This is a genomic window from Streptococcus koreensis (assembly GCF_003627135.1).
GTDB lineage: Bacteria > Bacillota > Bacilli > Lactobacillales > Streptococcaceae > Streptococcus > Streptococcus ilei.
The window spans coordinates 1,876,785-1,992,127 of record NZ_CP032620.1 but is presented as its reverse complement, the minus strand read 5'-3'; the positions used below and the strand labels follow the sequence as shown (position 1 = coordinate 1,992,127).

Annotated in this window: 119 protein-coding genes, 3 pseudogenes and 1 riboswitch (2 of these 123 cut by a window edge); of the genes and pseudogenes, 109 read left to right on the top strand and 13 right to left on the bottom strand. The window is 40.6% G+C overall.

The genetic code is table 11. The features are described 5' to 3' along the window. From D7D50_RS10015 to nth, 42 genes are all read left to right on the top strand, one after another. A protein-coding gene (locus D7D50_RS10015; RefSeq protein ID WP_120702270.1) for a hypothetical protein crosses the window boundary here: on the top strand, positions 1–347 show its 3' end. Its footprint begins 454 nt before the window's first position; 347 of the gene's 801 nt are visible here — the last part of the coding sequence; its start codon lies off the left edge, out of view; the stop codon is at positions 345–347. Beyond that, on the top strand, positions 344–1,174 hold the full coding sequence (locus tag D7D50_RS10010) for a hypothetical protein (protein WP_120702268.1): 831 nt from the start codon (positions 344–346) through the stop codon (positions 1,172–1,174). Before D7D50_RS10015 ends, D7D50_RS10010 begins: the two co-directional genes overlap by 4 nt. A gap of 99 nt (positions 1,175–1,273) precedes the next feature. Continuing rightward, positions 1,274–1,510, top strand: coding sequence for a DUF2829 domain-containing protein (locus tag D7D50_RS10005; protein WP_000141913.1), 237 nt, complete (start codon positions 1,274–1,276; stop codon positions 1,508–1,510). Beyond that, complete coding sequence (locus tag D7D50_RS10000) at positions 1,503–2,201, top strand: 3-oxoacyl-ACP reductase (RefSeq protein ID WP_120702267.1); 699 nt, start codon at positions 1,503–1,505, stop codon at positions 2,199–2,201. Before D7D50_RS10005 ends, D7D50_RS10000 begins: the two co-directional genes overlap by 8 nt. Before the next feature lie 163 nt (positions 2,202–2,364). After that, positions 2,365–2,940: a PepSY domain-containing protein gene (locus tag D7D50_RS09995; RefSeq protein ID WP_227877748.1), complete on the top strand. Its 576-nt coding sequence runs from the start codon at positions 2,365–2,367 to the stop codon at positions 2,938–2,940. Between the two features lie 89 nt (positions 2,941–3,029). Continuing rightward, entirely contained in the window at positions 3,030–3,704 is a 675-nt protein-coding gene (locus D7D50_RS09990) for a response regulator transcription factor (protein WP_120702265.1), read from the top strand. Next, positions 3,676–5,034: a sensor histidine kinase gene (locus D7D50_RS09985; RefSeq protein ID WP_120702263.1), complete on the top strand. Its 1,359-nt coding sequence runs from the start codon at positions 3,676–3,678 to the stop codon at positions 5,032–5,034. The genes D7D50_RS09990 and D7D50_RS09985 overlap by 29 nt, the downstream gene beginning before the upstream one ends. A 172-nt stretch (positions 5,035–5,206) precedes the next feature. Continuing rightward, complete coding sequence (locus D7D50_RS09980) at positions 5,207–5,656, top strand: SMI1/KNR4 family protein (RefSeq protein WP_120702261.1); 450 nt, start codon at positions 5,207–5,209, stop codon at positions 5,654–5,656. Positions 5,657–5,674: 18 nt separating this feature from the next. Then, positions 5,675–6,013, top strand: coding sequence for a DUF7716 domain-containing protein (locus D7D50_RS09975; RefSeq protein WP_120702259.1), 339 nt, complete (start codon positions 5,675–5,677; stop codon positions 6,011–6,013). A 52-nt stretch (positions 6,014–6,065) separates the two neighbouring features. Continuing rightward, the gene (locus D7D50_RS09970) at positions 6,066–6,455 is read left to right on the top strand and encodes a hypothetical protein (protein WP_227877747.1); all 390 of its coding nucleotides are present in this window, start codon (positions 6,066–6,068) and stop codon (positions 6,453–6,455) included. A gap of 43 nt (positions 6,456–6,498) precedes the next feature. Then, complete coding sequence (locus D7D50_RS09965; RefSeq protein WP_120702257.1) at positions 6,499–6,906, top strand: hypothetical protein; 408 nt, start codon at positions 6,499–6,501, stop codon at positions 6,904–6,906. Further along, a complete protein-coding gene (locus tag D7D50_RS09960; protein ID WP_120702255.1) occupies positions 6,903–7,463 on the top strand; it encodes an immunity protein in 561 nt (186 codons plus the stop codon). Before D7D50_RS09965 ends, D7D50_RS09960 begins: the two co-directional genes overlap by 4 nt. A gap of 19 nt (positions 7,464–7,482) precedes the next feature. After that, positions 7,483–8,001 (top strand): Imm26 family immunity protein, encoded by a 519-nt coding sequence (locus tag D7D50_RS09955; protein WP_227877746.1) that lies wholly within the window; start codon positions 7,483–7,485, stop codon positions 7,999–8,001. Positions 8,002–8,012: 11 nt separating this feature from the next. Next, positions 8,013–8,639, top strand: a complete 627-nt coding sequence (locus D7D50_RS09950; RefSeq protein WP_023022557.1) for a hypothetical protein — start codon at positions 8,013–8,015, stop codon at positions 8,637–8,639. Positions 8,640–8,713: 74 nt separating this feature from the next. After that, complete coding sequence (locus D7D50_RS09945) at positions 8,714–9,103, top strand: Imm50 family immunity protein (protein ID WP_023022559.1); 390 nt, start codon at positions 8,714–8,716, stop codon at positions 9,101–9,103. 329 nt (positions 9,104–9,432) lie between these two features. After that, positions 9,433–9,981, top strand: coding sequence for a hypothetical protein (locus tag D7D50_RS09940; RefSeq protein ID WP_227877744.1), 549 nt, complete (start codon positions 9,433–9,435; stop codon positions 9,979–9,981). Positions 9,982–9,994: 13 nt separating this feature from the next. Next, a complete protein-coding gene (locus D7D50_RS09935; RefSeq protein WP_120702251.1) occupies positions 9,995–10,435 on the top strand; it encodes a hypothetical protein in 441 nt (146 codons plus the stop codon). A gap of 97 nt (positions 10,436–10,532) precedes the next feature. Beyond that, positions 10,533–10,817, top strand: a complete 285-nt coding sequence (locus D7D50_RS09930) for a hypothetical protein (RefSeq protein ID WP_120702372.1) — start codon at positions 10,533–10,535, stop codon at positions 10,815–10,817. A gap of 54 nt (positions 10,818–10,871) precedes the next feature. Continuing rightward, complete coding sequence (locus tag D7D50_RS09925) at positions 10,872–11,435, top strand: hypothetical protein (RefSeq protein ID WP_120702249.1); 564 nt, start codon at positions 10,872–10,874, stop codon at positions 11,433–11,435. 25 nt (positions 11,436–11,460) lie between these two features. Continuing rightward, the gene (locus D7D50_RS09920) at positions 11,461–12,156 is read left to right on the top strand and encodes an SMI1/KNR4 family protein (protein ID WP_120702247.1); all 696 of its coding nucleotides are present in this window, start codon (positions 11,461–11,463) and stop codon (positions 12,154–12,156) included. Between the two features lie 161 nt (positions 12,157–12,317). After that, the gene (locus D7D50_RS09915; protein WP_120702245.1) at positions 12,318–13,058 is read left to right on the top strand and encodes a hypothetical protein; all 741 of its coding nucleotides are present in this window, start codon (positions 12,318–12,320) and stop codon (positions 13,056–13,058) included. An 85-nt stretch (positions 13,059–13,143) separates the two neighbouring features. Then, entirely contained in the window at positions 13,144–13,542 is a 399-nt protein-coding gene (locus tag D7D50_RS09910; RefSeq protein WP_120702243.1) for an NTF2 fold immunity protein, read from the top strand. 87 nt (positions 13,543–13,629) lie between these two features. Then, positions 13,630–14,559, top strand: coding sequence for a hypothetical protein (locus D7D50_RS09905; RefSeq protein ID WP_120702241.1), 930 nt, complete (start codon positions 13,630–13,632; stop codon positions 14,557–14,559). A 247-nt stretch (positions 14,560–14,806) separates the two neighbouring features. Further along, on the top strand, positions 14,807–15,499 hold the full coding sequence (locus D7D50_RS09900; RefSeq protein ID WP_120702239.1) for an Imm43 family immunity protein: 693 nt from the start codon (positions 14,807–14,809) through the stop codon (positions 15,497–15,499). A 100-nt stretch (positions 15,500–15,599) separates the two neighbouring features. Beyond that, on the top strand, positions 15,600–15,920 hold the full coding sequence (locus tag D7D50_RS09895; RefSeq protein WP_023022578.1) for a hypothetical protein: 321 nt from the start codon (positions 15,600–15,602) through the stop codon (positions 15,918–15,920). Between the two features lie 50 nt (positions 15,921–15,970). After that, positions 15,971–16,516 (top strand): DUF4304 domain-containing protein, encoded by a 546-nt coding sequence (locus tag D7D50_RS09890; protein ID WP_023022580.1) that lies wholly within the window; start codon positions 15,971–15,973, stop codon positions 16,514–16,516. Positions 16,517–16,648: 132 nt separating this feature from the next. Next, positions 16,649–17,011, top strand: a complete 363-nt coding sequence (locus D7D50_RS09885) for a hypothetical protein (protein WP_224781601.1) — start codon at positions 16,649–16,651, stop codon at positions 17,009–17,011. 208 nt (positions 17,012–17,219) lie between these two features. After that, a complete protein-coding gene (locus D7D50_RS09880) occupies positions 17,220–17,579 on the top strand; it encodes a hypothetical protein (RefSeq protein WP_023022583.1) in 360 nt (119 codons plus the stop codon). A gap of 64 nt (positions 17,580–17,643) precedes the next feature. Continuing rightward, complete coding sequence (locus D7D50_RS09875; RefSeq protein WP_023022585.1) at positions 17,644–18,231, top strand: SMI1/KNR4 family protein; 588 nt, start codon at positions 17,644–17,646, stop codon at positions 18,229–18,231. Positions 18,232–18,253: 22 nt separating this feature from the next. After that, complete coding sequence (locus tag D7D50_RS09870; protein WP_023022587.1) at positions 18,254–18,805, top strand: hypothetical protein; 552 nt, start codon at positions 18,254–18,256, stop codon at positions 18,803–18,805. A 72-nt stretch (positions 18,806–18,877) separates the two neighbouring features. Further along, positions 18,878–19,483 (top strand): DUF6707 family protein, encoded by a 606-nt coding sequence (locus tag D7D50_RS09865; protein ID WP_120702237.1) that lies wholly within the window; start codon positions 18,878–18,880, stop codon positions 19,481–19,483. A gap of 39 nt (positions 19,484–19,522) precedes the next feature. Next, complete coding sequence (locus D7D50_RS09860; protein ID WP_120702235.1) at positions 19,523–20,023, top strand: NUDIX hydrolase; 501 nt, start codon at positions 19,523–19,525, stop codon at positions 20,021–20,023. Next, complete coding sequence (locus D7D50_RS09855) at positions 20,010–20,738, top strand: GNAT family N-acetyltransferase (protein WP_120702233.1); 729 nt, start codon at positions 20,010–20,012, stop codon at positions 20,736–20,738. The genes D7D50_RS09860 and D7D50_RS09855 overlap by 14 nt, the downstream gene beginning before the upstream one ends. A 41-nt stretch (positions 20,739–20,779) precedes the next feature. Further along, positions 20,780–21,682: a putative PEP-binding protein gene (locus D7D50_RS09850; RefSeq protein ID WP_120702231.1), complete on the top strand. Its 903-nt coding sequence runs from the start codon at positions 20,780–20,782 to the stop codon at positions 21,680–21,682. Beyond that, positions 21,624–22,064: an ASCH domain-containing protein gene (locus tag D7D50_RS09845; RefSeq protein ID WP_120702229.1), complete on the top strand. Its 441-nt coding sequence runs from the start codon at positions 21,624–21,626 to the stop codon at positions 22,062–22,064. The genes D7D50_RS09850 and D7D50_RS09845 overlap by 59 nt, the downstream gene beginning before the upstream one ends. A gap of 53 nt (positions 22,065–22,117) precedes the next feature. Continuing rightward, entirely contained in the window at positions 22,118–22,258 is a 141-nt protein-coding gene (locus D7D50_RS10285) for a hypothetical protein (protein WP_227877742.1), read from the top strand. Positions 22,259–22,395: 137 nt separating this feature from the next. Then, on the top strand, positions 22,396–23,775 hold the full coding sequence (gene glmU / locus D7D50_RS09835) for a bifunctional UDP-N-acetylglucosamine diphosphorylase/glucosamine-1-phosphate N-acetyltransferase GlmU (protein ID WP_120702227.1): 1,380 nt from the start codon (positions 22,396–22,398) through the stop codon (positions 23,773–23,775). Between the two features lie 9 nt (positions 23,776–23,784). Then, on the top strand, positions 23,785–24,333 hold the full coding sequence (locus tag D7D50_RS09830; protein WP_023022601.1) for an NUDIX hydrolase: 549 nt from the start codon (positions 23,785–23,787) through the stop codon (positions 24,331–24,333). A gap of 18 nt (positions 24,334–24,351) precedes the next feature. After that, positions 24,352–24,690 carry a cell wall synthase accessory phosphoprotein MacP gene (gene macP / locus D7D50_RS09825; RefSeq protein WP_023022604.1) on the top strand — a complete coding sequence of 113 codons (339 nt, stop codon included), beginning with the start codon at positions 24,352–24,354 and terminating at the stop codon, positions 24,688–24,690. A gap of 27 nt (positions 24,691–24,717) precedes the next feature. Continuing rightward, positions 24,718–25,410: a 5'-methylthioadenosine/adenosylhomocysteine nucleosidase gene (locus D7D50_RS09820; protein WP_120702225.1), complete on the top strand. Its 693-nt coding sequence runs from the start codon at positions 24,718–24,720 to the stop codon at positions 25,408–25,410. Positions 25,411–25,431: 21 nt separating this feature from the next. Next, positions 25,432–25,740, top strand: coding sequence for a YjgN family protein (locus D7D50_RS09815; RefSeq protein ID WP_120702223.1), 309 nt, complete (start codon positions 25,432–25,434; stop codon positions 25,738–25,740). Between the two features lie 258 nt (positions 25,741–25,998). Then, entirely contained in the window at positions 25,999–26,628 is a 630-nt protein-coding gene (gene nth, locus D7D50_RS09810; protein ID WP_120702221.1) for an endonuclease III, read from the top strand. 25 nt (positions 26,629–26,653) lie between these two features. Here nth and D7D50_RS09805 read toward each other — a convergent pair whose 3' ends face one another. The 3 genes from D7D50_RS09805 to D7D50_RS09790 all read right to left on the bottom strand — a co-directional run bounded on the left by D7D50_RS09805 (position 26,654) and on the right by D7D50_RS09790 (position 28,642). Next, positions 26,654–27,247: a helix-turn-helix domain-containing protein gene (locus D7D50_RS09805; RefSeq protein ID WP_120702219.1), complete on the bottom strand. Its 594-nt coding sequence runs from the start codon at positions 27,245–27,247 to the stop codon at positions 26,654–26,656. Positions 27,248–27,416: 169 nt separating this feature from the next. Next, positions 27,417–27,803 carry a bleomycin resistance protein gene (locus tag D7D50_RS09795; RefSeq protein ID WP_120702216.1) on the bottom strand — a complete coding sequence of 129 codons (387 nt, stop codon included), beginning with the start codon at positions 27,801–27,803 and terminating at the stop codon, positions 27,417–27,419. Between the two features lie 11 nt (positions 27,804–27,814). Further along, positions 27,815–28,642 (bottom strand): exodeoxyribonuclease III, encoded by an 828-nt coding sequence (locus D7D50_RS09790; RefSeq protein ID WP_120702214.1) that lies wholly within the window; start codon positions 28,640–28,642, stop codon positions 27,815–27,817. Between the two features lie 316 nt (positions 28,643–28,958). On the opposite strand from D7D50_RS09790, the gene pbp2b reads away from it, so the two are divergent. The 10 genes from pbp2b to D7D50_RS09735 all read left to right on the top strand — a co-directional run bounded on the left by pbp2b (position 28,959) and on the right by D7D50_RS09735 (position 40,955). After that, entirely contained in the window at positions 28,959–31,040 is a 2,082-nt protein-coding gene (gene pbp2b, locus D7D50_RS09785; RefSeq protein WP_120702212.1) for a penicillin-binding protein PBP2B, read from the top strand. A gap of 10 nt (positions 31,041–31,050) precedes the next feature. Beyond that, positions 31,051–31,647, top strand: coding sequence for a recombination mediator RecR (gene recR / locus D7D50_RS09780; protein WP_006596694.1), 597 nt, complete (start codon positions 31,051–31,053; stop codon positions 31,645–31,647). Positions 31,648–31,973: 326 nt separating this feature from the next. Further along, the gene (locus D7D50_RS09770) at positions 31,974–33,020 is read left to right on the top strand and encodes a D-alanine--D-alanine ligase (protein ID WP_023026556.1); all 1,047 of its coding nucleotides are present in this window, start codon (positions 31,974–31,976) and stop codon (positions 33,018–33,020) included. Positions 33,021–33,108: 88 nt separating this feature from the next. Next, positions 33,109–34,479, top strand: coding sequence for a UDP-N-acetylmuramoyl-tripeptide--D-alanyl-D-alanine ligase (locus tag D7D50_RS09765; RefSeq protein WP_120702210.1), 1,371 nt, complete (start codon positions 33,109–33,111; stop codon positions 34,477–34,479). Then, complete coding sequence (locus D7D50_RS09760; RefSeq protein ID WP_023022628.1) at positions 34,469–35,080, top strand: NUDIX hydrolase; 612 nt, start codon at positions 34,469–34,471, stop codon at positions 35,078–35,080. The genes D7D50_RS09765 and D7D50_RS09760 overlap by 11 nt, the downstream gene beginning before the upstream one ends. A 29-nt stretch (positions 35,081–35,109) precedes the next feature. Further along, on the top strand, positions 35,110–35,811 hold the full coding sequence (locus D7D50_RS09755; RefSeq protein WP_120702208.1) for a YwaF family protein: 702 nt from the start codon (positions 35,110–35,112) through the stop codon (positions 35,809–35,811). 28 nt (positions 35,812–35,839) lie between these two features. Further along, positions 35,840–36,529: a YwaF family protein gene (locus tag D7D50_RS09750; RefSeq protein WP_120702206.1), complete on the top strand. Its 690-nt coding sequence runs from the start codon at positions 35,840–35,842 to the stop codon at positions 36,527–36,529. A 12-nt stretch (positions 36,530–36,541) separates the two neighbouring features. Next, positions 36,542–37,222, top strand: coding sequence for a YwaF family protein (locus D7D50_RS09745; protein ID WP_048715573.1), 681 nt, complete (start codon positions 36,542–36,544; stop codon positions 37,220–37,222). A 60-nt stretch (positions 37,223–37,282) separates the two neighbouring features. Next, the gene (locus D7D50_RS09740) at positions 37,283–39,208 is read left to right on the top strand and encodes a DUF2207 domain-containing protein (protein ID WP_120702204.1); all 1,926 of its coding nucleotides are present in this window, start codon (positions 37,283–37,285) and stop codon (positions 39,206–39,208) included. Between the two features lie 202 nt (positions 39,209–39,410). Next, positions 39,411–40,955, top strand: a complete 1,545-nt coding sequence (locus D7D50_RS09735; RefSeq protein ID WP_023022638.1) for a peptide chain release factor 3 — start codon at positions 39,411–39,413, stop codon at positions 40,953–40,955. A 472-nt stretch (positions 40,956–41,427) separates the two neighbouring features. Here the strand turns inward: D7D50_RS09735 and thiT are convergent, their stop codons facing one another. Continuing rightward, positions 41,428–42,003 carry an energy-coupled thiamine transporter ThiT gene (gene thiT / locus D7D50_RS09730; RefSeq protein ID WP_120702202.1) on the bottom strand — a complete coding sequence of 192 codons (576 nt, stop codon included), beginning with the start codon at positions 42,001–42,003 and terminating at the stop codon, positions 41,428–41,430. Between the two features lie 81 nt (positions 42,004–42,084). Further along, positions 42,085–42,209: riboswitch (TPP riboswitch) on the bottom strand. Between the two features lie 101 nt (positions 42,210–42,310). On the opposite strand from thiT, the gene D7D50_RS09725 reads away from it, so the two are divergent. From D7D50_RS09725 to D7D50_RS09665, 13 genes are all read left to right on the top strand, one after another. Then, a complete protein-coding gene (locus tag D7D50_RS09725; protein ID WP_006596927.1) occupies positions 42,311–42,691 on the top strand; it encodes a PH domain-containing protein in 381 nt (126 codons plus the stop codon). Between the two features lie 85 nt (positions 42,692–42,776). Then, positions 42,777–43,685: a magnesium transporter CorA family protein gene (locus tag D7D50_RS09720; protein WP_117745012.1), complete on the top strand. Its 909-nt coding sequence runs from the start codon at positions 42,777–42,779 to the stop codon at positions 43,683–43,685. 699 nt (positions 43,686–44,384) lie between these two features. Next, a complete protein-coding gene (locus D7D50_RS09715; protein WP_023022644.1) occupies positions 44,385–45,959 on the top strand; it encodes a degradosome RNA helicase CshA in 1,575 nt (524 codons plus the stop codon). 324 nt (positions 45,960–46,283) lie between these two features. Beyond that, entirely contained in the window at positions 46,284–47,030 is a 747-nt protein-coding gene (locus D7D50_RS09710) for a DeoR/GlpR family DNA-binding transcription regulator (protein WP_120702200.1), read from the top strand. 208 nt (positions 47,031–47,238) lie between these two features. Then, complete coding sequence (locus D7D50_RS09705; RefSeq protein WP_048689142.1) at positions 47,239–47,715, top strand: PTS sugar transporter subunit IIA; 477 nt, start codon at positions 47,239–47,241, stop codon at positions 47,713–47,715. A gap of 39 nt (positions 47,716–47,754) precedes the next feature. Next, positions 47,755–48,060 (top strand): PTS sugar transporter subunit IIB, encoded by a 306-nt coding sequence (locus D7D50_RS09700; RefSeq protein WP_006148587.1) that lies wholly within the window; start codon positions 47,755–47,757, stop codon positions 48,058–48,060. A gap of 96 nt (positions 48,061–48,156) precedes the next feature. Continuing rightward, positions 48,157–49,632, top strand: a complete 1,476-nt coding sequence (locus D7D50_RS09695) for a PTS galactitol transporter subunit IIC (RefSeq protein WP_120702198.1) — start codon at positions 48,157–48,159, stop codon at positions 49,630–49,632. 103 nt (positions 49,633–49,735) lie between these two features. Next, positions 49,736–50,620, top strand: coding sequence for an aldose 1-epimerase family protein (locus D7D50_RS09690; protein WP_120702196.1), 885 nt, complete (start codon positions 49,736–49,738; stop codon positions 50,618–50,620). A gap of 69 nt (positions 50,621–50,689) precedes the next feature. Further along, complete coding sequence (lacA, locus tag D7D50_RS09685; protein WP_023026584.1) at positions 50,690–51,115, top strand: galactose-6-phosphate isomerase subunit LacA; 426 nt, start codon at positions 50,690–50,692, stop codon at positions 51,113–51,115. Positions 51,116–51,131: 16 nt separating this feature from the next. Then, on the top strand, positions 51,132–51,647 hold the full coding sequence (lacB, locus tag D7D50_RS09680; protein ID WP_120702194.1) for a galactose-6-phosphate isomerase subunit LacB: 516 nt from the start codon (positions 51,132–51,134) through the stop codon (positions 51,645–51,647). An 11-nt stretch (positions 51,648–51,658) separates the two neighbouring features. Then, entirely contained in the window at positions 51,659–52,588 is a 930-nt protein-coding gene (locus tag D7D50_RS09675) for a tagatose-6-phosphate kinase (RefSeq protein WP_120702192.1), read from the top strand. 1 nt (position 52,589) lies between these two features. Next, complete coding sequence (gene lacD / locus D7D50_RS09670; RefSeq protein ID WP_120701281.1) at positions 52,590–53,570, top strand: tagatose-bisphosphate aldolase; 981 nt, start codon at positions 52,590–52,592, stop codon at positions 53,568–53,570. A gap of 249 nt (positions 53,571–53,819) precedes the next feature. After that, positions 53,820–54,458, top strand: coding sequence for a GNAT family N-acetyltransferase (locus D7D50_RS09665; protein ID WP_120702190.1), 639 nt, complete (start codon positions 53,820–53,822; stop codon positions 54,456–54,458). Positions 54,459–54,674: 216 nt separating this feature from the next. On the opposite strand, the gene D7D50_RS09660 is transcribed toward D7D50_RS09665, so the two are convergent. From D7D50_RS09660 to D7D50_RS09650, 3 genes are all read right to left on the bottom strand, one after another. After that, a complete protein-coding gene (locus D7D50_RS09660; protein WP_023022665.1) occupies positions 54,675–54,956 on the bottom strand; it encodes a GIY-YIG nuclease family protein in 282 nt (93 codons plus the stop codon). Further along, on the bottom strand, positions 54,946–55,692 hold the full coding sequence (locus D7D50_RS09655; RefSeq protein ID WP_023022667.1) for a tRNA1(Val) (adenine(37)-N6)-methyltransferase: 747 nt from the start codon (positions 55,690–55,692) through the stop codon (positions 54,946–54,948). Before D7D50_RS09655 ends, D7D50_RS09660 begins: the two co-directional genes overlap by 11 nt. Before the next feature lie 99 nt (positions 55,693–55,791). Then, on the bottom strand, positions 55,792–58,131 hold the full coding sequence (locus D7D50_RS09650; RefSeq protein ID WP_042507440.1) for a cation-translocating P-type ATPase: 2,340 nt from the start codon (positions 58,129–58,131) through the stop codon (positions 55,792–55,794). Positions 58,132–58,268: 137 nt separating this feature from the next. On the opposite strand from D7D50_RS09650, the gene D7D50_RS09645 reads away from it, so the two are divergent. From D7D50_RS09645 to D7D50_RS09575, 14 genes are all read left to right on the top strand, one after another. After that, entirely contained in the window at positions 58,269–59,012 is a 744-nt protein-coding gene (locus tag D7D50_RS09645) for a lysophospholipid acyltransferase family protein (protein WP_023022671.1), read from the top strand. Between the two features lie 102 nt (positions 59,013–59,114). Further along, complete coding sequence (locus D7D50_RS09640) at positions 59,115–59,792, top strand: helix-hairpin-helix domain-containing protein (protein WP_023026596.1); 678 nt, start codon at positions 59,115–59,117, stop codon at positions 59,790–59,792. Continuing rightward, positions 59,776–62,016 carry a DNA internalization-related competence protein ComEC/Rec2 gene (locus D7D50_RS09635; protein WP_120702188.1) on the top strand — a complete coding sequence of 747 codons (2,241 nt, stop codon included), beginning with the start codon at positions 59,776–59,778 and terminating at the stop codon, positions 62,014–62,016. The genes D7D50_RS09640 and D7D50_RS09635 overlap by 17 nt, the downstream gene beginning before the upstream one ends. Before the next feature lie 62 nt (positions 62,017–62,078). Beyond that, complete coding sequence (locus D7D50_RS09630; RefSeq protein ID WP_120702186.1) at positions 62,079–62,744, top strand: DUF805 domain-containing protein; 666 nt, start codon at positions 62,079–62,081, stop codon at positions 62,742–62,744. Then, positions 62,722–63,759 carry a DNA polymerase III subunit delta gene (gene holA, locus D7D50_RS09625; protein ID WP_120702184.1) on the top strand — a complete coding sequence of 346 codons (1,038 nt, stop codon included), beginning with the start codon at positions 62,722–62,724 and terminating at the stop codon, positions 63,757–63,759. The genes D7D50_RS09630 and holA overlap by 23 nt, the downstream gene beginning before the upstream one ends. Before the next feature lie 71 nt (positions 63,760–63,830). After that, on the top strand, positions 63,831–64,436 hold the full coding sequence (gene sodA, locus D7D50_RS09620; RefSeq protein WP_120702182.1) for a superoxide dismutase SodA: 606 nt from the start codon (positions 63,831–63,833) through the stop codon (positions 64,434–64,436). A 253-nt stretch (positions 64,437–64,689) separates the two neighbouring features. Next, on the top strand, positions 64,690–66,162 hold the full coding sequence (locus D7D50_RS09610; protein WP_120702180.1) for a helicase HerA-like domain-containing protein: 1,473 nt from the start codon (positions 64,690–64,692) through the stop codon (positions 66,160–66,162). Between the two features lie 143 nt (positions 66,163–66,305). After that, positions 66,306–67,358, top strand: coding sequence for a serine hydrolase (locus D7D50_RS09605; protein WP_120702179.1), 1,053 nt, complete (start codon positions 66,306–66,308; stop codon positions 67,356–67,358). A 143-nt stretch (positions 67,359–67,501) separates the two neighbouring features. Next, the gene (locus D7D50_RS09600; protein WP_042361014.1) at positions 67,502–68,188 is read left to right on the top strand and encodes a Crp/Fnr family transcriptional regulator; all 687 of its coding nucleotides are present in this window, start codon (positions 67,502–67,504) and stop codon (positions 68,186–68,188) included. Between the two features lie 266 nt (positions 68,189–68,454). After that, entirely contained in the window at positions 68,455–69,684 is a 1,230-nt protein-coding gene (arcA, locus tag D7D50_RS09595; RefSeq protein WP_049514063.1) for an arginine deiminase, read from the top strand. A 95-nt stretch (positions 69,685–69,779) separates the two neighbouring features. Continuing rightward, positions 69,780–70,796, top strand: coding sequence for an ornithine carbamoyltransferase (argF, locus tag D7D50_RS09590; RefSeq protein WP_006596657.1), 1,017 nt, complete (start codon positions 69,780–69,782; stop codon positions 70,794–70,796). 85 nt (positions 70,797–70,881) lie between these two features. Further along, positions 70,882–71,826, top strand: coding sequence for a carbamate kinase (gene arcC / locus D7D50_RS09585; RefSeq protein ID WP_048789627.1), 945 nt, complete (start codon positions 70,882–70,884; stop codon positions 71,824–71,826). Between the two features lie 203 nt (positions 71,827–72,029). Continuing rightward, a complete protein-coding gene (locus tag D7D50_RS09580; RefSeq protein ID WP_117744030.1) occupies positions 72,030–73,541 on the top strand; it encodes a YfcC family protein in 1,512 nt (503 codons plus the stop codon). Between the two features lie 17 nt (positions 73,542–73,558). Further along, positions 73,559–74,893 (top strand): dipeptidase, encoded by a 1,335-nt coding sequence (locus D7D50_RS09575; protein WP_120702177.1) that lies wholly within the window; start codon positions 73,559–73,561, stop codon positions 74,891–74,893. A gap of 94 nt (positions 74,894–74,987) precedes the next feature. On the opposite strand, the pseudogene D7D50_RS09570 reads toward D7D50_RS09575, so the two are convergent. Beyond that, a pseudogene (locus D7D50_RS09570) lies at positions 74,988–75,107 on the bottom strand (transposase); the annotation flags it as partial. 502 nt (positions 75,108–75,609) lie between these two features. Here D7D50_RS09570 and D7D50_RS09565 point away from each other — a divergent pair. After that, complete coding sequence (locus tag D7D50_RS09565; RefSeq protein WP_120702175.1) at positions 75,610–76,659, top strand: DUF389 domain-containing protein; 1,050 nt, start codon at positions 75,610–75,612, stop codon at positions 76,657–76,659. A 249-nt stretch (positions 76,660–76,908) separates the two neighbouring features. On the opposite strand, the gene D7D50_RS09560 is transcribed toward D7D50_RS09565, so the two are convergent. Both D7D50_RS09560 and queA read right to left on the bottom strand, forming a co-directional pair. Continuing rightward, positions 76,909–77,379 (bottom strand): arginine repressor, encoded by a 471-nt coding sequence (locus D7D50_RS09560; RefSeq protein ID WP_006596653.1) that lies wholly within the window; start codon positions 77,377–77,379, stop codon positions 76,909–76,911. A gap of 12 nt (positions 77,380–77,391) precedes the next feature. After that, entirely contained in the window at positions 77,392–78,420 is a 1,029-nt protein-coding gene (queA, locus tag D7D50_RS09555; RefSeq protein ID WP_120702174.1) for a tRNA preQ1(34) S-adenosylmethionine ribosyltransferase-isomerase QueA, read from the bottom strand. A gap of 203 nt (positions 78,421–78,623) precedes the next feature. Here queA and D7D50_RS09550 point away from each other — a divergent pair, with 203 nt between their 5' ends. The 17 genes and pseudogenes from D7D50_RS09550 (at position 78,624) to alaS (ending at position 100,049) form a co-directional block, all read left to right on the top strand. Beyond that, the gene (locus D7D50_RS09550) at positions 78,624–79,334 is read left to right on the top strand and encodes a glucosamine-6-phosphate deaminase (protein WP_120702172.1); all 711 of its coding nucleotides are present in this window, start codon (positions 78,624–78,626) and stop codon (positions 79,332–79,334) included. Between the two features lie 99 nt (positions 79,335–79,433). Beyond that, positions 79,434–80,768, top strand: a complete 1,335-nt coding sequence (locus D7D50_RS09545; protein WP_120702170.1) for a DUF1958 domain-containing protein — start codon at positions 79,434–79,436, stop codon at positions 80,766–80,768. 72 nt (positions 80,769–80,840) lie between these two features. After that, positions 80,841–82,004, top strand: coding sequence for an MFS transporter (locus tag D7D50_RS09540; RefSeq protein WP_120702168.1), 1,164 nt, complete (start codon positions 80,841–80,843; stop codon positions 82,002–82,004). A gap of 83 nt (positions 82,005–82,087) precedes the next feature. Continuing rightward, on the top strand, positions 82,088–83,377 hold the full coding sequence (locus D7D50_RS09535; protein WP_023022708.1) for a D-alanyl-D-alanine carboxypeptidase family protein: 1,290 nt from the start codon (positions 82,088–82,090) through the stop codon (positions 83,375–83,377). A gap of 356 nt (positions 83,378–83,733) precedes the next feature. After that, positions 83,734–84,285: a hypothetical protein gene (locus D7D50_RS09530; RefSeq protein ID WP_023022710.1), complete on the top strand. Its 552-nt coding sequence runs from the start codon at positions 83,734–83,736 to the stop codon at positions 84,283–84,285. A gap of 160 nt (positions 84,286–84,445) precedes the next feature. Beyond that, the gene (locus D7D50_RS09525; RefSeq protein WP_023022712.1) at positions 84,446–85,000 is read left to right on the top strand and encodes a hypothetical protein; all 555 of its coding nucleotides are present in this window, start codon (positions 84,446–84,448) and stop codon (positions 84,998–85,000) included. A gap of 424 nt (positions 85,001–85,424) precedes the next feature. Continuing rightward, positions 85,425–86,375: a competence protein CoiA gene (locus D7D50_RS09520; protein ID WP_023022714.1), complete on the top strand. Its 951-nt coding sequence runs from the start codon at positions 85,425–85,427 to the stop codon at positions 86,373–86,375. Positions 86,376–86,543: 168 nt separating this feature from the next. Next, a complete protein-coding gene (locus D7D50_RS09515) occupies positions 86,544–86,753 on the top strand; it encodes a hypothetical protein (protein WP_023022716.1) in 210 nt (69 codons plus the stop codon). A 68-nt stretch (positions 86,754–86,821) separates the two neighbouring features. Next, the gene (pepF, locus tag D7D50_RS09510) at positions 86,822–88,624 is read left to right on the top strand and encodes an oligoendopeptidase F (RefSeq protein ID WP_120702166.1); all 1,803 of its coding nucleotides are present in this window, start codon (positions 86,822–86,824) and stop codon (positions 88,622–88,624) included. Between the two features lies 1 nt (position 88,625). Further along, positions 88,626–89,339 (top strand): O-methyltransferase, encoded by a 714-nt coding sequence (locus D7D50_RS09505; protein WP_120702165.1) that lies wholly within the window; start codon positions 88,626–88,628, stop codon positions 89,337–89,339. A gap of 77 nt (positions 89,340–89,416) precedes the next feature. Continuing rightward, complete coding sequence (prsA, locus tag D7D50_RS09500; protein WP_120702163.1) at positions 89,417–90,358, top strand: peptidylprolyl isomerase PrsA; 942 nt, start codon at positions 89,417–89,419, stop codon at positions 90,356–90,358. Between the two features lie 9 nt (positions 90,359–90,367). Beyond that, positions 90,368–90,481: pseudogene (locus D7D50_RS09495) on the top strand (spermidine/putrescine ABC transporter substrate-binding protein); the annotation flags it as partial. 260 nt (positions 90,482–90,741) lie between these two features. Next, positions 90,742–93,534 (top strand): class I SAM-dependent DNA methyltransferase, encoded by a 2,793-nt coding sequence (locus tag D7D50_RS09490; protein ID WP_120702161.1) that lies wholly within the window; start codon positions 90,742–90,744, stop codon positions 93,532–93,534. Further along, positions 93,531–95,456, top strand: coding sequence for a DEAD/DEAH box helicase (locus tag D7D50_RS09485; RefSeq protein WP_120702159.1), 1,926 nt, complete (start codon positions 93,531–93,533; stop codon positions 95,454–95,456). Before D7D50_RS09490 ends, D7D50_RS09485 begins: the two co-directional genes overlap by 4 nt. Further along, a complete protein-coding gene (locus tag D7D50_RS09480) occupies positions 95,449–96,603 on the top strand; it encodes a GIY-YIG nuclease family protein (protein ID WP_120702157.1) in 1,155 nt (384 codons plus the stop codon). The genes D7D50_RS09485 and D7D50_RS09480 overlap by 8 nt, the downstream gene beginning before the upstream one ends. A gap of 308 nt (positions 96,604–96,911) precedes the next feature. After that, a complete protein-coding gene (locus tag D7D50_RS09475; RefSeq protein ID WP_120702155.1) occupies positions 96,912–97,394 on the top strand; it encodes an LURP-one-related/scramblase family protein in 483 nt (160 codons plus the stop codon). 36 nt (positions 97,395–97,430) lie between these two features. Further along, the gene (gene alaS, locus D7D50_RS09470) at positions 97,431–100,049 is read left to right on the top strand and encodes an alanine--tRNA ligase (RefSeq protein WP_120702153.1); all 2,619 of its coding nucleotides are present in this window, start codon (positions 97,431–97,433) and stop codon (positions 100,047–100,049) included. A gap of 108 nt (positions 100,050–100,157) precedes the next feature. On the opposite strand, the gene nrdF is transcribed toward alaS, so the two are convergent. The 3 genes from nrdF to nrdH form a co-directional block, all read right to left on the bottom strand. Next, positions 100,158–101,117, bottom strand: coding sequence for a class 1b ribonucleoside-diphosphate reductase subunit beta (gene nrdF, locus D7D50_RS09465; protein ID WP_023026617.1), 960 nt, complete (start codon positions 101,115–101,117; stop codon positions 100,158–100,160). Positions 101,118–101,239: 122 nt separating this feature from the next. Continuing rightward, complete coding sequence (gene nrdE, locus D7D50_RS09460) at positions 101,240–103,399, bottom strand: class 1b ribonucleoside-diphosphate reductase subunit alpha (protein WP_120702151.1); 2,160 nt, start codon at positions 103,397–103,399, stop codon at positions 101,240–101,242. Between the two features lie 131 nt (positions 103,400–103,530). Then, complete coding sequence (nrdH, locus tag D7D50_RS09455; protein ID WP_006596951.1) at positions 103,531–103,749, bottom strand: glutaredoxin-like protein NrdH; 219 nt, start codon at positions 103,747–103,749, stop codon at positions 103,531–103,533. 430 nt (positions 103,750–104,179) lie between these two features. Here nrdH and D7D50_RS09450 point away from each other — a divergent pair, with 430 nt between their 5' ends. From D7D50_RS09450 to atpA, 12 genes and pseudogenes are all read left to right on the top strand, one after another. Beyond that, positions 104,180–104,443, top strand: a complete 264-nt coding sequence (locus D7D50_RS09450; RefSeq protein WP_006596636.1) for a phosphocarrier protein HPr — start codon at positions 104,180–104,182, stop codon at positions 104,441–104,443. 2 nt (positions 104,444–104,445) lie between these two features. Beyond that, entirely contained in the window at positions 104,446–106,179 is a 1,734-nt protein-coding gene (gene ptsP / locus D7D50_RS09445) for a phosphoenolpyruvate--protein phosphotransferase (protein ID WP_120702149.1), read from the top strand. A 387-nt stretch (positions 106,180–106,566) separates the two neighbouring features. Continuing rightward, on the top strand, positions 106,567–108,468 hold the full coding sequence (gene glgB, locus D7D50_RS09440; protein WP_120702147.1) for a 1,4-alpha-glucan branching protein GlgB: 1,902 nt from the start codon (positions 106,567–106,569) through the stop codon (positions 108,466–108,468). Between the two features lie 117 nt (positions 108,469–108,585). After that, a complete protein-coding gene (locus tag D7D50_RS09435; protein ID WP_117744046.1) occupies positions 108,586–109,728 on the top strand; it encodes a glucose-1-phosphate adenylyltransferase in 1,143 nt (380 codons plus the stop codon). Continuing rightward, the gene (gene glgD, locus D7D50_RS09430; RefSeq protein ID WP_117744047.1) at positions 109,718–110,854 is read left to right on the top strand and encodes a glucose-1-phosphate adenylyltransferase subunit GlgD; all 1,137 of its coding nucleotides are present in this window, start codon (positions 109,718–109,720) and stop codon (positions 110,852–110,854) included. The genes D7D50_RS09435 and glgD overlap by 11 nt, the downstream gene beginning before the upstream one ends. Next, on the top strand, positions 110,854–112,281 hold the full coding sequence (gene glgA / locus D7D50_RS09425; RefSeq protein ID WP_120702145.1) for a glycogen synthase GlgA: 1,428 nt from the start codon (positions 110,854–110,856) through the stop codon (positions 112,279–112,281). Before glgD ends, glgA begins: the two co-directional genes overlap by 1 nt. Before the next feature lie 47 nt (positions 112,282–112,328). Then, positions 112,329–112,820 (top strand): annotated as a pseudogene (locus tag D7D50_RS09420) (ZmpA/ZmpB/ZmpC family metallo-endopeptidase); the annotation flags it as partial. 272 nt (positions 112,821–113,092) lie between these two features. Next, complete coding sequence (locus D7D50_RS09415; RefSeq protein ID WP_023022742.1) at positions 113,093–113,293, top strand: F0F1 ATP synthase subunit C; 201 nt, start codon at positions 113,093–113,095, stop codon at positions 113,291–113,293. 32 nt (positions 113,294–113,325) lie between these two features. Next, positions 113,326–114,042, top strand: coding sequence for a F0F1 ATP synthase subunit A (gene atpB / locus D7D50_RS09410; protein ID WP_023026623.1), 717 nt, complete (start codon positions 113,326–113,328; stop codon positions 114,040–114,042). Between the two features lie 15 nt (positions 114,043–114,057). After that, positions 114,058–114,552, top strand: a complete 495-nt coding sequence (atpF, locus tag D7D50_RS09405; protein ID WP_023026624.1) for a F0F1 ATP synthase subunit B — start codon at positions 114,058–114,060, stop codon at positions 114,550–114,552. Next, entirely contained in the window at positions 114,552–115,088 is a 537-nt protein-coding gene (locus D7D50_RS09400; RefSeq protein WP_120702143.1) for a F0F1 ATP synthase subunit delta, read from the top strand. Before atpF ends, D7D50_RS09400 begins: the two co-directional genes overlap by 1 nt. Positions 115,089–115,103: 15 nt before the next feature. Next, on the top strand, positions 115,104–115,343 hold the start of the coding sequence (gene atpA, locus D7D50_RS09395) for a F0F1 ATP synthase subunit alpha (protein WP_023022746.1). Its footprint extends 1,266 nt past the window's final position; only the first 240 of its 1,506 coding nucleotides appear in the window; it begins with the start codon at positions 115,104–115,106; the stop codon falls past the right edge of the window.

Here is a 115,343-nt window from a genome sequence, read left to right as displayed (position 1 = left end):
GGCCTCGGGCTATGTTTATAAGTGTGATCAGCCTGATGGTGATTCTGAACATCGTACGACTATTTTCGATCTATTTTGGCCAAATTGGGAGTCTCCTCTTATCAGATGGTTGGGCGATTTTTCTTGCTGTCTTAGTTCTACTTGGGTTTGCGGTTATGGCTTATAGAAGCAGAGATCGTCTGATGACGAGTCTACTAGTCATGGGGATGACTTTCCTTGTAACTGGATGCTGTGTTCGCTTTGTGAATCCAGGAACTGCTAATGTATTACGTTGGCTACTCCCTCTTATAGGACTCGTCCTGTTCCTCCTTGTATTTCGTCTCCAAAGAAAGGGGGAAGCAATATGACATCAGCTATTTATTATGAAGAAACGCAGGCTTTGGTTCAAACCTTTAACCAGGAGGACCAAGCTTACTTTCAAGATCTCTGGGATTATTTCAATTTTGCCGGCTTCTTATATGAGGAGAAAGCTTTAAGAGAGCAGGTCTATAATCTAGCGCTAGATTTTTCGCAAGCAAGCGGTGATGGATTGACAGCCAAGGACTATTTTGGACAGGATCCCAAGGGAATGGCAGACCAAATCATCGAGAATATGCCTAAAGAATCCACGCGATCTGTTCTAAAATATGCTGCAATCGTCTCGGGAATCGTGATTTTCTATCGCCTCTTAAGTGATTTTGCCTCGCAAGCAGTTCTGATTCTCAAGCCACTCGTCTATCTAACGGATAGTATTTTAGGTATTTTAGTCGTTGGGTTACTATTCTATCTCCTTCGTTGCCTCATTTTTGCAGAAGAGAAGTCAAAAAAAGCAATTTATGTAGCAGTCGTTTTCGTTCTAGGATTCTATTTCGCTAGTGAGATAGTGGGTGTCCGTTTCTTGCCAGCTTTTGCTTGGTTAACAGTGCCGAATCCATGGGATACCTTCCTCATTACAGGAGCTTGTGTAGGACTTATCCTGTGGCAGTGGAAAGAAGAGTTTGCTCGTGCCTTCATCTTTCCTATTCTGTCCTTCTTAGTAGTGGGATTCTTGCATCGCTGGACCTTGGCGCAAGGAATTCAGAATTCTACCATGACTATCATTCTGCCTACGGTAATCATTGTTATAGGATTGATGATTTACTATTGGTTCACGATTCGCGCCTTGAAAAAGAACAAGACAGAAAATGGTGAATAGAGTGAAAAGGGGGAGGACGCTCCCCTTTTCTGTTGGAAACCAACGAGCAAGCATGATTTTTGTTATAATGAAAGGGACTATAAATCAAAGGAGAAGAGCATGACATTTGAAGAAATCTTGCCGGGACTAAAGGCAAAAAAGAAATATGTCCGTACGGGTTGGGGCGGAGCAGAGAACTATGTCCAGCTTTTTGATACCATCGAGCAAAATGGAGTAGCTCTAGAAGTGACGCCTTATTTTCTCATCAATGTATCTGGTGAAGGCGAAGGTTTTTCCATGTGGAGTCCAACCCCTTGTGACGTCTTAGCGACAGATTGGGTGGAAGTTCATGACTAAACGGGTCTTGATCACGGGTGTGAGCTCCGGGATTGGTCTAGCTCAAGCTCGTTTGTTTTTAGAAAAGGGCTACCAGGTCTATGGGGTGGACCAGGGAGCTGATCCCCAGTTGCCAGGTGATTTTCACTTCTTGCAACGGGACTTGACCTTGGATTTGACGCCGATTTTTGACTGGTGTCCTGAGGTCGATGTCTTGTGCAATACGGCCGGAGTTTTGGATGACTACAAATCCCTTCTTGAGCAAAGCGCTCAGGAGATTCAGGAGATCTTTGAGATCAACTATGTGACTCCGGTAGAGCTGACAAGGCACTATCTGACACAAATGTTGGAGAAGAAGCAAGGGATCATCATCAATATGTGCTCGATTGCTTCTAGCCTAGCGGGAGGTGGCGGTCACGCTTATACCTCATCTAAACACGCCTTGGCAGGATTTACCAAGCAGCTAGCCCTGGACTACGCAGAAGCGGGGATTCAGGTCTTTGGCATTGCTCCAGGAGCCGTCAAAACAGGCATGACTGCAGCAGACTTTGAGCCTGGTGGGCTAGCAGACTGGGTGGCTAGCGAGACCCCTATTAAACGCTGGATAGAGCCAGTGGAAGTAGCAGAAGTCAGTCTCTTTTTGGCCAGTGGAAAGGCATCTGCCATGCAAGGGCAAATCCTGACGATTGATGGTGGCTGGAGTCTGAAATAGAGTTGAAGGAGACTGGGAAATCGAGTTGCAAAGAGCTAGCCGACTCACTCAGTCTTTTTTTAAAAATTTTTTAAAAAACTTTTCTCATTCATTTTGGATTCATCTTTCTTGGATAAAATAGAATCATCAAGAAGAACTTGATAAGAAAAAAAGAAAGTTGGAAATGAACATGAAAAAAACCATCAAACAAAAAGCCGTTGCAAGTTTCGCAATTCTCTCTCTATCAACTGCCGCTCTAGGATCTGTAGTAGCCTTTGCCAATACTGGAACAAGTAAAAAGACTACTTCTTCAACAGTGACTGCATCTGTCACCCTTGCACAAGCCCAAGAAAAAGCCCTGAAAGAAGCTAAGGATGGAAAAGTGATTGGTTACGAGCAAGAGGAAAAACATGGAAAAACAGTGTACGAAGTGACCATCTTGGATGGAAAAACTGAGAAAGAATACAAGATTGATGGTCAGTCTGGTGCTATCTTGAAATCAAAAACCAAGGATTTGAGTCAGGATCGCGAAGATCAGCAATTAATCGGAGCAAGTGTTCAGTTGGACTTGGCTAAGGTAGAGAGCCAGATGAAATCAAAATACCCGAATGCTAGTATCGAAAAAGTAGAGTTAGATGTAGAAGAAGGTAAACTTGTCTATAGCGTTAGCTTGCGAGAAGGCAATCAGGAAATTGAGTTAGAGTTAGATGCCAATACAGGTACCGTATTGGAAGAAGATGTGGACCTGGATAACGATTAACTAAAGTAAGATCTCGACTAGGCTTTTCCTAGCCGAGATTTTTTATAGAAGCATGGTATAATAAGGTAATAAATATGGAGTAAGTGGCTATGAAAGTATTAGTGATTGAAGACGAAGTGGACTTGAACCGTAGTCTGGTCAAATTGCTCAAAACCCAGCAGTATAGTGTTGATGCAGCCTATGATGGTCAGGAAGCCTTGGACTACATTCGTGTGTCCCAGTATGACGTGATTATTTCAGATATTATGATGCCCAAGCTGGATGGTTTGGGGGTATTGAGCTACTTGAGAAATCATCAGATTAAGACCCCAGTTCTGATGCTAACGGCTAAAGATAGCCTGGAAGATAAGGTAACAGGACTGGATGCTGGAGCAGACGACTACTTGGTCAAACCCTTTGAATTTGATGAATTACTGGCTCGGATTCGCGTCATGCTGAGACGAAATAATCGAGAAAACTTGACCAACCTGGTCCAATTTGGTGACTATTCCTTAGACCTGGCAAAAAAGACCATCCAACACAAGGGTGTTTTGGTTGACCTGACTTCCAAGGAGTATGAGTTACTAGAGTGTCTGGTGCGCCATCCCAATGTGGTTTTAAGTCGGGAACAGATTCGTGAGCATATTTGGGATTTTGATTATGTTGGAGAGTCTAATATCATTGATGTTTTAGTCAAGAATATCCGCAAAAAATTAGGTAATCCATCGATTATTCAGACAAAAAGGGGGATGGGCTATGTTTTCAAAAATGAAGAAATCCTCTAACTCTCCCTCAATCGTCTCTAAAGTGACGCTCTGGTATACTCTCTTTGTTTCCTTCCTCTTTGTCCTCATGTTTGGAGCTTCCTTTATCATCTCAGGGACTTGGTCGAGTTATAGCGCCCGTGGAGAACTAGAGCAGAAGACCATGGAAATGGCTGCTGATTTGGAAGAGTTTGAGTCTTTTGATGATGGGAATTATTTTGCGCTCTATAATCAAAATAGAGAGTTGGAGCAGGGGGCTCTGCCAAGTGGCTTTGATGCCAATGCGAGCCTGTCCTCAGGGACCTTATCGACCTACAGTACTTCTCAAGCGTCCTATTATTATCTCGATGTCTATAATGAGAGTGAGGGCAAGTGGGTCCGGGGTGTGCGTCTAGCTTCAGGCCTAGGAAAAGAGATGAGTCTCTTCTTGCTGTCCTTAGCCATTATAGCTCCTCTGTCCATCCTTGGGATGGCCTGGGGAGGACGTCGGATCCTCCGTAAGGCCTTCCTGCCGATCAGAGAGGTGACCCAAATGGCAGAGGAAATAACAGAGAGCGGAGACTACAGTAAGCGCGTGTCGACCGAGCATCAGAAGGATTATGTAGAAACGTCTCGTCTTACCAAGGTATTTAATAATTTGATTTCTTCTGTTCAGTCGACTTTTGAGAAAGAAAAGCAATTCAACCAGAATGTATCCCATGAGTTGCGAACCCCTCTGTCAGTCATCGTATCGGAAAGTGAGTTTGGCTCCAAATATGCAGACAACCTAGAGGAGACCAAGGAATCGTTGACGGTTATTCATCGACAGGCTAAATTAATGAAATCGATGACCGAGCAGATTTTGGAAATATCCAAGGCCCAACACCTGCAGTGGTCGGATTTAAAACCCATTTGTCTATCAACCCTGGTAGCAAATTATTGTCAGGGACAGGAGAGGAAGTGGGCAGAAAGTCCCATCGCCTTTGAAGTAAGCATTCAGCCGGACCTCTGGATTCAGGGGGATGCTGTCTTGGTTACTCGGATGCTGGACAATCTATTGAGTAACGCAGTGAAATTTACCAAGAGCAAGGTTGCCATCCGCTTGGAGGCTAGTTCAGATGGTGCTGTTCTCAAGGTAGCGGATGATGGGATTGGAATTGGTCCAGACCATCTGAGCAAGATTTGGGATCGCTTCTACCAGGTGGAGGATTCCCGGAATAAGGGCCTCAATAGTGGTATCGGACTGGGATTGTCCTTTATTAAGGACATTGCAGACCTCCATCGAGCAGAGGTGAAGATCATTTCTGAAGAAGGAAAAGGAAGTCTCTTTCGTGTGAACTTTCCACAGATCAAGGACAAGACTTCTGTCTAAGACGGTTGATTGAGCGATCAGTATGGGTTGAAAATGTAAAATAACAAAGTAAAATAATAAGGATAAAATGAGTCTAGTAAAACCGCTAGGCTCATTTTCTATTTTAGCTTTATGGAAAGGGAATCTTATGGTATGATAGCCTAAAAGGGACCTGTAATATGGAGGTCAAACTATGGAAAGAGAGACTCAAAAAGGAGAAGAGATGCTCGTATTGACAGACACAGATCCAGCTATTTCAAGAGAAGATCTTTTACAATTTGAGGAGTTTCTTGGAAAGAACTTGCCGGAAGCTATGAAGAATTTTTATCTCCAGTACAACGGTGGCCAGCCCCAAGTAAAGGGTGTCCACGATGACCGTCATCTCTTTCCTTTCAATTCCTTTGACTCACTTGAGGAGATAAGGAAGTCTCTTTCCTGGTTTGATGATGAGGCTGTGCCTGAGGGATTTAAGGCTACAGACCTTCTCTATTTTGCCTATGATCCTGGATCGGGCAACTATGCTCTTTCTTTAAGGGCAGAGGATTATGGCAAGGTGTACTTCTATGTTCTAGAAGAAAAAGTTGAGTTGTATGGTGAATGGCCATCTTTTGAGGATTTTTTGAATTCCTTTGTTGAAGAGTGAGACTAAAAAGGAGAAGAGATGCGGAAACACCAAGAACTTTCACTAGAGCAGATCATCGAGCAGGTGCGCGTGGACGAGTCTCCTTCAGATGATTTTTGCCTCTATGGCAAGGAGGATGGAGAACTAGCACTAGCTAGGTCCTATTGGGTATCAAATTATCCTGATGTTGTGGAAGACCGTGATGTCTACCCGACAGAAGTGGCGGAACAAAACCTTCAGCTAGTCTACTATGGAGAGCAGTTGATTGATGTTCTTTCGGTTGCACTTGAGGAAAAGCCAGATGCAAGTCACCAAGACTTGGTCGAGGCTTTGAATTATTATCATCAGCACGATAACTTTATGCCCTTTAATGATTAGCTAGGTTGATTAGAGAAATGGTATCTGATGACTGATAGCATAAGGAGAGAAAATGATGAGAGAATATAAATTTGATGTCCATAACGAGATGTTTGTATCGATTCCAGAGGAAAGAGAAAAGGTCTGCCTTGCTTTAAGTGATTCTTTAGAAGTTATCAATGAGGAGTTGACTCCGTCTTATAAAGCAAAACTCGATAATCTACTGGATCAATCATCAGTATGGTATCCAAAAGCTTTGGCAAAAATTCAGGAGGAATTTCCAGAACTAGCGCACGCTAGACTCCTATCCATTTTTATCTTGTCTGAACAGACGGACATAGGCCTGATTTTTGGTTTGGAATTTGGACTGATTGAGGACTCGAAGCATGGTAGAGGACTTAAATTCTCCCTCGATAGTTTTGAAATTTTAGAATATGGTATAGGCGAAGTAGCATACTACTAGGTGTAGTCGATAACAAGAGAAGCACTAGAAGATGGAGCAGGACATGGTTGGGAAAGAATGGCGTTTTTATTCATCAGAGGATGATAGGGATTGGGTGATTTTATCGAACAGTGATAGGGCTGAAACAAAAGAGGATATCTACTCTATCAATCAGAAAGAATCCGTTATGCGGATGTATCGAAGACCGGGTGACTTTGTCTCAGTTTCTTTGCTCTCTGCTTCTTATGAAATAGACGATGTAACAGGGAAACTTGGACAAGAGCGAGATTTCTATTTTAAAATGGAATGCCTGCAGGATGGATGGGCTAGTATCAGCTCTCAGGTCTATAAAAAAGAGGAAGCATTAACCTTAGCAAGCCTTTTTATAGGACTCCGAAAAGATGCGGCTATCAAGCTTTGGAAGTTAAAAAAATTGGGTGAAAAGAATCTAGGAGATCGGATAGAAAAATGACAGTCAATATCGATGAATTAGTGAAAGAGCACGGCTTTTCTGTGGTAACTTCAGAGGAGAAACCATTTCATCTTGATGAGATCCGTTTCAACCTTTTTGCCTATTTAGAGGATTATTCCAAAATGGGATTTTCTTTTGTCAAAGTAGCTAGGGATCTAGTAGAACTCAGGAGAAAGCTAGAGAGCTATAGGCTTTTTGGTCAGTGTTTTTTAGGTGCTTTTGTAATTGGAGAAGAGGAGCAGATCTTCTTACTTTGCAATCAAGAAGGAGGGGAAGTTTTTCAAGAATCGAGGATTTATGTCAACTCTTCCTTGCAAGCTTTTGTTTCCTCTTATTCGCTCTTTCTGTCAGCAGTCTTTCTTTTGAAAGCAAAGTTTTATGAAATTGAGCAAGATGAAGTCGAAGAAATTGCAGCAAACTTGATGGATCAAGTACTTGCCTTAGAAGCTCCCCTTGAACAAGAATTACCATTCTGGGAACACATGGTCTATTTGATAGAAGATGATGGAATTGTTCTAAGAGATGATCTCTTTCATATCCTGAACAAAGAACAGTAGGAATGGAATTAAATTACTTATGGAGAAAAAATTGCCCCAGATAAAGATTCGTGAGTGGAATGAAAAGCCAAGAACAAAACTTCGATTTATTAAAATTGGTGATATTTTTTGCTATCAATTTTTGGAGAAAACTTTTGTATTTGGTCAAATTCTTGGAAAAGTGAATGTTGGTCATGTCATCCAATTTTTCGATATCTTTCAAGCAAGTCCTACTATAACAGTTGAGGAGCTAAATCGTGCTCAATTTATAGGTAAGCCCATCATTGTAGATTCTTACACCTTGTTTGATCGAAGTCCAGTATGGTCTTGGCAGATAATTGCTCACCAAGCGGATTTTGATCCAATCCCTTTTAAGGATTTAGCCTTTAAGTGGGGAGATCCAAATGGTCTTCACTTTGGGAAGGTCTGGCTAGATGGTAGGCGCGAACCTAAGATTTTTTCTAGGGAAGAAGTTGACGATCTGGACTGGGAAGCCTGTGTCGGAAGTATAGTTTATAACAGAATATTGGAAGAAAAACTGGACAAGCAAATGAAATAAAGGAGTTTTAGATGGACTATGTAGATGAGTTAACTTCAGGACGTACGCCCTTGGTAAAAAAAGCTGCGAAAAAAATTTTAAAGGGCAGACTAAAAGGATATGGACCATTTTTACATCAAGCCTTGGAAGGCGAGATGGAAAAACCTAAATCATGGGAATCACAAATGTACTTACTCTACGCCATAGCCGCAACGGATTGTACAGAAGAAGTCCCCTATCTCAAGTCATTGCTGCTGAGAGATATTCCAACCCCTGTAACCTATCGCTCTCTAGCGGTAGCGATTGCTTATCTAGAAAATTTAGAAACAGAGAATTTGTCTTTTGTTTATGAGTCCTTGGAATCGAATAACTCATCTCAAGCTGCAGGTGCCTGTGCAGCGATATATCAGAGAAAGATTGTGCTGAAAGATGACGATTTTAACAAAATTATGTCTTATGTGACTCAGCCTAAATACCTTGAGCATATTGGTCAAGTCATAAATCCATTTTTATTTATTTTAGCTGCATCTTATTTATATCCAGAACAGAATCGCCAGAAAATTGTAGACTTTTCCCGTCAGTTCGATATATCTATCGTCAAGGATATAATCAATGACGTTACAAAAGGAAAGGACGGCAGGAGGGTCAGTCTATTCTAAAATCTCCTTAAAGAGCGAAACAATAACTCTTAAAAACAAGACTTTTATTCATTTTTAAAAAAGGAGTTCATATTGTGAAATGGTTTGAAAAAGCAGTGGGCAGGGAAAAGATTATTCATCTGTTTGATGGGGATTTGGAATTGAAGAATGTATTTCTTGATACTGTGTTATGTTACGATTACAAATTAGATCTTGTCTTTTATTTATTTGATTTGCCAACTAATTTCCCTGAAAAGTGGCAGAAAAGTGCATTTAATGCCATAAAAATTAATTTAGAGTTTTTTAATTTAGATGAAATCCATTTTTATTCCAAGGGGATTCATCAGGTGAATGGCCAACTGGAACTGCTTTTTTTAGAGAATAAGGTTGAATTCAATTTTAAAAACCAAAATGATGTGATGTTATCAGGATCTTCTGACCTTATTAGAATTGCTGAGATTGGTCCTGTGAAGATTGATACTTAAAGATGTATTCCTAGCTTATTTGCGGAGATTCTGGATGATCAAACAATCCTCCATTGCCAGGAGGAATACCGCGACTATGGGAAAAAGTGAAGGAAGAGCACAAGCATTAGACCTTGACCTAAGGCTAAACCTTTCTACAAGAAAAAAACTACGAGACCACGAATATGAAGTTACAATATTTTGAATTAGATAAGCCCTATATGGAAAATCAACAGAGGATTGAGGAGCTGATGGACTCAACTACTCTAACTTACGAGGAAGCTAGAATTAAGGACTATCGACAGAATTGGAAAGACCTACGAAGAGCGTTCATATATGAATCCAAATGTATGACCTCTATGGTAGAGCGCCTCTTCAAACCAGTTGTGACCAAGGATTGTTGGAAAATCATCGTAGAATGTGTAGATACGATTAGCAATCCAGCTATCATGAACCTACTTGGTGTCTATACTGTTCAGGTCTTATTTGATTTTTCTAGCTATAAAACCTTGAGTCCATTGGAACAGAAAAAGCTGCTCTTAGAGGCCTTGGTAAAAGGGGTAAAGCGCGTGTTTCAGGAGCTCTCCATTCCTTGCTCCTTGATAGAGGATGTAGTCAATGAAATAGAGAAAAACGATTACGAAAATAGCTGGGAGTGGAAAAGGAAGAAGATCCAATCCACGATCTATTCTATTCAAGTGGAGCATCAGCTTTATAAGGTGGATTTGTTTTGGAAGATAGAGCATAAGGACAAGAGCATCCGTCAGTTGATTCAATCCTGCCCTGCTCACGAGATGGACTATGGGGTTAAGCTTGGTAAACTGGAAGCAAAAGGGAACTTCCTATATCTGTTGGATAAACAGAATGAGATTGTGAGCAAAATTTCTGTTTCAGAATGATGGAGCAAGAACAATGAGTGACTTAAAAAAGAGATTATCCTTATTAAAAGTAGAAAAACGAATCAAGGGTTTGAAGGGAATTAAGGATGTTCATTTTCTGACCGATAAACCTAAAGAAATTGCTTGGTATGCTGGGGAGTTGAATCCTATCGATTCTCCGATTCCTTGCCTTTATGAGTTTTCTGCCAATCTTACTACTAAAGATCTAAGTAGGTCAATTCAAAGTTTAGTTGGAAAAAGAAGGCAGTTTATCCTAGTTTTGTGGGAGTTTTCACCAGTTTACATCTTGTTTCAAATGGAGTCTTTGGATGATTTTTTGCCCTCTTATTTTAGTGAATTTTTTACCAGAGACTTGACGCTATTCTTTCAAGACCAGGAAAAAGTATTGGATCTCCATTTAGCGGAGGATAAAGTAGAAGTGAGAGTCTTGGAGAATAAGGCTAAGAACCGGTAGATTCTATAAATTGAAAATGAGCATAGAATTAGTCGATGAAGGAAGCAAAGAGGAAAGAATGCTATTCTTGGAGAGACAAATGGTAAAGGTGGTTCTAATGTGTGAAAAAGAATATTATTATTATGACAATAGTGAGTTTATGTCAGGCCTAGGAGTTATTTATACAGAGTTTACTGGTCAGCGTGCAAGTCGACAAATTAACGTTTTGAATGGGCACTCTTATGCTTCCTCTTGCCTACAGGATTATGTTCCAGAAGTAGGGTTTCTACTCTATGATGGTCGAAAAGATGAGTTGGATCTATCAGACTCCATCAAGATTAGTCAAGAGGAATTTGAACGAATCTGGGCTCAGGCTGTCGCTAGCAGTAAGAATGATACGTAATCGTCAGTTGAAAATAGCCAAATATAATCAAAAAAGTGTGAGAGGAGTCCAATAATGATACTTAATTTGTTGAAGGAATTTGTAGAAATCTATCACCTCAACAGGGGCTTAGGAGAGTTAGAATATACTAGTGAAAATCTCCATGTCGAAAAGCCAGATTTGTCTGGTCAATTGGAAGAGTTCTATCAACATTTGAACTTTGATGAAGAAGCTTATTTTAGAGGGGCTCCCTATGATCTTGCTCTGTTTCCTCTCTCCTCTTGTGAAGCTGCAGCAGAAGGATGGCAGGATCAAGGCTGGAAGGAAACTTATGTAGTTTTTGCCCACTTGATGGGGGATGAAGTTATCTTTTGTGACTTAGAGAGTGATCTCAGTCCAGTCTATGGGAGAATCCCAGGAGATTCTAAGCTCTATGCTCTCAGTCCTTCTCTCTCTACTTTCTTAACCACTTATATGCTGATGAAAAAGCTAGAAATCACCCAGTTTGAGAACAATATCTATATTGATGAGGATTTATTGGACTATAAAGAGGGCTTCTTGGAGGGAATTATGGATATTATCGAGGAGCAACTTCCTGAAGACTATCGAAATGATTTTATAGCATTTATGCTGGGTTAAAGCCAAATAGAGAGATGAGAAGCAAATGGAAATGAAGAATTTTTTAAAATGTTGTGAGGATCTGGTCATACAAGAAAGTGGGGCAACAGCTTTTGAACTAGAAAAACTTAAAGCCAGACAGTTTCCTCAAGCTCACTTAGATTTACTCTCCATAACCAATGGCTTGGAGTTTTATGGTGGCTATTATCGTTTGTTTGGTACAAATTCTGCTCAAGCCATCACACTTGACTCTTGGAATTCAGACACGTTTTGGAAAGATATCTGGGAAGATTATGTATCGGGCTACTATTTTTTTGGTATGTCTGCTATTGGAGATCAATTCGCTTATAGATTGAAGGATGGGAACATTCAAAGTCCTCAAGTTTATTATTTAGATGGGATTACTATGGATGTCATCGAGATCTACGACAGTTTTGAAGCATTTTTTGAGAGGGAATTTGTTCTGAAGGCTCAAGGTGGGATGGAATCTATTTTTGTTTCTGCTAGGGAGCGATTTGGAAATCTAGACCTCTCCACAAGCTGTATTTATTCCCCTTCCTTAATGATTGTGAATGATCCAAGCGTTGAGAATCTCATGCTTTTACCGACAAAGGATGTCATGACTATCAATGGGGATTTGCTTGTTCAATTATCTGATTCGGAGGATTCAATTACGAAACTGGAGCAATATCTAGACGATTTAGGTAGAGCTAGAGTCAAGGTTATCTTGGATCGAGATTGAGCAAGCAGGATAAAGTTTATATAGAAAAGAATAGTCTAAAAATTCACGATTTTAGTTTTTGCGACAAGCGGTGCTGTAGTCTTCTTGTAAAAGTGTCATTGTAAAAATAGATAGGTTGAACAAAGAAACAGAAGCATGATATTCATGAAAAGAGGTGAACGATGACCAGTTTAGATAAATATTTAGAAATCATAAAAGAAGGATTTTCCGAAAGAGAGAATCTAATGGCAATGGAGCCTCTGCATTCTATAGAAGAGATTGCATCATTATTGGACGAAAAATTGACTTATAAAGAATTCATCGATATCAATCGCTTATTAAGACAAAAGTACATTGTTGAAAACCCAGAGGATATGCTGAAGGATGTGGATTTTAATCAGCTTTCGTTACCTAGCAATACGAGGGTGATTTACTTGATGGGAAGTAAATCTGATGTGCTAGACTTCTCAATATACGAACAAGTAGAAAAAATTTTATTAGTTGGTGCTAGAAGAGTAAGAAAGATTATCTTGCCCCAGAAAGATTGTGTAAAAGCTTTAGGGATTTCTTCTATGACAAATTTGGAAATGATAGAGAACATCTCTTTTCATACAGGTATGCGTTATCTGCACTTTGATTATGGTGTAAAGTTGCCGGACTTTGATTTTATAAGGGATTTAGATCAGTTGCTCTATCTTTCGTTTACAGCAAATAAAAATTTACCAGAATTGGATTTTATCCAGCCATCTAGTGAGCTTCGTTTTTTAGATTTTGTCGATACGAATATTTTTAACTACGCATCAACAGTTAGCTACTTGAAGAGTCTGAAACATCTCCGATTTTTAACAACGGGAAGAACGAATCAAAAGCAAAGGGAACTTCTTAGAAGTGAGTTACCACATGTTTGCATGCGAGAGGGGTAAAAACATGTCTTCAATACAGGTTTTTTATAACCTATGTCTTCATTATAAACGAACCATTAGTCCCGTTGTCTAAGTAGGAGGAAACATGACTCATACGAATCTAGCAAAAGAAACCTTACTCCAGTTTATGCAGGCTATGTATACTTGGGAGAAAAAGGCCACTAGGAACTTAAGAAATAAAGCTGATAAAGAGATGTTGAAGGATGAATTAGCTACTATTTTTAATCAGTTTTGTATATCTAAAAAACCACTCAGAGCAAGGGAATTATCTTTATCCGTCCGGTTTCCGTTTGACTATAAAATAGAAACGCATCCCATCGTTGATGAAGAGCATGACGGGAATCAAGCTTATATTTATATCAAGGAGAATCGTTCTGGTATAGAAACTCTCTATCGTTTTCAAATGGTGTTTCAAAAGGGGAAATGGTGGATTGATAAGAAAAAATGGCTCGATGATGGGAAGTGGATCAATTCTTCCTTGTGATATACTGGATAATGTAGGAAGACGGAAAGAGATGAACCTCAAAAACACCGGTAGTTGAGTGTAAGAAATGAAATTTTAGAGGTCAATATGAATAAAACACTTTCAAATCAAAAAAGAAAACTAACAACTATCAAAAATAAAATACTGAAGGCCAGAGATTTTCACTTAGAGGCAGAAAACCTATCTAATACTGAGTCCATTTTAACAGCTCTAAAATCTGATAAGAAAAGCGTTCAAGTTAACTACGAAGAAAATGGTGAGATAAGATCATACCTGTATGATTATGTAGATATGATTGATTCTATAAGTCCGTATCCTCTAGTCTCTAACTTTATAGAAAGTAAAACATCAGAAACCTATCAATCTTTACTAAACGGCTGTTTTTGTTCTGTAATGGGTGATATGGCTTCTGCTAAATATTTAGCTAAAGGTGGCTCAAACTTTGATACAGATAGTTGTTTGAATATCTTATTTGCCCTTGCCTATTTAGATGATACTTATGTAGAATTTTTAATTGATAAATTAGCCTATTTTAAAGAAGCCCAAGTTGAAAAAGGGAAAAAAGTTATTTTCTTTTCAGCCAAGAGTTTATTGCCTTTAGTCGTTTTTCTTTATGGAAATGGACAGGGAGACCGGTTAGCTAGCTTGCTCGAAAATGCCTGTGATGCTAAATATAAACCCTTGGACTCGAACCCTTATCATAATGTGAATGATGCCTATAAACAGGTTATGGAAACTATTTTTTCAGAGGATGTTGATGTTTTTAGAGAAACAATTTTATCCATGTGTGATTATCATTTAGCGAACACCAAAGATAGTCATTTAGTAGACTTCAATACCTTACTATGGCAGTATTTCCCAATTGAAATCTTAGTTTTACTAAAAGAACGTCAGAAAAGAGGCCTCCCAATCGACGGTCTTAGCCATCCCTTGCTTGATGACTTTTTACCCTATTTCATGGATGACTTTCAGATATCCGAGCAAAATAAGATGATACTTGGAACAATCTTAGAGTAGCAATGTAGAATACATGGAGAAGTCAATAGGAACAAAAGAATTTCAAATAAAAAAAGTAAACGAACAGCAATCAGCAAATACTAAAAGCCAGAGATTTTGCTCTTGATAATGAACAGCTTTCTGTAACAGAGGCTGCTTTAGATGCATTAAAAGCTGGTAAAAAGTATAGAAGTTACTGATAGGGGCAATGGTAAAACCAAAATCTAGAATTATTAATTGTAAAGGTAGATTAAGCTAGGAGAAAACGATGAATTATTATTTTATAATGGATGATAAATCCAATAAGACTTTTAATTTTGATGTTGAATATGGGCGAGTTGATTTTGAAATACAAAAAAAACCTTACGAAGAAGAATGGACTAAACCAATAGATTATATTTACGATCCAAATTGTCCTGATGTGATCTATTATAATTTTGTGAATAAAAAACAATACATAAATAAAATAAATTTTGATTATGATTATTATTGGTATTCCCATGGTTTTATCCTTTCTAAAAAGTTAGCAACCATTTTTAAACAATTCAAGATTCAAGGTCATGTTTGGAAAAAGCTTAAATTTACAGTGAATGGCGATGTCATGGAATCTCCTGACTTTTATCTATTAAAATTTAATACCTATACCAAAGATAATCCTGCTCCTGATTTTATTGATTATGAGAAAACAGAATCATTACCTTCTAAAACGATGTATACAGTTTCAAGAAAACTGGTCTTAAAAGAGGATGTTGACTATGATATTTTTAAGCCTGGAAGGGTTGAATTACTTGCAGCGGCTGGCTTTGTCGTTACGGAGGAAGTAAAAGAAGCCATCGAAACGAATCACTGTGGTCGAGGCATTCGTTTTTTACCGATTGAAACAGCTCAAGAAGAATATTGTAAGAATAGTTTTAAGGATTTTACTAGTTTATTAAAAAGAGCAAAGCCTAAATTACCCTAACATTAAGTATTCCTTTAAAAAATAAGACTCTAGTCTACATCATTCGAGATTTCAGGCAGAAAATATCAGAAGAAAATGCTTCTAAAAGGAGAGATAAGATATGAAGAAAACATACTTTGTTTATCAAGATAGTGGAGCGATAGAAAGGCAAAGTGACGGAGTTGAGTTCTGTAAAATACCGGAGTTTTGTGATGATCAGATCTATTTTTATTGCGATGAATATATGCTTTTTTGGACCTCCATTGAGGATGTAGGTAACATGAATAAAGCTAGGGATTTTAAATTAAAAGATAACATAGTACCAGCAACGCTAGAAGAGATTAGTGATGAAGGATTGATTGGCTACATAGATACAGTGAAACAATACAATATTGAGAATGGAAAAGTTGTAGGAATGATCTATATCCATTTAGACTCCTAGTAAACTGTAACGAACAACTCTTAACATCCTATGAAAGAGCAGGTAATGAAATGAAAGAGGCCAAAGAACTCTTCGTAAAAAATGGCTTTTCGCGACTAAAGCGAACCAATAACTATTATAAAATCAATCATGATTTTTACACGGTGATCTATTTTCAACGAAAATCAGATGGGACTGCCTATTTCGTTAATATTGGCATTCATCCCCTCTTTCTGGACTCGGGACTGTTAGAAGAAGTGGATTGTGCTCTAAGGACTCGATTAGGTTCTATCGATAATAGAAATGGCATGGATCAAGCTGAATTGGAAAATGCTGTCCAAGAGGCCATCGATTTTACTACTCAGTATTCATCGTATCCTACCGTATTTTCAAGCATAAATCCCGAGAAGGATCTTGAGAAGGATGGGTTGCTAAAAGAATTCTCTATCACCAAAGTGAACTTATGCAGATTGTATGTTGAGTATTATGATACCATCGATTCTGAGAAGGTAGCTTTAGATTTTGCAAACTATGGCTTATCCATTACACCTAAGATTGCCTCTGTACCTAAAAACTTCTTTAAAACCTATATTCGTTCGGGAGAAGTTTTAAAATAATATTACCAGTAATTTGAGATTAGGAAGGGATGATGGTCAAAGGGGAGAGTTTCTCAATAAAGTAAGTAATAGTCAAGAATGCTAGTCTAAACCTGTTCAGTAAAGGATGTGTCGCAAAAATTGGGGGAAAAGTTGAAAAGTAGAGATAATTTTCATAGACACTATTTAGTATTGTGGAACCTAATGATGTCCATAGAAAGTAATGTTGTAACCAGTGAAGAGGCTGAGTTTCTATATCCTTTTGATATGAGTAAAAAGGAAGATGTCCTTAAAGTATTTGATGCATTTGTGAAAGAGGATTTCTTGAGCCTAGAAGAAGAGAAGCAGAAGCAAGTGCTTGAGACCATTGAGGATGTTATACGGGCTGGAGATAAAGTGGTTGAGCATTTTTTTGAATATGAATTTGGTTTTGCTTCAAAAGAGCCAAGAAATAAAGTTGCCTTTCTAGAATTGGTTAAGGATATATTAGTCTCTTATTTGTCCATCTCAGACTAGTCATCTATTTTCCTTTGAATTTTAAGAATGAAATTTATGGACTTCGAGGTCGCGTATTTTAAGAGTAGTTGACAGCCTCAACCCAAGACTTAGCTGAGTGAGGATGATCTATTTAAGGTTTATAATCCTCACATGGGAAGAGTACTTACGCAAAATAGCGGATAGGCAAGAAAGAATGGTTTGATGATTCTAAAAGGAGAAATAAGAGATGAAAAACTATTTACTGGATGAAAGGATATTTCAGTATCCTGAATCGTTTAAAAAATTGATCGAACTCAATTTAGTTGATTTTGATATTTGGTATCTGTTAGATTCAGAATGGGCCCTGTCTTTGTATGAGGGATTGCAGGAAAGGTACCCAACCCGAAAGTTGATTCCATTTGCTAAAAGAGGAGATTGTGATGATACAGCTTGTTTTGAAATAGGAAAGGGCAATAAGGTCCAACTCATTCATGATTTTGCTACCGAAGGATGGGAGCAACGAAAAGAGTTTAACGATTTTTGGGAATGGGTGGAATATGCGGTAAAATGCATGATAGAGTATAACAAAGAGGATGGGATTGAATAATCGTAATCTCTTTTCTAGGGACGAAGGAACTCGTCTCTAATGATTTACAAGGCAAGGAGAACAAATGGAAATGATCCCCCAATTATTAAATGAGATTGAAAAATGTCTCCAACAGTTAGATCATCCTTGTTTAGACCATCTTAATTCGGGAATATCTTCTCAAAAAATTCAAGAATTGTTTGAGGAAATCCCATTGCAGCCAACTCAGGACTTGCGTGCCCTTTATACTTGGAGAAACGGATCAAAAGATTGTGAGGGAATCACACTCGGTGAGCTGGCATTTTTTCCTGGTTTCTATTTGATGTCTCTGGAAGAAAGTATCCAGACCTATCAGGAGTTGAGGAAGACTTCTACTTGGAATCAATGCTGGTTTCCAATTTTTGCCAGCGGAGGGGGAGATTTTTATGCCATGAATCTAGCTTCAGAAGCTCAGGGGCATATACTTGGTTTCTACGTGTATGAAGAGGATCCTCAGGTAGAATACCAGTCATTAGAATCTATGCTCATAGCTCTTAAAAACTGTTTTGAACAAGGTATTATTTTCCGGAATGAACAAGGCTACTTGGATATGGATTATAGGAAGCATGCTGAGATAGCACATGAGTTAAATCCAGATCTGCAGATATGGCTGGAATTCTTAAAGGAGACGTAAGAGGAATGACCAAGGAGAAAAAATGGCAGTAGTTACTGTATTAAAAAAGATCATTAGACTCTATGAGGAAACAACGTTTATCCCCCAATCGGTGAGTTTTTCAGATACAAAATTAAGTACCCAGTCTTTCAATTTGACAGGAGAATTACTTGATTACTATCAACATATAGTGTTCAAAGAGGATTTATCTTTTGCCAATCAAAATTTTAATATCATTTTGTTGCCATTAGATTCTCCTACCAGGACAGTCGAATGTTGGGCCTTACAAGATGTTCTTCAGTTTAGTGAAGGGCAATACCAGATATTCGCTACTACAGATACAGACGATATTCTTTTCTGTGATATGCAAGATGAAAGTTCTCCAGTTTACGCGGGCAGGCCTGGAGATCCTATTTTCTACAAACTCAGCGATAGTTTGACGGAGTTTTTGGAGTTCTATTTCGCTTTTTCAAATTTTTGGGGCCAAAGAGAAGATGTCCCTCTGGAGGAATTTATTGCTGGGACAGGTGACTTAATAGAGCACTACCTTTCCCCAGACGTCCAAGCGACAGCGAAAGAATTTCTATTAAGGTAAGAGTGAGCTGAGATAGATTTGCAATTAAAGCCCTTCTCTATAACAAAAAATGAACTGGATAGGAGAAAAGAAATGAATGTTAAAGAACTAATTGAAGAGGTTGAAAATGATGTTGATTTAGCATCCTATATCAGTCTTGTACCCAAAAAGAATAAGAAGACCCAAGCTGTCTATCTCGAATCACTGAATCATCTGGCCTATTTACTTTATCTGGATGGTCAAGAGGAAACGGCTAAGGAATTATTAGATAGGATCATACAGGTTCCATTTGAAGGGAATTTTAACACCTGGACCTTTATTGATAGCTCTCTGGTTTTATTGGCTTATCTGGAAAGAGAGGTAGAAAATCAGGTATTCGTCTATAAAAAACTCCTTTTGTCTCCGTTAGAACAAGGGGAGGAATCAACTCAAAAAATTAGAAGGAGAGTTCATCAGAGATTTTTGAATGGCGATAGCCTGGAGCAAAAGCTTGCAAAAATCGAAAAGGCTCCAAGCCCTGAATCAGAAATGGAACGTCGTCTGCTATACTTGGCAGATTTGTTGAAGATTCACCTCTTTATTACTGAGTCAACTTGTGAAGAGACAGATATTCAGACAAAAATCGAAGAGAATATGGAGATACTAAAGAAGTATATCAAGGAGCATGAAATTTATAGCCTCTTTCCTTTTAAAGGATAAGGTGAGCTAGCAATTTTGGATTTTTAGAAAGAGTAGAAAATGGAAATCAAAAATCACTTTGGTGTCTATGGCATTTGCTATGAGAATGGGAAATTGCTCTGTATTGAAAAAACAAGAGGCCCCTATCAGCATCGTTTTGACCTACCGGGTGGTAGTCAGGAACTCGGTGAGGGGTTGACGGAAACCCTCAAGAGAGAAGTTATGGAAGAGACGGGCTATACTCTTAGCCGTTACTTAAATCCTAGGATTTATGATGTGCTGGTTCAGGAAGAAGGGCAAGATTTCGCAGTACACCATATCATGGCCTTTTATGATATCGTACTCGATTTCAAACGCTCTCAACAATCCCTTCCTCAGGAGCTTCTTGATGGAAGCAATGATTCAGCAAATGCAATTTGGTTGAATTTAGAAGAGATTACTGCAGACAATGCTTCGCCTTTAGTATTGAAGGCCAAGGCAGAGTTGCGAGGATTTCCAGAATTAGAACGGACAAGCTATAAGAATTGGAAGGTAAAGATGGGGGATAATGGAACTATTTAAAACATGGAAGAAATATATGGTTCTCTATGGTCTTAAATCTCAAATCGGGACTGTTTATCGAAACAGTGATAGGACAACGAGCTTTTATGATATTGGGAATTTTTTATACCTAGCAGGGGAGTTGGATTCCAGATTTTGGGAAGATTTTGTTAGGCAATATGGTTTAGATTATAAGATTATTATTTCAGAAAATACCAATTGGCAAGATTTTCTGCATCAGAAAGTGGAGCTAATTTCTTTTACTCGTTATTCTTTTAAAGATAAGGCAAATTTTCAAGTTGAATTTCTAAATGATCTAGTTAGTCAGTTAGAGGAAGATTACAATATTGTACCTATTGATAGTCGTATTTATAACTGCCTTTCTGAGGAAGAATGGTCACAAGATTTACAGGGGGATTTTGAGTCCTACCAGGATTTTGCTTTAAAAGGTGGATTTGGTTTTGTGATTCTTAAAAATAAAGAACTGATTGCTGGGATTTCCTCAGGGTTAGTTTACCAAGGTGCAGTTGAAGTGGAAGTTGCAATTAGACCAGACAAACAAGGAAATGGATTTGCTAAAAAACTTGGTGCTGCAATGATTCTAGAGAGTTTGAATAGAGATATATTTCCACTTTGGGATGCTCATAACGAGGCTTCCAAAAAAGTAGCAGAATTTTTAGGATATGAGTTAGTTGAACCTTATGAAGCTTTTGAACTAAAGGAAAGTGTCGTATAATGATATCTGATATTGTATCTTATAAGACGAGGTGAATGGACATGCAAAATCAACTGGCTCTTAGTGGAGAAAAAATTATTGAAAAAGTTTATCTTCAACTATTTCACCACATTGGTATGATTCGTGGGGAATACTTGCTAAGAGAGCTCAACCAAAACATCCTGTTACCAAATTGTCAGCAATTTGTGAAAGATTATCTAGACACTATTTGTCATTTGTACTCAGATGAAGAAGTCTGGTATCGCTTTTCAGAGTTAACAAATGCAGAAGCAAATAGTCTAGACGGGACTAAAGAGTATTTTGACGAACGCCACCCCTTATTTGGATACAGAGGTATCAGGCGTTTGTTGGCGTGTCCAGATGAATTTCAGGCTGAGACAAATGTTGTTACAGAAGTTTTTCAAACCAATCTCAATCTGTCTGTTATTTTTCCTTTTGTCAATGATGCCGAACAATTAAAACAAGCTATTACAGTATTGCGTCAGTATGGTTTTACCGGGAAAGTCGGCACGATGATTGAATTACCATCAGCTTATTTCGACTTGGACAGGATACTGGAAACTGGTATTTCAAAGATTGTAGTTGGAATGAATGATTTAACTTCTTTTATTTTTGCGACTGTGAGAAACAGTCAATGGCATGATATGGAAAGTCCAATTATGTTAGATATGTTGAGACAGATGCAGGATAAAGCAAGGATGAAAAAGATTGATTTTGCTGTAGCAGGCTATCTGAATACTTCTTTCATACAAAAAATGAATCAGATGGGTATCGAATGTATTCTCCATTACAGCTCTATTCCAGAGATTTTTGATTTAGAAATTGACCATCCAGACCATCTTAAACATATAAAAGAAGAAAGTAAAAAATTACAAAGGAGAACCCATGACACCGCAAGAAATGTGGAATGTCTACAAACAAATCAACCCCTTGATTGGAGATGAAATCGATGCCTGGGCTTTTGGAGTGGAAGCTGATCTCTTGGCTGATTTGGTTTTAAAAGGTGAAAAGACGGCAACTGCTTCAGCTTATGACCTTTACGCACTAGAAGGCGAATCTCTTCCGCAAGAAGGGACCTTTGATGTCATTTTAGATAGTCAAGATCAGGCTGTCTGCATTGTCGAAATTACCAAGGTTTCTGTTCAGCCCTTCCATCAAGTGTCTGCTGACCATGCCTTCAAGGAAGGTGAAGGAGATAAATCCTTAGCTTATTGGCGGCAGGTTCATGAGGAGTTTTTCACGGAGTGGCTGGAGGAAGCGGGGTTGATTTTTACCCCTGACAGCAAGGTGGTTTTAGAGGAATTTCGCAAGGTTTATCCATTGTAGAACGAGGCTGGGCAAAAACTGTCCAGCCTTCGATGTTTAATAGGAATAACTGTATGACGCAGTGGTTGATTGGCATCTTTGTTCGCTACTTAGCTCCAAAGATGACCTATGAAGATGGAAAACCATGTTTTCTTTATCTGCAACCTCCAACAGTCTCCCAGACTGTTGGAGCTGTGCGGGGGTGGGAAAATTGAAAAGGTTTGGGGAACCTTTTCAACTTTTGTTTAATTAGTCGAAGTTCTTTCCCACTCCCTTTGGTTCGGGTCTTATTTTCCAAAAGGGCTAAAAAATGATATAATGTAAGCGATATTGTACAGAAAAGAGAATGTCTATGCCAAATTATGCCATTATTTTAGCAGCGGGTAAGGGTACTCGCATGAAGTCAGATTTGCCCAAGGTTCTTCACAAGGTTGCAGGGATTTCTATGTTGGAGCATGTTTTCCGTAGTGTCGGAGCCATTGAGCCTGAAAAAACGGTCACAGTGGTTGGACACAAGGCGGAATTGGTAGAGCAAGTCTTAGCGGGACAAACAGAATTTGTCAAGCAAACGGAGCAGTTAGGAACAGGTCACGCTGTGATGATGGCGGAGCCAGTTCTTGAAGCCTTGGAAGGTCACACCCTTGTCATTGCAGGGGATACACCTTTGATTACGGGTGAAAGCCTCAAACACTTGATCGATTTCCATATCAACCACAAGAATGTGGCAACGATTTTAACAGCAGAGGCAGCTAATCCATTTGGTTATGGCCGGATTGTCCGTAATGACAATGCGGAAGTGCTTCGCATCGTCGAGCAAAAAGATGCGACAGATTTTGAAAAGCAAATCAAAGAAATCAATACAGGAACTTATGTCTTTGACAATGCCCGCCTCTTTGAAGCGTTGAAGAATATCAACACCAACAATGCCCAAGGCGAATACTATATCACAGACGTGATTGGGATTTTCCGAGAAGCAGGAGAGAAAGTTGGAGCCTATACGCTCAAAGACTTTGATGAAAGCCTCGGCGTTAACGACCGCGTAGCCCTTGCGACAGCAGAAGGCATCATGCGTTGCCGCATTAACCAAGCTCATATGGTGAATGGAGTGAGCTTTGTTAATCCTGATGCGGCCTATATCGATATCGATGTTGAGATCGCACCAGAAGTACAAATCGAAGCCAATGTCACTCTAAAAGGGCACACAAAAATTGGGGCTGAGACAGTCTTAACCAATGGAACCTATATCGTGGACAGTGAAATCGGTTCAGGTGCCGTTATTACCAACTCTATGATTGAAGAGAGCACGGTAGCGGATGGTGTGACAGTAGGACCTTACGCCCATATTCGTCCTGGATCTAGCTTGGCAAAAGATGTCCATATTGGAAACTTTGTCGAAGTCAAAGGTTCGTCTATTGGCGAAAATACCAAAGCTGGTCATCTGACCTACATTGGCAACTGTGAAGTCGGTAGCAACGTCAACTTTGGTGCGGGAACCATTACCGTCAACTATGATGGGAAAAATAAATACAAGACAGTAATTGGCAACAATGTCTTTGTCGGTTCGAATTCGACCATCATTGCTCCAGTTGAGCTAGGAGATAATTCTCTAGTCGGTGCTGGATCTACCATTACCAAGGATGTACCAGCAGATGCGATTGCGATTGGTCGTGGTCGTCAAGTCAATAAGGATGAGTACGCGACCCGCTTTCCCCACCATCCTAAAAATAAATAGGAGATTTTCATGCAATTTGAAGAAAAAACCATTGAGCGCAAGGAGATTTATCAAGGACCGATTTTCCAAGTAGTCACAGATCAAGTGGAACTACCTGATGGAAAAGGTCAAGCGCAGCGTGATTTAATCTTCCATAATGGAGCAGTAGCGGTTTTGCCGATCACAGAAGATGGTAAAACGATCTTGGTCAAGCAGTACCGCAAGGCGATCGAAAGGACTTCTGTAGAGATTCCAGCAGGGAAGTTGGAAAAGGGTGAAAATGCGGATCCTCAAGCAGCTGCTCTGCGTGAATTGGAAGAAGAAATTGGTTATACAGCGGATCTAGAGTTGTTGTATGATTTTTATTCTGCCATTGGATTTTGTAACGAGCGGATCAAACTCTATGTTGCGACCAACTTGAAAAAAGTGGAAAATCCTCGCCCTCAAGATGAAGACGAGACCTTGGAACTCCTTGAGGTGACTTTAGCAGAAGCTGAGGATTTGATCCAAACGGGTGATATCTGTGATGCTAAAACCATCATGGCAGTTCAATATTGGAAACACCTACAAAACAAATAAAGAATAGAGGAGACACCGATGGGCAAACCTTTATTAACAGATGAAATGATTGAGCGGGCAAACCGGGGAGAAGCTATCTCTGGTCCCCCGCTCTTTGATGAGGAAGAAACAAAAATTCTCCCGACAGGAAACAGGGGATTTGGTTATGAACGGCCAGTGACTTCAAGGGAAGTAGATAGTGGACGTGGAGCATCGTATCCTCAGGAGACTATTCCGATCAGAGTCCAACCTACTGTGACCAAGAGCCGTCGGATTGAGAACCAAAAAGATGAGGTGATTCAATCAAAATTGAATAAGATCTTATTTTGGGTCATCCTGCTCCTCATCTTGTTAATTCTTGCAATTTGGCGCCTATAAGGAGCGTCTACCAAAGGAGTAACGAATATGAAAATTGGAATCATTGCGGCCATGCCCCAAGAGTTAAAAATCTTAGTGGAAGCTTTGCAGAATGGCGAGAAACATCTTCGCCTAGGAAAGGTCTACTATACAGGATCGATTGGTCGCCATGAGGTCGTCTTGGTTGAAAGTGGCATCGGCAAGGTCATGTCAGCCATGAGTGTGGCTGTATTGGCCAATGATTTTAAAGTGGAAGCCATTATCAATACAGGTTCTGCAGGTGCTGTAGCACCAGGGATGGATGTTGGAGATATCGTCCTTGCGGACAAATTGGTCTACCACGATGTTGATGTGACAGCTTTTGGGTATGCCTATGGCCAGATGGCAGGGCAACCACTCTACTTTGAATCCAGCCGTTATTTTGTATCAGAGATGAAAAAAGTTCTAGCTGAGGAACAAACACCAACCCATGTAGGCCTGATTGCGACTGGAGATAGCTTTATCGCGAGTGAAGAAAAAGTCGCAGCGATTCGAGAACATTTCCCAGAAGTATTGGCCGTTGAGATGGAAGGGGCAGCCATTGCCCAAGCGGCTCATGCAGCCGGCCGTCCTTTCATGGTCATTCGGGCTATGAGTGACACGGCAGATCATGCAGCTAATATCTCTTTTGATGAATTTATCGTAGAGGCTGGCGAGCGCTCTGCTCAAACCTTAATGACTTTCTTGAAGAGATTAGTATAGAAAAAGATAGAGAGATTGAAAATGTATCGTGAATCATATTTTGATGGAGGCCTATTTTCATATATCGGTCACGTGATTCTAGCGACCATTATTACAGTATTTACTTTCGGTATATGTGCTCCTTGGGGCATGTGTATTATGTATAACTGGAAGATCAAGCATACCGTGATTGATGGTCATCGTCAATACTTTGATGGAACAGCTATGCAATTGTTTGGTAATTGGATCAAATGGTGGTTCTTTACCATCATTACATTTGGAATCTATGTGTTCTGGTTAAATATTAAGGTCACTCAATGGATTACCAAACATACTCATTTTATAGACTAATAGAAAAGAGAGTGGGACAGAAATCGGTAATTCGTTAGAATTCGATTTCGTCGTCCCACCTCCGCAAAGTTGAGTAGGGCTGTAAAAGCTGATGAAATCAGCGTAGTAGAGCCCATTCAACCACTGCGTCTTACTCGACAATCCAAAGACAATTGAGAGGCCAGGACTTTTGTCCTAGCCTCTTTTTGTGAAGCCATTTCTTTAACCACTATTGCTCCTTCATGTTATAATATAGTCTAGTAATGCAAAGGAGAAGTTATGGTCTTATCAAAAAAAAGGGCACGTCATGTGATTGAAGAAATTATTGCCCTCTTTCCGGATGCTCAGCCAAGTTTGGATTTTCGCAATCATTTTGAATTATTAGTAGCGGTGATGCTCTCTGCTCAAACAACGGATGCCGCGGTTAATAAGGCAACTCCTGCCTTGTTTGAAGCCTTCCCAACTCCTCAAGCCATGGCGGTCGCTAGTGAAGCCGACATTGCCAAGCATATTTCCAAATTAGGTCTCTATCGCAATAAGGCTAAGTTTCTCAAAAAATGTGCCCAACAATTGTTGGACAACTTTGATGGCCAAGTCCCTCAGACACGGGAGGAACTGGAGAGTTTAGCCGGAGTGGGACGTAAAACAGCCAATGTGGTCATGAGTGTCGGTTTCGGAATTCCTGCCTTTGCTGTTGATACCCATGTAGAGCGGATTTGCAAGCACCATGACATCGTCAAGAAATCAGCAACACCATTAGAAGTGGAAAAACGAGTCATGGACGTTCTTCCTCCTGAACGCTGGCTCCCAGCTCATCAGGCCATGATCTATTTTGGACGGGCTATCTGCCATCCTAAAAATCCCGAATGTGATCACTATCCGCAATTGTATAACTTTAAAGACAGTTAAAAAGCGAGGTCTAATGACTTCGCTTTTATTTGATAGGGAAGAAAGTAAGTAAGAGCCAAGAAATCAGTAGAGTAATAGCGCCAATTCCAAGGCAAAATAGAATAGGAAGGAGGATTCTTTGGTAGGGAGCTTTACCCCTTTCTTCCGCTTCTTCAATCTCGCTCAGACTGCGTCCTTGTTCATAGGCGACAATCTGGCGATAAGTACGAAGATTATGCTTTTTCTTGAATTTCTCAATGCGTAGGGCGTAGAATAGAGCGACAGCAAAAATCAAGCAACTAATAAGTATGCCGTACCTATCCAAATAAAGAATTAGGGGAATGCTGATGATAGGACTGCCAATTAGCAGTAAGCTAAAGACCACTTCATCTTTTTGATAGCGCATAAATTCTTGGTCATGAATAATCTGTTTCATGGTTTCCAAATCTCCTTTGACTAGTTTGTCCAATGACACTTCAAAGACCTTGCTTAATAAGAGCAGATTTTGAATATCAGGGTAGGTCGCGCCGCGTTCCCAGTTGGAAATGGATTGACGGCTGACAAAGATGATTTCAGCTAAATCGTCTTGAGATAAATTTTTCTCTTTACGATAATGCTGGATTTGTTTTCCGACTTGCATAAGATTTCCTCGCTTCCTGATTTCATTCTACTCATTTATACAAAAAACGGCTATCAAAGTTCTTTGACATGTTGATTTCATAGGCTTTCGCAAAGATTTTTGTCACTGGATTTCAGGTCTGTCAATTCATATTTTCCTATTGAAAAAGGGGCCAGCAGCCTCCTTTTTCTTATTCACTAAATCGTAAAAAGTAACCATCCGGATCCAAAATCGCAAATTCATGGGGATAAATGAAGCTATCCCCCACTCGAAATTCTCTTTTTGTCAGCGGACGATGGATGGGATAATCAGCTTCCAGCAGTTTTTGGTGGAGCTGAGGGACATCCTTGATGCCAAAGGAAATATTGACACCGCGCCCGAAAGGATAAGTCAGTTGGGCTAATTCTTCTGCGCTGCCTTCTTCTAGCATAAGTTGGCAGTCTTCAAGCGAGAGGAAGAGAAATTTCTCCTCAGGACGCTCGTATTGGATAGAGAATCCCAATAAGTCGCAGTAGAAGTGACGCGATTTCTCGATATCCGATACGACAAATTCAGGGATGACAGCTTGATAGTCCATTCGTTTTCTCCTTATAGATCAATCTCCATGACAATTGGTGTATGGTCTTGACGGGCGCCGGAGTCAATCATAGCTGACTTGGTCACCTTGTCTGCAATGCGGTTAGAAGTGAGCCAGTAGTCGATTCTCCAGCCTGTATTGTTGATTTTAGATGTCTTGCTACGTTGTGCCCACCAAGTATATTGATCTGGAAGGTCCCCATGCAAGTGGCGGAAAGTATCAGTGAATCCTTTGGCTAGCAAGTTGGTGAAGCCAGCGCGCTCTTCATCGGTAAAGCCTGGGGAACGACGGTTGCTGGCTGGATTGGCCAAGTCGATTTCCTTGTGAGCTACGTTGTAGTCTCCTGTTGCCAGAACTGGCTTTTGTTGATCTAGTTCCGCCAAGTAGTCTGCGTATTTGGCATCCCAGATTTGACGTTCTTCCAAACGTTTGAGCCCATCTCCAGCATTCGGAGTATAGACCTGGGTCACAAAGAAGTCATCAAATTCAAGAGTAATAATGCGACCTTCGAGGTCCATGGTAGAAGGAGCACCGATTTCTGGGAAGCTTACTATTGGTGTCAATTCTTTTTTGTAGAGGAACATGGTTCCTGCATATCCTTTACGAGCGGGTTCTACAGATGACCGCCAAGTGTTTTCATATCCAGGGAAAAGCTCTTCTAAGACCTCTAAGTGTTTTTTCGTTGGTCCTTTGGCAGATAATTTTGTTTCCTGAATGGCAATGATATCCGCATCCTCGGCTACCAAGGTTTGGAGGACGTCTTGCGAGAGCTTCGCGCGCGCAGAGTCACTCGTCAAGGCGGCATTCAATGAGTCAATATTCCATGAGATTAGTTTCATATCGTTTCCTTTACTAACTTTGTCGATGCTACTATTATACCAAAAAATATCCAGTCTCCAGTCTCTTGTGATTTGAGGAAGGATCCGCTTTTGGTAGAAAATTGTTTATATTGTTCATATTGCTAAAAGAATAGTTGCCATGGAGTTCAGAATGGCTATTTTTTTATCCGGTCTAGCGACTCGCGTCTGGATGAAATGTGCTATAATGGAGGTTGAGTTTAAAATAGAAATATTCCTCAGGTTCCCTTTAAAGTTATCCTATTTTTAGGTTGCCTTGATAGGGGCTGGGGCTGAGAATCCAGATGAAAGGAGAGGTATGGCTCGAAAATCTAAACGTTCAAAAAAAGCGAATGCAAAGGTGAGAAAATTTGATAATCGGTGGATTACTAGACGACTTTATTTGTTATTCAGTCTAGTCTGTACCCTCTTTTTGATTTTAATTGCTCGACTAGGGTATATGCAGATTACTCATCAAGGCTTTTATACACAAAAATTAGCAAAAGCTACCAAAAAACATTTAACAAGAGGAAGTATCCGGGGACAGATTTATGATGCTTCTGGTCAGCCACTAGTGGAGAATGTCGATAAGAAGGTCTTGTCCTTTACACGTAGCAACAAATTTACTGCGGAAGAGATGCGTCAAACAGCACAGCTTCTCCTAAATTACGTAAGCGTGTCAAATCCTCAAGTCACCAAGCGTCAAGAAATTGACTTTTATCTCGCAAACACAGAAGTCTACAAAGAAGTAGTGGACAAACTGCCTAAGGAGGAACGCATCGATACGGATGGTAACCCACTTCCAGAAGCAAAAATCTACCAGTATGCGGTGGACAGTATTGACCCAGCTAAATTAGGCTATACGGATGAAGAAAAAAAGGCCATCTATCTCTTTAGCCAAATGAATGCAGTCGAAAACTTCGCCAGTGCTACGATTGTGACGGATCCGATGTCCGATGAGCAGGTGACGACAGTCAAAGATCATTTAAAAGAATTTCCAGGATTTGAAGTGATTACGAGTTGGGATCGAAAAGTAGTCGATAGTCCTTTGGCTTCTATTGTCGGTAGTGTGTCGACAGAGCAAGCCGGCCTACCAGCTGAAGAAGCCGATGATTATTTGGAAAAAGGCTACGCCTTAAATGATCGCGTCGGAACTTCTTATTTAGAAAAACAATATGAGTCTGTTCTCCAAGGAGAACGGGTTGAAAAAGAGATCCATTTGGACAAGAATGGCAATGTCGAAAAGATCAAAACCCTCTCAAAAGGAAGCAAGGGAAATAATATCAAGCTTTCGATTGATTTGGATTTCCAAAGAGGAGTGGAAGATATCTTGAGAAAGTCCTTCCAGGCAGAGTTAGCTGCTGGCAATGCGACCTACTCAGAAGGGGTCTATGCTGTTGCCTTGGATCCAAAAACGGGTAAAATCCTTGCTATGGCGGGGATGAAGCATGAAGCCGGTTCACAAGATCTTACCCCTGATGCTTTAGGAACAGTGACCAATGTCTTTGTCCCAGGATCTGTCGTTAAAGCGGCTACCTTGACAGCAGGATGGGAAAATGGGGTGATTTCTGGGAACCAAGTCTTGTTGGATCAACCAATCTCATTTTCTGGTTCAACTCCAATCACTTCTTGGTTCACCCAGTTTGGAAGCCGAGAAATCAATGCGGTGCAAGCGTTAGAATATTCTTCCAACACCTATATGGTGCAGATTGCTCTTGGTTTGATGGGCCAACCCTATCAGCCTAATATGACCTTAAAGACAGATCAATTGGATCCTGCTATGGAGAAGTTGCGTTCGACTTTCGCCTCCTATGGTCTGGGAGCGGAAACAGGGATAGACCTTCCAAATGAATCAACGGGCTATGTTCCCAAAGAGTATTCGATTGGCAATTACTTAACAGACGCTTTTGGTCAGTTTGATAACTATACGCCTATGCAGTTGGCTCAATATGTGGCAACCATTGCCAACGATGGGAAACGCGTGGCTCCACACCTGGTTCAAGGAATCTATGAGAATGATGCCAAGGGAGGTTTGGGTCCTCTGAAAGAAGAGATTGCAACAAAAGAACTCAACCAAGTGGCTATATCACCTGAAAACCTAGACATCATTAAACAAGGTTTTTATCAGGTAGTATATGGAACCAGTGGCTTTTCGACTGGTAAAACCATCGGAGAAGGTGCGGCGGTACCAATCAGTGCGAAAACTGGGACTGCAGAAACATTTGTAAATGGTGGGACCCCTGCTGTAAACACCAATGTCATCGCCTATGCTCCGTCTGAAAATCCTCAGATTGCAGTTGCAGTGGTCTTCCCACATAATACTAATCTCCAAGCGACAGTCAGTCACAGTATTACCAGAGAGATTATCAATCTCTACCAGCAAAAACATCCTATGAATTAGAAAGGAAGCTATGCTCTATCCAACACCTATCGCAAAATTAATTGAAAGTTATTCGAAGCTCCCTGGTATTGGGATCAAGACAGCAACTCGTCTGGCCTTTTATACCATCGGAATGAGTGATGATGATGTCAATGAGTTTGCAAAGAATCTTTTGTCAGCAAAGCGGGAATTAAGCTATTGTTCCATCTGTGGGAACCTAACAGATGAAGAAGAGTGTGCCATTTGTCGAGACGAGACTCGCGATCCATCGACCATCTTAGTGGTGGAAGATAGTCGAGATGTGTCGGCCATGGAAAATATCCAGGAGTACCACGGACGCTACCATGTCCTTCATGGCTTGATTTCGCCCATGAATGGGGTCGGACCGGATGATATTAATCTCAAGTCCTTGATCACACGATTAATGGATCATGAGGTCCAAGAAGTGATTGTGGCGACCAATGCAACAGCAGATGGGGAAGCAACTTCTATGTATATCTCACGCGTCCTCAAACCAGCTGGTATCAAAGTGACCCGCCTGGCACGTGGATTAGCCGTCGGAGCCGATATCGAGTATGCGGATGAAGTGACCCTTCTTCGGGCTATCGAAAATCGAACCGAGTTATAAGCGGTTACAGAGAGGCTGGGACAAAAGTCCTAGCCTCTCAATTGTCTTTGGATTGTCGAGCAAGACGCAGTGGTTGAGTGGGCTCTACTACGCTGATTTCATCAGCTTTTACATCCCTACTCAACTGTGCGGAGGTGGGACGACGAAATCGAATTCTAACGAATTACCGATTTCTGTCCCACTCTCTTTTTTGTTTTTTAGGTGTTCTCACTCGTTTTCTTTCTTTTTAAAGTGTGGTATACTAGAGGGACGAACTCGTATGTGAGGAGTGCTTTTGATAAGTCGATTATGAAGCACAAAATTAAATAAAGGATTAGGACCAAACAATGGCAAAAGAAAAAATTGTACTTCTTTATGGTGGCCGTAGCGCAGAGCGCGAAGTGTCTGTGCTTTCCGCTGAAAGCGTCATGCGGGCGATTAATTATGACATGTATTCTGTTGAGACCTATTTCATTACTCAAGCTGGAGACTTCATCAAGACTCAAACTTTTGAAGAGAAACCTGCTGAAACAGAACGCTTGATGACCAATGAAACCATTGATTGGGACGCTAAAGTATCTCCGAGCAGTATCTCCCAAGAAGGAGCGGTTGTCTTTCCAGTCCTTCACGGACCGATGGGAGAAGATGGATCGGTTCAAGGTTTCCTAGAAGTATTGAAACTCCCTTATGTGGGATGTGATATCCTTTCTTCTAGTGTGGCGATGGACAAGATTACCACCAAACGGGTCCTAGAATCTGCAGGGATTCCACAAGTTCCTTATGTGGCTGTCCTTGAAGGAGATGAGCTAGAAGCTAAGATTGCCTTAATCGAAAAGGAATTGACCTATCCGGTCTTTACCAAGCCTTCTAATATGGGCTCTAGTGTCGGGATTTCAAAAGCAGAGAACCAAGCAGAACTTCGCAAGTCTTTGGAATTGGCCTTTAAATATGATAGCCGTGTTTTGGTTGAGCAAGGTGTCGTAGCGCGCGAAATCGAAGTAGGATTGTTAGGCAACTACGATGTCAAGAGCACCCTACCTGGTGAAGTGGTCAAAGATGTAGCCTTCTATGACTACGAAGCCAAATACATCGATAATAAGATTACGATGGCGATTCCAGCTGAAATTCCTGCAGAAGTTGCTGCGACCATGCGTCAGAATGCAGAACTAGCCTTCCGTGCCATTGGTGGCAAAGGTCTCTCCCGTTGTGATTTCTTCTACACAGAGGACGGGGGCATCTACTTGAATGAGCTCAATACCATGCCTGGCTTTACCCAATGGTCTATGTATCCTTTACTTTGGGATAACATGGGCTTGGCCTATCCTGATTTAATCGAGCGCTTGGTAGAATTAGCCAAAGAAACCTTTGAAAAGCGTGAAGCGCACTTACTTTAAGAAACTGTTCCTAGCGGGAGTGGGAGATGAAGTCAACTCATAGAGGAGTCGCTTTTCTTCCTGCTCCCACTTTTTAGAGGAGAATACCATGAATGTAACCTTGCACGAAGTGGCTCGTGTCCTGGCTATTCGCAATGATATCAGTCAATTTGAAGATTTTGATTTACAGAAGCCAGAATTTGATAGTCGTCTTATTGGTCCGGGGGACCTCTTTGTCCCTCTCAAGGGGGCGCGTGATGGGCATGATTTTATTGAAACCGCCTTTGAAAATGGGGCTGTAGCGACCTTGTCTGAAAAAGAAGTAGAAGGCCACCCGTATTTGTTGGTAGATGATGTTCTAGGGGCCTTTCAAAAATTAGCTCAATATGTTTTGGAGAAGAGTCAAGTAGATGTCTTGGCGGTCACAGGTTCAAACGGTAAGACAACGACCAAAGATATGTTAGCTCAGTTATTATCTACTACTTATAAAACCTATAAAACACAAGGGAACTATAATAACGAAATTGGCCTTCCTTATACGGTTCTCCATATGCCAGAAGGGACAGAGAAGCTTGTCCTTGAAATGGGACAGGACCATCTGGGAGATATCCATCTTCTCTCAGAAATTGCGCATCCAAAGGCAGCAATCGTGACCCTTATTGGGGAAGCTCACCTGGAGTTTTTCAAAGATCGCAAAGAAATCGCTAAAGGGAAATTGCAAATTGCGGACGGCATGCCATCTGGAGGCTTGCTCCTAGTACCAGCCGATCCTATTGTCGAGGATTTTTTACCGAGTCAACAAGAGCTTGTGCGCTTTGGTGAAGGAGCAGATATCAGTATTACCAAGTTGGAGGAACGCAAGGACAGCCTAACCTTTGAAGCGAATTTCTTATCAGATGCTATTGACTTACCTGTCACAGGCAAATACAATGCGACCAATGCCATGATTGCGGCCTATGTTGCCTTGAAAGAAGGAGTCAGTGAAGAGGCCATCCGTGCAAGCTTTAAAGGCTTAGAGCTTACTAAGAACCGTACAGAATGGAAGAAGGCAAGTAACGGAGCGGATATCCTATCCGATGTCTACAATGCCAATCCGACGGCCATGCGCCTGATTTTAGAAACCTTCTCGACCATTCCTGCCAATCCAAATGGCCGCAAGCTAGCGGTCTTAGCGGATATGAAAGAACTAGGGGAGCAATCTATTGATCTGCACAACCAAATGATTCTCAGCCTGTCACCGGATGTCTTGGATACCGTTATTTTCTACGGTCAAGATATTGCGGGACTGGCTCAATTAGCGAGTCAGATGTTCCCACTCGGACATGTCTATTATTTCAAAAAGACCGCTGAGAAAGACCAGTTTGAGGACCTGGTCAAACAAGTCAAGGAAAGCTTAAAAGAGCAGGACCAAATCCTCATCAAGGGAAGCAATTCTATGAATTTAGCCAAATTGGTAGAGGAGTTGGAGAATGGCGAGTAATAATGTGCTAAAGAACATTCAGCGCTTGATTTCAATCACTAATACAGGCTTAGCGTTCTCAAAAGATCCATTTGATCAAGAGCGCTATCAGGATATTCGTGCCATTTTACAGGATCTTGTGAGAGAAGCGACTGATTTGAATCCACAAGAATTATCGGATTTGTTTCGCCCGACAGACCATTACGACACTCCCTTGATTGATGTTAGGGCATGGATTGTCAAAGATGGAAAACTTTGTCTGGTGAAAGGTCAGGGAGAAGAGACCTGGGCCTTGCCGGGTGGCTTTGGTGAGGTTGGCTATTCTCCGACGGAAAACATTTTAAAGGAAATCCAAGAAGAAACGGGCTATTCTGCGCGTGTAATCAGATTGTTGGCAGTATTTGATACCAATCGCTACCAATTGCAAAGTCGCCAATATGTGAAATTGGTATTTGAATGTGAATTATTAGATGGAAATTTTGAAAAGAACCAGGAAATTTCCGACCTTGCCTTTTTTGAGAGAGAAAAAATACCTGCTCTTTCTACCAAGCGCAATACAGAAGAACAATTGAACTTCCTTTGGGAGGTTTATGATGGGAAACGAGATTTGTATTGTGATTAAAAACGATTTATAAATTAAAGGGATATAAAATGACACTTTGGGATTTATTGTTTACGAACCAAAAATCAGCCCCGCCTGAGTTTGGGCTCTGGTATTTCATTCTGCCAGCTTCTTTGTTGGTGGTTGGTTACTTTTCCATCAGATATGCGCAGTCCAAAAGCTACCAACGCTTTTGGTATTGGGCACAGTTGATCCAAGTCTTGGCCATCAATGCTTGGTATATTCTTGCCCACATGCCTTTGACGGATAATTTGCCTTTTTATCATTGCCGCTTGGCCATGTTGGTGATTCTCTTTGCCCCTAAGGGGACCTATATTAAGCAATATTTTGCTCTCTTGGGAGTTTTAGGATCGATTGCGGCCTTGGTGTATCCGGCCTTTGATCCTTTCCCATTCCCTCATATCACTGTGTTGAATCTAATTTTTAGCCACTGGGCCTTGCTTGCCAATAGTTTGATTTACCTACAGGATCATTATCAATCTGAAAAACAAGACAGCTTGAGAATTTTCAAGATCACTTTTGGCATGAATGCCTTGATTTTCTTGGTCAACCTTTTGACGAAAGGAGATTATGGCTTCTTACGGCGTCCACCAATCATTGGGGACCATGGTGCTCTCCTGAACTACCTTTTGGTTAGCTTGGTGATGGTAGCTGGAATTTGCTTGGTCAACCAGCGTTATAAGTACAAATACAAGATGGTTGAAGAGACGGTCGTTTCACGTTCAGAATAGAAAATTGATGAGCTGAGGTTAGGAAATCATGACACTTTGGGATTTATTTTTCACCAGTCAACCAACGGCTCCCCCTCAATTGGGGGCTTGGTATTTCTTGTTGCCGACCTCATTGGTAGTGGTGGGGCTTCTGTCTATTCGATTTGCTTCTTCCAGAGGCTATCAAAACTTTTGGTATTGGGGGCAGTTGATCCAGTTGCTCATTATCAATGCTTGGTATATTGCAGCACGCTTGCCTGTTTCGGAGAGCCTGCCCTTCTATCATAGCAGGATGGCCATGTGGATCATTCTCTTGGCTCCTAGGGGAAGCTTCAAGCAATATTTTGCCTTGGTAGGAGTCTTTGGCTCTATCATGGCCTTGGTCCATCCCGTCTTTTATCCCTATCCTTTTCCTCACGTATCCTCGATCAACAATGTCTTTGGTCACTGGGCCCTCTTGGCCAATTGCTTGATCTATCTGGTTCAATCCTACCAGGTGGAAGCAAGGGATGCCTGGAAAATTTGTCAGATGACTTTTGGGGTTAATGCTATTATTCAGCTTGCGAATCTTGTAACAGGTGGAAATTATGGCTTTATGCGTCGTCCTCCTGTACTTGGTGATCATGGACTTGTGCTCAACTATTTGATCGTGACCATCCTAATGACAGGGACCCTTATCCTGATCAATTCAATCTTTAAGTCCAGTAAGAAAAGAAAAAGAACATCTGAATCCGTTTAATAAGGAGATCCTATGCATCATTTTTTTACAACTGAATCCACTGCACCACCTGTTATCCCGCTCCTCTGGTATGGGGTCATGGTTCTTTTAATCCTAATGGCAGTTTGGGCTTCATTACGTTACTATCAAAATGAACAATTTCGGAAGATCTTTCGAAACTTACAAATATTTCAATTGATCTGTCTCTATATCTGGTATTTTGCTTTTCAACTTCCCTGGTCTAATAGTTTACCCTTGTACCATTGCCGTTTGGCCATGTTTGCTGTCTTGCTGTTACCAGACCGATGGAAGAGCAAGCAGTTCTTTGCCTTGATGGGAGTCAGTGGGGCGATCTTTGCCTTGGGCTATCCAGTCTTTGATCCCTATACCTTCCCTCATATTACGAGCTTTTCTTTCCTCCTCGGGCATTACTGTCTCTTGGTCAATTCCTTGATTTATCTCTTGAGATGCTATGATTCGAGCCTCTTAAAAAATCGAGAGATTGTTCTTTATACCTTTGTCCTAGACCTGTTTCTAGTCGGCGTCAACCAAGTCACTGGAGGGAATTATGGACTCATGGCCCGGCCACCGATTATCAAAGGGGACAGCCTCTTGGTGAATTACGTCGTGGTCTCCAGTATCTTAGCAGCAGCCTTGCTTCTCTTTAATGTATTTTTCAGTCGTAGACTTGCTAGAGAAAGAGTTGTTCGATAAAAAGAAAAAGGAGGGTGGGACAATCAGTCTCAGCCTTCTTTTAGTTAATAGGAGTTTGAAATGAAGAGGTTTTTATTAGCCCTTGCTATCTTGTGTGGCTTATTTTGTACGGTTAGTCCGGCTCAGGCAGATGATGAAGTTCGTTATTCGATTGAGTCCTATGTGGGACACCTCCACTTGCAGGAAGATAACCAGGCGACATTCACACAAGAGATTAGCTATGTTTTTTCAACAGGCTACAATGGGCAGTATGTAACTTTAGGGAGTGTAGATCCCCTTCCCAAAGGATTCAAAATCCATGAAAATCCTCAAGTTGAAGCCTATGTGGATGGTGAAAAACGAGAGATCCGTGTAGAAGAATCGGATCTCGGAAATGGACGTTTATTAAAAATCTACAATTCAAGAATCGTTGGTGGCAAAGTTACCATCAAGGTTGTATGGAAGATTGATCATATTCTAGAACTGTATTCCGATATCGCCGAGCTCAATTGGTTCCCTATTTCAGATGGGGATGAGGACGTAGCAAAATTAGATTTTTATGTGGATGGCTTGAATGCCAAGCAGGGAGAGTTGTATGCTCATACCGGTTATTTTAATCCACCAGCCCAGATTGAACGGACTGAGACTGGCTATCACATTCAGTTATGGAACTTCCCAAAGAATGGAAAATTGGAGCTCCACGCATACTGGCCCACGACAGAAGCTCTACGTCGAGGCCAATCTAATGAGATTAAAAAGGAAAAGGGAAAGGATAAATTTCTTAAAAAAGAAAAATCCATTCAACAAAAAACAGTCATCTACAAGACACTGTTTCTCAGAGTCATTCCAATTGTAGCAATTCTTTTATTTGTTCTAGCTTTCATTCCATGGGTCCGCTATATGATCAGTACCAGAACTCGTCGGATTGCAAAGGGAGTACGATTATACGAACCTCCACAGAATTTGCCACCCTTTGTCCTAGCCAAGGCCTTGTATCAACTTGATTTTGAACAGATGGTCATATATAGAGAGAAAGGTCAACTAAAATTTAATCATCTCATCCAGGCAACCATGTTAGATCTCATCGATCGAGGAAATCTTCGTTTGACGAGAGATGAAAGTGGAGGGACCTTGACCTGTCTTCACCATGAAGGCTTGGCTGATTTTGAATTGAAGTTTATTGAAATGATCTTTGATCAAGAAACTGAAATCAGGATCAGTGAGGTGTTCTCGAAATATAAAATTAATCAAGCAGCCCTAAAAAAGGATTTTCGAGCTGCTAAAACAGACACACAAAGAGATCGTATTCGAAAGGTCGGAAGTGACATTCAATCACTTTTAAAAAGGGATGCCCAGCAATTGTCAAAAGGTGTTGAAAAGGAAATTACGAAATTAGGTTTGCCCTCTTATTTTAGAGACTTATCTGAAAAAGAAGAAGCTTTTTCAAAAACAGGCTGTGCCTTACATTTTTGGATCTTACTGATCTTGTTTGTGAGCATGTGTTTCTTATCTTTTGGATTTGGTTCATACCTATCTTCATTCTATTTTTGGACTATTTTATGTTTGATTTTGTTATTCATTCCATTTTATATTGTTATGAAACTTCGTGAAGATCATCTACAATCCTTAGAGAACTTGGATTCACAATTTGAATGGATGGCCTTTCGAAATATGATTGAAAGTATTCCAAATTTCAACCAAGCAGAACTTGAGAGTGTTGTCCTATGGAATCGTATCTTAGTCTATGCGACCTTGTATGGCCAAGCTAAAAAAGTGAGTCAGGTACTCCAAAGTCATCAGATTTCCGTGCCATATGAAGACTGGGACACTGTTCTTTGGCTAACTTCTTCTCCAAATACCTATTTAGATGGCTCTACCTTAATGAGCTATGCAGCTGATTCCTACAGTGTTTCAAGCTTCTCTATTAACTCCTCAGATGGCAGTGGTGGCTTTGACGGCGGTGGATTTTCTGATGGCGGTGGTGGTGGAGGGTTTGGAGCCTTCTAATAGCACTTGTGATTGAATGAAGTCTGGGATGTAGAACCATTGTAGTTCTCCCTCAGGATTTTTAATTTATAAATACACTGATGATTGAAAAAAGGCTCTATTTCCGCTATAATAGGTTAGTTAAGGTAAAAGGAGAGAACCAATGTAGAAGGATCCTACTTACTAAAAAATATGCTTTTAAAAAATAACTGAGGATGAAAGAATGACAATCACTGACGAAATTAAAAAACGCCGTACCTTTGCCATTATCTCCCACCCGGACGCGGGGAAGACAACCATTACTGAGCAGTTGCTCTACTTTGGGGGAGAGATTCGGGAAGCAGGTACCGTAAAAGGAAAGAAAACAGGGACTTTTGCAAAATCTGACTGGATGGATATCGAGAAACAACGTGGGATTTCGGTAACTTCATCTGTGATGCAGTTTGACTACGACGGCAAACGAGTAAATATCCTAGACACTCCAGGGCACGAGGACTTCTCAGAAGATACTTACCGGACCCTGATGGCGGTGGATGCTGCGGTCATGGTAGTGGACTCTGCCAAGGGTATTGAGGCCCAAACTAAGAAATTGTTTGAGGTTGTCAAACACCGTGGGATTCCAGTCTTCACTTTTATGAATAAACTGGACCGTGACGGTCGTGAACCACTAGATCTCTTACAAGAATTGGAAGAAGTATTGGGCATCGCTAGTTACCCAATGAACTGGCCAATCGGGATGGGGAAAGCCTTTGAGGGACTCTATGACCTCTATAACCAACGCTTGGAACTCTATAAAGGGGATGAACGTTTTGCCAGCCTAGAGGATGGCGATAAACTATTTGCTAGCAACCCATTCTACGAACAAGTAAAAGATGATATTGAGCTTTTGAATGAAGCAGGAAATGAATTTTCAGAAGAAGCTATCCTTGCAGGTGAATTAACTCCTGTCTTCTTTGGTTCCGCTCTTACCAACTTTGGTGTGCAGACTTTCTTGGAAACATTCCTCAAGTTTGCTCCAGAGCCACACGGCCACAAGAAGACAGATGGAGAAATTGTCGATCCTTATGACAAGGATTTCTCAGGATTTGTCTTTAAAATCCAAGCCAATATGGACCCTCGTCACCGTGACCGGATTGCCTTTGTGCGGATCGTGTCTGGTGAATTTGAGCGGGGGATGAGTGTCAATCTGCCTCGTACTGGTAAGAGTGCTAAGCTATCTAATGTCACCCAGTTTATGGCGGAAAGCCGTGAGAATGTCACCAATGCCGTAGCAGGAGACATCATCGGGGTCTACGATACCGGTACGTATCAGGTCGGGGATACGCTAACAGTTGGGAAGAATAAGTTTGAATTTGAACCACTGCCAACCTTTACTCCTGAAATCTTCATGAAGGTATCTGCCAAGAATGTCATGAAGCAAAAGTCCTTCCATAAGGGAATCGAGCAATTGGTGCAAGAAGGAGCTATCCAGCTCTATACCAACTACCAAACGGGTGAATACATGTTGGGTGCTGTCGGGCAGCTCCAGTTTGAAGTCTTTAAGCACCGGATGGAAAATGAATACAATGCCGAAGTGGTGATGAGCCCAATGGGTAAAAAGACGGTTCGCTGGATCAAACCTGAGGATCTAGATGAACGCATGTCTTCAAGCCGCAACATCTTGGCCAAAGACCGCTTTGACCAACCTGTCTTCCTCTTTGAAAATGACTTTGCCCTCCGTTGGTTTGCAGACAAGTACCCAGATGTTGAACTAGAGGAAAAGATGTAACTCAGTACCAACAATTGGAACTAAAGTTCCTAATTGTTGAACGCTAGTCGCTATTTTGCGAACTAGCTAACTGCCTTACTAACTACTTTTGGCGAATAAAATATATAAATTGAAAAACCAGCTCACTTGAGCTGGTTTTGGGATGAAGACAAACTTCCATTTTACATAAAAAATCAAGTGATTTTTCAATAAATAAAAATAATTCCATATTTTTATAGTCATTAAAGCCAGTACTGAAACTTTCCGCTGTGAGAAAAATGCTTGAAACAATGTTGTTTCAAGCACTCGGGAGTTTTGAAAGTAAAACAGTTTGGGAAACTGTTTTAGCCTGAGCCCAGAAATTAAAGAGCGAAGGGGTTCAAAACTAAGTCATGGAACTTCGTAGAAGTTCGCTGACGTCCGTACTCACTTAAGGAAAGTTTCTAAGAATATTTTTTCTTTAATAAAAAACCAGCTCAAGTGAGCTGGCTTTTTATTGTTCTGTAATGAGGAGTCTTCCCAAAAATTCTTGTAAGATAAAGAAGACAATGAGGCTGGCAATGGTCTCGCCTAAGAAGGACGAGCTATTCACAATCAGAGAGTACAGGTAGGCACTTTGGCCAGCTGGAGCATAGCTTCCCCAGAAGATGACACCAGCAATGTAGTGAATTGTGTAGCGTGCAAAACCACCCAAGATGACTCCGACTGTGATATAAGTAAGCGTCTGTAGTCGTTTCTTTTCTCGGATAGCCTTGTCAAGAGCAGGTTTGACAGCTCCACTCAGTCCAATCAGACTAAAGGCTACAAAGTACTCTAAGAAACCTTGGATTGGAGTCAACCAACCACCAGCTGCTTCCCCTGTTACGACTTGTAACAAACCCCAGATGAAGCCTCCCACGGCACCAGCCTTCACACCCCAGCGGAAACTGAGGAGAAAGATGGGAACCATCTTAAAAGATAGAGAAATCCAAGGACCTAAGGACATCGGTTGAGTAACCAAATCCAAAATATAAGCTATGGTCGCTAAAAGAGCAACCTCAATCATTGGTCGAACTGTAGTTTTCGACATAAAAAAACCTCCTATACCAATCGTTTTGATTGGCTCATTTGTTGCCACACCAAAACGACGTCATAGAAGTTCTCTATTTCATTCTGTTTTGAGACACATCCCTACGCAGGTCTTAACCTGATCAGGTGGTAAGAGTTTAGGTCAGTAACGAACACTTTTGGTATTCCATCTAACCAATCTCAGCTGCTGCTCCTCTTGTGACTCTTTCATTATACTATCTAAAAAACGTTCCCGCAACTTTTTAACTCGCAAAAAATATGGTATAGTTATTAAGATAGAAAATGCACAAATTGTGGAGGAAATAATCATGGGTATTTTTGCAGGTTTGATGGGCAATGCTTCTCAAAAAGACGTCGATAAGGTTGAAAAAGATTTAGGGGATATCCTGGTTCCAGGTGAGCAGGTAACTCTGGCTTTTAGTTTGATTCGTGACTTGATTGTCTTTACTGAGTACCGTCTGATTTTGGTGGACAAGCAAGGAATGACAGGGAAGAAAACATCTTATAAATCCCTTCCTTATCGTTCTATTTCGCGTTTTTCAGTAGAAACATCTGGTCATTTTGATTTGGATGCTGAATTAAAAATTTGGGTTTCATCAGCTGTAGAACCATCAGAAACACTTCAATTTAAGAGCGACAATAGTGTCATCGAAATCCAGCAGGCCTTGGCAGCAGCTGTATTGCGTTGATAAAAAATAAATTTAAACAGTCTTCATCTAGCGATTTAGGACAATCGGATAGGAGCACTGGCAGATAAGGTAAAGAGGGAGCAAAATGTTCGTTGAAAAAAAGTTAGGAGATGGCCGGAGTTGGATTAATATTGATTCTGACTTGATTGCGGAAACCTCCCAGTTGTACCAAAAGTATGGTATTGATCAAGAAACCATTGAATATGCATTGGATAAAAACGAACGTGCCCACATGGATTACAACCGTGAGAATGGGACCGTGACTTTTATCTATAATGTCTTGGACATGGAAAAGGAAAAGGAATATTATGAAACCATTCCGATGACCTTCATTGTCCAGGGACCACGTCTTGTGACTATTAGTAACCGAGACAACGCCTATATTATTGCACAAATGGAACGCTATGTCGATAATCACGAGAGTTTATCGACCTTTAAGCTTTTATTTGCAGGGCTTGAGATGATTAGTAATGCTTATTATCCGATTATTGAGCGTCTAGATAAGCACAAGGATGAAATCACTCGTCTCTTACGAAAAACAACAACTAGTAAGAACCTGTATGCTCTTTCTGACGTGGAAACAGGTATGGTCTATCTGGCATCCGCTGCCAAGCAAAATCGCATGCTCTTGGAACATATCAAGGCTCACCTAATCTACCGCCAATTTGATGATGTCGAAAAAGAACAGTTTGATGATGCCATGATCGAGGCCAGACAGTTGGTCTATATGACGGAGTTGAACTGTCAAGTCTTGCAACAGTTGTCTAGCTCCTACAATAACATCCTAAACAACAACCTGAATGACAATTTGACAACTTTGACTATCTTGGAAGCTCTGTTAGCAGTCTTAGCAGTTGTCACTGGTTTCTTTGGAATGAACGTTCCATTGCCGTTTACTGACGATCCTAATGCATGGCTGTATATCTCCATAGCAAGCTTTGTACTCTGGATCATCTTGTCTCGTATTTTGCGCTGGATTGCCCATAAACGATAAAAAAGAGAGGTAGGGAAGAAATTCCTTACCTCTTTCGTATCTTGGCTATTTCAGAAAATTCTTCATTTTTAACTCTGCCTCCCCTAAGAAGAAGAGGCAGTTTTGATACAAGTGATCGACTGTACATAATCTTCTTGGAAATAGTAGGAGTAGATTTAAAAGTACTGAGTGGATTATAAACAATTTATAATTGGATTGAATCGTTGAATCAGTTAAATGAATGAAGCATTTTAATCATTCTGAAATATCCTAAATACTAAATTCATTATACATACTTTTATTTTAAAAATCAAGAAAACAATCCCAAAATAAAAGTGGATTTTTTGTGAGAAAAAACTTTTAGAAAGCCTATTATAACGCTGTTTTTGTGATAGGATTCAAAGCGAAGAAGAGATTTCGCATCCTTTTATATTATTGTAAATTTAAAAAGAAATAAAAAAGGGTTATACTAATGAAACATGAAAAAAACTTTTTTTGAAAGGGGTTAGACAATAAAAAGCTTTTAACTTGTTTCGTTTTACTATCTTTTAACCCAGGTCTGTGGTATACTAGATAGGTTGCAAAGAAAGCAGTACTTTTCTTTCGTGGAAAAGAAGCAACACGATCTTTCATAAAAGTTATGAAAGTACGTCATGACAAGAAAAGTATAAACTAAGTGCTATAGGATGGCTTCGCACCATCTTTAGAAAGAAGAATAACGTGAAATTTAATGAATTTAATCTTTCTGCTGATTTGTTAGCAGAAATTGAAAAAGCAGGATTTGTAGAAGCAAGTCCTATCCAAGAGCAAACCATTCCTTTGGCTCTTGAAGGGAAAGATGTAATCGGTCAAGCACAGACTGGTACAGGGAAAACAGCAGCCTTTGGCTTGCCTACCCTTGAAAAAATTCGTACAGAAGAAGCAACTATCCAAGCTTTGGTCATCGCCCCAACTCGTGAACTGGCTGTTCAAAGCCAGGAAGAACTCTTCCGCTTTGGTCGTAGTAAGGGTGTGAAAGTCCGTTCAGTATACGGTGGTTCAAGTATTGAAAAACAAATCAAGGCGCTTAAATCAGGGGCTCACATCGTTGTAGGAACACCAGGTCGTCTTCTAGACTTGATCAAACGCAAGGCCTTGAAATTACAAGATATTGAAACTCTCATCCTTGATGAAGCAGACGAAATGCTTAATATGGGATTCCTGGAAGATATCGAAGCAATCATCTCACGTGTCCCAGAAAATCGTCAGACTCTACTCTTTTCAGCAACCATGCCTGATGCCATCAAACGGATCGGTGTTCAATTCATGAAAGAACCTGAGCATGTCAAGATTGCTGCCAAAGAATTAACAACAGAACTGGTAGACCAGTACTATATCCGTGTTAAGGAACAAGAAAAATTTGACACCATGACACGTCTGATGGATGTTGATCAACCTGAATTGTCAATCGTTTTTGGTCGTACCAAACGCCGTGTAGACGAGTTAACTCGTGGATTGAAGATCCGTGGTTTCCGTGCAGAAGGGATTCATGGAGATTTGGACCAAAATAAACGCCTTCGTGTCCTTCGTGATTTTAAAAATGGCAACCTCGATGTCCTTGTTGCAACAGACGTTGCTGCTCGTGGTTTGGATATCTCAGGCGTGACCCATGTCTACAACTATGATATTCCTCAAGACCCTGAGAGTTATGTTCACCGGATTGGTCGTACAGGGCGTGCAGGTAAGTCAGGTCAGTCAATTACCTTCGTTTCACCTAATGAAATGGGTTATCTCCAAATCATTGAGAACTTGACTAAAAAACGCATGAAAGGTCTCAAGCCAGCAAGTGCAGAAGAAGCCTTTCAAGCTAAGAAGCAGGTCGCTCTTAAGAAAATTGAACGTGATTTTGCTAATGAGGAGATTCGTAGCAACTTTGAGAAGTTTGGCAAGGATGCTCGTCAATTGGCCTCAGAATTCAGTCCTGAAGAATTGGCTATGTATATCCTTAGCTTAACAGTTCAGGATCCAGATAGTCTTCCAGAAGTTGAAATTGCGCGTGAAAAACCACTGCCGTTTAAACCGTCTGGTGGTGGATTTGGCGGAAAAGGCAAGTCTGGTCGCGGTGGCCGTCGTGGAGACGACCGTCGAGACCGTGAACGCCGTGGCAATGGACGTCGTGATGAATATCGTAAAGGTGGACGCTCAAAGGATCGCTTTGATAAAGAGAAGCGTTACCGCAAGGATCATAAAAAACCTCGCAATACTTCAAGTGAGAAGAAAACAGGCTTTGTGATTCGGAACAAAGGGGATAAATAAAAAACACAAGGGTAAACACATGTTTACCCTTGTATATTTATAAGGAGACCGAAATTCGTAAACAAAACGTTTGCTATCATCTTGTGACAGCGCTATCAATTCTGTTAACATATTAAGAATACAACTTTTATTTAGCTCTGTCAACAGGTTTGCTAAAAAAATCTACTTTTTTTTAAAAAAAGAACAAAAAAATGATCATTACACAAAAACGATCAACAAAATAAGTGGTTAATATAGAAAAATTAGAGTGAAATGTTTGTTTCTTATTGAAATTGTTCACTTTTATAGTATAATGAAAGCATAATCAGGAAAGTAGGACATCATATGAAAGAGAGTAGACATGTAGCAATCTTACAAGAGTTGGATAAAAATGAAGTGGTCTCTGTTAAGGACCTAAGCGATCTCTTAGGTGTTACTGATATGACAATTCGACGCGATTTGATAGACTTAGAGGAGCAAGACCTATTGGTTCGTGTTCATGGAGGGGCCCATCGAAAAATCAAAGATAGTCTGACAGAAGTTTCCCATACAGAAAAGAACATGTTGAACGTGGAAGAGAAAAGGGAGATTGCTCAAAAATGTGCGGCTTTGATTGATGAAGGCGATACAATTTTTATTGGAGCAGGGACTACTACAGATTTTATTGGCGATTATCTTGATGGGAAACATGTTAGTATTGTCACCAATTCCTTGCCTATTTTTGAAAAATTAAAAGACCAACCTAATTGTGACATCATTTTAGTTGGCGGACGCTATAGGGTCAAGACGCAGACCTTTGTAGGACAGTTTGCCAATAAGCTCTTAAAGGAAATAAAAGTTTCGAAAGCCTTTATCGGGGTAAATGGGATTGATGGTCATACAGCAATGACAGCAAACGAAGAAGAAGGAAATGGTAATAAAATCATTCTCAACAATGCTATTGAAAAGTATGTAGTAGCAGATAACAGTAAGTTTGACAGCTATTCTTTCTATGCTTTTTACCGTCTAGATGATTTAGATGCGGTGATTACCGATCATTCTATCTCTAATAAGGTGCGAGAAAAATACAATTCTTATACAAAAATTTTGTAAAAATTAGAAAAGAAACAGCTAAACGGCCAGGATTCAAGCAGATTCTGGTCTTTTTTATATCCTTTAATAGGGGAGGGGTTATAAATAAATCTATAAAAAATAAACAAAAAAGAACAAAAAATTACATATTGTAATTGACAGCGCATTCATATAGTGATATACTTATCATGTAATTAAAAGATATTTTAAAAGTGGAAGGGGTGAAAAGATGGGATTAAATCAACTGTTTAATCGGGAATTAGTCTTTTGCCTAGATGTTGCGAATCAAGAAGAATTGTTTGACCAGGTTGCAACTTTATTGGAAGAACGTCAGATTGTGACAGATTCTTATCGAGCTGCATTAAAAGAGAGAGAGAAATCGTTCCCTACTGGCTTGGATATGGAATTTCTAGGAAAGGATCTTCCGAATGTAGCGATTCCTCATACGGATATCATCCATAACCTAACAGAGAATATTGTAGTTGTTCGATTGAAAAATCCGGTAACCTTCCACAATATGATCGCACCTGATAAAGAAGTAGAAGTTTCTCTTTTATTCTTCATCATTAACAATTCTAGTTCCAGCCAAACAAACATTTTGGCGCATTTGATGGATTTCTTTACGACAAATGGAAATCTTGAAAACATGTCGAAATTGGAAACTGAAGAAGACTTATATCGCTATATCACAGAAGCGATTGCTTAATAGTAAAAATTAAAAATATTTATAATGGAGGTCATTCAAATGATTAAAATTTTAGCTGCCTGTGGTGCAGGGGTTAACTCAAGCCACCAAATCAAAAGCGCTCTAGAAGAAGAGCTTTCAAACCGTGGATATGATGTACAATGTGATGCGGTAATGGTAAAAGATGTGAATGAAGATTTGATTAAAGGTTATGATATCTTTACACCAATCGCTGCAACAGATTTAGGCTTTGATCCTGGTATTCCAGTAGTTGAAGCTGGTCCAATCTTATTCCGTATTCCAGCTATGAGCGCTCCGGTATATGACAATATCGAAGCAGCCATCAAAGAACACGGTTTAAGCTAATTCGTTTATCTGTATTTTGTAAGCGGTTCCTATGCCTGGAATTGCTGACATTCATATTTTTGTAAAATATAAAAATATAAATCGGGAGGATTTATTATGAATGGCATTATCGATTTTGCCAATAAGTTTTTCAAACCCATTCTAGATATGGGTGCACCGATCATCATGTTGATCGTCCTAACTCTATTGGCACTTTTGTTTGGAGTGAAATTCTCCAAAGCGCTTGAAGGTGGTATTAAACTTGCCATCGCCCTTACAGGTATCGGTGCAATCATCGGTATGTTGAATGGAGCTTTCTCAGCGTCTCTTGCAAAATTCGTTGAGAACACTGGTATTCAATTGAATATCACAGACGTTGGTTGGGCACCACTTGCGACCATCACTTGGGGGTCTGCCTGGACACTTTACTTCTTGCTAGTTATGTTGGTTGTCAACATTGTCATGCTTGCAATGAAGAAAACAGATACACTTGATGTCGATATCTTTGATATCTGGCACTTGTCTATCACAGGTCTTTTGATTAAATGGTATGCGGATAAAAATGGAGTTAGCGCAGGAGTTTCTCTCTTAGTTGCCACTCTTGCAGTTGTTCTTGTAGGGATTATGAAAATCATCAACTCAGACTTGATGAAACCAACATTTGACGATTTGTTGAATGCACCAAGTTCATCACCTATGACTTCAACTCACATGAACTACATGATGAACCCAATCATCATGGTTTTGGATAAAATCTTTGACAAATTCTTCCCAGGTCTTGACAAATACGACTTTGACGCAGCTAAATTGAACAAGAAAATTGGTTTCTGGGGATCTAAATTCTTCATCGGTTTCCTTCTTGGGATCATTATCGGTATCATGGGAACTCCACATCCAGTTGCTGGAGTTGAAGATGCATCTTCATGGGAACTTGTTATTAAAGGTTGGATCAGCCTTGGTTTGACTGCCGGTGTCTGCTTGGAATTGTTCTCATTGATCGGTTCTTGGTTCATCGCAGCGGTAGAACCATTGTCACAAGGTATTACAAACGTTGCTACTAAACGTCTTCAAGGACGTAAATTCAATATCGGTTTGGACTGGCCATTTATCGCTGGTCGTGCAGAAATCTGGGCTTGTGCAAACGTACTTGCACCAATCATGTTGATCGAAGCAGTGCTTCTTTCTAAAGTCGGAAATGGTATCTTGCCACTTGCAGGGATCATCGCTATGGGTGTGACTCCAGCTCTCTTGGTTGTAACACGTGGTAAATTGATCCGTATGATCGTGTTTGGAACACTCTTGTTGCCACTCTTCCTTCTTTCAGGTACTCTTATCGCACCATTCGCTACTGAATTGGCGAAAAGTGTAAAAGCCTTTCCAGAAGGAGTTGACAAAGCTCAATTGATCACTCACTCAACTCTTGAAGGACCTGTTGAAAAATTGCTTGGTTGGACAATCGGTAATGCAACAACTGGTGATATTAAATTGATTATTGGTGTTGTTGCCTTCTTAGCATTCTACGTTGGAATCTTTGCATGGTACAGAAAACAAATGATCAAACGTAACGAAGCATACGCAGCAAATGCAAAATAATCCGCTCCTAAATATGTAACTTGATAAAACTAGGGTATCAATTTTCCAGACATGGAGGGGTAGCCTAGTTTTTTCTCTAAAATAACATGCTAAGGAGTGAAATATGAGGATAGCTTTAAAAAATAATGATCTGGAAGTTTGTTTCAAGGAGTTAGGTGGTGAGCTGACCTCTATCAAGGATCAGGAAGGTATCGAATATCTTTGGCAGGGTGATGCTCAGTATTGGAGTGGCCAAGCCCCAGTTCTCTTTCCTATCTGTGGTTCGGTTCGAAATGATACAACCATGTATCGCCCTCAAGGTGTTGGGAAGATCCCTCGCCACGGGCTGGTTCGCAAGAAAAACTTTGAGCTGGTTGAGCAAACAGAAGATCGGGTGACTTTTGGGATAGAAGATACGGAAGAAATGTATCAGCAATATCCCTATCATTTCAGATTAGAAATTTCTTATCAATTACTTGGTAAGAAGATTCAAGTAACCTATCGGGTTCACCATCTTGGTGAGGAAGGAGTCATGCCCTTTTTCGTTGGTGGCCATCCAGGATTTAATTGTCCGTTACTGGCGGATGAAGGATTTGAAGATTACTACCTGGAATTCGAACAAGAAGAGACCTGTAGTATTCCTAAATCCTATCCAGAGACAGGCTTGCTAAACGTCTTTGATCGGACACCTTTCTTACAGCAAGAGAAAATCCTAAATCTCGATTACGATCTCTTCCAAAAGGATGCCATCACCTTAGATTGCTTACAATCAAGAAGGGTGATCCTCCGCTCTAAAAAGCACGAAAAAGGAGTAAGCCTTCATTTTCCAGATTTTTCAAACTTGATCATCTGGACAACACCTAATAAAGGACCATTTATCGCTTTAGAGCCTTGGTCTGGTTTATCCACTTCCCTTGAAGAGAGTGATTATTTGGAATATAAAAAGCAAGTTCGTCTCTTGTCAGCAGGTCAAACAGCTGAACTAAGTTTTGAAATCGAAATTTTATAGATAATAATGTTGTTGAATATAGAAGTTTCTGTATTTGATTGAAAAATGAATTAAAAGAAGGAGCATAATATGTCAGTTATTATTGGTGCGGATGCAGCAGGTATCCGCTTAAAAGAAGTAGTCAAAGAATATTTGGAAGCAGAAGGTTTCCAAGTAGTGGATGTGACAGAAGAAGGGCAAGACTTTGTCGATGTGACTTTGGCTGTCGCTAAGGAAGTCAAACAAGCAGAAGACAATCTTGGTATCGTCATTGATGCCTATGGTGCTGGTCCATTCATGGTCGCTACTAAAATTAAAGGAATGGTTGCGGCAGAAGTTTCAGATGAGCGTTCTGCCTACATGACTCGTGGCCACAACAATTCTCGCATGATCACCATGGGCGCTCAAATCGTGGGTGACCAATTGGCCAAAAATATCGCCAAAGGTTTTGTAAACGGTAAGTATGACGGCGGTCGCCACCAAATCCGTGTCGATATGCTCAACAAGATGTGCTAAGGGGAGGAGTAAACGAATGAAAATTGCAATTGGATGTGACCATATTGTCACAAATGAAAAAATGGCTGTTTCTGAATTTTTGAAATCAAAAGGTTATGAAGTTCTTGACTTCGGAACCTATGACCACGCGCGTACCCACTACCCAATTTTTGGGAAAAAAGTCGGAGAAGCTGTAGCAAGTGGCCAAGCAGACCTTGGAGTCTGTATCTGTGGGACTGGCGTTGGGATTAACAACGCGGTTAACAAGGTCCCTGGAATCCGTTCAGCCTTGGTCCGCGATATGACAACTGCACTTTATGCCAAAGAAGAACTCAATGCCAACGTCATTGGTTTCGGTGGAAAAGTAACTGGTGAGTTGCTCATGTGCGATATCATTGAAGCTTTCATTCATGCAGAATACAAACCAAGTGAAGAAAACAAGAAATTGATTGCCAAGATTCAACATTTGGAGACTCATAATGAGCACCAAGAGGATGCAGACTTCTTTACAGAATTCCTTGAAAAATGGGATCGTGGTGAGTACCACGACTAAGAGGTAGGATTATGATCTTAACTGTCACCTTGAATCCGTCCATTGATATTTCTTATCCCTTGGAAGAATTGAAGTTGGATACCGTTAACCGTGTGTCGGAAGTTTCTAAAACAGCAGGTGGTAAAGGGTTGAATGTCACCCGTGTCTTAGCTGAGAGCGGTGAAACAGTTGGAGCAACAGGTTTTGTGGGGGGGACCAATGGTCAATTCATCAAGACCCATCTTCCACGAGACGTTCAATCTTTCTTCTATGATATTCTGGGTGATACACGAAACTGTATCGCCATCTTACATGAAGGAAATCAAACAGAAATTTTAGAAGCAGGTCCAGAAATACTTCGGACGGAAGCCTTGGGATTTCTTCATCATTTCAAACTTCTCATGCCGACATCAGATGTGATTGCCATTTCGGGTAGTCTACCTGTAGGTCTACCAGTAGACTATTATGCGAGTTTAATTGAGATTGCAAGAGAAGCAGGACGTAAAGTAGTGCTGGATTCATCTGGTAAATCCTTAGAAGCAGTCCTTCACTCCGAGTTCAAACCAACGGTTATCAAGCCCAATCGCGAAGAACTCTCTCAACTATTGGGACGTGATGTTTCAGCTGATTTTGAGGATTTGAAAGAAGTCCTGAAAGATTCGCTATTTGAAGGGATTGAATGGATTATTGTATCCTTAGGTGGAGATGGAGCCTTTGCCAAACATGGTGATGTCTTCTATAAAGTGGACATTCCAAAAATTGAAGTCGTTAACCCGGTGGGATCTGGTGATTCAACCGTGGCTGGTATTTCTGCTGGTCTCAGTAGCGGGAAGGATGACGCAGCTCTTTTGACCCATGCCATGGTCCTAGGGATGCTAAATGCTCAAGAAAAGATGACCGGACATGTCAATATGGCCCACTATGATGATTTGTATCAACAGATAAATGTAAAAGAGGTATAAGATGGTATTAACAGAACAAAAACGCAACTATTTAGAAAAATTGAGCACCAAAGAGGGTGTGATCTCTGCCTTGGCTTTTGACCAACGCGGTGCCTTGAAACGCCTCATGGCCCAATACCAAGACACAGAACCAACAGTGGCTCAAATGGAAGAATTGAAGGTCTTGGTGGCTGAAGAATTGACACCATTCGCATCTTCTATGCTCTTGGACCCTGAGTATGGACTTCCAGCGACCAAGGTCTTGGATGCAGAAGCAGGGCTCTTGTTGGCATATGAAAAAACAGGCTATGACACTTCTAGCACCAAGCGTCTGCCAGACTGCCTCAACCTTTGGTCAGCTAAACGCATCAAAGAACAAGGTGCAGATGCAGTGAAATTCTTGCTCTACTATGATGTGGACAGTGCAGACGAACTCAACCAAGAAAAACAAGCCTACATCGAACGCATCGGTTCAGAATGTGTAGCAGAAGAAATTCCATTCTTCCTTGAAATCTTGGCTTATGATGAAAAAATCGCTGATGCAGGTTCTGTAGAATACGCTAAAGTGAAACCTCGCAAAGTCATCGAAGCGATGAAAGTCTTCTCAGACCCACGCTTCAACATCGATGTCTTGAAAGTAGAAGTGCCAGTTAACGTCAAATACGTAGAAGGATTTGGCGATGGAGAAATTGTGCATAGCCGTGAGGAAGCTGCAGCCTTCTTTAAAGAACAAGAAGAAGCAACCAACCTTCCATACATCTACTTGAGTGCAGGTGTTTCTGCCAAACTCTTCCAAGAAACCCTAGTCTTTGCCCATGAAGCAGGCGCAAACTTCAACGGGGTTCTTTGCGGACGTGCAACTTGGGCTGGATCTGTAGAAGCCTACATCAAGAATGGGGAAGAGGCGGCTCGTGAATGGTTGCGTACCGAAGGTCGTCGCAACATTGAAGAACTCAACCAAGTCTTGGACCAAGTCGCAACTTCTTGGAAAGAGCGCATTTAATTCCTTTGTTCCTAACGTATAAAATAGTCTTTCTAGCCATCTAGAAGGGCTATTTTTTTGTTTGGAGAAAGGAATCATCTTGGTCGTTCGTCAAAAATTGGTTCCCAATGTTCATAAATCTGATTAACATTTTTTTCACTATTCAAATAGCTTCTGATTTGTAAGGATTTATGTGATAATTATACATTGCAATCGAAAATAAGAGTGTTTTACAGTATAATAGATTTATAAGAGTGAAGGAGTTGGCGTATGGAAAGGATCGTATATAGAGAAGCGAGGCTAGACGAGTACAAGACGATTGGAAAAGTCTGTTCTGATGCTTTTATGAATTATCCATTTTTAACCGTCATTAAAGAAGATTTAAAAAAGCCTGAATACTTTCCGGCCTTTATTGAACTATTGCATACCTTATTAGTCAAGCTGTACATCAAAGAGGAAACTTGCTTAGTTGCTGAACGAGACGGAGAAATCATAGCGGTGGGGCTGTTGCAACAAAAAGATTTCTCAATGATCTCTTATCTACTAAATGGGATTTTTAAGTTATTCCGTTATATCACACCATTAAATTTGCTGAAATACCTAGATCTCGTAGAACGTTCAGAACAGCATTTGAAAAAGTCCGGAAACTTTGACTGGTATTTAATGATGTTTGCTGTGAGCCCAACTGTTCAGGGACAAGGTGTTGGCAGTCATTTCCTCCAAAACGGGATTGAACCTTACGTAAAGGCCAAAGGTTGTAAGCGTCTAGGCTTGATCACCAGTACTCAGCAAAATGTCTTTTTCTATAAGAAGAATGAATTCGTCCTATTAGACTCTATGGTTCTCGACTATGGAAAGCAGTCTGTTGGGAATTGGGCTTTTTTAAAAAACCTTGATGACGAATCCTAGATTATTTTTAAAAAAGGAGGCTGGGACAAAAGTCCTAGCCTCTCAATTGTCTTTGGATAGTCGAGCAAGACGCAGTGGTTGAGTGGGCTCTACTAGGCTGATTTCATCAGCTTTTACAGCCCTACTCAACTGTGCGGAGGTGGGACGACGAAATCGAATTCTAACGAATTACCGATTTCTGTCCCACTCTCTTTTTCTTACATTTAGACTTGTTATTCAGGTCCTATCATTTGAATTTTGCTTCTTTTTATGTTGCTTGATATAGGTTAGCTTTTCTTCTCTTGTCTTATGTTTAAACAGGGCTTCAGCAGACATAGCCGTCCTTTTGTCAGGAAAAGACTCCTGGTAAATCAAGGTTACAGGAAGTCTTGGGCGTGTATATTTAGCTCCTTTTCCTGCATTGTGAGCTTTGATGCGGCGCTCGATATCGGTCGTGTAGCCAGTATAGAGGGTTCCATCCGCACACTGGACAACATACATATAGGCTTTAGTTTCCATAATAAATCTCATGAATTTCCGGCGTATAGCTTCCATCCTCCTCATGGATGAACAATGGGGGAAGAATTTTTAGACCATCCCGCGATCCATCTTTAATAGCCTCAATGAGGAGCATGTTGGCATCTTTATGGACCTTAGGATAGACAAATTGAATCCGTTTGGGAGCCAGATTGAAGCGTTTCATGGTTTCAATGATATCTAAGAAGCGATCAGGACGATGCACCATGACGAGTCGACCATTGGATTTGAGGGTCCGTTGGGCCACTTGACAAATTTGGTCCAGATTGGTGGTAATCTCGTGGCGGGCTAGCAAATAATGAGGGCTCTCATTTAAATTGGAATGCTCGTCCACTTTAAAGTAGGGAGGATTACATAGGATAATGTCAATCTTACTACCGGGGAAATGGTGGGGCAAGTTTTTTAGATCATCTGTAATCATGGACATACGGTCAGACAGACCGTTTAATTGGATTGAACGTTCCGCCATATCCGCTAGTCTTTCCTGTATTTCTACTCCAACGATGGTTGCTTTCGTGCGCGTGCTAGCAAAGAGTCCGACAGCACCATTGCCGGCACAAAGATCGACAATCAGACCGCGATTGGGCAGTTTAGGAAAGCGCGACAAGAGAACACTATCAATAGAATAGCTAAAAACCTCTCTGTTCTGAATAATTTTCACATCACTAGAAAATAATTGGTTGATGCGTTCACCGTCTTTTAATTCGATATCGTTCATGGATCTATTATAGCACGAAAAGAGGACGGGGAAAAGCTAGGAAAGGGATAACGAAAAAATAAAGATAGAACTTTTGTTCTATCCTTATCAAAGAGTTTTTTAATAAAATTCATATTTTTGATAAATCGTCGCCAAGATGAAGATCCCTGTAAAGAGGGACATCAAGGCAAGGTAGACTGGGAAGGTCACAGCTGTCAATGTTCCAATTTCAATCAGACCTTTCAAGTAAAAGGCAGAAAGGTAGAAACCACAGACAGAGAAGATGATTAAGAGTCCTCGCCAGATATTGAGTGGTAAGCAAGCCCGAATAACAGACAAGAAACCAATAGATCCTAATAGGTAGTAGGAGAGGGTAGACATATCAAGACTTGACCAGCCATGATGAGCTCCCCATAAACGAACAAACAGGACGCTAAAGACAACCATCAAGGCATTTGGCAAGGCCAGATGCAAGGAACGTTTGAGGAAGTGTTTTTCCACTGGCTTAATATTTCGTTCAAAGGTCAAGACAAATGGTGGGAATCCTTCGACAAACTGATCGATCAGCGTAATCTGAATTGGAATAAATGGGAAAATCAACAAGTAGTTCACATCAAAGAACAGGGCACTTGCGATACAGATAATGGCCAGGATGAAGGAGTAAATGGTCTTAATAAAGAAGATGGGTGCGATTCGGCCAATATTATTAACGACCCGACGACCTTCAAAGAGAATTTCTGGAACATCATTGAAGTCTGAGTTTAACAAGACCAGATTGGCAATTTGACGTGTTGCAGGATCTCCTTCGGCCATCACGATGGAGCAGTCAGCTTCTCGTAAGGCTAGGATATCATTGACCCCATCTCCTGTCATAGCAGTGGTACGACCAGAGGCCTTGAGGGTTTGAATCAAGAGTTTCTTTTGGTGAGGAGATACCCGACCGAAAATAGCAGTATTCTCCGCTAGATCAACTAGCTCAGCATCATCGATTTTTGAACAGTCCACATAATTATCGTAGCTATCAAAACCGGCTTCTTTGGCAATATAGGAAACGGTAACAGGATTATCTCCTGAAATGATTTTTAAATCCACATCTTGTGAGCGAAGATAATCTAAGGTTTCAGCAGCCCCTTCACGGATTGGATCTAAGATTTCAATCACAGCGATAGCTTCTACATCACTTGGTAAAGTCAAATCATGCATATCAATGACTTCAACACTACGAGCTAAAATCAAGACCCGTGATCCATGGGCTTGGGCTTCCAATACTGCTGGAGGATTTTCTTTGAGAAGCATCTCTGGGGCACCCAAATAAATCGTTCCCAAGTTAGACAGGGTCATAGCTCCCCATTTTCGATCGCTTGAAAATGGAATGATTGATTCTGCTGTATAGGCATGTTCTAGCTCCCCATATGCCTTACGGATAGCTTGGGCAGTCGGGTTGTTATCCTCAGAATTTTGCATATATGCAGCGAGAATGACTTCGATGGTTTCTTCAGAAAAGTGTTCAGACAGGGAGTGAATGCCTTTGACGGTCATTTTTCCTTGGGTGATGGTTCCCGTCTTATCCAAACAAAGAGTATCCACACGAGCCAGTGTTTCGACTGAATACATCTCTTGAACCAAGACCTTGCGCATCCCTAATTTGATCACGGCTGTTAAGAGAGATGTTACTGTCAGAAGGGCAATCCCTTTTGGCAACATGCCCAGGAGGGCAGTAGAAGAAGTCACCACAGAATCTTTCATTGGAAGCAACTTGATAAAAAAGGCTTCACAGAAGAGGGCGATACCAAATGGGATAATAATCTTACCAGTGAAACTAGAGATTTTTGCGAGATTATAGAGAATGCGCGAATTGATGGGTTTGAGAGTTTTCGCCTCGACCATCAATTTATTAGCATAGTTATTGGCCCCCACACGATTGACACGAGCGTAGACTTGGCCACTTACCAAGAAGCTTCCGGATAGCAGTTCATCTCCCTCTCCCTTGAGCACCAAGTCACTTTCTCCTGTCAGCATAGCTTCGTTGGCTTCTGCAATCCCGATTTGAACGATGGCGTCACTCGGAATTTGGTCACCTGCCGAAAGCTTAATCACATCGCCAAGGACAATTTCCTCAGGATCAATGCTTTCTTCTTCCCCTGCTCGGATGACAGTAACGAGCTCCTTACTCATCAAATTCAATTTATCAATCATCCGTTTAGCACGGAGCTCTGTGGCAATTCCAGATAAGGCATTAAAGCAGATGACTGCAAAAAAGACCAGGTTACTCCAGGCTTGTACCGCAACCAAAGCGAGAGCAATCACAAAGTTCAGAGCATTAAACAAGGTGAAGACGTTACGCTTGATGATTTGCCAGGTACTGGTACTGGTGTTCGCTTTAAATTCGTTGGTTTGGCCACGCTGTATTTTTTTGCGGACCTCTTCATAGGTTAATCCCTTTAATTCATTCATTTCCATAGAAACATGATATCATTTTTTTAAGAAAAAGACTAGATGTAGTCAATTTGTTGAGTCACACACTTTTTGAAAAGATTTGCGGGGAACAAAAGGATAAGGTATAATGGTTAAACAAGAGAATTATCAAAGGAGAAAGCATGTTTTATACCTATTTACGTGGGTTAGTGACCTTTATTTTATGGGTTCTGAATGGAAATGCTCATTATCATCATAAGGAACTGATCCCAAGTCAAGAAGAAAATTATATACTTGTCGCTCCTCACCGGACTTGGTGGGATCCGGTCTATATGGCCTTTGCTACCAAGCCTAAGCAATTTATCTTTATGGCCAAGAAAGAGCTCTTTGCCAATCGAATTTTTGGTTGGTGGATTCGCATGTGTGGAGCCTTCCCAATTGACCGTGAAAATCCAGGTGCAGCTGCTATCAAATATCCAGTCAATATGCTCAAGAAAAGCAAGCGTTCCTTGATTATGTTTCCAAGTGGAAGCCGCCATTCTCAGGATGTGAAGGGTGGAGTTGCCGTGATTGCCAAAATGGCCAAGGTTCGTATTATGCCTGTAACTTATACTGGTCCAATGACCTTGAAAGGACTAGCTAGCTGTGAACGGGTTGACATGAACTTTGGGCACCCTATTGATATCTCTGATATTGCAAAAATGAATGATGAGGGAGTGGAAGAAGTTGCAAGACGTATTCAGGCTGAGTTTGATCGCTTAGATGCGGAATCTCAGGCACTCCGCAATGACCGGAAACCTCTTATCCTCATCCGTTTCTTGAAGTTTTTATTGTTGCCATTTGTCTTGGTTGTCGCTTTACTGACCCTCTTGTTTAGTTATATCGCAAGTTTCGTTTGGGATCCAGATAAGCATCGGAAAGACTAGACAGCTCTCTAGATAAAAAGAATGTCAAAAATCATGTGATTTTTGACATTTTTTTTTTATTTGTTTGATTTTTTACGAATAATAAAAATAAAAGGGGTATTTATGGAGACATGGATTGAGAAGATCAAGGAATATAAACTGTTTTTAGGCTTGGTTGCTGTGGGGCTAGTGGTGGGAGGAGTGTTTCTCTTTTGGCCTAAGCCAACCCCACAAGCACCGGAAACGGTCATTTCTCAGTTAGAAATGGTGGAGCAAGAGAGTTCTCCTAAGGGAGATTCAAGCTTTACTTCGAGCTCTCAGGAGAGAAGTGAGGAAAAGACCGACTCCTCGCATGAGAAAATCATGGTGGATGTGAAGGGGGCTGTCAGACAAGCGGGAGTCTATGAGCTTCCGGTGGGGAGTCGGGTCTATGATGCAGTGCAAAAAGCAGGAGGGATGACAGACGAAGCCAATAGCCAATCTGTCAACTTGGCTCAAAAATTAGAGGATGAGTCTATTGTCTATGTTGCTAAGAATGGAGAAGAAGTGGCGCCTGTAGCGTCTGCTTCTGCTGGGACCACAGGTGGTGAAAACCAGCAAAAGGATGGCAAGGTTAATCTCAATACAGCCACAGAAGCAGAATTACAGACTATTTCTGGGATTGGTCAAAAACGAGCTCAGGATATCATTGCTTATCGAGAGGAAAAAGGAAAATTTCAATCTGTTGATGAATTGAAAAATGTTTCTGGGATTGGCCAAAAGATGTTAGAAAAGTTAAAAGAGCATGTTACAGTGGATTAGAAGCATCAATATTCATCCATTTCATCTGACTCTTCCCGTCTTGGCTCTTTATTATTGGATGTATACAGGTCACTTGCTCGCTCCAATCTTCCTTCTGGCCTTCTTCATCTTGTTTAGTAGACGCTACAATGGCAAACAATTTCTAATCCTAGTAGGGCTTCTCTTGTTTGCTACACTTTGTTTTGCTTTTCGAATCGAACATGGTAAGCAGGAAGCGCGGGATCAAGAGGTTCCAAGGGTTATTCAGCTCTTACCAGATACCATCAAGGTGAATGGAGATGCCTTATCCTTTCGTGCTCAGTCAGGTAGTCGTACTTTTCAGGTTTTCTATCAGCTTCAGACAAAAGAAGAACAAGCCTATTTTAAACACTTGGATCATGGGCTAGAATTAAGAATAAAAGGAGAATTAGAGACCCCGACAAAACAGCGAAATTTCATGGGCTTTGATTACCAGGCTTATCTGAAAACACAAGGGATCTATCATCTTTTGAAAATCAGCCAGATCCTTGAAAAGAGACCTGCTGAACCTAGAGATTTAATAGGCCTCCTGTCTAGTTGGAGGCGGAAGGCTCTTGTGTGGGTTCACCAGCATTTCCCCCAACCCATGAGTCACTATATGACGGGCTTGCTTTTTGGTTTTTTAGATGTGGAGTTCGAAGAAATGAGTCAGCTGTATTCGAACTTGGGGATTATCCATCTGTTCGCCTTGTCGGGCATGCAGGTCGCTTTCTTCTTAGATACTTTTCGACGATTCTTTCTTCGCTTGGGATTGGAGCAGGAAAAAGTTGCAATCCTCCTCTATCCGTTTTCGCTTCTTTATGCTGGGATGACGGGCTTTTCGGTTTCGGTCGTTCGAAGCCTTATACAGAAGCTCCTAGCCCAGCAAGGTCTCAAAGGAATGGAGAATATGGGGATGACCCTCCTCTTGTTGCTCCTTTTTCTGCCTTCTTCATTATTGACTGCTGGGGGACTCTTATCTTGTGCCTACGCTTTTATATTAACGCTAACCTCTTCCGAGGAGGAGAAGTCAGGAATCCGAAAAGTCGTCAAGGAGAGTCTGGTGTTAACACTAGGGGTTCTTCCTTTTTTGATTTTTTTCTTTGGAGAATACCAGCCCTGGTCTCTCCCTCTAACCTTTGTTTTTTCCCTCTTATTTGATGTCCTTTTGTTACCAGGATTGAGTGTCGTCTTTCTCCTCTCGTTTCTATATCCATTGACCTTCTGGAATCCCTTCTTCATCTGGATGGAAAAAAGTATGGAGTATATAGCAGGATTTACCAGTCAATCTTTGGTTTTTGGACAACCAAGTATTTCTTTCTTCCTCTTGCTGTTATTTTTATTGGCTTGTCTCTATGAGATGCGAAAGGTTAAGAAATGGAGATACCTGTTCTTACTCTTAGTATGCTCTGTATTTGCTATCGTGAAGCACCCTTTAGAAAATGAGATTACCATCATTGATATTGGTCAAGGTGATAGTATTTTGTTGCGTGATTGGCGAGGAAAAACGATCTTAATTGATACAGGAGGAAAAATGGACTTTGGCCAAAAGGAGGCATGGAAGAAGCGAAGGTCTACTAGCAATGCAGAACGGACCCTGCTCCCTTATCTGAAGAGCAGGGGGATTGACCAGATAGATCATATGATTCTCACACATACTGACACAGATCACATGGGAGATTTGGAAGTCCTTGCGGCTAAGGTTAGCATTAAGGAAATCAACATTTCCAAGGGAAGCTTAAAAAAAGACTCCTTTGTCCGTTTGCTCAAACGGTTAAACCTACCTGTAAAGACGCTGGAGGCTGGTGATCAACTGTCAATCTTTGATGGGAGTGCAGAAGTTCTCTATCCGGTAGAAGTAGGAGATGGGAGTAATAACGATTCTCTTGTTCTCTATGGCCGGTTTTATGGTTGGACCTTCCTTTTTACAGGAGATTTAGAAGAAGAGGGGGAAAAGACCTTGTTAGCCCGCTATCCTCAACTACGCGTGGATGTATTAAAAGCAGGCCACCATGGTTCTAAGGGCTCTTCTCACCCAGCCTTCTTAAGGCAAATCCAAGCAAAAATTGCCTTGATATCTGCGGGAGAAAAAAATCGTTACCAGCATCCTCATCAGGAAACCTTGGAGCGATTTAAAGAGTTGCAGATGATGGTTTTTCGGACAGATCAGCAAGGAGCGATTCGTTTTAGAGGATGGAATCAGTGGAAGATTGAAACCGTTCGATAAAAGCTGTTTGATTTCTAGCTTGAAAATTGCTATGATAAAGTCAAGGAAATGAGGTTACAAGTATGAAATCATTACAGTTGTTCTGGATGCAATATGCTGATTTTTCTAGAAGATCAGATAGAAAAGAATTTTGGATTAGCCAAGTCTGGCATTTATTGTTTACAAGTCCTTTTTGGATTTACCAATTGGTCTTATTCTTTTCAAATTCGAAATCAGAGGAAGAGGTGATTCCTTTGATCGGGATGGACGTTTCGGATTGGTTAAGCATCTTTTTTCTCCTCTATCTCTATCTTATTTTTGTTCCTCAACAAGCAGTAGTCGTTCGGCGCTTGAGAGATGCAGGTCTTCATTGGGCTTTGATTTTCCTATTTCTAGGTCCTATCTTGATCTACCTTTTATCTCCTATTTCGATTTTTCTAGTCTTATCTCTTGCAGGTTTGCTATGCTTGGCTTGTCTCTTGCTCCTTCCAACTGCTAGACTGGTGCAACCGGACCAAAATGTTTCTCAAGGATTTGCTTCGACGAGTCCCGAGGTCTCTTCGCCAAGTATTCCTTTCCATTTGATGGAGCCCAACAGTTTTTCAGCTATTCCCCAGATTGTTTCGGCTCCACCAACTCCACTAGAGAAAGCGCCACTTGAAAAGAAAATGGAATCGGAACAGACTCAGTATCATTTTAGAGAGTGGAATGAGGTACCTTCAGAACATGCAGGCTTTACAAACAATTAAAAAAATTAGTGCCAAGAACCTTCCTCCTATCCTGGTTCTTTCAGGGGACGACATTGGTCAGTTTGAGTGGATGAAAGAGCAACTTTTAAAGAAAGTAGGCTACGATTCATCTGATTTAAACTATTCTTATTTTGACATGAAGGAAACAGCTTATTCAGAAGTTGAGCTTGACTTGGTCAGCCTCCCATTTTTTGCGGATGAAAAAATAGTGATTTTGGATCATTTTGTCGATGTGACGACCGCGAAAAAAAGATACCTGACGGATGATGAATTGCAGTACTTTGAAGGTTACTTATCGGCGCCTTTAGAAACGACTCGCTTAATTGTTTTTGCGGAAGGAAAACTGGATAGCAAACGAAGGATTGTCAAGCTTTTAAAACGGGATGCCCAGGTGCTGGAGGCAACTGAATTAAAGGAACAAGAGTTGCGTGCCCATTTCACGGAAGAGATTAAGTCACTAGAGCTAGCGATTGATTCACCAGCATTCGAACAACTTTTGATCAAATCTGGCTTTGATTTTAGTGAGATTCAGAAAAACTTGGAGTTTCTTAAAACGTACAAAGGAGCTTCGAGCATTACCATCTCAGATATTGAAGAGGCTATTCCGAAGACCCTACAGGATAATCTGTTTGATCTGATCCAGATGATCTTAAAGAAACAAATTGATCCCGCTCGTAGTTTGGTCAAGGACCTGCGGTTACAAGGCGAAGATGAAATCAAACTCTTGGCCATTTTGTTGAGTCAGTTCCGCGTCTACACACAGGTCAAACTGTTGAAGCAGGAGGGACGGACAGAATCCCAAATCGTTTCAGACCTATCAGAGCTGACCGGCCGAAAAGTGAACCCCTACCAAGTCAAATTTGCCCTAAGGGATAGTAGAGGAATTTCTCTTTCTTATTTGGAGCAGGCTATTTGTCTTTTGATTGATACCGATTTTCAAATGAAATCGGGAACTTATGAGAAAGATTATTTATTTGATTTAGCTTTACTAAAGCTGGCTAATCCATCGGTGTAAGCAGAATAGTTGAATAAATTAGATGATTGCGTTATCATTTTTATATACATAAAGAAAAAGAGGTATTTTCCATGGCAATTATTTTACCAGACCTTCCATACGCTTACGATGCATTAGAACCATATATTGATGCTGAAACAATGCACTTGCACCATGACAAACACCACCAAGCATATGTAAATAACGCTAATGTAGCTCTTGAAAAACACCCTGAAATCGGTGAAGACCTTGAAGCTTTGCTTGCAGATGTAGAATCTATCCCAGCTGATATCCGTCAAGCGCTTATCAACAACGGTGGCGGACACTTGAACCACGCTCTTTTCTGGGAATTGATGACTCCTGAAAAAACAGCTCCTTCAGCAGAACTTGCAGCAGCAATCGATGCAGCTTTCGGTTCATTTGAAGAATTCCAAGCAGCCTTTACTGCAGCGGCTACAACACGCTTCGGTTCTGGATGGGCATGGTTGGTTGTTAACAAAGAAGGGAAGCTTGAAGTGACTTCAACAGCAAACCAAGATACACCAATCTCAGAAGGGAAGAAACCAATCTTGGGCTTGGATGTTTGGGAACATGCCTACTACGTGAAATACCGCAACGTTCGTCCTGACTACATCAAAGCTTTCTTCTCAGTAATTAACTGGAACAAAGTTGATGAGCTTTACGCAGCAGCTAAATAAGCTTTCATAATAAAAAAGTTTGAATCAAAAGGTAGCTTAATGGTGCCTCTCGATTCAGGCTTTTTATTTTTCAAATTGGTCGAATTAGATTCAAATGAATCTCCCATTTTGGAAGGGATATTTCTTGCGTTTATACTTGAAAATGATACACTAGAAGAGTATGTGAAAGTGAGGAAAAAAGCTTCCTACATAAGGAAGAAACTCCTGTCACTTTTTCTGAAAAAACTATGCCTCGAAAAAAGGGAGAATGAAAATGACGAGTATTACGATTACTAAAGGAGCAGTAGATACTCCACTTTATTTAAAAATGCTCAACCGCCATGGTTTGATTGCGGGAGCTACTGGAACAGGGAAAACCGTTACCTTAAAAGTGATAACTGAAAAATTGAGTCAGCAAGGGATTCCAGTATTTCTAGCAGATATCAAGGGTGATCTTTCCGGTCTTGCCAAAGCAGGACAATGGACGCCAAAGATGGAGGAGCGCTATAAGCTCCTAGGTATTACAGATCCTTTTGAACCTCAGGCTTTTCCAGTTCGCTTATGGGATGTCTTCGGCCAAGCAGGCCATCCGGTCCGTGCAACGATTGAAGGAATGGGCTCTCTTTTGCTAGCTCGTTTGTTGGATCTCAACGAAACGCAAACAGGGATTTTGGCCATCGTCTTTAAATTAGCCAAGGAAAAAAATTGGCCTTTGATTGATTTGAAGGATTTACAGAGTCTTTTGAAGGAAGTGTATGACCATGCCTCAGAATATTCCGCTCAGTATGGAAATATCAGTAAACAATCAGTGGGAGCTATTCAACGAAGCTTGTTGGTGCTAGAACAAGAGGGAGCAGATCAATTCTTCGGAGAGCCAGCTTTGGATCTTCAAGATTTTATGCAATTGGATAGCAGTGGACGAGGCTACATCAACATTCTGTCAGCAACTCGTCTCTTTAACTCCCCTAAGCTCTATTCAACCTTCCTTATCTGGATGTTGTCTCGTCTGTTCGAAACCTTGCCAGAAGTTGGAGATCTAGAAAAACCAAAATTTGTCTTTTTCTTTGATGAAGCCCACCTTTTGTTTAATGATGCAAGTAAGCTCTTCCTTGAAAAAGTTGAGCAAGTCGTTCGCCTCATCCGATCTAAAGGAGTAGGGATTTACTTTATTACGCAGAATCCTCAAGATCTCCCTGAATCTGTCTTAGCCCAACTTGGTAACCGAGTCCAACATGCCTTGCGTGCCTATACGCCAAAAGAAATGAAGGCCATCAAAGTTGCTGCTCAAAGCTTCCGACCAAACCCAGAGTTTGATACGGAAACTGTCTTGACGGAGTTGGGAACAGGGGAAGCTCTAGTTTCCTTTCTAAATGAAAAGGGACAACCAAGTGTGGTTGAACGTTCTTATATTTTATCTCCACAATCCAGTTTTGATTTGTTAAACGAAAGTGAACAGTTAGCCTTGATCACCAGCTCTCCTTTCCATCAAAAATATGCTGTTCGAGTAGACAATGAATCAGCTTATGAAAAATTGACTGAAAAATCTGCTAGAGAAGAGAATGAAAAGGAACGGGAAGAGGAAGAAAAGACGAGAGTTGCAGAAGAGAGGGCCAGCCAAAAACGGAGTCCAGGCCGTCCACGGAAATCTAGTTTAGAAAAGGCAAAAGATTCCTTTATCAGTTCCTTGTTCCGTACTATTGCACGCGAAGTTGCTAAATTGATTATGGGATCCTTTAAGCGCAAATAAGACAGTAAAAATTGGATGGATTCATAGGAACCTGAGGAAAGATTGAGGTTGGAGTTGCTAAAAAAGTTCCTGCCAGAAGAAATCGTTTTCTGATCCAGAAATACCTTGTTATTTTAAAGAGAATCTTTTATAATTAACTTCATATGAAAAAAATATTTAATGTTCGATCGATCATGATTGTGTTGGGAATTTTATTATGTATAGGAGGAGTTGGAGCATTAACTTACCTCCATCTACATCAAGCTCCAGTTCCACCGCTTGCTAAAGAGGGAACGACAGGTCAATCAGTCGAGTCAAAGCAAGAAAAGCAACCCCTTCAACCTCCCCGTGTCAAAACTCCTGAGGAGAAACAAGCAGTCCTCGATCAGGACCGTGAAACTATGGAGTATCTGGGCCTCGTCTATGATTATGCCAATAAAGGTTTGGTCGAGGTTGTACAAGACTACATGGCTGAAAATGGAATTGATCCTTCTCAAATCACCTTTACCTATAAAAATCCTGCTACAGGCCAACAGTTTTCGATGAATGAGTTGCAGCCAATGACAGCGGGAAGTACTTATAAACTGCCCCTAAATATGTTAGTCGTGGATGAAGTCGATGCAGGGAAATTAAACTTAACGGATGAATTTGATATTACCAATACTTACTACGAGTACCTTGGAGAGCATGATAATTATGTAGCTGCCTTTGGTGGAGCTATGACGATTCCAGATATGCAACGTTATTCTCTTGTCTATTCAGAAAATACGCCGGCCTATGCCTTGGCCGACCGCTTTGGTGGCATGGACAATGTCTATGGGAAGTATGAAAAATATGGAAAATCCCGTGCAGAAATAAAAACTATTAGTCCTGAAAACAAAACGACATCTGATTACTATATTCAAGTCTTGGACTATCTTTGGAACCACAAAGAAAAGTATGGGACCTTGCTAGAATTAATCGGAGAGTCCTTTCCAAATGAATACTACAAACGGTATTTACCAGATTTAGTCATTCAGCAAAAACCTGGTTATGTAGCGGAAGCCCTGAATGTCGAAGCTATTGTTTACGAACAAACTCCTTATCTTATCTCAATTTTTACAGCTGGTCTAGGGGGGACAACCCCAGAAAGTACGGAGATCAGTGGTTACGGTCTTCATTTACTTGGTCAACTCTGCTATGTGATCAATGAATGGCACCGTGTAAATGTCAATTAAGGAATTAGAACCTTTCCCAAGATAGTTTTGGGAAGGTTTTTTCTATGCAAAATATGGTTTAATGGTTAAAATCTTGGTGACATTCTTTGAGGTCAGTGAATAAATATGATATAATAACTAAAGAACCTAAAGAAAGAATAGAAATGATTACAAAAGAAGATTATCAGTTGATTCGATCCCATCCAGCTTTCTCTGAAATTCCAGTTGAAAAATTTGATAAATTAGCTGTAGAGCTTCATTATAGAGAAATACCAAAGGGACAAATCCTATTTTTTGCTGGTGATAAACGCGATCGTATCTTTTTAGTGGTGGAAGGCTATGTCCGGATTGAGGAGTTTGACTCTTCTGACACCTTCTCGTATATGGATTACATCAAAGAAGGAGCTGTCTTCCCATACGGTGGTATGTTTACAGATTCAACTTATCACTATACAGCCACTTCCATGACAACGGTAAAATATTTCAGTATCCCTGTTCAGCTTTATGAGGAAATTGTTCAGTCCAGTATGGAACAAGTTCTCTTTATAACGAGAAAACTTTCAAAAATTCTGGAATTCCAGGAGTTGCGGCTTCGCAATGTGGTGGCAGCTAGTGCCAGTGATCGTGTGATCCAATCCCTAGCTCTACTCTGTAAGGATTATCAAAAGTCTGGGCCAACTATTCCTTTTCCAATGAGTATGAAGGAGTTGGCTAGATTAGCTGCTACGACGAGAGAAACCGTTAATCAAGTGTTAAAGAAGCTCCTAGAAGAGGAGAGAATCGAGTACAAGCATAAGAAATTAACCTTTCTAGATCTTCCATTCTTTTTAGATAGTTTTGAAGAAGCCTAATAGGGCTTCTTTTATTTTCTGTCAAAAACGTTAAAAAGTTTCAAAAATCAAATAAAAAAATATTTACTCGCAAAAAGAATATATTTAGCAAAATATTCAAAGAAAGCGGTTCATTTTTCATAAAACAAGGGTGATATTTAAAAAAATGTCAGATTCTTGGCATTCGTAATGGAAGATTGATTGTGAAAGCGGTACCAATTGGTGATAAAATAAAACCTGTAAACGGGATTAGCTAAGCTAAACCGCAAGAAAAAGGAGGACTATAGATGTCTACACACCCAATTCATGTTTTCTCAGAAATTGGAAAACTGAAAAAAGTTTGTTTGCACCGTCCAGGTAAAGAGTTGGAAAACTTGATGCCTGACTATCTTGAACGTCTTCTTTTTGATGATATTCCTTTCTTGGAAGATGCTCAAAAAGAACACGACGCATTTGCTGAAGCACTTCGTAACGAAGGAATCGAAGTACTTTACCTTGAACAGTTGGCTGCTGAGTCATTGACTTCTCCAGAAATTCGCGATCAGTTCATCGAAGAATACCTTGAAGAAGCGAACATTCGTGGACGCCAAACAAAAATTGCGATCCGTGAATTGCTTCACAGCATTGAAGACAACCAAGAATTGGTTGAAAAAACAATGGCAGGGGTTCAAAAAGCTGAACTTCCAGAAATTCCTGAAGAAGCAAAAGGATTGACAGACCTTGTTGAATCTGACTATCCATTTGCTATCGACCCAATGCCAAACTTGTACTTCACACGTGACCCATTTGCGACAATTGGTAATGCAGTATCATTGAACCACATGTACGCAGATACACGTAACCGTGAAACTTTGTATGGTAAATACATCTTCAAATACCACCCAGTTTACGGTGGAAAAGTTGAACTTGTCTACAACCGTGAAGAAGATACTCGTATCGAAGGTGGAGATGAGTTGGTACTTTCTAAAGATGTATTGGCAGTTGGTATCTCACAACGTACTGATGCTGCATCAATCGAAAAATTGTTGGTAAACATCTTCAAGAAGAACGTTGGCTTCAAGAAAGTATTGGCCTTCGAATTTGCTAACAACCGTAAATTCATGCACTTGGATACAGTATTCACAATGGTGGACTACGATAAATTCACAATCCACCCAGAAATCCAAGGTAACCTTCGCGTCTTCTCTGTAACTTATGAAAACGAACAATTGAAGATCGTTGAAGAAAAAGGTGATTTGGCTGAATTGCTTGCTGAAAACCTTGGTGTTGAAAAAGTTACATTGATTCCATGTGGAGATGGCAACGTCGTTGCTGCTGCGCGTGAACAATGGAACGACGGATCAAATACTCTTACAATCGCACCAGGTGTGGTAGTAGTATACGACCGTAACACTGTTACCAACAAGAAATTAGAAGAATACGGACTTCGTTTGATCAAGATCCGCGGAAGTGAATTGGTTCGCGGTCGTGGTGGACCTCGTTGTATGTCAATGCCATTCGAACGTGAAGAAATCTAATCATCCTTCTACAGGTTAGACGGGCTCAGTGTCTAAACTGAGCCCTCTAAACTGATTGACAGGATCTTATCATGCATAATTAAAGGAGATAATTAATGACAACTTCAGTATTCCAAGGACGTAGCTTTTTAGCAGAAAAAGACTTTACACGTGCAGAGTTAGAATACCTTATCGGACTTTCAGCTCACTTGAAAGACCTTAAAAAACGCAATATTGACCACCGCTACCTAGCTGGTAAAAACATTGCGCTTTTGTTTGAAAAAACTTCAACTCGTACTCGTGCAGCCTTCACTACTGCAGCCATCGACCTTGGTGCTCACCCAGAATACCTTGGTGCAAACGACATCCAACTTGGTAAAAAAGAATCTACAGAAGATACTGCAAAAGTTCTTGGACGTATGTTTGATGGTATTGAATTCCGTGGTTTCAGCCAACGCATGGTTGAAGAATTGGCTGAATTCTCAGGTGTTCCAGTATGGAATGGTTTGACTGACGAATGGCACCCAACTCAAATGCTTGCTGACTACTTGACTGTTCAAGAAAACTTTGGACGTCTTGAAGGTTTGACACTTGTGTACTGTGGTGACGGACGTAACAACGTTGCTAACAGCCTTCTTGTAACAGGTGCTATCCTTGGTGTGAACGTACACATCTTCTCACCAAAAGAACTCTTCCCAGAACAAGAAATTGTTGAATTGGCAGAAGGATTCGCGAAAGAAAGTGGCGCTCATATCTTGATCACTGAAGATGCTGACGAGGCAGTGAAAGGTGCAGATGTACTTTACACTGACGTTTGGGTATCTATGGGTGAAGAAGACAAATTTGCAGAACGTGTTGCCCTTTTGAAACCTTACCAAGTAAACATGGAATTGGTTAAGAAAGCTGATAACGAAGACTTGATCTTCTTGCACTGCTTGCCAGCTTTCCACGACACAAACACTGTTTATGGTAAAGACGTTGCTGAAAAATTCGGCGTAGAAGAAATGGAAGTTACTGACGAAGTGTTCCGCAGCAAATATGCTCGTCACTTTGACCAAGCTGAAAACCGTATGCACACAATCAAAGCGGTTATGGCAGCTACTCTTGGTAACTTGTACATTCCAAAAGTTTAAGACTTTATAACCGTATACCAACAGCTATAGGGGCTGGACTGCTAGCTTTAGTCCTGCCCCTATTTTTTATAGAAAGGGAAAACCTATGTCAAGAAAAATCGTCGTTGCTTTGGGAGGAAATGCCATTCTCTCATCTGATCCTTCTGCAAAAGCGCAACAAGAAGCACTTGTAGAAACTGCAAAACACTTAGTAAAATTAATTAAAAACGGAGATGACTTGATCATCACTCACGGAAATGGTCCTCAAGTAGGGAACCTCTTGCTCCAACACTTGGCTGCAGATTCTGAAAAGAACCCAGCTTTCCCATTGGATTCATTGGTTGCAATGACAGAAGGAAGCATTGGTTACTGGCTTCAAAATGCTCTTCAAAACGCTCTTCTTGAAGAAGGCATCGAAAAAGACGTGGCTTCCGTTGTGACACAAGTCGTTGTTGATAAAAATGACCCAGCTTTCGTTAACTTGAGCAAACCAATCGGCCCATTCTACTCTGAAGAAGAAGCAAAAGCTGAAGCTGAAAAATCAGGTGCAACTTTCAAAGAAGATGCAGGTCGTGGATGGCGTAAAGTTGTTGCATCACCAAAACCAGTGGATATCAAAGAAATCAATACTATCCGTACCTTGTTAAACGATGGACAAGTCGTTGTAGCTGCCGGTGGCGGTGGTATCCCAGTTGTGAAAGAAGCAAATGGTAGCTTGACTGGTGTTGAAGCTGTTATTGATAAAGACTTTGCATCACAACGTTTGGCTGAATTGGTAGAAGCAGACCTCTTCATCGTTTTGACAGGTGTAGATTATGTCTTTGTGAACTACAACAAACCAGACCAAGAAAAATTGGAACATGTCAATGTAGCTCAATTGGAAGAGTACATCAAACAAGATCAATTTGCACCAGGAAGCATGCTTCCTAAAGTAGAAGCGGCCATCGCCTTTGTAAATGGTCGTCCAGAAGGAAAAGCAGTCATCACTTCTCTTGAAAACCTTGGCGCTTTGATTGAATCTGAAAGTGGAACAATTATCGTTAAAGACTAATTCATAAATATGAGGAGGGGAGTAGATTCCATTTTTACAGGATTTTGTATAAAGATTCTCCCCTCGTTTTTTCTAAAAAAGATTAGGAAAAACTAGTTTTTTAATCTTAAATATGATAAAATAAACATATAGGTAAGCGCTTTCTAAAAGATAAACCTTTTGAAAGAGTCACTCAAACTTTGTTGCGTTAGGAGGATAAGCAAATGAGTGAAAAAGCGAAAAAAGGGTTTAAGATGCCTTCATCTTATACCGTATTGTTAATCATCATTGCCATTATGGCAGTGTTAACTTGGATTATTCCAGCTGGTCAATACAAAGTTGACGATGGTGGTGCCATCATCGCAGGTAGTTATGAAGCTGTGAAACAAAATCCTCAAGGGATTTGGGACGTCTTGATGGCCCCAATCAATGCCATGCTTGGTAAAGCACCAACCAGTGCAGCCATTGACGTAGCCTTCTTTATCTTGATGGTCGGTGGTTTCCTTGGTGTTGTGAACGAAACAGGTACCCTTGATGTAGGGATTGCTTCTATCGTTCGTAAATACAAAGGCCGCGAAAAAATGTTGATCTTGATCTTAATGCCATTGTTTGCCCTTGGTGGGACAACTTATGGTATGGGTGAGGAAACCATGGCCTTCTATCCACTTCTTGTACCTGTTATGATGTCTGTTGGTTTTGACAGCTTGACAGGGGTAGCCATTATCTTGCTTGGTTCACAGATTGGATGTTTGGCATCTACCTTGAACCCATTTGCGACAGTTATCGCATCTGATACTGCAGGTATCTCAAGTGCTTCAGGTCTCTTGCTTCGTTTAATCTTCTGGATTGTCATGACAGCCCTTAGCACCTACTATGTATACCGTTACGCTGATAGAATTCAAAAAGACCCAACCAAATCTCTCACCTATGCTACTCGTGAAGAAGATTTGAAACACTTCAACGTTGATAGTGGCGAAGAAATTCCTTCACAAATGAACAAGAAACAAAAACGTGTCTTGCTCGTCTTCATTTCAACATTCGTCATCATGGTTGCTGGATTTATCCCATTCAAAGATTTGGGTATTACATTCTTTGACAGCTTTAACGAGTCTCTCCATAAAGTTCCTTACCTTGGTCAATTGATCGGTAACACAGATGCTCTTGGTACTTGGTATTTCCCTCAAACAGCTATGCTCTTTGCCTTCATGGGAATCCTTGTTGGTATCATTTATGGCTTGAAAGAAGAACAAATCATTTCATCCTTCATGAATGGTGCAGCTGACCTCTTGAGTGTTGCTATTATCGTAGCAGTAGCACGTGGTATCCAAGTCATCATGAACGACGGTATGATCACTGCAACAATCCTTCACTGGGGTGAAGAAGGACTTAAAGGTCTTTCATCTCAATTGTTCATTGTCTTGACTTACATTTTCTACTTGCCAATGTCATTCTTGATTCCATCATCATCTGGTCTTGCCAGCGCGACAATGGGTATCATGGCACCTCTTGGTAAATTCGTCAATGTACCAGCTAGCTTGATTGTTACAGCTTACCAATCTGCATCTGGTGTCTTGAACTTGATCGCACCAACTTCAGGTATCGTAATGGGAGCTCTTGCTCTTGGACGTGTTGAATTGAGTGCATGGTGGAAATTCATGGGTAAATTGGTCGTAGCGATTGTAGTGATTACCATTGCCCTTCTTCTACTAGGAACTGTGGTTCCATTCTTACAATAGAATAAAGTAGGTGTTTCATGAAAAATAGAATAAAGGACGATGTAAAAGAGCAGTTTTTAACCTCTCTTCAAACCATCATTTCTTATCCTTCGGTTTTAAACGAAGGTGAAAATGGAACACCGTTTGGACAAGCTATCCAAGATGTCCTTGAGAAAACGTTAGAAATTGCTCAAGAAATGGGCTTTCAAACGTATCTAGATCCTGAAGGATACTATGGATATGCAGAGATCGGTCAGGGGGAAGAACTCCTGGCCGTTCTTTGTCACTTGGATGTTGTTCCAGCCGGTGATTTAGAAGATTGGCAAACGCCACCTTTTGAGGCGACTTTAAAGGATGGATGGTTGATTGGACGTGGGGTACAAGATGATAAGGGTCCATCCCTTGCGGCCCTTTACGCAGTTAAGAGTCTTCTGGACCAAGGAGTTGCATTTACCAAACGGATCCGCTTTATATTTGGTACAGACGAGGAAACTCTCTGGCGCTGTATGAATCGCTACAATCAGATAGAAGAAAAAGCAGATCTTGGCTTTGCTCCGGATTCCTCTTTCCCATTAACTTATGCTGAAAAAGGCTTGCTTCAAGTGAAGCTCCATGGACCAGGCTGGGAGGATCTTCCCTTGCAAGCTGGTCGCGCCCTCAATGTAGTCCCAGATAAGGCGACTTATAAGGGGCAACGCTTAGAGGAACTCTTACCTGTGATCGACCAAAGTGGTGTGAACTATACAGAAGAAGCAGGAGCAGTGACCGTTCTTGGTCTTTCTAAACATTCGAAAGATGCGGCTGAAGGTGTCAATGCCATTGTCGGCTTAGCGGAAAGTCTTTCCATAATCCAGCCTCACCCAGCTCTTCTCTTTATAGCAGATGCCGTTGGAGAAGATGCGACAGGGGCTGCTCTCTTTGGTGAAATCAAAGATGAACCAAGTGGTGCGCTTTCCTTCAATATTGCGACCCTTTTCATCGATGAAGAACGATCTGAAATCGGGATTGATATTCGGATCCCTGTCTTAGCGGACAAGGATGCTTTAGTAGAGCGATTAACTGAGGTTGCGGCTAGTTATCAACTTCAGTATGAAGAGTTTGATTATTTAGCTCCACTTTACGTGCCATTAGATAGCCCATTGGTAAGTACTCTGATGAAGGTCTACCAAGAGGAAACGGGGGATCAAACCCCAGCTATGTCTTCAGGAGGAGCAACCTTTGCTCGAACCATGGAGAATTGTGTGGCTTATGGGGCACTTTTCCCAGGTGCAGAACAGACAGAGCACCAAGCTAATGAACGAGCGAAACTGGAAGATTTATATCGTGCATTGGAAATCTATGCAGAGACTATCCGACGTTTAGCGACAACATAAAAAGTTTAGAAACTTGGTTGCCAGACTTTCAGATTGAAGACAAAGTCATTAGAACATAAGCGCTTTTTGTCAACTGTAGTGGGTTGATGAAAAGTTATAACCTGGAGAGGACCAAGTTGGTTCTCTCCTTTTTGCTATTCAAAGCAATGAGAATTCTAGTTTTAAAGTTGTCAAAGTTCCGGAAGCCAAAAGCATTTCGCTTGATGACTCTTATGTGGCATCTTAAAGAACTGGTTGATCAAAATTCTCAATTTATCATCTCTACTCATCCCCCTATCCTATTGACTTTTCCAGAAGCTGAAGTGATGGGACTGGAGCACAACTGTTCAGTAACTAGATTAAGTGGTTTCTTCTAACCATCATCACGTTTGGAATCTATGGCTTCTGGTTAACTATCAAAATGGAGCAATGAATTGTGAAACACGCTCATCATGTTTCAACATTAAAACGGTATCTTCTTTTCGAGGAGATATCGTTTTTTCTTCTTCGGATAAGGAAACAAAAATTCTTCCTTTCTCTATCTTTTTAATTAATTGATTTCTTTAGAGAAAGACTGTACAATTTTTGATATAATATTTAGGATGGACTGATGGATATTTAAAGGATAATCTTCAATAGAATGACAGATGAGGATTAAAAATATGTAAGATTGGACAGAAGTCTCTCTACCATCATCCATGCAGAAACAAAATTATATGAAATAAAAGGAGTAACCAATGACCAGAAACTATTCAACACGGGAATACCGTGAGAAATTATATGATGACCTTCATGTTCGATTAAGAGATACAGTGATTTTAATGTGTTCGATTTTTATTGCCTCTATAGGTCTAAATATGAATTCAACAGCTGTCGTTATTGGAGCCATGCTGATTTCCCCTCTTATGACACCGATTATTGGACTGGGGTTTGGTTTAGCTATTTTTGATACGCGTTTAATCAAGCAATCTCTAGGGGTTTTATTTACTCAAGTATTGGTCAGTTTGCTTGTCTCGACTCTATATTTCTGGATTTCTCCCTTATCTTATGCAAGTAGCGAATTGATTGCACGAACCTCTCCAACCATTTGGGATGTTCTCATTGCTATTGCGGGTGGGATAGCAGGTGTCATTGGTTCAAGAAAAAAAGAAGCAAACAATATCGTGCCAGGAGTAGCCATTGCAACAGCTCTGATGCCACCTATCTGCACTGCAGGCTATGGTTTAGCTAATGGAAATGTACGATTTTTATTTGGGGCTCTCTATCTTTTCTTGATCAACTGTGTCTTTATCATGCTAATCAATATTGTTGGAACAAGAATTATGATGAGACAATCTCCCTTAAGTTCATTTAAAGAGCTAAATATTAAAATGAGAATTGGGTTGATCTCCTTGATTGTATTATTGGTTCTTCCAGCCAGCTATTCAGCAGTCACTCTGACGATGGATCAAGCACGAAAAGAAGGGATCAAACAGTTTGTAGGAAAAGAGTTCGCCAATCATACGATCATTAATCAAGTCTACAAGTCAAGTAGCAATGAATTGGTCTTGACAGTTGTTGGAGATCCGATTTCAGAAGAAGAATTAGAAACCATCCGCCAAAAACAAGAATCTTACGGTATTCAATCTGTTCAATTGAAAGTCAATCAAGTCCATAATTCGACAAAATTAGATAGTGAGACGACCAAGGAATTTTACGAAAACATTGACAAGTATATCGATCAAAAACTCTCTGAAAAAGATTCACAAAACGATCTCGTAAAAGAAAATGAAGCAGATAAGGATTGAGAATATTGGACTTATCTAACTCATGGAAGCAAATCTTGGGAAGAGATCTTATATCCAAAAGTTGGTGGATAGAAAAGGATGTTGATGAAGATTCCATTTGTGGTGGTTTGACCAATTACGATACTAGCTCAGGTTAAATAAAATATAAAAAAGCAACAACTATTTCAGTTGTTGCTCAGAACGTAGACAAACGTTATTTTTGGCGTTTGTCTACATTTTAAAAGTTTGGAAACCAAGTTTCCAAACTTTTTATTTGCTAAAGAAGAAAGGAGGAGTGAATTCTTTCAATTTTTCAAAGCAATCCAAAGCTCCTTGATTGTCTTCGCAGATGATGAGACAGACGTCGTCCCCGCAGACGGTTGCGACAATTTGTGGTAATTCAAGGGCATCTAAGATAGCACCGAAAGACTGAGCCAGTCCAGGTAGAGTTTTCACCACCACTTGGTTTTGGACAGGACGAAGCATGACGAGGGCATCCTCCATATAAAAACGCAGTCGGTTTTCCCAGCGGGATGGAGCGATGCTATTGATGGCATAGTAAGAAGTATCCCCCTCATTAATTTTTACCAGATTCAAGGATTTGACATCTCTTGAGAGGGTTGATTGGGTCACGATGATACCGTTAGCTTCTAAGCTGTCTTGTAATTCCTGCTGGGTCCGAATCTTTTTCTCTGAAATAATGGACCGGATGAGGCGGTGGCGACTTTCAATCTTATTCATAAAGGAATCTCCTTATTTAATAAACATAGCGTCTCCAAAGCTAAAGAAACGATAGCCTTGGTCAATAGCGTGCTGATAAGCTTCTAGAGTAAATTCCCGACCTGCGAAGGCAGAAACGAGCATGACTAAGGTTGATTTTGGTAGGTGGAAGTTGGTTGAAAAGGCGTCGACAACTTGCCACTGATAGCCTGGTTTGATAAAGATATTGGTCCAACCAGAGTCTGCTTGTACCTCTCCATTAAACTTATTTCCAATTGTTTCCAAAGTTCGGATAGAAGTGGTCCCAACGGCTACGATGCGGTGACCGCTCGCTTTAACTTGTCGAAGAGTTTGGGCAGCTTCTTCAGTAAGTTGATAAAACTCAGAATGCATCTCATGCTGGTCTACATCATCGACGGACACTGGACGGAAGGTACCAAGTCCGACATGGAGGGTTAAATAAACCAAGTGAACGCCTTTGTCTTCGATTTTTTGTAACAGCTCAGGTGTAAAATGGAGGCCAGCAGTTGGAGCAGCGGCGGATCCATTTTCTTTGGCATAGACAGTTTGGTAGCGTTCCTTATCTTCTAATTTTTCATGGATGTAAGGTGGTAGGGGCATTTCTCCTAGACTTTCCAAGACTTCAAGGAAAATTCCTTGATAAGAAAACTCTACGATACAGCCTCCGTGTTCCAGTTTCTTAATTAGAGTCGCTTGGAGACGTCCATCTCCAAAACTGACGGTTCCTCCCTCTTTGAGACGTTTGGCAGGTTTGGCAAGAACCTCCCATTGATCGCCCTCGATATTTTTTAAGAGAAGAAGCTCCACATGCCCCCCGGTATCTGGTTTGACCCCGTGGAGACGAGCTGGAAGGACACGGGTATTGTTCATCACCAAAGCATCCCCTGGTTCTAACTCATTGATAATGGCATCAAAATGCTGGTCTTCCATCTGACCTGTTTGGCGATTGAGGATTAGTAGTTTGGAGGCATCGCGCTTTTCTAGAGGAGTTTGCGCAATTAACTCCTCGGGGAGGTGGAAATCAAAGTCGTTTGTATTCATGGTCTCTCCTTGTTTCTAAATTCTTCTATTTCTTACATTTAACCTTCCCCATTATATCATGAAATAAGAGTGAAACAAAGGAAATGACTAGCTGAATTTTGACGGAGAGAAGTAAAAAATTCCTTGTCTAGCATGAAGAAAGCGCTTGACAAAAATTGGTCTATACCATATAATGAATATAAGAAATAAGCGGAGGTTTCATCATGAAAGTTATTGAAGTAGCCAATCAAATTGAAGGAGGGCAGGTTGCTTTTGACCTGCTAAAAGAAAAGTTAGAACAAGGTGCGAAAACTCTGGGGCTTGCGACTGGAAGCAGTCCACTTGAATTTTATAAATTGATTCGAGAAAGTGACTTGGATTTTTCAGACATGGTCAGTGTCAACTTGGATGAGTATGTCGGCTTGACGGGTGAAGATCCTCAATCTTATCGTTACTTTATGCAGGAAAATTTATTCAATGAGAAACCTTTTAAAGTCAGCTATCTTCCAAAAGGAAATGAAGATACTGCAGAAGAAGAAACAGCTCATTACAATGAAATTTTGGCCCAAAATCCAGTAGATCTGCAAATTCTAGGGATTGGTCGCAATGGCCACATTGGTTTTAACGAACCAGGTACACCATTTGACAGCCAAACGCATTTGGTCCATTTGGATCAATCAACGATTGAAGCCAACTCTCGCTTCTTTGAAAAAATTGAAGATGTTCCGACTCAAGCCATTTCAATGGGGATTGCAAACATTCTCGCCGCTAAGTCCATTATTCTCTTTGCCTATGGAGAATCAAAAGCTCAAGCAATCGCAGGAATGGTCAATGGTCCAAAAACAGAGAGTTTACCAGCGAGTGCCCTTCAAGGACACCCAGATGTCGTCATTATTGCAGACCAAGCAGCCCTTGAGCTTATTGTAAATAGTTGAAACAGAGAGACCTATCTGAAATATCCCGAAAGATAGGTTTTTTTATAGCTTGAAGTATGGTACAATAAGATAAAATTCTATATTTGAGGAAAATATATTTTGAAGAAGAAGTTGCTCGTTTTAGGAATCGTCATTCTATCTCTCCTCCGCCCTCTGTCGATCGCGGCAGATGAGCTAGTGGATATGGCGCAAAAAATGTATCCGAATGATCATGTGCAGGCCTATAACCGACCAAGGTCTTCCCTCGTCATCGATGCGAATACAGGGGATGTTTTGTGGAGAGACAATATTGATGAAGTGCGGGATCCTGCAAGTATGAGTAAGCTCATGACACTGTATCTGCTTTTCGAATCCATGAAAGAGGGGAAAATCACTAAAGATACGGTTGTCACTGCAACGGCTGCGGATCAATCTATGTCAAAAATCTATGAGATTTCCAACAATAACATCGTTGCAGGAGTGGATTATACGGTCTCTGAATTGATTACCATGACTGCTGTTCCATCCTCCAATGTGGCGACGATTATGTTGGCCAATCTCCTTTCTAACCATGATGCTGATGCCTTTATTCAGCGGATGAACGAAAAGTCCAAGGAATTGGGGATGACCAATACCATTTGGAACAATCCGAGTGGTGCGGCCATTTCAACCTTCCAAGGTTTATATACCAGTTATAACTATCCAAATGATGCAGCCAACCAGACAACTGCAAGAGACTTGGCTATTCTCGTCTATCATTTCGTGAAAGAATATCCTGATATCCTTAGCTACACCAATCAGGCTAAGGTGACCGTCAAACAAGGAACTCCTTATGAGGAAACCTTTGATACCTATAACTATTCTTTACCAGGAGCCAGATATGCTCTTGAAGGAGTAGATGGTCTGAAGACAGGTTCGAGTCCACGTGGTGCCTTTAACTACATCGCAACCGCTAAACGAGGGGACCAACGAATTATCTCCGTCGTAATGGGAGTTGGTGATTGGTCTGACCAGGATGGTGAATACTATCGACATCCATTTGGCAATGCCTTGATCGAAAAAGCTTTTGCAGATTATAGTTATAAAAAGTTATTGGACAAGGGTGTACAGACTATTGATGGAAAGACCTACACGCTAGATCAACCGTTCTATGCTACGGTGAAAAAGGGAGAAGAGGATCCAAAACTAGTTGTCAAAGATGGACAGGTAGAGGCGGATTCAGGCTTGATGACCCTATCAGAAAAGATTTCTGATGGACTTCCAGTAAAAGAAGGAGCAGTGGATCAATCAGATACCCAAAGTACTGTGGCACCATCTACAAAGAAATCCATCCGCTTCCCGCTTGAAAGTCTGGTTATTCTGGTTCCAATTGGTATACTTGCTATGATTCTGTATGTAGAAAGGGCCCATCGCAAAAAACGTGCGCTCAAGGCTCAGAATCGCTACAAAAAATAAATGATCAAAACTCAACTGAAATCCAGTTGGGTTTTGTCATTGCCTCTTCTGTTTAAAATTGAAAGGAAACTTATGAAAGCATTTCGAAATTCCTATCCTGCTTATTTATTTTTATATTGGTTTTACTTCATGTCGACTGCTCTCTTTACGACTCTCATCTCTGTCTATCTTATAGGCCGGCAGTATTCAGCCAGTCAGGTCTCTAATTTGGTATCAACGGCCTTTTTCCTATCCATGCTTGCCCAGCCCTTATTTGGTTATATCAATGAACGATTTGGCATTGTTAAAATCACCACTTTGAGCTTGGTCGTCCTCATGGCAGGGGTGGGTGGTTTTATCTGGGCCCCTAACTACTTTTGGTTGACGATTTTTTATGGTTTGGTTTTACTGTGTCTAAATGGAACGGCACCCATGATGGAAGTTTTTGCTACCCAGAGTCCCTATGCTTTTGGAAAAATTCGCGTTTGGGGAACTCTAGGCTATGCTGCTGGAGCGCAGCTAGCTGGTTGGCTCTATGCTCATCTTAGCCCCCAGTCTGTTTACTATTGTGTTTTGGTAACACTCCTTCTTAGTTTCTTCACCTTAGGAGCTATTCGTATAGACAAGACCAATCGGGTACAGAAAGAAGCTGTATCGATCCGTCCTTTGCTCCACAATGGTCCCTATCTCTTTTTCTTACTTTTGATGGGGATTGTGTCAGGTGTGGGCAATATCGGCCATACCTATATTCCAGCTCTCTTGATGGATAGTGGGCTCCCTGTCCAAATCGCATCTACGGTTGTGGCGATATCTGTCGTTGTTGAAGCGCCTCTTATCTTTTTCTCGGACCGTTTTATGGACCATTGGCCCTTGCGTCTACTAATTTTGCTTCCTGTAGGGATTCTCCTACTCCAGTATTTCATCTATGCTCTTCCGAGTCCTGTCTTCTTAAAAGTGCTAGTCACTCTTTTGGCCAAGCATACGACGGGGATGGTGTTGATCATGGTCTCTTTACGTTTTATCTCTCAACAGGTGGATAAGAAAGATCTAGTCTTAGCCATGGCTCTCATGCAGGGAGTTCGCTACCTTGGTACCATTTTCTTGCAACCGCTAGCAGCTTTCTTTGTGGATCACGGTGGATTTTCAATGATGAGTTACTTCTTGGTGGCTGTCCTGGTCCTCGTCCTTCTACTAAGTCTCTTTTTAAAGATGCCAAAAGGAAAATCTCCAGGTCTCTTTGGGAACACGAAGGAGTAAAAAGTTTAGGAAATAGAGTTTGTGAATAGAAGGACTTATGCTATAATGAAGAACGATGATGTTTATGAAAGAAATGAGAGAGAATGAAGTTTAAACGTGCCTTATTTGCAACACTTTCCCTTGCTTGCCTATGTTTCCCGATGCTAGCAAAGGCAGATGATCTTTACCAACAAGAAGACATCATGTCGATCACGGAAAAATCAGGGACTTCGGTGGATGAATTTTTCCGTCCCAAGGCAGATATTGTCGTCGATGCTCACACAGGAGCGATTGTTTATGGAGATAATATCGATGCTCCTCGTGACTCCGGCAGTATGGCTAAATTGATGTCCGTCTACGTGCTTCTGAGAGCTATTAAAGAAGGGCAGCTGGATTATGATACCTTGATTACAGCGACAGATACGGATGTGATCATTTCTCAAAATCAGAAGTTGAGCAATAGTCCCATTGTGGCGGGGGCTCAATACAAGGTATCGACCCTCCTAAATATGATTTTTGTTCCTTCATCTAGTGCCGCTACCATCATGATTGCCAATAAGGTGTCTGGAGGAGATCCAGATAAATTCTTGGATTTGATGAACCAGCGGGCCCAGGAAATTGGAATGACCAATACCAAGTGGAACAATCCTAATGGTGCCCCAACTGCAGTCTTAGATGGCTACTATAATCCGACCCGCTATGATCAACATGCCATTAACCAAACAACAGCAAGAGATATGTCTATTTTGGCCTATCACATAGTTAATGAGTTCCCTGAAATTCTCAACTATACTAAAAATGCCAAGATAACACTCTTCCAAGGGACAGATTATGAAGAAACCCATGAAAATTATAATTATTCCTTAGAAGGTGGAAGGTATTCTCTTAAGGGAGCGGATGGCCTAAAAACCGGCTCTAGTCCGACAGCAGATTATAATTACACCTTGACGGTTAATCGCGGAAATCAGCGATTTGTTCAAGTCATTATGGGAGTTGGGCATTACGATGTGGAAATTGCAGAGAGCCTGCGCCACGTCATTGGAAATGCCCTGATTGAAAGACTCTATCAGGATTATGAGTACAAAGAGGTGCTGCCTACAGGGGATCACACGATTCAGGGGCAAACCTATCACTTAGACAAACCCTTCTATGCTACGGTGAAAAGAGGGACCAATCCAGAGGTCAGTGTTCAAAATGGCCAGCTACAAATTGCAAATGGCTTGCAAACTGTTTCTCCGTCTATTCAGCAAACACAGGCTGTAAGCGCAGTACAGGCGTCCCATCAGAAGTCCACTAGCACGCGTCAAAAAGGCTGGGATCCAATGTGGCTTTTTTGCTTCCTTCCCTTCATTTTCCTAAGAATTTTCTTTAACATAAGATATAAGAGAAAATAAAAAAAGAGTGGGACAGAAATCGGTCATTCGTTAGAATTCGATTTCGTCGTCCCACCTCCGCAAAGTTGAGTAGGGCTGTAAAAGTTGATGAAATCAGCGTAGTAGAGCCCGCTCAACCACTGCGTCTTGCTCGACACTCCAAAGACAATTGAGAGGCTAGGACTTTTGTCCCAGCCTTTTTCTTGTAGTGAAACAACTGAACAACCAGTTTTAGGTAGGAGAGAAGTAGTGCTAGAGTAGTGGGGGCCTCCATATTCGGATATTATTTCACAAACTATCATGAACTAGTAATTGATTTGACGGTGAAATTATTTGATGGTAAAATGGACTCGAATCAATATTAAAGGAGTTATCAAATGAAAAAATTGATTTTATCTACTACCGCTTTATTGGCAGTTGCTTCGCTTGCGGCTTGTTCAGGTAAGCAAGAAGTAAAAACCGAAGCTTCTTCATCTACTGAGAAGACAGAAAAGGTAACAAGCAAATCTTCTAGCTCATCAAAGGCAGAAAAGACTTCTTCTAATACTAGTTCTCAAACAACAAATGATATCTTCCCATCAGACGAAGAGCTTGAAAAATTAAAAACAGTTGGTGATTTTAAAAAGTGCTTCGCAAAAATCGTGGATGAATCCAATCGCCTGATGACTGAATCGATGGAATCTCTTCCTGAAAGTGCCAAAGAGTCATTTGCTCAAGTAGCAGATTCGCTTAAGGAGACTCTTGCACAAACTAAGGAAGCCTTCAATAAAGCTGTTGAGCGTTATGGGGATGATAATGCGGAAGTTCCAAAAGAGTTTCGTGAAACCTTTATTGAACAGTTGAAGGATGCTCGCGACTCTGCCAAAGACTCATCAGAGTCACCAGTTGACCAAGACTCAGACGATGAAGATAGCGATTCAGATGAATAAATAGATTGGTAGCATTGGACTTTTTGTCAAAAGCTAAATCGATAGACCGGAGATAGACTGATCTCTGGTCTTTTTTTAAAGAATCAGGGGACAGGTATGAATTGACGGCAACCTGGCTTGATGCTAGAATGGTAGTGGAATGATAAAAAGGAGAGAATGAATGAAAAAAAGACTATTATCAATGACTGCTTTATTGGGAGCGCTTGGGCTAGTAGCCTGCTCGAATCAAGAAGGGACCTCGTCCAGTGAAAAGTCAGTTCAGAAAATAACCCAGTCTTCTAGCGCTTCTCAGGGCAAGAAAGTGACCAGCTTGAAAGGATCCTCAGAGTCTCCTTTTGTTTTGTATACAGATGAGGAACTTGAAAATGCTAGAACCGTGGGGGATTTTAAAGCTCTCTATGCTTTGATGACGGACCGAACAGTTGCTCATTCGGAAGAAGCAGGAGCATCCCTCACGGGCTCTGCAAAAGAGACCTATGAGACTTATCTGAAAGACTTGAAGGAGAAAATGGAAACGAGCAAGGCCCGTTTTAATGAATTCATGGATACGATAGGGCCTGAAGACACCGATGTCCCGGAAGCTACTCGTGCAACCATTGTTGAAAAATTTGAAACGGCTCGAAAACAAGCTGAAGCATCTGAAAATGGGACCGCTCCATCATCGGAAACTCCAGATCCGGCATCAGACGAGAATTCGAGTGAGTCAGATCAATAAGCGAGGGATGTTTTTAAACGTCTCGTCTAGGATGGATGAGCAGTTGCTTTACATGTAAGGACGATTATATCTAAACAAGGAGCTTAGCTCCTTTCAGATTGAAGATAAAGTAATTTTAGAAACTTTCCTTAGGTGAGTACGGACGTCAGCGAACTTCTACGAAGTTCCATGACTTAGTTTTGAGCCTAAGGTCTCAAAACTCCCGAGTGCCTGAAACAACTGTGTTTCAGGCACTTTTCTCACGGCGGAAAGTTTTTCATCTTCTTAAACGACTAAAAAATGAAAGTCATTTTTTGAAAATCATCCAACTGTTTTATAAAAAAATAATAGTTTGTCTGGATTCAACAAGGAGCTGGGCTCCTTTTTTTCTTTCTCTTCTATAGAAGCCTCTTCGGTTACGAATTATATAAGTGGAGGTGATGACATGTTTATTGCGACAGATGCAAAGCAACAGCGTTGGAATTGTTTGGAGAAGATCCCGATGAAAAAGGAAGGTCCTTTTTTCTGTCTCCTGTGTGGAAAGGAAGTTCGCTTAAAGAAAGGGTCCGTGATGCGTCCTCATTTTGCTCACGTTAGCTTAGAGGCTTGCCCCTTCCATCATGAAACGGAGAGTCCAGAGCATTTGGAGTTAAAGCTGGCACTTTATCAATGGGCCAAGCAACACTCCAATGCTGAAGTAGAAAGTTCTCTGCAGGTTTTCCAACAGATTGCGGATATTCTCCTTCCAGATCAAAAGCTTGCCTTAGAAGTGCAATGTAGTTCCTTGTCCATGGAGCGTTTAAAAGAACGGAGCGATGCCTATCGCAAGCATGGTTATCAAGTTTACTGGTTGCTAGGGAAAAACTTATGGCTCAAGAAAAGCCTGTCAGCTCTGCAAGAAGGTTTTGTCTATTTTAGTCAAAATAGGGGCTTTCATCTCTGGGAGTTGGATCTAGAGCAACAGGAAGTTCGGCTCCACTATCTGATCCATCAAGACTTGCGAGGGCGTCTTCATTATCGGACTCAACATTTTCCTTTTTATGGAGGGAATTTGTTAGATGTTTTGCGGACCCCCTATGCCCAACAAGGCTTGCAACGAATGACGGTCTCTCTAGACAGACAGTTTAAGGACTATCTTCGTCAACAGCTGTATTACCGGCATCCTAAGTGGATGGCCCTCCAAGAACAACTCTATCTGAAAGGAAAGCATCTCCTGGAGTTGGACTTGGAAGCCTTTTATCCCCTGTGTCGGCCACTGAAGTCTAGGAATTTTATTCAGATTAGGGGAGACTGGCAAGCCTATTATCAGAACTTTATGACCTACTATCGTTCAACTGGAATGAAAGCGACGCAGACTCTTTATTCACCTCGTTTTTATCAGAACTGGAAAGCTTAAATTTCTGTCAATCAAATACCCCCAAATGGTAATATTTCAGCAGAATAAAAGCTGAAATAGACGCGCAAAACTATTTACTTTCGGTAGAAAAGAGGTATAATATACCTAGAAACGAAAGCGAACAAACAAAGAAGAATCTGAAGTATTGGAAGGAGGAATTGAAAAAATATGAAGATTAAACATATTTTACAGTTACCCTTCGGTACGTCTATCAATTTAGACGAAAATATCCCCGAATCCGGAGTAGTGGGCAAGTTTTTGACCGTTAATTTTGAAAATTACTATAAAGTTGTGGGAGCTCCGACGAACATTTTTTCAGAGGTCTTGATTTCAAAAGCTGAAATGTTGACGGAAGGTCAAGAAGTTCATTTTGTATAAAAATAAGTACTTAGATAATAATCTAGGTGCTTTTTATGTTAGAATAGAAGCATTGGAGGATTTTTGTAATGGTAAAACAACGAAATGAAATTGATGAAAAATACCAATGGGATTTGTCGACCATTTTTGCGACAGACCAAGCATGGGAAGAAGAAGCAACTGCCTTAGCTGCAGCTATTAAAGATGCTGCCCATTTTGCAGGCTCTTTATTGTCTTCTCCAGCCAACCTATTAGAAACCACAGAAGTTTATTTGGACTTGAGCCGTCGTTTGGAGAAGGTTTATGTCTACGCTCATATGAAGAATGACCAGGACACACGCGTAGCCAAATACCAAGAATTCCAATCAAAAGCCATGTCCCTATACAGCCTTTTAGGGGAGACCTTTGCCTTCTACGAACCAGAATTTATGGAGATCACCGAAGAGCAATATACCAACTTCTTGAAAGAAGTCCCTGCCCTAGAAGCTTATGCTCATTACTTTGATAAATTACTCAAAACCAAAGAGCATGTCCTTTCTCAAAAAGAAGAAGAATTATTAGCAGGAGCGGGTGAAATCTTCGCTGCAGCGGGTGAAACTTTTGAGATCTTGGACAATGCAGATATCGTCTTCCCGATGGTGAAGGATGACCAAGGCCAAGAAGTGCAGTTGACCCATGGGAACTATATTTCTTTAGTAGAGTCTAAGGATCGCCAAGTACGTAAGGAAGCTTACCAAGCCTTGTATGGTGTCTACGAACAGTACCAACATACTTATGCGAAGACCCTTCAGACCAACGTCAAGGTTCACAATTACAATGCCAAGGTTCGCAAATTCTCAAGCGCGCGTGAGGCAGCTCTTTCTGCTAACTTTATCCCAGAAAGCGTCTATGATAGCTTGGTAGAAGCGGTGAACAAGCACTTGCCTTTGTTGCAACGCTACGTGAAACTCCGCTCAAAAATCTTGGGAATTGAAGATTTGAAGATGTATGATGTCTACACGCCACTGTCTTCTACTGATTACAAGTTCACCTATGAAGAAGCTATTGCTAAGTCTGAGCAAGCTTTGGCGGTGCTTGGAGATGACTACCTATCACGCGTGAAGCGCGCCTTTACTGAACGTTGGATCGACGTCCATGTCAACCAAGGAAAACGTTCAGGTGCCTATTCAGGTGGATCGTACGACACCAATGCCTTTATGTTGTTGAACTGGCAAGATACATTGGATAATCTCTTCACCTTAGTGCATGAGACTGGCCACAGTATGCATTCTAGCTATACCCGTGAAACCCAACCTTATGTCTATGGGGATTATTCTATCTTCCTTGCTGAGATTGCTTCCACAACAAATGAAAATATCTTGACCGAGCAATTATTGGCAGAAGTAGAAGATGATGAAACCCGTTTTGCCATTCTCAACCATTTCTTGGATGGCTTCCGTGGTACAGTCTTCCGTCAAACCCAGTTTGCTGAGTTTGAACATGCGATTCACAAGGCCGACCAAGAAGGACAAGTCTTGACCAGCGAATTCTTGAATGAGCTGTATGCAGACTTGAACGAGAAATATTATGGTCTTTCAAAAGAAGATAACCCAGAAATCCAATACGAATGGGCTCGCATTCCTCATTTCTACTATAACTACTATGTTTTCCAATATTCAACTGGTTTTGCAGCAGCCTCTGCCTTGGCTGAGAAAATTGTGCATGGAACACAGGAAGATAAGGACAAATACCTAGAGTATTTAAAGGCCGGAAATTCGGATTATCCACTCAACGTGATCCGCAAGGCGGGTGTCGATATGGAAAAAGAAGACTATCTCAATGCAGCCTTTGAAGTCTTTGAACGTCGTCTCAATGAATTTGAGGCTCTGGTTGAAAAATTAGGATTGGCCTAAGATGGTTGAGTCTTACAGTAAAAATGCTAACCACAATATGCGCAGACCGGTCGTGAAGGAGGAGATTGTCTCCTTCATGCGGGAGCGCCAAGCACCGGTAACCGATGCTTTAAAGGAGCTAGAAGAATTTGCTCGTCGGGAAAATATTCCCATTATCCCTCATGAAACGGTCGCTTTCTTTCGTCTCTTTTTGCAGACCATGCAGCCCAAGTCTATTTTAGAAATTGGGACAGCGATCGGCTTTTCAGCCCTCTTGATGGCGGAGCAAGTGCCGGATGCAAAGATTATGACCATTGATCGCAACGAGGAAATGATTGGTTTTGCCAAGGAAAACTTTGCTCGTTTTGATCAACGCAAGCAAATCACTCTCTTAGAGGGAGATGCGGTGGACCTGCTGGAGCATATTGAGCAACGCTTTGACTTGATTTTTATGGATTCGGCTAAGTCTAAGTACATCGTCTTTCTTCCAGAAGTTCTCAAACGATTGGAAGTTGGAGGAGTCGTGATTTTGGACGATATCTTCCAAGGAGGAGATGTGGCGCGTGATATTATGGAAGTTCGTCGTGGACAACGGACCATCTATCGAGGTTTGCAACGTCTCTTTGACGCCACTTTGGACCATCCTGGCTTGACAGCCAGTCTGATTCCCCTCGGTGACGGCATTCTTATGATTCGTAAAAATCAGGAAGAGGTTTCTTTGCCGACAGAAGAGTAGCTTTTAGACTTTTTTAAGTTATCCTGTTGAATTTGTGGTAAAATAGTAGCAGTGAATTTTAGAATGGAGAAATAAACATGAAGAAAAAATTTGTAGCTGGAGCGGTAACCCTTTTATCAGTCGTAGCGCTAGCAGCTTGTGCAAAAAGTGGCAGTGACAAAGATATCGTCACCATGAAGGGAGATACCATTACTGTTGGTGACTTCTATGATGAAATCAAACACAACCAAGGTGCACAACAATACCTTTTCCAAATGACGATTAACAAAGTCTTTGAAAAAGAATACGGCTCAAAAGTCTCAGACAAAGATGTTGAGAAAAAAGTTGATGAGCAGAAAAAACAATTGGGTGAAGCTTTCAATAGCTACCTCACACAACAAGGTTTAACAGAAGAAACCAACAAACAACAAATCCGTAGCAACCTTTTGTTAGAGTATGCGGTTGACCAAGCTATTTCAAAAGAGTTGACAGACGAAGCATACAAGAAAGCCTTTGAAACTTATACACCAGAAATCACTGCAAATGTGATTAAATTGGATTCAGAAGAAAAAGCCAATGAAGTTCTTGCAAGTGTAAAAGCTGAAGGAGCAGACTTTGCACAAATTGCCAAAGAAAACTCTACAGATGCTAGCACCAAGGATAAGGGTGGAGAAATCAAATTTGACTCTGGAACAACAACGGTTCCAACCCGTGTCAAGGAAGCGGCGTCTAAGCTTGATGTAAATGGTATTTCTGATGTTATCATTGTTCCTGCTAGTCAAAATAACGCTGCTAGCTACTATATCGTGAAAGTAACCAAGAAGGAAGAAAAAGGTTCTGATTGGAAGAAATACGAAAAACGCTTGAAAGAAATTCTAACGGCAGATCGTAAAAATGATGCCAACTTTATCCGTAGCATCATTGCCAAAGCAATGACAAATGCCAATATCAAGGTGAAAGATGATGCCTTCAAGGCAACCTTCAACCAATACATGCAAAATATTGGTGCAACCACAGAAGGCAGCTCATCTTCTAAATAAGGATAATTCTTTTTTCCGGATGCAGAAATTATGAAGTACTTAGAAGTTTATGAGAAATTTGTCCATAAATGGACAGGAATCTACAGCGACCTCTTCCTACAATTTAAGATGTCTCGGAAGTAGGAGTATATAAAAGAAAACGAATCAGTAACAGCTGGTTCGTTTTTTAGAAAAAATAGAAATCATGGTATAATAGTTTTAGGTTGAGAGTTATTAGAATTGTTTATAGCATCTCTGAAAATTTAATTCTAAAGGAGTTCAAAATGAGCCGGACCACGCAAATGCATATATATATATATATAACCTAATAAAAAAATGTAGAAAATATATACTGAAACCTACTGAAAATACAGTAGGCTTTTTGCGTTTCTTGGAGGTATCTAATGGCTAAAAAGTTATTAAATATCACTGAGATTGAGGATAGAACCAAGGTTTTAGTAGAAAATCTTAATAAATCGACATTTATTGTTGATTTTGTTTCATTGTTTGATATTACTAAAACGACCATAACAAGAGCAAGTAAAACTGCTTCTAATGATTTTATAATAAAAAACAAATTGTATTTTCGTAAAGTTGAAAGCCAACCTTTTCTTGCGTTAACTGAGATTGATAAAGAGATGTCGGGACAGGCTCGTAAACCTCGATTTATTATTACAACAGATTTTCAAGAATTATATGCAAAGGATACACAGACAGAGTTAACTTTAGCAATTACTTTTGATGATTTACCAGCCTATTGTGATTTCTTCTTGCCCTGGAATGGTATTGAAAAGATTGATTATGAGAAGGAAAATCCTGCCGATGTAAAAGCTGCAGAACGTTTTACTAAACTTTATGATGAGCTAATTTCTATCAATCCTGAACTAGCCATTACTGAAACTGATGGTAAATCATTTAATCTATTTTTGATTCGTGTTCTTTTTCTATTATTTGCAGAAGATACAAATATTATCTCTAAGGGAGCTTTCACAAATGTTATTAAGATGAGGACATCCGAAGATGGTTCTGACTTGAATGAATGTATTAGAAAGCTATTTACTGTTTTAGATATGCCTGACTTTAGTCGTCAGGATTTAGAGTCGTGGTTATCAGATTTTCCTTATGTAAATGGTAAACTTTTTTCGGAGCCACATCATGATCTTATTTTTAATAAAAGAACTCGTCAATTACTCATTGAAGCAGGGGAATTGCTAAACTGGAATGAAATCAATCCAGATATTTTGGGCTCAATGATCCAAACGGTAGCAAATGCAGAAGCAAGATCAACATCGGGTATGCACTATACTAGCGTGCCCAATATTATGAAGGTCATCAAACCACTGTTTTTAGATAATTTACGAGTAGCATATACGGAATTGGAAGAACGAGCTGATTACTATATAGGAGGTGGTGACTTTAGCGAGGACCATCGTCGCAAGGAATTGCGACAACTCTTACCCAAGTTAGAAGAGTTACTCACTCGTATGTCATCTATCAAGTTTTTAGACCCTGCCTGTGGTTCTGGAAATTTCCTCATCATTACCTATAAAGAACTTCGTCGTTTAGAGATTAATATCTTAGTCAAACAGCGTGAAATTCGTGAAGCCTTAAATGAAAAAGCTGTCTATCAAGGGGAATTGCTTGCTGATGCCTCTAAGATTTCTCTATCTCAGTTTTCAGGAATTGAATTGGATGATTTTGCTCATGAAGTAGCAAGGCTATCCTTGTATATAGCGGAACACCAGATGAATGTGGAGATGGAAGAAGCACTTGCTGATGTTCATCCAAGACTACTCCCCTTAAGAGAAGCTGGAAATATCGTTTGTGGGAATGCTCTAAGAATTGACTGGGAAACTATGTTAAATGCTAAGGAAGATGACGAAGTTTATATATTTGGGAATCCGCCGTATATAGGCTCTAAAAAAATGACCTTGGAACAAAAGAAGGAACTAGAAAGTGTGATTTGTTCAGAAATTTCTTCTAAAAAATTAGACTATATTTCGGGATGGTTTTATAAGGCAACTCACCTTATTTATGGGAAAAATGCTCAATATGCTTTTGTAACAACAAATTCTATTAATCAAGGTGAACAAGTTTCAATTTTGTGGAATGTCCTTCTACGATATGGTCAAATTTCCTTTGCGTATCAATCTTTTAAATGGAACAATAGCGCGGCCCATAATGCAGGGGTAACAGTTACTATCATTGGATTTTCAAATAAAATTGATAAGAAAAGAATTATATATAGTGATAAGGGAGAAAGTTATGGAAAGAATATAAATCCCTATCTAGCTTTTGCAGATGATATTATTGTATCTAATCACAATGATTCAGAGAAGTTAAATAATTTTCCAAAAATAGTCTTTGGGAATATGCCAAGAAGTAAATATCTAATACTGACAAATGACGATAAAAATATATTAGTTCAAAGATATCCTGAAACTGAAGTGTATTTTAAAAAGTATATTGGAGCAGATGAGTATATCAATGGAAATTTTAGATATACTATTTGGATTGATCAAGATGAATATACTAAATTAGATAAGATCCATGAATTCCATCAATTATTTGAAAATGTAAGGCAAGAACGCCTGAATTCTAAGGCTGCTGGAACAAGAGAAACTGCGTCTACGCCGTGGAAATTTGTACAACGGGGCGAATGGGACGAAGCATATGAAAAAGGCGATATAGAAGGTTGTCAAGCTATTATTGTTCCGCGTGTATCATCAGAATCTCGTACTTATGTACCTATGGGATTTATTGAATCTGATACAATTGTATCAGATTCTGCCATGGTTATTTATAATGCTCCTATCTGGCTTCTTGGTATCTTAGAATCCAAAATGCACATGGTTTGGCTTCGTTCAATTGGTGGTAAATTAAAGACAGATTATCGTTATTCAGCTGGACTGGTCTATAATACATTCCCACTTCCAGAACTTTCAGATGCTCGGAAAAATATGCTTGAGGAAGCTGTTTTTGAAATGCTGGATGTTCGAGAAGAAGAAGGTGGAACCTTGGCTGAGTTGTATGGTGGCGCTAATAAACCGATGAACGAACGTCTCCGTCAAGCACATGAAAAAATTGATGGTATCGTAGAACGTGCCTACCAGCAAAAGCCTTTCGAATCAGATGAAGAACGACTCAGTGTTTTATTGAATCTATATAAAGAAATGACAGAAAAGGAAGCGAAATGACCTCAAATATATTTGAAATTAATTATAATGGTACAGGTGCTAGTCAATCAAATAATGCACTTGGTATGCGTGAAATGCAGGCGCGCGTATATGCTAAGAGAACTTCTCAACACTTACTGATTAAGGCGCCTCCTGCCTCTGGTAAGTCAAGAGCTCTGATGTTTATTGCTCTTGATAAACTACATGCTCAAGGCCTGAAAAAAGCTATAATAGCAGTTCCAGAAAGGTCTATCGGAAAATCGTTTCGTTCAACTAAATTGACTGAATATGGTTTTTACTGGGATTGGGAAGTCCTTCAAAAAAATAATTTGACTGAACAAGGAACCAGCAAAAGTAAGGTAAAACAGTTTGTAGACTTTATGCATTCAGAGTCGCCTGACGATAAAGTTCTAATCTGTACGCATGCTACCTTGCGTTTTGCCTTTGAACAGCTAGCTGATAGTGATTTTAATGACGTTCTTTTAGCTATCGATGAATTTCATCATGTATCTCAAGATGATAATTCAGTTTTAGGAAATGCCTTAAGAAATATATTAGGCAATTCAACAGCTCATGTAGTAGCTATGACTGGTTCTTACTTTCGTGGAGATTCTGTACCAATTTTGGCACCTGAAGATGAGCAAAAATTTGACAAGGTATCCTATACTTATTATGAACAATTGGAGGGATACCAATATCTGAAAAGTTTTGCCATGGGTTATAAATTTTATCGTGGTCGTTATACGGATACTTTGCACGAAGTACTTGATACAAGTAAGAAAACCATTATTCATATTCCCAATGTTAATTCAGGTGAGTCAACCAAGGATAAGTATGATGAAGTTGACCGAATTTTAGACGAATTAGGGCAAGCAGTCCCAGATCCTAAGACTGGATTATGGTTGGTAACCGAGGAAACAGGTCGTGTATTGAAGGTCGCTGACCTTGTTACAGAAGAAGGTCGTGAAAAAGTACAGGACTATCTAAATAATATGACTAGTTTAGATGATCTAGATATTATTATCGCACTAGGTATGGCTAAAGAAGGTTTTGACTGGCCTTATGCTGAGTATGCTTTAACGATTGGTTATCGTCAGTCGCTAACAGAAATTGTTCAGATTATAGGTCGAATAACACGCGATTGTTCTAATAAGACACATGCCCAATTTACTAACCTCATTGCTCAACCAGATGCTCAAGATGATGAAGTTTTCTTTGCTGTAAATAATGTTATGAAGGCTATTACAGCTAGTTTATTAATGGAATCTGTTTTAGCACCAAATTTCAAGTTCAAGCGCAAAGACCGAGAAGATCAGAAATTTTCTGGTGCAGAAATCTTTGTGAAAGGTTTAAAAGACCCTAGTACACAAAGAACAAAGGATATCATAGAAAATGATATGAATGATTTACGTGCTAGCATACTTCAAGAGCCTCGTATTCAAACTGCGATTGCTGCAGGTACAGATGCAGACGTGATTAATAAGCAGATGATTCCGGCAATCATTAAACAAATTTATCCAGACTTAAGTGGTGAGGAAGTTGAAGAGGTTCGTCAACAATTTATTACCCAATCTGTAGTCCAATCAGCTGAACGGAAAGTGGGAGTAGGACAAACGGATTTTCTAAAAATGGCAGATAAATTTGTGAATATTGATGAATTATCTATTGATTTGATTGATAGTGTCAATCCTTTCCAAAGAGCATATGAAGTTATTTCACGCGAAATCGATGCTCCAACTTTGAGACTGATTCAAGATTATATGGATGGTAAAAAAATGGAGTTTTCTGAAGAAGAGCTTTTGATTCTTTATCCTCAAATTAAGCAATTTCATAGAGAAAATAATCGCTATCCTGATAAATCAAGTAATGATATGTACGAACAGAGACTTGCTTATGCATTGCTCCAGTTAGCTCGGATGAAGAGGGAGAGTGATAATGACTGATTTTAAAAATTTAGAAGATATTTTTAATGATTCTGATTTTGAAAAATTAGTATCTCCTTTAAAACCTAAGGAAAAAAAAGTTGCAGACCGTGAAGTTGAAAAATTTATAGAAATTGTTGATTGGGTGAGAGAAAATAATGGGCATGAACCGCAAAAGTCCAGAGATATTAAAGAACGTAGTTTGTATTCACGATTGAACGGTATTAGAAAATCTCCTGATAGTATCCGAAAATTAGAACCTTATGATGAATTTGGGTTACTAAAAATAGATGTAGTTGAGTCTGATACTCCTATTTCAAGTCCTACTAGTTTAAAAGAAATTTTATCAGATGAATTGTTTGAGTCAGTGAATAGTGCTGAAAAATCTTTATTTGATGTTTCACGTTATAAACGAACGATTCAAGCGCGTGATAAAACACGAACACGTAAACGGATGGGCAATTTTGAAGATTATCAAGAATTATTTACTCATGTTCATGATGAAATTAGTGAAGGTCGTCGTCAAGTCAGAAAGTCTGATGTGATAAAAGAAAAAGAAATTAAACCTGGTATGTTCTATGTGGATAATGGAGTAATGGTTTATGTTGTTTCTAAAGGAGAAGACTTCACTGACAAGAATGGCTATACAAATGCTGAACTTCATCTCGTATATGAAAATGGTACAGAAAATGAGAAGGCCTTACTCCGTTCTTTTGTCTCAAATTTACACGATAGAACCCGACATGGACGAATGGTAACCGAATTGATAGATGATGTGATGACTGGCATCAGTCCGAGTGAACGAATTACAACTGGATATATCTATGTGGTGAAATCTTTGAGTAGCAATCCTCAAATTGCCAATATCAGTAATCTCTATAAAATCGGTTTTACAGAGGATCAAATTACAAAACGGTTAGCAAATGCAGAAAGAGAAGGAACCTATCTTTATGCTCCGGTTCAATTAGTAGCCAGTTTTGAGGTTCAGAATTTTAGCGCTAGAAAACTTGAAACTACTCTTCATCATTATTTTGCAGATAAACAATTGGAAGTGGAGCTAATAGCTCCAAATGGAGAGAATTTTGTTCCTAAAGAATGGTTTTTAGTATCATTAGATGAAATTGAGGAAGCAATTTCAAAAATCGGACTTGAAATTAGTGTACAATAAAGTAAGGAACTTACTCTTCTTTACCAGTTGACTCAAACTTTAAAAAACGGTATAATAGCAGAGTTGGGAATTGATTTTCAGTCATCTTAGTCCAGAGAAATGGCGGTGCTGCGAGCCATCTAAGCTAGGAAATCATGCTACTCAATCATACAATTGCATAAGAATAAGAGAATGACAAGTTCATTGAATGAAGGTGGTACCGCGGTTTTTCGCCCTTCGTTAGTGAGCTTGTCTTTTTTTCAGCATTTCTACCGGAGATCCTTTCTCATAAGAGAAAGGCCTTCCTATGGATTTGCAGGAGGAAACTGATGAAAACATATCTGGTCAAACAAAAGTTTCGACTTGGAGGGGAACGCTTTGACATCAAAAATGATCTGGGAATGGTAGAATACCAGGTAGAAGGTTCATTTTTGAAGATTCCCAAAACCTTTACTGTATTTGATGTGGAAGGCCAGAAGGTTAGCCATATCACGAAGAAGCCTTTTAGCCTCTTACCCCAATTCACTGTAGAATTAGCGGATGGCTCCAGTTTTTTCATCCGTAAAAAACTAACCTTACTCCGTGATAAGTACGATATTTCTAATTTAGGGCTTCGCATCGAAGGCAATATCTGGGATTTGGATTTCAAGTTATTGGATGATCGGGACCAACTGGTTGCAGAGATTAGCAAACAAGTCTTTACCTTGACGTCGACTTATCAGGTAGCTGTCTATGAAGAAAAATATGCCAATCTCGTGATTTCCTTATGTCTTGCAATTGACTATGTAGAAATGACTGAAAATGGCTCTTAAGCCAACCAATAGAAAACATGAAATAGAGGAGAAAACATGAAACAATTATCTAGTGCACAAGTCCGCCAAATGTGGCTTGATTTCTGGGCTACCAAAGGTCACTCAGTAGAACCATCTGTTAGCTTGGTTCCTGTCAACGATCCAACCCTTTTATGGATCAACTCAGGGGTAGCAACCCTTAAGAAATACTTTGATGGGACTATCATCCCTGAAAACCCACGGATTACCAATGCGCAAAAGGCCATCCGTACCAACGATATTGAAAACGTAGGAAAAACAGCTCGTCACCATACCATGTTTGAAATGTTGGGTAACTTCTCAATCGGTGATTACTTCCGTGATGAAGCCATCACTTGGGCTTATGAACTTTTGACAAGTCCTGAATGGTTTGACTTCCCCAAAGACAAACTCTACATGACCTACTACCCAGCTGATACGGATTCTTACAACCGCTGGATTGAAGTGGGCGTGGATCCAAGTCACTTGATTCCAATCGAAGACAACTTCTGGGAAATCGGTGCTGGACCTTCTGGACCAGATACAGAAATCTTCTTTGACCGTGGGGAAGCCTTTGACCCAGAAAATATTGGAATTCGCCTCCTTGCCGAAGATATCGAAAACGACCGTTACATCGAGATCTGGAACATTGTCTTGTCACAATTTAATGCAGACCCAGCAGTCCCTCGTAGCGAGTACAAGGAATTGCCACACAAGAACATTGATACGGGTGCTGGTTTGGAGCGTTTGGTAGCTGTTATCCAAGGTGCTAAGACAAACTTTGAAACAGACCTCTTCATGCCAATCATCCGTGAAGTGGAAAAATTGTCTGGTAAAGTTTACGACCAAGATGGTGACAACATGAGCTTCAAGGTTATTGCCGACCATATCCGTTCGCTTTCATTTGCTATCGGTGATGGTGCCCTTCCTGGTAATGAAGGACGCGGTTATGTCCTTCGTCGTCTTCTCCGTCGTGCCTCTATGCATGGTCAAAAATTGGGTATCAACGAACCTTTCCTTTATAAACTTGTTCCAACTGTTGGAAAGATCATGGAAAGCTACTACCCAGAAGTGCTTGAAAAACGTGACTTTATTGAAAAAATCGTTAAGAGCGAGGAAGAGTCATTTGCCCGTACCCTTCACTCAGGTCAGCACTTTGCCCAAGGTATCGTAGCAGACTTGAAAGAAAAAGGCCAAACAGTTATTGCTGGGCAAGATGTCTTCAAACTCTATGATACTTATGGATTCCCAGTAGAGTTGACAGAAGAAATCGCTGAAGAAGCTGGTATGACAGTCGACCGTGATGGTTTTGAAGCAGCCATGAAAGAGCAGCAAGAACGTGCGCGTGCGTCAGCTGTTAAAGGCGGATCCATGGGTATGCAAAATGAAACCCTTCAAAACATCACTGTTGAGAGCGTCTTTAACTACAATGCTAGCCAATTGTCCTCTAAGTTAGTGGCTATCGTAGCTGATAATGCAGAAGTAGAAGCTGTTTCAGAAGGCACTGCATCACTGATCTTTGCAGAAACTCCTTTCTACGCTGAAATGGGTGGACAGGTAGCTGACCACGGACAAATCTTGGATGCTACAGGAAATGTCGTAGCGACTGTAACAGACGTTCAAAAAGCACCAAACGGACAAGCTCTTCATACCGTTGAAGTTCTTGCGCCACTTGCTTTGAACCAAGAATACACCTTGGCTATCGATAGCAATCGTCGTCACCGTGTCATGAAGAACCACACAGCGACTCACTTGCTCCATGCAGCTCTTCACAATATCCTTGGCCACCATGCCACTCAAGCAGGATCACTTAATGAAGTGGAATTCCTACGTTTTGACTTCACTCACTTCCAAGCGGTAACTCCTGAAGAATTGCGTGCCATTGAACAACAAGTCAATGAAAAGATTTGGGAAGCGATCGCTGTAGAAACAGTTGAGACAGATATTGACACAGCTAAAGAAATGGGAGCGATGGCCCTCTTTGGTGAGAAATACGGTAAGGAAGTCCGTGTTGTGACCATCAGTGATTACTCAGTGGAACTGTGTGGTGGTACCCACGTTGGCAATACTTCTGAAATCGGTCTCTTCAAGATTGTCAAAGAAGAAGGGATTGGATCAGGAACTCGTCGTATCTTGGCAGTGACTGGTAAAGAGGCCTTTGAAGCTTACCGTGAACAAGAAGATGCTCTGAAAGCAGTCGCAGCAACCTTGAAAGCCCCTCAACTCAAGGAAGTTCCTCATAAGGTTGAAGGACTTCAAGAGCAACTCCGTCAATTGCAAAAAGAAAATGCAGAATTGAAGGAAAAAGCAGCAGCAGCGGCAGCAGGCGATGTCTTCAAGAATGTTCAAGAAGCAAACGGCCACCGTTACATTGCCAGTCAAGTTTCTGTATCAGATGCAGGTGCACTTCGTACCTTTGCGGATAACTGGAAACAAAAAGACTACTCTGATGTGCTTGTTCTTGTCGCAGCTATCGGTGACAAGGTTAACCTTCTCGTAGCAAGCAAGAGCAAAGACATCCATGCAGGAAACCTTGTCAAAGAATTGGCTCCAATCGTCGATGGTCGTGGTGGTGGAAAACCAGACATGGCCATGGCAGGAGGAAGCAACCAAGCCAAGATTCAAGACTTGTTGGATGCCGTAGCAAGTAAATTGTAAGAATCGAAGAGGTTGGATGTTTGTCCAACCTCTTATTTTAAAAAAGAAGCGGCTCCAATCAGAAAAAGATTGCAACAAAAAACCTTTCCGTCTGGAAAGGTTTTTGACTTATAGTCCGTAATTATAATCGTCATCCTGCATGGCTTCTACTTCACCGAGAAGGTAACCATTCCCGACTTGAGAGAAGAAGTCGTGGTTGGATGTACCGGTTGAGATTCCGTTCATGACGATTGGGTTGACATCATCTGCTGAGTCTGGGAAAAGTGGATCTTGTCCCAGGTTCATGAGGGCTTTGTTAGCGTTGTAACGAAGGAAGGTCTTGACTTCCTCAGTCCAGCCCACACCGTCATAGAGGCTCTCTGTGTAGCCTTCTTCGTTTTCATAGAGGGTGTAGAGCAGGTCATACATCCATTCTTTGAGTTTTTCTTGTTCTTCTTCTGGTAATTCGTTAAATCCGAGTTGGAACTTGTAGCCGATATAGGTTCCGTGAACAGATTCGTCCCGAATGATCAACTTGATGATTTCAGCCACATTGGCTAACTTGTTGTTTCCGAGATAGTAGAGCGGTGTGAAGAAACCAGAGTAGAAGAGGAAGGTTTCAAGAAAGACGCTGGCTACTTTCTTTTCTAGAGGAGTTCCATTGAGGTAGATTTCATTGATGATTTCTGCCTTCTTCTGAAGGAAAGGATTGGTATTGGTCCATTCGAAAATCTCTTCGATTTCTGACTTGGTATTCAAGGTAGAAAAGATTGAAGAGTAAGACTTAGCATGGACAGATTCCATGAATTGGATGTTGTTAAAGACAGCTTCTTCGTGGGGAGTACGGATATCTGCACGAAGGGCTTGCACACCAGTTTCGGACTGCATAGTATCCAAGAGTGTCAATCCACCAAAGACTTTACCGACCAAGTCTTTTTCTTTGAGAGATAACTTTCTCCAGTCGTCCAAGTCGTTTGACAAAGGAATACGTGTATCCAACCAGAATTGTTCGGTTAGCTTTTCCCAAGTAGATTTATCGATGACATCTTCGATGGCATTCCAGTTAATGGCTTTGTAGTAAGTTTCCATTTGAAATCTCTTTCTTTTTCTAATTCATTCGATCATACAATCATTGTTATTCTAACACAATTGTTAGCATACCGCACAAAAAGTCGGCGGACCGACTTTTGGTAGCAGTGGATCAGAGTGTCTTAGATGACACAGCTTTCACATTGGTTCGCGCCAACTTCTCCACCATCATCAGTAAAGGTACGGACGTAGTAGATAGACTTGATTCCCTTATTAAAGGCGTAGTTGCGAAGGATAGACAAGTCACGAGTGGTTTGTTTGTTTTCAGTTTTCCATTCGTAAAGACCTTTTGGAATGTCACTGCGCATAAAGAGAGTCAGTGAGAGCCCTTGGTCTACGTGCTCAGTTGCGGCAGCATAGACATCGATGACTTTTCGCATATCCATGTCGTAGGCAGAAGTGTAGTAAGGGATGGTATCTGTTGATAATCCTGCTGCAGGGTAGTAGATCTTCCCGATTTTCTTCTCTTGACGTTCTTCAATCCGTTGTGTAATTGGGTGGATAGAAGCAGACACGTCATTGATGTAGCTGATAGAACCATTTGGTGCGACAGCTAAACGGTTTTGGTGGTAAAGACCATCTGCTTTCACTTTATCACGAAGTTCAGCCCAATCTTCTGCACTAGGGATGAAGATGTCTTTAAAGAGTTCTTTGACACGCTCTGATTTTGGAACAAACTCTCCAGTCGTGTACTTATCAAAGTAGCTACCGTTGGCATAGTCTGATTTTTCAAAGTTGTGGAAGGTAACGCCCCGTTCACGCGCGATGTTATTTGATTCCACGAGGGTCCAGTAGTTCATAAGCATGAAGTAGATGCTAGTGAACTCAACAGACTCAGGTGATCCGTACTCGATCAATTGTTGGGCAAGATAGCTATGAAGTCCCATAGCACCAAGACCAAAGGTATGCGCTCGGCTATTTCCATGGTCGATCGTAGGAACAGCTACGATGTGAGAACTATCAGTAACGAAGGTCAAGGCACGTACCATAGCACGAATAGAACGACCAAAGTCAGGCGAGGTCATCATGTTGACCACGTTGGTTGAACCAAGATTACATGAGACGTCGGTTCCCATTTTAATGAACTCTTGAGCATCGTTGATCAAGCTTGGTTCTTGAACCTGGAGGATCTCTGAACACAAGTTACTCATGATGATTTTGCCATCAACTGGGTTGGCGCGGTTAGCAGTATCAATATTGACTACATATGGGTAACCAGATTCTTGTTGCAATTTAGAAATTTCTGTTTCCAAATCACGGGCTTTAATTTTTGTCTTACGGATGTTTGGATTAGCGACCAACTCATCATATTTTTCAGTGATGTCGATGTAGTTGAATGGCACTCCGTATTCACGCTCTACAGAATATGGGCTGAAGAGATACATTTCTTCGTTTTTACGAGCCAACTCATAGAACTTGTCTGGTACGACGACACCAAGTGAGAGGGTCTTCACACGAACTTTTTCATCGGCATTTTCTTTCTTAGTAGAAAGGAAGGCGATAATGTCTGGGTGGAAGACGTTGAGGTAAACAACCCCAGCACCTTGACGTTGACCCAATTGGTTTGAGTAAGAGAAGCTATCTTCAAAGAGTTTCATAACAGGAACGACCCCAGAAGCAGCTCCTTCATAGCCCTTGATCGGTGCTCCAGCTTCACGAAGGTTGCTGAGGGAGATTCCAACCCCACCGCCGATACGTGACAGTTGAAGGGCAGAGTTGATAGAGCGTCCAATCGCATTCATATCATCTGTTACTTGGATCAAGAAACAGGAAACCAATTCTCCACGGCGGGCACGTCCAGCATTTAAGAAAGAAGGAGTAGCTGGTTGGTAGCGTTGGTGGATGATTTCGTTTGCGATGTCTTTGGCAATGTCTTCATTTCCATCTGCAAAATAGAGAGCATTGAAGAAGACGCGGTCTTCCATGCTTTCGAGATAGTATTCTCCATCATTTGTTTTCAGCGCATACTGGTTATAGAATTTATAGGCAGCCATGAAGGACTTGAATTGGAAGTTTTGGTCTTTGATAAATTGATAAAGTTCTTCCAAGAATTCTGGACGATATTTCTTGATAAAAGCTGTTTCGATATAGTTGTGTTCAATAAGGTAGTTGATTTTATCCGTTATTGAATCAAAGGCCATAGTATTTGGCACAACATTTTCTTTGAAGAAGGCATTCAAAGCTTCTTTATCTTTATGAAGCATGATTTGACCGTTTACTGGACGGTTGATTTCATTATTAAGACGGAAGTAGGTTACGTCTTCAAGTGATTTTAATCCCATAATGTTCCTTTTTCTAATTCAAAAACAAAGGGGAGGCAAGCTCCCCTGTACAAGTAAAAGGGCCAGGGAACACAGTAGTCAAGGACTACAGTCATCCATTCCCTAGACCAATCAAATCCTGTTTGATAATGTTAAGATAATTTCTTGAGCTTAGCTGGTTGGAAGCCAGAGAAGACTTCATCTGCCGTTTGGATAACTGGCGCAGCATTGAAACCAAGGTTCTTCACATGGTCTACAAACTCAGGTTGCTCATCTAGATTAATTTCACGGTATTCAACGTGATTGGTATCTAAAAAACGTTTGGTCATTTTACATTGAACGCAATTATTTTTTGAATAAATTGTCACCATAATGTGATCTAACTCCTCTAAATTCATAAATCTGTATCTAGTATAAACAAAAGGTTTTTCCTTGTCAAGAGTTTTAACTAAATATTGTGCACATAAATTAACTATACCGGAAGATACCACAATATGTAGTATTGTAAGAATTAGTGAAAATTGAGGAAAACGTGATAAAATATAGGTTTTTTAAGTCAAAGGAATTCCTATCTTTTTCCTAAAATTCTATATACTGTGTCCGTGAAAGCAATTCTATTTATTTAATAGAAGAAAGTAAAAAAAGAAGATCAAAAGAAGAGAAAAATTGAGTGCTTCCTGTAAGTATTTTCAGTAAGTGTGTGATAAAAATCTTGAAAAATAATGAAGAAGATGATATAATAGCAAATTGTAAGGGTTATCACAGATAACTCAAAACTAATTTTAAAAGGAGAGTCAAACTATGGCTTCTAAAGATTTCCACATCGTGGCAGAAACAGGTATCCACGCACGTCCAGCAACTTTGTTGGTTCAAACTGCTAGCAAATTTGCTTCAGATATTACTCTTGAATACAAAGGTAAATCAGTTAACTTGAAATCAATCATGGGTGTTATGAGCCTTGGTGTTGGTCAAGGAGCTGACGTTGTAATCTCAGCTGAAGGAGCTGACGCTGATGATGCTCTTGCAGCAATCGCTGAAACAATGGAAAAAGAAGGATTGGCATAAACATGACAGAAATGCTTAAAGGAATTGCAGCATCTGATGGTGTTGCCGTTGCTAAGGCATATCTACTTGTTCAACCCGACTTGTCATTTGAAACAATCTCAGTTGAAGATACAAATGCAGAAGAAGCTCGTTTGGATGCAGCTCTTGAAGCTTCACAAAACGAGCTTTCTCTTATTCGGGAGAATGCAGTAGCGAGCCTTGGTGAGGAAGCAGCACAAGTATTTGATGCTCACATGATGGTTCTTTCTGACCCTGAAATGGTTGGTCAGATCAAGGAAACAATTCGCACGAAGAAGGTGAATGCTGAGGCTGGTTTAAAAGAAGTTACAGACATGTTTATCACCATCTTTGAAGGAATGGAAGATAACCCATACATGCAAGAACGTGCAGCAGATATTCGCGACGTTACCAAACGTGTTCTTGCAAACTTGCTTGGTAAAAAATTGCCAAACCCTGCGACCATCAATGAAGAAGCAATTGTGGTTGCGCATGACTTGACCCCATCAGATACAGCTCAATTGAACAAACAGTTCGTTAAAGCTTTTGTTACAAACATTGGTGGCCGTACAAGTCACTCAGCGATCATGGCGCGTACACTTGAAATCGCAGCTGTTCTTGGTACAAACAACATTACAGATCTTGTAAAAGATGGTGATGTTTTGGCCGTATCTGGAATCACTGGTGAAGTTGTTATCAACCCAAGTGAAGAACAAATCGCAGAATTCAAATCAGCTGGTGAAGCTTACGCGAAACAAAAAGCTGAATGGGCTCTTTTGAAAGATGCGAAAACTGTTACTGCAGATGGGAAACACTTCGAGTTGGCTGCTAACATCGGTACACCTAAAGACGTTGAAGGTGTGAATGAGAATGGTGCAGAAGCAGTTGGACTCTATCGTACTGAATTCTTGTACATGGACTCTCAAGACTTCCCAACTGAAGATGATCAATACGAAGCATACAAAGCGGTTCTTGAAGGTATGAACGGTAAACCTGTTGTCGTTCGTACGATGGATATCGGCGGGGATAAAGAACTTCCTTACTTCGATCTTCCTAAAGAAATGAACCCATTCTTGGGTTACCGTGCTTTGCGTATCTCCATCTCTGAAACTGGTAACCAAATGTTCCGTACTCAATTACGTGCCTTGCTTCGTGCATCTGTTCACGGTAAATTGCGGATCATGTTCCCAATGGTTGCTTTGTTGACGGAGTTCCGTACCGCTAAAGGTATTCTTGAAGAAGAAAAAGCGAAATTGGTTGCTGAAGGTGTTGCCGTTGCTGACGACATCGAAGTAGGTATCATGATTGAAATCCCAGCAGCAGCAATGTTGGCTGACCAATTTGCCAAAGAAGTTGACTTCTTCTCAATTGGTACAAACGACTTGATCCAATACACAATGGCTGCTGACCGTATGAACGAACAAGTATCATACCTTTACCAACCATATAACCCATCAATCCTTCGCTTGATTAACAACGTTATCAAGGCAGCTCACGCTGAAGGTAAATGGGCTGGTATGTGTGGTGAAATGGCCGGTGACCAAACAGCTGTTCCACTCCTTGTCGGAATGGGCTTGGATGAGTTCTCAATGTCAGCTACATCAGTCCTTCGTACACGTAGCTTGATGAAGAAATTGGATACAACTAAGATGCAAGAATACGCTAACCGTGCTCTTACTGAATGTTCAACAATGGAAGAAGTTCTTGAACTTTCTAAAGAATACGTGAACGTAGATTAATTGATTTTAAGAATCTGATAACAAAGTTATCACCTTGGAAGAGGTGGTAGCTTTTTTATTTTGCTACTTTATTTGTCTTATAAAGGAAGTAGCTGAATAAAAATAGAGTAGATATCCCTATATCAAAACAAAAAATCTAAATTTTCTAAAAATTTTCGGAAATAGCTTTAATTACAATTATTTTTATAGTATAATGTTAGAAAGATAGTTTGAAAGGTGAACAATTCTGAATCTATTTTAGGAAATTTCAGGGAAATAATGGAAGTTTCAAAATTTTTTCATAAATTTTCATCGTAATATTCAAGAAAAAATCTTGAATATTTCAACTATTTATAGTAGAATAATACTAATAGGAAGCGCTTACATAAAAGCGAGAGAGGTGAGTGAATGGATACGAAACAAGCATTGTATACATTTGGAACTGGGGAGAACTTTCATCTTCAACATTATCTAGGGGCTCATAAAGAGCAAGTAGATGGTGTGGAAGGGTATAGTTTCCGTGTATGGGCTCCAAATGCTCAGGCAGTACACCTAGTAGGTGATTTTACCCAATGGGAAGAAAATGAAATTCCTATGGTGCGAAACGAAGCTGGTGTTTGGGAAGTTTTTACAACTGCACCTCAAGTTGGCGATATCTATAAGTTCCATGTTACAAGACAAAATGGCCATCGCTTGATGAAGGTGGATCCTTTAGCAGTCCGCATGGAAAAACGTCCAGGTACAGGAGCAGTCATTACGGAGATTCCTGAGCGGAAATGGAAAGATGGACTCTGGATGGCGAGACGGAGAAAACTTGGCTTTAGATCTCGTCCAGTAAATATTTATGAAGTTCACGCAGGTTCTTGGAAACGCAACGAAGATGGAAGCCCTTATTCCTTTGCTCAGTTGAAGGAAGACTTGATTCCTTACTTGGTAAAAATGAACTATACCCATGTGGAGTTCATGCCGGTGATGGCTCACCCGCTTGGATTAAGTTGGGGCTACCAATTGATGGGTTACTTTGCCTTAGAGCATACCTACGGAACACCGGAAGAGTTTCAGGATTTTGTTGAGGCCTGTCACTTGAATAACATCGGGGTGATTGTGGACTGGGTTCCAGGACACTTTACCATCAATGATGATGCCTTGGCTTATTACGATGGAACACCAACCTTTGAATACCAAGACCATCATCGTGCCCACAACTATGGCTGGGGAGCTTTGAACTTCGACCTAGGGAAAAACCAGGTCCAATCCTTCCTCATCTCTAGTGTGAAGTTCTGGATTGAGTTTTATCATTTGGATGGAATTCGGGTCGATGCGGTCAGCAACATGCTTTACTTAGACTATGATAGTGGACCATGGACACCAAATATTGATGGTGGAAATCTCAACTATGAGGGGATCCATTTCCTTAAGCGGATGAATGCTGTGATTAAATCAGAACATCCGGATGTTATCATGGTAGCGGAGGAAAGTTCATCTGGCACCAAGATTACTGGTCCAGAAGAGTATGGTGGTTTAGGATTTGACTACAAGTGGAATATGGGTTGGATGAATGATATCCTTCGCTTCTACGAGGAAGATCCTATTTATCGGAAATTTGATTTTAACTTGGTGACCTTTAGCTTTATGTATGCTTTCTCTGAAAACTTCTTGTTGCCATTTTCTCACGATGAAGTGGTCCACGGGAAGAAGAGTCTTATGCATAAGATGTGGGGAGATCGCTACAACCAGTTCGCTGGCTTGCGAAACCTCTTGACCTATCAGATTTGTCACCCAGGTAAGAAATTGCTCTTCATGGGTTCAGAGTTCGGCCAATTCTTAGAATGGAAGTCTGAAGAACAGCTAGAATGGTCCAATCTGGAAGATGACATGAACCGCAAGATGCAAGAGTTTACTTCACAGCTCAATCAATTCTACAAAGATAACAAGATGCTCTGGGAAATTGATGATAGCTATGATGGTATTGAGATTATTGATGCAGATAACCGAGATCAAAGTGTCTTGACCTTTACTCGTAAGGATAAAAAAGGGAATCATCTGCTATGTATCTTTAATATGGCCCCAGTAGAGCGCAAGGACTTTACAGTCGGCGTCCCTGTTGCTGGAGTCTATGAAGAAATTTGGAATACAGAATTAGAGAAATGGGGAGGTGTCTGGAAAGAGCACAACCAGGAAGTGAAGACTCAAGAGGGATTATGGAAAGATTATCCACAAACCTTGACCTTCACCTTACCGGCTCTTGGAGCTAGTGTATGGAAAGTGAAACGTAAACTTCGTTCCAATGTGTCTAAAACAAAAAAATAGTTGTTGGTGATCAACTGATCGCAGTCTATGATCCCATTCCTAACTTTGTAGAAGAAGTTACAGCACCTCTTCTCAGAAGTGGGAAGAAGGTCTCGTCAATCCAAAAAGGAGTAATCAATGAAGAATGAAATGCTAGCTCTGATCCTTGCTGGTGGGCAAGGAACTCGCCTTGGAAAACTCACTCAAAGCATTGCCAAACCTGCAGTGCAATTTGGGGGACGTTATCGTATTATTGACTTTGCCTTATCCAACTGTGCCAACTCAGGTATCCACAATGTTGGCGTGATTACTCAGTATCAACCGCTTGCCTTAAACAACCATATCGGAAATGGTTCTAGTTGGGGTCTTGATGGTATTAATACTGGGGTTTCTATCCTTCAACCTTATTCTGCAAGTGAAGGAAATCGTTGGTTTGAAGGAACAAGTCATGCGATTTTCCAAAACATCGACTACATCGATAGCATCAATCCAGAGTATGTGTTGATCCTTTCTGGAGACCATATCTACAAGATGGACTATGACGAAATGCTTCAGTCTCACAAAGACAATAATGCCAGCCTTACCGTAGCTGTATTGGATGTCCCTTTAAAAGAAGCTAGTCGTTTCGGAATTATGAATACGGATGCCAACAATCGAATTGTCGAATTTGAAGAAAAACCTGCAGAGCCAAAATCAACAAAAGCTTCTATGGGGATCTACATTTTTGACTGGTCTCGTCTTCGCAACATGTTAGTAGCTGCAGAGAAGAGTGACATGGATATGTCTGACTTTGGTAAAAACGTTATTCCAACTTACCTTGAATCTGGAGAAAGCGTCTATGCTTATGAATTCAAGGGCTATTGGAAAGACGTGGGAACTATTGAATCTCTCTGGGAAGCGAATATGGAATACATTGATCCAAACAATGCCTTGGACAGCCGTGATCGTCACTGGAAGATCTATTCTCGTAACTTGATTTCACCACCAAACTTCTTTGGCGAACATGCCCATATTGAAGATTCCTTGGTAGTGGATGGGTGCTTGGTAGACGGAACAGTAAAACATTCTATCTTGTCTACGGAAGCACAAGTTCGTAAAGGTGCAGTCGTTGAAGATTCTGTCGTCATGAGTGGTGCCATTATCGGTCAAGGTGCTGTAATTAAACGTGCTATTATCGGTGAAGGAGCAGTTGTTTCAGAAGGTGTTGTCATTGATGGAACGGAAGAAGTACAAGTCGTTGGATATAACGAAAAAGTGGGGGTAGCAACAGATGAAGATTGATAAGTATTCAGCTATTTTAGGAAACACAGTAGGCTTCCATGATATGTCATCATTGACAGATCATCGTCCTGTTGCCAGTCTGCCATTTGATGGGAAATATCGCTTGATCGACTTCCCGCTTTCTAGCCTCGCTAATGCAGGAATCCGTAGTGTATTTGGTATCTTCCAGCAAGAAAATATCAGTTCTGTCTTTGACCATATTCGCTCTGGTCGTGAGTGGGGCTTGTCAACTCTTTTGAGCCACTACTATCTCGGTATCTACAACACTCCAGTAGAAAGTTCAAACGTTGGCAAGGAATATTATGAGCAACTATTGACCTATTTGAAACGCTCTGGTTCGAACCAGACAGTCGCTCTTAACTGTGATATCTTAGTAAACATTGATTTGAACCAAGTCTTCCACTTGCACAATACCGTTGACAGACCAATCACAGTGGTCTACAAAAAGATGCATCATCGTGACATCTCTGAAGTAAATGCGGTTTTAGAAATCGATGAGACAGATCATGTACGTGGACAAAAGTTGTTTGATGGAACAGATCCAGATGCTCTCTATAATATGTCAACGGATATCTTTATCGTTGATACACCATGGTTGATTGAAAAATTGGAACAAGAGGTTCACAAGGAACATCCAGAAAAATTGCGTTATATCCTACGTGATTTGGCGGTTGAATACGGAGCATTCGCATTCGAATACACTGGCTATATTGCCAATATTCATTCTGTTGAATCCTACTACCGCGCTAATCTTGATATGTTGGAAACCAATAAATTCATGTCTCTCTTCTCACCAAATCAAAAAGTTTATACCAAGGTGAAAAATGAAGAGCCAACTTACTATGCTCCTGGTTCGCAAATTAAGAATTCGCAATTTGCATCAGGAAGCATTGTCGAAGCTTTGGTACATGATTCTGTCATTTCTCGTCGTGTTCATCTCCACAAGGGGGCAGAAATTCGTAGCAGTCTCTTATTCCCGGGAGTCGTTGTCCATGAGGGAGCTGTCGTAGAGCATGCGATTCTTGACAAGGGCGTCGTAGTTGAGACTGGTGTAACCATTCGTGGAACCAAAGAAGCACCTCTTGTGATTAAAAAAGGTGCTGTGATTACAGAGGATATTGGATAATGAAATTATTGTTTGTTGCCGCTGAAGGAGCTCCCTTTTCAAAAACAGGGGGCCTAGGAGATGTGATTGGGGCACTTCCTAAATCCTTGGCTAAAAAGGGACATGATGTCCGTGTCGTCCTTCCTTATTACGATATGGTGGAGGCGAAATTTGGCGATCAGATTGAAGATGTGCTACACTTTACTACAAAGGTAGGTTGGAGAAGTGAGTATGTTGGGGTAAAACGTATTTTTAGAGATGGTGTTACCTTTTACTTCATTGATAATCAAAAGTACTTCTTTAGAGGACACGTCTATGGAGATTTTGATGATGGGGAGCGTTTTGCCTTCTTCCAATTGGCAACGCTTGAGATGATGGAACGAGTAGACTTTATTCCTGACATCATCCATGTTCATGATTATCATACAGCCATGATTCCTTTCCTACTAAAGGAGAAATACCGTTGGATTCAAGCTTACAATGGGATTAAGTCTGTCTTAACCATTCATAATCTGGAGTTCCAAGGTCAGTTTGACCCAGGAATGTTGTGGGATCTGTTTGGAGTTGGTTTTGAGCGCTACGAAGATGGTACCCTTCGGTGGAAGGATTGCTTGAACTGGATGAAGGCTGGGATCCTCTATGCTGATCGAGTGACCACTGTTTCACCAAGTTATAGTTATGAAATCAGGACAGCTGAATATGGTTGTGGCCTTGATCAAATCTTGCGCATGGAATCTGGTAAATTGACGGGGATTGTGAATGGAATCGATACAGACCTATACAATCCTGAGACAGACCCGCTCTTGACCTATCATTTCAGTAAAGATGATTTATCAGGAAAAGCAGCAAGTAAGCGAGCTCTTCAGGAACGTGTCGGACTTCCGGTTCGTGATGATGTTCCCTTGTTTGGAATCGTTTCTCGTTTGACTCACCAAAAAGGGTTTGATGTGGTAGTTGAAGAATTACATAACCTCTTACAAAAGGATATCCAAATCGTTCTTTTGGGAACAGGAGATCCTGGCTTTGAACATGCCTTTTCTTGGTTTGGTCAAGCTTATCCAGATAAACTCTCTGCCAATATTATGTTTGATGTCCAGTTAGCGCAGGAAATTTATGCTGCTTCTGATGTCTTCTTGATGCCAAGTCGTTTTGAACCATGTGGACTATCTCAAATGATGGCCATGCGCTATGGCACGCTACCATTGGTTCACGAGGTAGGAGGACTTCGAGATACAGTACAAGCCTATAATGTGCTTGATGGTAGTGGTACTGGCTTTAGCTTTAACAACCTTTCTGGTTACTGGCTAAACTGGGCTGTAGATCAAGCATTGACAGTCTATACTCATGATAAGGATGCTTGGCTTGGTCTCCAAAGACAAGCCATGAGCCGTGACTTCTCATGGGATACAGCTAGTCAACATTATGCTGATCTCTATCAATCATTATAAGATGAATGGAAAACGCCTATTTTAGGCGTTTTTTTTGCTTTTGCAGGGAAGAGTTTGCCCAAGGAATGTTGCAAACACCATCTGTATCTAATTCAAATGGGGAATACAAAGCTCTGGGTCTCAATATGGCCTACGAACGTCCCAACGATGGAAACCAATGGTACAATACCAATCCAAATGACCTCACCTCACGCGAGGAGATTGATCGGTAAATGAAGGGGTAAAACGATACGCTCATACTTCTGGATTATCTAGAAGGGGAAGCTGTCCTCAATAAATTCAGTCAAGATTGGAATAAAGCTTACTTCAATCAAGTTGTGACAAGTGCCAAAAAAGGAATTCAATCTATTGAAATCGATGGTAAAACCTACAATAGCTATGAAGACTTGAAACGTGCATTTGCTGAAGCAGTTGATAAAGATAAGGCTACCCTAAGTAACGGATCTGTCAAATTTGGCAATACTGTTTCACTGAAAGAAAAAGTCTTTAAGAAATTGCTGCAAGAAACGGACAGTTTCAAAACCTCTATTTTTAAATAGGAAGAAAATGCTCATCTGCTCGTCAGGTGAGTTTTTTCTATCATTGGTAATAATGCTTCCTCTTCTGATAAAAATAATATAAATTTGTGTGGAATACAAAAATAGACAAAGCGTCTAAAAACGATTAGGGTCTTTTGAAAACTAGTGGCAAGAGGAATTTTGAAAGTAGTAACAGAATTGCTATAAAACGTTTTCTTTCTAGGCAAACATTTGACTATTATATCTTTTAGGAGTAAACTAGAGGAGTAAAATATATTTAAGGAGAATTCATCATGAATTTAACATTTTTAGGTCTTTGTTTAGCCTGTTTTGGTGTGTCACTTGCGGAAGGTTTGATGATGAGCAATCTGTTCAAATCTGCATCACGTCAACCAGAAATTATTGGTCAATTGCGTAGTCTCTTGATTCTTGGTGTTGCCTTTGTAGAAGGTACCTTCTTTGTAACCCTAGCGATGGCATTTGTCATTAAATAGACAACTCTATTTAGAAATGGAGGTGTCAAACCATGGAAGAAAGTTTGAATCCAACCGTTAATATTGGACCAATATCCTTTGATTTGACCCTGCTTGCCATGTCTCTTGTAACTGTTTTGATGGTTTTTGCCTTTGTCTATTGGGCAAGTCGTGAAATGACCATCCGTCCAAAGGGCAAACAAAATGCTCTTGAGATGATTTATGACTTTGTGATTGGTTTTACCAAACCAAACATTGGAGAATCATACATTAAGGATTATTCCTTGTTTCTGTTTTCTCTCTTTCTGTTTATCTTGGTTGCCAATAATATTGGCTTAATGGCAAAAGTACAAACAACAAACGGTTATAACTTGTGGACTTCCCCAACAGCTAACCTTGGATACGATTTATCCCTCTCATTATTGATCACTTTGATCGCCCATGTAGAAGGAGTTCGTCGTAGAGGCGTTAAAGAATATTTGAGAGCATTTGTTACACCTGGCTTTATGACTCCGATGAACATTTTAGAAGAGTTCACCAATTTTGCTTCCTTGGCGATTCGGATCTACGGAAATATTTTTGCCGGTGAGGTCTTAGCTGGATTGCTATTGACCTTGTCACAAAATGCTTTGTATTGGTATCCTTTTGCCTTTATCGCAAACATGTTATGGACAGCCTTTTCAATTTTCATTTCATGTATCCAAGCCTATGTATTTACCATGTTGTCATCCATGTACATAGGTAAAAAAATAAACGGTGAGGAAGAGTAAGTAGAGGAGTAGAAGATGGATTTAACAATTGGTACCATTATTGGTGACTTTATACTGATCGCTGGTTCCTTCCTCTTATTAATCTTTTTAGTAAAGAAATATGCTTGGGGTAATATTACTAGTATTTTGGATGCGCGTGCTGAAAAAATTACCAACGATATTGACGAAGCAGAGGCAGCCCGTAAAAAGGCTGAGGAACTAGCTGCAAAACGCGAAGCGGAGTTGGCAGGTAGTCGTCAAGAAGCAACGACAATTCTTGAAACAGCTAAGGAAACAGCCGAAAAAAATAAGGCTCATATTCTCAGTGAAGCTAACCAAGAAGCCCTTCGCTTGAAAGAAAAAGCGCAATTAGAAATTTCGCAAAATAAAGAAGAAGCGATGAACAGTATCAAGGGAGATGTCGCAGACCTAACCGTCAACTTGGCAGGTAAATTGCTAAGCCAACAGTTGGACTCTGAAGGCCATCGCCAACTGATCGATCGCTACCTAAATGAATTAGGAGATGCCTAATGGACAAAAAGCAATTAATGGTAATTGAGAAATATTCCCAGCCTTTTGTTCAATTGGTATTTGAAAAGAATCAGCAAGATGACGTTTATGAAAAATTAAGTCAAATTAAGGCTGTTTTTGAAGAAACAGGCCTTGCTGCATTTTTAGCTCATATCGGTGTAGAGGATGAAGAGAAAGCGAAGAGTCTTCGACTCTTTCAAAACTCGGATTCAGCATTACTAGACCATTTGATTGAAGTGGTTATTCTCAATCATCGTGAAGCCTTATTTTATGACATTGTCAGAGTTAGTATGGATCAAATTCAACAGCTGAGCAACTGTTTCGAAGTAACCGTTTCTTCGGTTGCCGGACTGGATCAGGCTCAAAAAGAAAAGTTGATCCCTATTATTGAAAAGAAATTTGGTATCCAAGTTCGTTCGCTTAAAGAAGAACTGGATCCAGATCTGATTGGTGGTTTTGTGGTTTCAGCAAATCACAAGACGCTTGATACCAGTCTCAAACGTCAATTGCAAGTCATAAAAGCAAATTTGAAATAGAAAGTGGTGTGAATTTTGGCGATTAACGCACAAGAAATCAGCGCTTTAATTAAGCAACAAATTGAAAATTTCCAGCCAAATTTTGACGTCACAGAGACCGGAGTCGTTACCTATATTGGTGACGGGATTGCGCGTGCTCATGGCCTTGAAAATGCAATGAGTGGGGAGTTGTTGATCTTTGAAAACGGCTCATACGGAATGGCGCAAAACTTGGAAACGACAGATGTCGGGATTATCATCCTTGGAGACTTCACA

What these genes read in the sequence shown, in the direction of transcription:
- D7D50_RS10010 (WP_120702268.1), top strand. Translation starts at nt 344, where the DNA reads ATGACATCAGCTATTTATTATGAAGAAACGCAGGCTTTGGTTCAAACC.
- D7D50_RS10005 (WP_000141913.1), top strand. Translation starts at nt 1,274, where the DNA reads ATGACATTTGAAGAAATCTTGCCGGGACTAAAGGCAAAAAAGAAATAT.
- D7D50_RS10000 (WP_120702267.1), top strand. Translation starts at nt 1,503, where the DNA reads ATGACTAAACGGGTCTTGATCACGGGTGTGAGCTCCGGGATTGGTCTA.
- D7D50_RS09995 (WP_227877748.1), top strand. Translation starts at nt 2,365, where the DNA reads ATGAACATGAAAAAAACCATCAAACAAAAAGCCGTTGCAAGTTTCGCA.
- D7D50_RS09990 (WP_120702265.1), top strand. Translation starts at nt 3,030, where the DNA reads ATGAAAGTATTAGTGATTGAAGACGAAGTGGACTTGAACCGTAGTCTG.
- D7D50_RS09985 (WP_120702263.1), top strand. Translation starts at nt 3,676, where the DNA reads ATGTTTTCAAAAATGAAGAAATCCTCTAACTCTCCCTCAATCGTCTCT.
- D7D50_RS09980 (WP_120702261.1), top strand. Translation starts at nt 5,207, where the DNA reads ATGGAAAGAGAGACTCAAAAAGGAGAAGAGATGCTCGTATTGACAGAC.
- D7D50_RS09975 (WP_120702259.1), top strand. Translation starts at nt 5,675, where the DNA reads ATGCGGAAACACCAAGAACTTTCACTAGAGCAGATCATCGAGCAGGTG.
- D7D50_RS09970 (WP_227877747.1), top strand. Translation starts at nt 6,066, where the DNA reads ATGATGAGAGAATATAAATTTGATGTCCATAACGAGATGTTTGTATCG.
- D7D50_RS09965 (WP_120702257.1), top strand. Translation starts at nt 6,499, where the DNA reads ATGGTTGGGAAAGAATGGCGTTTTTATTCATCAGAGGATGATAGGGAT.
- D7D50_RS09960 (WP_120702255.1), top strand. Translation starts at nt 6,903, where the DNA reads ATGACAGTCAATATCGATGAATTAGTGAAAGAGCACGGCTTTTCTGTG.
- D7D50_RS09955 (WP_227877746.1), top strand. Translation starts at nt 7,483, where the DNA reads ATGGAGAAAAAATTGCCCCAGATAAAGATTCGTGAGTGGAATGAAAAG.
- D7D50_RS09950 (WP_023022557.1), top strand. Translation starts at nt 8,013, where the DNA reads ATGGACTATGTAGATGAGTTAACTTCAGGACGTACGCCCTTGGTAAAA.
- D7D50_RS09940 (WP_227877744.1), top strand. Translation starts at nt 9,433, where the DNA reads ATGACCTCTATGGTAGAGCGCCTCTTCAAACCAGTTGTGACCAAGGAT.
- D7D50_RS09935 (WP_120702251.1), top strand. Translation starts at nt 9,995, where the DNA reads ATGAGTGACTTAAAAAAGAGATTATCCTTATTAAAAGTAGAAAAACGA.
- D7D50_RS09930 (WP_120702372.1), top strand. Translation starts at nt 10,533, where the DNA reads ATGTGTGAAAAAGAATATTATTATTATGACAATAGTGAGTTTATGTCA.
- D7D50_RS09925 (WP_120702249.1), top strand. Translation starts at nt 10,872, where the DNA reads ATGATACTTAATTTGTTGAAGGAATTTGTAGAAATCTATCACCTCAAC.
- D7D50_RS09920 (WP_120702247.1), top strand. Translation starts at nt 11,461, where the DNA reads ATGGAAATGAAGAATTTTTTAAAATGTTGTGAGGATCTGGTCATACAA.
- D7D50_RS09915 (WP_120702245.1), top strand. Translation starts at nt 12,318, where the DNA reads ATGACCAGTTTAGATAAATATTTAGAAATCATAAAAGAAGGATTTTCC.
- D7D50_RS09910 (WP_120702243.1), top strand. Translation starts at nt 13,144, where the DNA reads ATGACTCATACGAATCTAGCAAAAGAAACCTTACTCCAGTTTATGCAG.
- D7D50_RS09905 (WP_120702241.1), top strand. Translation starts at nt 13,630, where the DNA reads ATGAATAAAACACTTTCAAATCAAAAAAGAAAACTAACAACTATCAAA.
- D7D50_RS09900 (WP_120702239.1), top strand. Translation starts at nt 14,807, where the DNA reads ATGAATTATTATTTTATAATGGATGATAAATCCAATAAGACTTTTAAT.
- D7D50_RS09895 (WP_023022578.1), top strand. Translation starts at nt 15,600, where the DNA reads ATGAAGAAAACATACTTTGTTTATCAAGATAGTGGAGCGATAGAAAGG.
- D7D50_RS09890 (WP_023022580.1), top strand. Translation starts at nt 15,971, where the DNA reads ATGAAAGAGGCCAAAGAACTCTTCGTAAAAAATGGCTTTTCGCGACTA.
- D7D50_RS09880 (WP_023022583.1), top strand. Translation starts at nt 17,220, where the DNA reads ATGAAAAACTATTTACTGGATGAAAGGATATTTCAGTATCCTGAATCG.
- D7D50_RS09875 (WP_023022585.1), top strand. Translation starts at nt 17,644, where the DNA reads ATGGAAATGATCCCCCAATTATTAAATGAGATTGAAAAATGTCTCCAA.
- D7D50_RS09870 (WP_023022587.1), top strand. Translation starts at nt 18,254, where the DNA reads ATGGCAGTAGTTACTGTATTAAAAAAGATCATTAGACTCTATGAGGAA.
- D7D50_RS09865 (WP_120702237.1), top strand. Translation starts at nt 18,878, where the DNA reads ATGAATGTTAAAGAACTAATTGAAGAGGTTGAAAATGATGTTGATTTA.
- D7D50_RS09860 (WP_120702235.1), top strand. Translation starts at nt 19,523, where the DNA reads ATGGAAATCAAAAATCACTTTGGTGTCTATGGCATTTGCTATGAGAAT.
- D7D50_RS09855 (WP_120702233.1), top strand. Translation starts at nt 20,010, where the DNA reads ATGGAACTATTTAAAACATGGAAGAAATATATGGTTCTCTATGGTCTT.
- D7D50_RS09850 (WP_120702231.1), top strand. Translation starts at nt 20,780, where the DNA reads ATGCAAAATCAACTGGCTCTTAGTGGAGAAAAAATTATTGAAAAAGTT.
- D7D50_RS09845 (WP_120702229.1), top strand. Translation starts at nt 21,624, where the DNA reads ATGACACCGCAAGAAATGTGGAATGTCTACAAACAAATCAACCCCTTG.
- D7D50_RS10285 (WP_227877742.1), top strand. Translation starts at nt 22,118, where the DNA reads ATGACGCAGTGGTTGATTGGCATCTTTGTTCGCTACTTAGCTCCAAAG.
- glmU (WP_120702227.1), top strand. Translation starts at nt 22,396, where the DNA reads ATGCCAAATTATGCCATTATTTTAGCAGCGGGTAAGGGTACTCGCATG.
- D7D50_RS09830 (WP_023022601.1), top strand. Translation starts at nt 23,785, where the DNA reads ATGCAATTTGAAGAAAAAACCATTGAGCGCAAGGAGATTTATCAAGGA.
- macP (WP_023022604.1), top strand. Translation starts at nt 24,352, where the DNA reads ATGGGCAAACCTTTATTAACAGATGAAATGATTGAGCGGGCAAACCGG.
- D7D50_RS09820 (WP_120702225.1), top strand. Translation starts at nt 24,718, where the DNA reads ATGAAAATTGGAATCATTGCGGCCATGCCCCAAGAGTTAAAAATCTTA.
- D7D50_RS09815 (WP_120702223.1), top strand. Translation starts at nt 25,432, where the DNA reads ATGTATCGTGAATCATATTTTGATGGAGGCCTATTTTCATATATCGGT.
- nth (WP_120702221.1), top strand. Translation starts at nt 25,999, where the DNA reads ATGGTCTTATCAAAAAAAAGGGCACGTCATGTGATTGAAGAAATTATT.
- D7D50_RS09805 (WP_120702219.1), bottom strand. Translation starts at nt 27,247, where the DNA reads ATGCAAGTCGGAAAACAAATCCAGCATTATCGTAAAGAGAAAAATTTA.
- D7D50_RS09795 (WP_120702216.1), bottom strand. Translation starts at nt 27,803, where the DNA reads ATGGACTATCAAGCTGTCATCCCTGAATTTGTCGTATCGGATATCGAG.
- D7D50_RS09790 (WP_120702214.1), bottom strand. Translation starts at nt 28,642, where the DNA reads ATGAAACTAATCTCATGGAATATTGACTCATTGAATGCCGCCTTGACG.
- pbp2b (WP_120702212.1), top strand. Translation starts at nt 28,959, where the DNA reads ATGGCTCGAAAATCTAAACGTTCAAAAAAAGCGAATGCAAAGGTGAGA.
- recR (WP_006596694.1), top strand. Translation starts at nt 31,051, where the DNA reads ATGCTCTATCCAACACCTATCGCAAAATTAATTGAAAGTTATTCGAAG.
- D7D50_RS09770 (WP_023026556.1), top strand. Translation starts at nt 31,974, where the DNA reads ATGGCAAAAGAAAAAATTGTACTTCTTTATGGTGGCCGTAGCGCAGAG.
- D7D50_RS09765 (WP_120702210.1), top strand. Translation starts at nt 33,109, where the DNA reads ATGAATGTAACCTTGCACGAAGTGGCTCGTGTCCTGGCTATTCGCAAT.
- D7D50_RS09760 (WP_023022628.1), top strand. Translation starts at nt 34,469, where the DNA reads ATGGCGAGTAATAATGTGCTAAAGAACATTCAGCGCTTGATTTCAATC.
- D7D50_RS09755 (WP_120702208.1), top strand. Translation starts at nt 35,110, where the DNA reads ATGACACTTTGGGATTTATTGTTTACGAACCAAAAATCAGCCCCGCCT.
- D7D50_RS09750 (WP_120702206.1), top strand. Translation starts at nt 35,840, where the DNA reads ATGACACTTTGGGATTTATTTTTCACCAGTCAACCAACGGCTCCCCCT.
- D7D50_RS09745 (WP_048715573.1), top strand. Translation starts at nt 36,542, where the DNA reads ATGCATCATTTTTTTACAACTGAATCCACTGCACCACCTGTTATCCCG.
- D7D50_RS09740 (WP_120702204.1), top strand. Translation starts at nt 37,283, where the DNA reads ATGAAGAGGTTTTTATTAGCCCTTGCTATCTTGTGTGGCTTATTTTGT.
- D7D50_RS09735 (WP_023022638.1), top strand. Translation starts at nt 39,411, where the DNA reads ATGACAATCACTGACGAAATTAAAAAACGCCGTACCTTTGCCATTATC.
- thiT (WP_120702202.1), bottom strand. Translation starts at nt 42,003, where the DNA reads ATGTCGAAAACTACAGTTCGACCAATGATTGAGGTTGCTCTTTTAGCG.
- D7D50_RS09725 (WP_006596927.1), top strand. Translation starts at nt 42,311, where the DNA reads ATGGGTATTTTTGCAGGTTTGATGGGCAATGCTTCTCAAAAAGACGTC.
- D7D50_RS09720 (WP_117745012.1), top strand. Translation starts at nt 42,777, where the DNA reads ATGTTCGTTGAAAAAAAGTTAGGAGATGGCCGGAGTTGGATTAATATT.
- D7D50_RS09710 (WP_120702200.1), top strand. Translation starts at nt 46,284, where the DNA reads ATGAAAGAGAGTAGACATGTAGCAATCTTACAAGAGTTGGATAAAAAT.
- D7D50_RS09705 (WP_048689142.1), top strand. Translation starts at nt 47,239, where the DNA reads ATGGGATTAAATCAACTGTTTAATCGGGAATTAGTCTTTTGCCTAGAT.
- D7D50_RS09700 (WP_006148587.1), top strand. Translation starts at nt 47,755, where the DNA reads ATGATTAAAATTTTAGCTGCCTGTGGTGCAGGGGTTAACTCAAGCCAC.
- D7D50_RS09695 (WP_120702198.1), top strand. Translation starts at nt 48,157, where the DNA reads ATGAATGGCATTATCGATTTTGCCAATAAGTTTTTCAAACCCATTCTA.
- D7D50_RS09690 (WP_120702196.1), top strand. Translation starts at nt 49,736, where the DNA reads ATGAGGATAGCTTTAAAAAATAATGATCTGGAAGTTTGTTTCAAGGAG.
- lacA (WP_023026584.1), top strand. Translation starts at nt 50,690, where the DNA reads ATGTCAGTTATTATTGGTGCGGATGCAGCAGGTATCCGCTTAAAAGAA.
- lacB (WP_120702194.1), top strand. Translation starts at nt 51,132, where the DNA reads ATGAAAATTGCAATTGGATGTGACCATATTGTCACAAATGAAAAAATG.
- D7D50_RS09675 (WP_120702192.1), top strand. Translation starts at nt 51,659, where the DNA reads ATGATCTTAACTGTCACCTTGAATCCGTCCATTGATATTTCTTATCCC.
- lacD (WP_120701281.1), top strand. Translation starts at nt 52,590, where the DNA reads ATGGTATTAACAGAACAAAAACGCAACTATTTAGAAAAATTGAGCACC.
- D7D50_RS09665 (WP_120702190.1), top strand. Translation starts at nt 53,820, where the DNA reads ATGGAAAGGATCGTATATAGAGAAGCGAGGCTAGACGAGTACAAGACG.
- D7D50_RS09660 (WP_023022665.1), bottom strand. Translation starts at nt 54,956, where the DNA reads ATGGAAACTAAAGCCTATATGTATGTTGTCCAGTGTGCGGATGGAACC.
- D7D50_RS09655 (WP_023022667.1), bottom strand. Translation starts at nt 55,692, where the DNA reads ATGAACGATATCGAATTAAAAGACGGTGAACGCATCAACCAATTATTT.
- D7D50_RS09650 (WP_042507440.1), bottom strand. Translation starts at nt 58,131, where the DNA reads ATGGAAATGAATGAATTAAAGGGATTAACCTATGAAGAGGTCCGCAAA.
- D7D50_RS09645 (WP_023022671.1), top strand. Translation starts at nt 58,269, where the DNA reads ATGTTTTATACCTATTTACGTGGGTTAGTGACCTTTATTTTATGGGTT.
- D7D50_RS09640 (WP_023026596.1), top strand. Translation starts at nt 59,115, where the DNA reads ATGGAGACATGGATTGAGAAGATCAAGGAATATAAACTGTTTTTAGGC.
- D7D50_RS09635 (WP_120702188.1), top strand. Translation starts at nt 59,776, where the DNA reads ATGTTACAGTGGATTAGAAGCATCAATATTCATCCATTTCATCTGACT.
- D7D50_RS09630 (WP_120702186.1), top strand. Translation starts at nt 62,079, where the DNA reads ATGAAATCATTACAGTTGTTCTGGATGCAATATGCTGATTTTTCTAGA.
- holA (WP_120702184.1), top strand. Translation starts at nt 62,722, where the DNA reads ATGCAGGCTTTACAAACAATTAAAAAAATTAGTGCCAAGAACCTTCCT.
- sodA (WP_120702182.1), top strand. Translation starts at nt 63,831, where the DNA reads ATGGCAATTATTTTACCAGACCTTCCATACGCTTACGATGCATTAGAA.
- D7D50_RS09610 (WP_120702180.1), top strand. Translation starts at nt 64,690, where the DNA reads ATGACGAGTATTACGATTACTAAAGGAGCAGTAGATACTCCACTTTAT.
- D7D50_RS09605 (WP_120702179.1), top strand. Translation starts at nt 66,306, where the DNA reads ATGAAAAAAATATTTAATGTTCGATCGATCATGATTGTGTTGGGAATT.
- D7D50_RS09600 (WP_042361014.1), top strand. Translation starts at nt 67,502, where the DNA reads ATGATTACAAAAGAAGATTATCAGTTGATTCGATCCCATCCAGCTTTC.
- arcA (WP_049514063.1), top strand. Translation starts at nt 68,455, where the DNA reads ATGTCTACACACCCAATTCATGTTTTCTCAGAAATTGGAAAACTGAAA.
- argF (WP_006596657.1), top strand. Translation starts at nt 69,780, where the DNA reads ATGACAACTTCAGTATTCCAAGGACGTAGCTTTTTAGCAGAAAAAGAC.
- arcC (WP_048789627.1), top strand. Translation starts at nt 70,882, where the DNA reads ATGTCAAGAAAAATCGTCGTTGCTTTGGGAGGAAATGCCATTCTCTCA.
- D7D50_RS09580 (WP_117744030.1), top strand. Translation starts at nt 72,030, where the DNA reads ATGAGTGAAAAAGCGAAAAAAGGGTTTAAGATGCCTTCATCTTATACC.
- D7D50_RS09575 (WP_120702177.1), top strand. Translation starts at nt 73,559, where the DNA reads ATGAAAAATAGAATAAAGGACGATGTAAAAGAGCAGTTTTTAACCTCT.
- D7D50_RS09565 (WP_120702175.1), top strand. Translation starts at nt 75,610, where the DNA reads ATGACCAGAAACTATTCAACACGGGAATACCGTGAGAAATTATATGAT.
- D7D50_RS09560 (WP_006596653.1), bottom strand. Translation starts at nt 77,379, where the DNA reads ATGAATAAGATTGAAAGTCGCCACCGCCTCATCCGGTCCATTATTTCA.
- queA (WP_120702174.1), bottom strand. Translation starts at nt 78,420, where the DNA reads ATGAATACAAACGACTTTGATTTCCACCTCCCCGAGGAGTTAATTGCG.
- D7D50_RS09550 (WP_120702172.1), top strand. Translation starts at nt 78,624, where the DNA reads ATGAAAGTTATTGAAGTAGCCAATCAAATTGAAGGAGGGCAGGTTGCT.
- D7D50_RS09540 (WP_120702168.1), top strand. Translation starts at nt 80,841, where the DNA reads ATGAAAGCATTTCGAAATTCCTATCCTGCTTATTTATTTTTATATTGG.
- D7D50_RS09535 (WP_023022708.1), top strand. Translation starts at nt 82,088, where the DNA reads ATGAAGTTTAAACGTGCCTTATTTGCAACACTTTCCCTTGCTTGCCTA.
- D7D50_RS09530 (WP_023022710.1), top strand. Translation starts at nt 83,734, where the DNA reads ATGAAAAAATTGATTTTATCTACTACCGCTTTATTGGCAGTTGCTTCG.
- D7D50_RS09525 (WP_023022712.1), top strand. Translation starts at nt 84,446, where the DNA reads ATGAAAAAAAGACTATTATCAATGACTGCTTTATTGGGAGCGCTTGGG.
- D7D50_RS09520 (WP_023022714.1), top strand. Translation starts at nt 85,425, where the DNA reads ATGTTTATTGCGACAGATGCAAAGCAACAGCGTTGGAATTGTTTGGAG.
- D7D50_RS09515 (WP_023022716.1), top strand. Translation starts at nt 86,544, where the DNA reads ATGAAGATTAAACATATTTTACAGTTACCCTTCGGTACGTCTATCAAT.
- pepF (WP_120702166.1), top strand. Translation starts at nt 86,822, where the DNA reads ATGGTAAAACAACGAAATGAAATTGATGAAAAATACCAATGGGATTTG.
- D7D50_RS09505 (WP_120702165.1), top strand. Translation starts at nt 88,626, where the DNA reads ATGGTTGAGTCTTACAGTAAAAATGCTAACCACAATATGCGCAGACCG.
- prsA (WP_120702163.1), top strand. Translation starts at nt 89,417, where the DNA reads ATGAAGAAAAAATTTGTAGCTGGAGCGGTAACCCTTTTATCAGTCGTA.
- D7D50_RS09490 (WP_120702161.1), top strand. Translation starts at nt 90,742, where the DNA reads ATGGCTAAAAAGTTATTAAATATCACTGAGATTGAGGATAGAACCAAG.
- D7D50_RS09485 (WP_120702159.1), top strand. Translation starts at nt 93,531, where the DNA reads ATGACCTCAAATATATTTGAAATTAATTATAATGGTACAGGTGCTAGT.
- D7D50_RS09480 (WP_120702157.1), top strand. Translation starts at nt 95,449, where the DNA reads ATGACTGATTTTAAAAATTTAGAAGATATTTTTAATGATTCTGATTTT.
- D7D50_RS09475 (WP_120702155.1), top strand. Translation starts at nt 96,912, where the DNA reads ATGAAAACATATCTGGTCAAACAAAAGTTTCGACTTGGAGGGGAACGC.
- alaS (WP_120702153.1), top strand. Translation starts at nt 97,431, where the DNA reads ATGAAACAATTATCTAGTGCACAAGTCCGCCAAATGTGGCTTGATTTC.
- nrdF (WP_023026617.1), bottom strand. Translation starts at nt 101,117, where the DNA reads ATGGAAACTTACTACAAAGCCATTAACTGGAATGCCATCGAAGATGTC.
- nrdE (WP_120702151.1), bottom strand. Translation starts at nt 103,399, where the DNA reads ATGGGATTAAAATCACTTGAAGACGTAACCTACTTCCGTCTTAATAAT.
- nrdH (WP_006596951.1), bottom strand. Translation starts at nt 103,749, where the DNA reads ATGGTGACAATTTATTCAAAAAATAATTGCGTTCAATGTAAAATGACC.
- D7D50_RS09450 (WP_006596636.1), top strand. Translation starts at nt 104,180, where the DNA reads ATGGCTTCTAAAGATTTCCACATCGTGGCAGAAACAGGTATCCACGCA.
- ptsP (WP_120702149.1), top strand. Translation starts at nt 104,446, where the DNA reads ATGACAGAAATGCTTAAAGGAATTGCAGCATCTGATGGTGTTGCCGTT.
- glgB (WP_120702147.1), top strand. Translation starts at nt 106,567, where the DNA reads ATGGATACGAAACAAGCATTGTATACATTTGGAACTGGGGAGAACTTT.
- D7D50_RS09435 (WP_117744046.1), top strand. Translation starts at nt 108,586, where the DNA reads ATGAAGAATGAAATGCTAGCTCTGATCCTTGCTGGTGGGCAAGGAACT.
- glgD (WP_117744047.1), top strand. Translation starts at nt 109,718, where the DNA reads ATGAAGATTGATAAGTATTCAGCTATTTTAGGAAACACAGTAGGCTTC.
- glgA (WP_120702145.1), top strand. Translation starts at nt 110,854, where the DNA reads ATGAAATTATTGTTTGTTGCCGCTGAAGGAGCTCCCTTTTCAAAAACA.
- D7D50_RS09415 (WP_023022742.1), top strand. Translation starts at nt 113,093, where the DNA reads ATGAATTTAACATTTTTAGGTCTTTGTTTAGCCTGTTTTGGTGTGTCA.
- atpB (WP_023026623.1), top strand. Translation starts at nt 113,326, where the DNA reads ATGGAAGAAAGTTTGAATCCAACCGTTAATATTGGACCAATATCCTTT.
- atpF (WP_023026624.1), top strand. Translation starts at nt 114,058, where the DNA reads ATGGATTTAACAATTGGTACCATTATTGGTGACTTTATACTGATCGCT.
- D7D50_RS09400 (WP_120702143.1), top strand. Translation starts at nt 114,552, where the DNA reads ATGGACAAAAAGCAATTAATGGTAATTGAGAAATATTCCCAGCCTTTT.